The following is a 115,343-nucleotide window of genomic DNA, read 5'->3' on the forward strand; positions in this document are numbered from 1 at the left end:
GCCGTCTGAAACATTGCGTTCAGACGGCCTTTTTTTATCTAAAAATCAGGACATAAGAAAAAATCTATAACAAAAAGTTCATATATTAATGCAATAAGTATATAATGATATCGTTTATCATTACGATCTAATTTTAAATTTTATAGGTTATATACCATTTAAAATCAATAAATTGTAATTTTTATCTAGCAGATAAATAGATTCTATTAATTAAGGAAATAGTTGTGAAACCTGATTTTCAAATGAAAACAATTTGTTTGTTATTAGTGCTGCCTTGCCAAACTGTTTTTGCAGATACGGGACATCAAGAAGTGGAACATGTAGACATGGATACGGTCAAGGTCAGTGGCAAACGGCAGGCACAAAGGAATACCGAGCGCAGTCAGTCTTATACAATCGGAACGATGGCAACGGCGACTGGCTTGCGTATTTCAGGTAAGGATACGCCGCAGTCGGTGAGCGTAATGACGCGTCGGCAGCTAGATGATAAAGCAATATATTCTTTAGAAGAGGCAATGAAAAACACTACGGGAATCAACGTGGTTCGGGATTCGGGTCTACAAACTCGTTTTTTGTCTCGTGGTTTCTATGTTGATCAGATTGGTGAAGACGGTATTACCACGAATGTGTCTGGACGTTCGGGCTATACGGCAAAAATCGATGTCTCACCGAGCACAGACCTTGCTGTTTATGATCACATTGAGGTTGTTAGAGGTGCAACCGGTCTTACTCAATCCAATTCCGAACCGGGTGGAACCATTAATTTAATCCGTAAGCGGCCAACAGCTCTGTTTAAGCATACAGGTGAAATCAGCACTGACCATAGGGGCAGCAAGCGTTTGGCTTTGGATGTATCTGGAAGCTTGAATAATGAACATACGGTACGCGGTAGGCTGGTTGGTGTTCATGAGGACCACCGTTCTTTTAAAGAGGGTGTATGGAACAAGAAAGACATGGTTTATGGCGTGATCGATACGGATTTGAGTGATAACAGTATGCTGACATTGGGCGGCACTTATCAGAAAAATAAAGACATTCCCGATTTTGCCGGCGTGATTTTACCTTGTGAGGATCAAAAAACTGCGGCCTTCAGCTCCAGTCCTGCCTGTAACAATCCTTTGAAATTGCCACGTAAAACTTATTTGGGTGAAACCTCATGGTCACGCCTGAATGCTGATAAATACAATATTTTTTCCGGTTTCAAACATGTCTTTGACAATGGATGGCAACTCAATGCAGAAATTTCTTATACGCATAATGATTCAGATGCCAAAGTCGGACAATTTTTTCTGAAAAACGAACACGCGGCAGGTATTTCAGCATCTGAGGCAACGGGTTTCTTAACCGAGAAGGGGGAGGTTATTCCTTTTGAGCCTAAAGACAAGGCGTTGGCAAAATTAAAAGAATATCGTGATGGTGTCACTAAAACATATGAAGAGAAAAAAGCAGATTATGTTGCCCATCGTTTCGATGCATCTGCTTTTGAACAATATCGCTCCCAAAGAGCGGCAGCACGTCGGGCAGGTTTTGATCAATGTATGCAGGACATTGGTTTGGATTTCCTGTGCAACGACTGGCAGGATCCGGGTGTAGAAGTAGATAAAAAAGAGTTTGTTGATAAGGAGCTTGCAAAGCAAGGCATTATTAACAATGCAGAAGGCCTGTTTCCCAACCGTCTATACGACTCAGCATACAATCTTCGCCACACATACAACCGCCGTTACAACTTCATGCCGTTGCACTATACCAAACATGATGTGCAATGGGGCTTTAAGCTGGATCTGACAGGTAACTACCGCCTGCTTGGGCGTGAACATGATTTCTTTGTCGGCTATGCGTATAACAATGAAAAAATCCGTTCTGCCTATACGGAAATATATCAAAACCGTTATTTTGTCCGTCCTCAAGGTTATGCAGGTGCAGGCAGTTGCGGCATTCATCCCGATGGTCCGGAGCGTAATCCTTTAGAAAAAGGCATTGTCGAACCAGATTGGCATATTTATAACGAAAAAGGTAATAACAAAATCTATGTGCCGGAATGCAGTGGCGCGCATGTTACCAAATATACTCCCCGTTTGGATGCGGAGGGCAAGCCTGTCTGGACAGTCAACGACAATGGTGAGCGCGTAATGGTGCAAGATCCTGTTTATGAATTGGATGCAAATGGAAACAAAATACAGGAGCGGGATGAAGAGGGAAATTTGAAATGGGCAAACCAATATCTGAAAATACCGCTGTGGAAAACTGTTCAGGTTGCAGATGATCATGTTCCGGCGTTATACAATTATTCGAAATACCTTAACACGAATAAAACACATTCTTTGACTGTCAGCACGCGCTTTAATGCGACCAACCGTCTGCATCTCTTGGGTGGTATGCACTATACGCGCTATGAAACCACACAAGCCAAAGAAATGCCTGTACGCTACGGCCAGCCTGCTACGGCATTCCAAACTGAGAGCAGTAACAAAATCGACAAAGAGCATTACACCTCAAAAATGCAAAGCCATAGGTTTACGCCATATGCTGGCATTACCTACGACCTGACACCGCAACAAAGCTTGTATGCCAGCTATACTAAGATTTTTAAACAACAGGATAACGTTGATGTAACCAGCAAATCCGTTCTTCCACCACTCATCGGGACTAACTATGAAATAGGTTGGAAAGGGTCGTTCTTGCAAGGCCGTCTGAATGCTTCGCTTGCCTTGTTTGTTTTACAGCAGAAAAACCGTACCGTTGTCGATTTCGGATTTGTTCCTGATACTAGTAGTAACGGAGGCTCATTCCAAACCATCGCTAAACCTGTGGGTAAGGTTAAGAGCAGCGGTGCAGAACTTGAATTGGCTGGCGAATTGTCGGAAAACTGGCGTATTTTTGTTGGCTACACATATAACAAAAGTAAGTATAAAAATGCGGCAGAAGTCAATGCGGAGCGGTTGGAGAAAAATACGACTGCCGACCCGTATAACTTCAGTAACTTCACGCCGGTACATATGTTCCGCCTCGGTACAAGCTACCGCTTGCCTCAAACTAAGTTAACCTTGGGTGGCGGAATATCTGCACAAAGTCGTACAAGTAGCCTTTACAATATTCGCCAAGGAGGCTACGGACTTATAGATGGCTTTGTTCAATATGACTTTCACAAACACGGCAGAATCAGCCTGATAGGAACTAACCTGGCTGACAGGACGTATTTTGAAAATAACTACAACCGTACGCGAGGTCAAAACAATTTCTATGGCGAACCGCGGACAGTTAAACTGAAATTGGATTGGCATTTCTAGAGAGAATGGATAATGATTGGGTATGTAAACATTATTGGCTAAATTCATAAAAGTATGGGTTGAATATCCTTCTTTTTTGAAAGCTGTTTCCTAACAATGGCTGAAGTTGATTCGATAGCCGGCGTATTTTCAAATATTAATTCGTTTCAAGTATTCAGCTTTGAAGGCCGTCTGAAACATTGCGTTCAGACGGCCTTTTTGTTTTCGGATAAAATACAGCAAACTTTCAATCAGCTGCCTTTTAAGATGACGCCCGAAACCCAAAAACAGCTCAAAATTACCGATGTCTCTGCTAAGAAGCTCGAAAAACTCAACCTCCATACCGCATGGGATTTGGTGTTGCACCTGCCGCTGCGTTACGAGGACGAGACGCACATCATGCCGATTAAGGATGCGCCGATCGGCGTGCCGTGTCAGGTTGAGGGCGAGGTCATCCATCAGGAAGTCACGTTCAAACCGCGCAAGCAGCTGATTGTCCAAATCGCCGACGGTTCCGGCAGCGTCCTTTTTTTGCGTTTCATCCACTTTTACGCCAGCAACCAGAAACAGATGGCGGTCGGCAAACGCATCCGAGCCGTGGGCGAAATCAAACACGGGTTTCACGGCGACGAGATGATTCATCCCAAAATCCGCGATGCCGAGAGCAGCGGTTTGGCGGAAAGCCTCACGCCGATTTATCCGACCGTAAATGGTTTGAACCAGCCCACTTTGCGTCGCATCATTCAGACGGCGTTGGACGTTACGCCGCTACACGACACGCTGCCCGATGCCTTATTGAGTCGTCTGAAACTACCGCACCTTGCCGAAAGCCTGCGCCTTTTGCATTCGCCGCCGCCGAGTTTCACCATCCACCAGCTTTCCGACGGCGCGCTACCCGCATGGCAGCGGCTTAAATTCGACGAACTTTTGGCGCAACAGCTTTCCATGCGCTTGGCGCGGCAGAAGCGTGTCAGCGGCTCAGCCACGGCATTGGGCGGCGACGGCATATTGACTCAAGCCTTGCGCCACGCCTTACCGTTTGCCCTGACCGATGCCCAAGAAAGAGTCGTGTCCGAAATCTGCCGCGATATGGCGCAAACCCACCCCATGCACCGCCTGCTGCAAGGCGATGTCGGCAGTGGCAAAACCATCGTTGCCGCCTTGTCTGCTTTGACCGCCATTGAATCTGGCGCGCAGGTGGCTGTAATGGCACCAACTGAAATCCTTGCAGAACAGCATTTTATCAAGTTCAAACAATGGCTTGAGCCGTTAGGCCTTGAAGTCGTTTGGCTTTCCGGCAGCCAGCGCAAAAAAGCCAAAGATGAAGCCAAAGCCAAACTCGCCGATGGCACCGTCAAAATCGCCGTCGGCACGCACGCCCTGTTTTCAGACGACGTCGAGTTCCAAAATCTGGGCTTGGTGATTGTGGACGAACAACACCGGTTCGGCGTTGCCCAACGTCTCGCCCTCAAAAGCAAAGGGCGCGACGTCCACCAGCTGATGATGTCCGCCACGCCCATCCCGCGCACGCTCGCCATGAGTTTCTTCGCCGACTTGGACGTGTCCGTCATCGACGAATTGCCGCCCGGGCGCACCCCGATTAAAACCCGCCTAGTCAACAACATCCGCCGCGCCGAAGTCGAAGGCTTCGTCCTCAACATCTGCCGCAAAGGACAGCAGGCATACTGGGTCTGCCCGCTGATTGAAGAAAGCGAAACCCTGCAACTGCAAACCGCCACCGAAACCCTAGCCCAGCTTCAGGCAGCCTTGCCCGAACTCAACATCGGCTTGGTACACGGGCGCATGAAGGCCGCCGAAAAAGCCGAAGTCATGGCTCAGTTTGCCGCAGGCCATCTGAACGTCTTGGTCGCCACCACCGTCATCGAAGTCGGCGTAGATGTACCCAACGCCGCCCTGATGGTGATCGAACACGCCGAACGCATGGGCTTGGCGCAGCTGCACCAATTACGCGGGCGGGTAGGGCGCGGCGCGGCAGAAAGCGTGTGCGTCCTCCTGTTTGCCGAACCCTTGAGCGAACTCGCTAAAGCGCGGCTGAAAGTCATCTACGAACACACCGACGGCTTCGAAATCGCCCACCAAGACCTCAACATTCGCGGCCCCGGCGAATTTCTCGGCGCGCGCCAAAGTGGCGTCCCCATGCTGCGTTTTGCCAATCTTGAAGAAGACCTGCACCTCTTGGAACAAGCGCGCGAAATCGCGCCCATGTTAATCGAACAAAACCCTGAAATCGTCGAAGCGCATTTGGCAAGATGGCTTTCCAGCAGGGAAGGTTATTTGGGCGTATAAAATTTGCATGAAAAGAAAAAGGCCGTCTGAAAACAGACGGCCTTTGGTTTGGCTGGATAGAGGTTTAGAAACCTTGTGCCAACATAGCATCGGCTACTTTGACAAAACCGGCAATGTTCGCACCGTTGACATAGTTTACTTTATCGCCGACTTTGCCGTATTTCAGGCAGGATTCGTGGATGTTGTGCATGATGTCGAACAGGCGTTGGTCGACTTCTTCACGGGTCCAAGACAGGCGGATGGCGTTTTGGCTCATTTCCAAACCTGAAGTTGCTACGCCGCCGGCGTTGGAGGCTTTGCCCGGAGCGTAGAGGATGCCGGCTTTGATAAATTGTTCGACTGCGCCTAAAGTTGACGGCATGTTCGCACCTTCGGCAACCACATAGCAACCGTTTGCCAGCAGGATTTTGGCAGCGTCTACATCCAATTCGTTTTGGGTGGCGCAAGGCAGGGCAACTTCGGCCGCAATGTTCCACGGTTTTTGGTTTTCAAAGTATTGCAGGCCTTGTTCTTTGGCGTAAGTGGCCACGCGTTCGCGGCGTACTTCTTTCAGCTCGATCAAAGCGGCCAGTTGCGCTTCGGTCATACCGCTATCAGGGAAGAGGACAAAGCCGTTGGAGTCGGAAACGGTCAATACTTTTGCACCCAGTTGGATGGCTTTTTCGGCAGCGTATTGCGCCACGTTACCGGAGCCGGAAATCAACACGCGTTTGCCTTCAATGCTGTCGTTGCGGGTTTCCAACATGGCTTGGGCAAAATACACGCAGCCGTAGCCGGTGGCTTCAGGGCGAATCAGGCTGCCGCCCCATTCGAGGCCTTTGCCGGTCAGGACGGAAGCAAATTCGTTGCGGATTTTTTTGTATTGGCCGAACAGATAGCCGATTTCGCGGCCGCCTACGCCGATGTCGCCGGCAGGAACGTCGGTATCGGCGCCGATGTGGCGGTAGAGTTCGGTCATAAAGGCTTGGCAGAAGCGCATTACTTCGGCATCGGATTTGCCTTTAGGATCAAAGTCGGAACCGCCTTTGCCGCCGCCCATAGGCAGGGTGGTCAGCGCGTTTTTGAAGACTTGTTCAAAAGCGAGGAATTTCAACACGCCCAAATCGACGGTCGGGTGGAAGCGTAAGCCGCCTTTGTAAGGGCCGATGGCGGAGCTCATTTGAATGCGGTAGCCGCGGTTGACTTGGACTTGGCCTTTGTCGTCCATCCAAGTGACGCGGAACATAATCACGCGCTCCGGTTCAACAATACGCTCAAGTAGGCTTTGTTGGGTGTATTTCGGGTTTTTCGCCAAAAACGGATCCAAACTCATGAACACTTCTTCAACAGCTTGGTGGAAGGGTTCTTGGTTGGGGTTGCGTTGTTTAAGATTGGTAAACAGGGTGTTCAGGTCAGTCATTTTTCTACTCCTATTGAGTGAGATATTTCAATATTTATGTTTTGAAATATAGCTGTAAAAATTTTACTTGCCAAGAAAAATTTTACCTAGATTGTTGACATTATTTTTTTACCAATTTGTAAAAATGGAATTATATTTTAAATTCAATTAAAAATATATAAAAATATTTTATTAAATAGATTTAAATAAAAATAAAATACCGAGTAATTAAACTAGAAAATGTTGAAAATTTTTTTGTAAAAATTTAATTCAGCTCATAAATTTGTGTAAATTAGCGCTGAATTGTCAACATTGTTAATGAGTGTACTACGCGAATATGGGGAAGGTTGCCCCATTGAAGACAGAGAGGCAGGCCGTCTGAAAATTCGGTACAATACACAAGAAATTCCCACAACACATACATTAAGGAAACACATGAAAGCCTATCACGACCTTATGCGCCATGTTCTCGACAATGGTATCGACAAATCCGACCGTACCGGCACCGGCACGCGTTCCGTGTTCGGTTACCAAATGCGTTTTGATTTGAGTGAAGGCTTTCCGCTATTGACCACCAAAAAACTGCATCTGCGCTCGATTATTCATGAGCTGCTTTGGTTTCTTAAAGGCGATACCAACATCAAATACCTGAAAGACAACAATGTGTCTATTTGGGACGAATGGGCGGATGAAAACGGCGATTTAGGCCCGGTTTACGGCTACCAATGGCGCAGTTGGCCTGCACCCGACGGCCGCCATATCGACCAAATTGCCAACGTGGTGGAACAAATCAAGAAAAATCCCGACTCGCGCCGTCTGATTGTATCGGCATGGAATCCGGCTTTGGTCGACGAAATGGCCTTACCACCTTGCCACGCGCTGTTTCAGTTTTACGTTGCCAACGGCAAACTGTCCTGCCAACTTTACCAACGCAGCGCCGATATTTTCCTTGGTGTACCGTTCAACATCGCCAGCTACGCATTGTTGACCATGATGATGGCGCAAGTGTGCGGCCTGGAAGCCGGTGAGTTTATCCATACGTTTGGCGATGCGCATTTGTACAGCAACCATATCGAGCAGGCCCAGCTGCAATTAAGCCGTGATTTCCGAAAACTGCCGACCATGAAAATCAACCCTGAAGTCAAAGACTTGTTTGCCTTCAAATTTGAAGACTTCGAATTGGAAGGCTACGATCCGCATCCGCACATCAAAGCAGCCGTATCGGTGTAATCCAAGTTAAAAAACAAAAGACCGTCTGAAACTTCAGACGGCCTTTTTATTTAGGTAGATTTATTGACGTTTCGCGCCATAGCCACCGATTAAGTGTTCGGTTGCATCTTTGTTTTTCAAGCCGTAAGTGCCGCCAATTTCTGCAGCATTGGGGCCGTAAAATTTGCCGTTCAGGTTGCCACTTAACTTGTCATCGGCCGTGCTGACTTTGCCGGAGAAGAGGTTGCCGTCTTTCCAGCTTGCCGTACCTTTGAAATCGTAGTTTTTATCTGCTTTGGATACGCGCTTACCATTTTCCAAAGTATGGAAGTGTGAGTTTGATGTTTCAAAACGGATACCTTTGAGGCCGAAATCAACGATAGCCATGACATTGGAAGTCAACTGACGATTGTTATTATCGGTAACCACATAGGCAGTAGAAATACCTTTGTAGGTGGCTGTACCTTTAGCAGGCAGGGTCGTGAAGACAGTTTCATCGCCCAGGCTTTGGTAGCCTTGGTATACATGTCCTTTAGGGTCGGTGTAATGCGCGAAGGTTTGATATGTCCAGCCGGCCGCAGAAGGATCATGCAACACAATTTCTGTGCCATCGCCAAAATTGATGACATAGACACCGTCGAATTGTTTGTCGAATACCAAGCCATCTTGGTCTGGACGGAAATAGGCTAGATTATTGCTAACATTCTCATTAATTTCTGCTAGTTTAGTTCGATTTTCAAGATTTTTAGCGTGTGAAGTCTTTAATTCTTCAATCTTTGCTTTGATTTCCGTTACTTTTTTATTGTTAACTGGACCTGCTTCTGGATTTTCTTCTTTTTCAAGCTTTTCTTCTTCAGCCTTTAATTTTTTATAATCTTCAGCAATTTTGTCATCCAAAGTTGATTTGCCGTATGCAAATTCGGTATTTTTCTCCTTGCCCGTTTGTTCGCTGACATCAGTTTGAGTATTGCCTTTTGAATATACTTTGGCAATAACAGAAGCGTAACTTGTCCATGTAGGTTGGGTTGCGTTGCCATTAGAGGTCTTATTAAATAATACAACGCCGTCCATTTTGACTTCATCATTGCTGTTAAAGTCAATAGAACTGATCAGACCATTTTGGTTGCGGTCTTGATTGTCCGTTTGGAACATTTTGCCTGCGGCATCTTTGCGGATTTGTACGTTAGGGTTGGATTGCTGTGCACCTTTGGAAGAGATGAAATGTGTGTGCAAAGGCTGGGTAACGTTGGCCGGATCGATTGGAGCTTCATCGGTCAGTTCGGCAAGGTTGTCGGCACTGTTAGTAAGCGTAGTAGACGGAGCTTTCGGAGTGTTGGCATTGCTGTTGTTGGCAGGATTGCCATTGTTGCCAGCAGAGTTGCCGGTATTATTGGTAGGAGTTGCGCCGGTGCTTAAAGCAGATGAACCGCCGCCTCCGCCACCACCGCATGCGGACAAGATGGCTGCGCTGATGGCTGTAAAAACGATGGTTTTAAGTTTGGTTTGGATGTTTGACATGAGATTCCCTGTATGGTTATTCGCTTGATTAAAAGGTCGGAGAGATCGTTTATCTGATTTTTAAACCTTTAATATCTGATAATAACCATAAATCATAAAAAAATAAACAGTTTGTTTGCATTTCTGTACAAAAATTAATCAAAGGGAAGATGGTTGGGTGGATATTTTCTTAGTTAATTGTTTTATATGAATTTATTTTGAATATTTTAGTGAGTTCTATAGCTAGTCTGTTTCTTTTTAACAAACTTTTCAGACGGCCTTTTGAAGATAAAAAAGCAGTCGGACTTTATGGATGCTTTTCTCTCAACGGATAAGCGTATTTCCGTTAAAATACGCCTTCTTTTCCGATTCGAAACATTGCCATGCGCCTTACCCACATCAAACTCTCCGGCTTCAAATCTTTTACCGACCCGACTACGATTCATGTGCCGGGGCAGCTTGTTGCGGTCATCGGGCCGAACGGCTGCGGCAAGTCGAATGTGATTGACGCGGTGCGCTGGGTGTTGGGCGAGGCTTCGGCGAAGCAGCTTCGCGGCGAGAGTATGCAGGACGTGATTTTTAACGGTGCGGCGACGCGCCGTCCTGCGCCGAGGGCTTCGGTGGAGCTGGTGTTTGACAACAGCGACCACAGTTTGCAGGGGGCGTGGGGGCAGTATGCCGAGGTGAGCATCAAGCGACAGCTAACGCGTCAGGGAGAATCGACTTATTTCATCAACAATCAGACCGTGCGCCGCCGCGACATTACTGATTTGTTTCTGGGTACGGGCGTGGGCGCGCGCGGTTATGCCGTCATCGAGCAGGGGATGATTTCACGCATCATCGAAGCGCGGCCGGAGGAGTTGCGCGCCTATATCGAGGAGGCGGCGGGCGTGTCCAAATATAAGGAACGCCGCAAGGAGACGGAAGGTCGTCTGAAAGACACGCGCGAGCATTTGCAGCGTTTGGGCGATTTGCAGAACGAGTTGGCGCGTCAGGTGGAGAAGCTGGAAAAACAGGCGGAAACTGCCGAACGTTACAAATCCCTGACCGCGCAGTTGAACCAGCAACAGGATTTGCTCGATTACGCCCAATGGCAGCAATCGCTTGCCGCCGCCGACAAAGCGACCGCGCAGCATCAGTCTTTGCAGGCGCAGCAGGACGAAACCGCCGCTCAGGTTCAGGCGTTAAACGACGAAGTACACGCCTTGCAGACCGCCGAACAGTCGCAGCAGCAGGCGGTACACGAATTGAGCAACAAACGCGGCGTGTTGCGCGAGCAGATTGCCCGTTTGGAAGAACAAATCCGCCATCAGCAAAACCTGCACCAACGCATCGAACGCGACAAACAGGCAGCGCAGGCGCAGATGCAGCGTATCCATCAGGAGCAGCAGCAAATCCGCGTGCAGCTTGAAGAAAACGAGTTGCAGGCCGAAGAAAAGCAAACCGAATTGGCGGAATGGGCGATGCAGGTTGCCGAACATGAAGAGCGTCTGCCCGAATTGGAAGAAGCCCAAGCCACGCTCAACGCTGCCTTCCAAACCCAGCAGGACGAGGCAAATCGCATCCGCCGCGAACTGGCGTTGAAGCAGCAGCAGCTTGCCCATGCCGAACAAACCGTTGCCAAGCACGAAGAGCGCAAAGGTCGTCTGAAACAGGAAAACCAAGCTCTGAACCTGCCCGACGAGGCCGAAACCGCCGCCGCGCAGGAAGCCGCCGCCTTGTTGCAAAGCCAGCAAGAGCATTACGAAGAACAAATCATTGCCGCCGAAGACGCCTTACACACCGCCCGCGAGGTGTTTCAGACGACCTCAAACCGCTTCCAAAGCCTGAAGCAGCAACACATTACCTTGCAGGCGCAGCAGCAGGCGTTGTCGCAAATCCTGTCGCAACAGCAGGAAGCCGCCGACTTCTGGCAGGCAACCGACCACACCGCCGCGCCGCAACTGTGGCAACACATTACCGCGCCTGCCGAGTGGCAGCACGCCTTGTCCGTCCTCCTTGCCGAACGCCTGCACGCCCGCGCCGTGCCGTCTGGCTTTTTTCCGCCCGCGCCATTGCCGCAAGGGCAGGCGGCATGGCTTTCAGACGACCTCTCGGGCGGCATCAAAAAATCCTTGCCCGTACAGGCATTACTGAACCAAATCCAAGCGCAGCCGCCGTTTCAGACGGCATTGCACCACTGGCTCGACGGCGTATTGTGCGCGCCCGATTTGAGCTACGCCCTCGCGCATCAAAGCGATTTGGGCGCCCACCAAATCTGGCTCACGCCCGAAGGCCATCAGGTCGATAAAGTCAGCGTCCTGCTCTATGCTAAACCCGCGCAGGAAAGCCTGATTGCCCAAAAAGCGCGCCTCGACGGCATCGCGTCCGAACTGGAAAACCTCGCCCCCGAACTCTCCGCCGCCGAAGCTGCGTTCAAACAGGCGGAAGCAGCCGTGCGCTCGTCCGAAGTGCAACATAAAAACCTGATGCAGCAGCAACAGCAGCACACGCGCCAATACAGTCAAGCGCAGCAACGCGCCGCCGAACTTCTGGCGCGCACCAACCAAGGGCAAATCCGCCGCGAACACATCGAGCGCGAACTGGCGCAGTTGGCGGAAGAGCAGACCGTGTTGCAACATACTTCAGACGGCCTTGCAGACGATATTGTTACCTTGCAAGAGGCTGCCGCCGAACTCGAACACCAACAGCAAACTGCCGCGCACAGCCGCCAAGAGCAGCAAGGCCGTCTGAAACAAGCGCAGCTTGCCCTTTTGGAAGCTAACCGCCAATACGGGCTGGCCGAAGTTGCCGTTCACAAGCTCAACCAGCAAAAACAAAACTACCAGCAGCAAATTGCCCAACTTGAACAGCAAACATTCGATTGGCAGGAGCGCCAGCAAGAGCTTGCCCTCGCCTATGAAACCGAGTTCCAAAACGACGAGCAGCACATCAAGCTCGAAGAATTGAGCGAAGCTGTACAGACTTTGGACGAAGAATATATTGTCGTACAGGAGAGACTCGCGCAGATTCAGGAGCAGGGCAGGGAGCAATACGCTAAAGTGCAAACTCTGCAAACCCAGTTGCCACAGCTTCAGGCCGCTACCCAAACCGCCCTGTTGCAGCAGCAGGAAGCCCTGATTAACGCCAAACGCTACCATCAAAACCTGACCGAACGCGCCGCCGATTTGGACGCGCTCGAAGTATTGGCGAAAGAATCGCCGAAAGTATTGAACAGCAGCATCGGCAGCCTCACCCAGCAAATCGAAGCCATCGGCGCCGTCAACCTCGCCGCCCTGCAAGAACTCGAAGAAGCGCGCGAACGCGACGGCTACTACCGCAGCCAAAGCGAAGACGTGCAGGCCGCCATCACTCTTTTGGAAGAAGCCATCGCCCAAATCGACGACAAAACTAAAGAGCGTTTCAAAGAAACCTTCGATGCCGTCAACGGCAAAGTCCAAACCTTCTTCCCCACCCTGTTCGGCGGCGGCGAAGCCACCCTCAAAATGATAGGCGACGACCTCCTGACCGCCGGCGTGTCCATCATGGCGCGCCCGCCCGGCAAGAAAAACAGCACCATCCACCTTCTCTCCGGCGGCGAAAAAGCCCTCACCGCCATGAGCCTCGTGTTCGCCCTGTTCAGCCTCAACCCTGCCCCCTTCTGCCTTCTGGACGAAGTCGACGCCCCGCTGGACGACGCCAACACCTCGCGTTTCTGCAACCTGGTCAAAGAGATGTCGGTGCAAACCCAGTTCCTCTACATCTCCCACAACCGCCTGACCATGGAAATGGCGGAGCAGCTGGTCGGTGTCACCATGCAGGAAAAAGGCGTATCGCGCGTCGTTGCTGTGGACATCAAACAAGCGTTGGAAATGGCAGAGCCGAATTGAGGTAAGAACAAAGGCCGTCTGAAAGAATGAGGAAGAAATCTATAATTTCATCTTCCCATTTTTTCAGACGGCCTTTTTGTATTGGATAAAGCGTTATTCTTTCGACGCATCATCTTTGGCGCGTTGAGGTTGTCCCGAGCGTTGGTTGCTGCCGTTGACGGCATCGCGCCATGCTTTGCGTTCGGCTTCGATTTTGGCGGCTACTTCGTGAACCATGGTTTCTTGTTTTTTGACGGCCGGCTCTTCCGGTGTGTTGTCGGAAAAGTGGAGGCCGTACCATAAGGCGGCGAAAATGCTGCAGACGAAGATAACAGCGATCAGGCCGATGATGGCTTGTTTGCCGGCAAGGGGTTTTTCGGGGGGAGGGACGAGGACATCGAAGCAGTCGGCGCAATCGAGGGCGAAGCAGACGTTTTCGGCTTCTTTGCGGCCGCGTCGGCCTTCTGTGATGTTGAAGGAGATGTGCTGCCCTTCGGCCGGAAGGCGGGTAAGGGTGGTAAAGGCGGCAAGGGCAAGAAAGATTTCTTGGCCTGTGTCTTCTATGGTTGCGGCGCCGAAGCCGCGCTTGCTGTTCCAGCGAGTAATCGTTCCGTAATAGCGCATAATGTATGTAGGGATATTATTATAGGTAACAGTTTTCCTTGGACTGATTTTAAATCAAAAAGTTTAGTTATTGTCTTAATTTTACACTAGATTTGTCTTATTGGAAGCAGGCAGTCCGTCTGAAGGATTTCAGACGGCCTGTATGGTTTATGCCTACTTATTAAGCACTTTTTGGAAGGTGTCAATCAGGTGTTGCGCAATGGCACGGCTGCCGAATTGTTGCAGGCAATCTTGGCGCAAGCGGACGGGATCGTAGTGTGCATGGTTTTCGTAGAGGGTGAGCAATGCTTTGGTTAGTTCCGGTATGTTTTCGATTGGTACCAGCAGGCCGTTGTCGGATGTGACGATGGATTCGGGGCCGCCACAACGTGTGGCGATGACGGGCAAACCTTGCGACAGTGCTTCGATATAGACTACACCGAAGGTCTCGGTACGGCTGGCGAGGACGAATGCGTTGCTGTGGCGCATGAGGTCTAAGGTTTGGTCGGTGGTTAATGCGCCGGTAAAGGTAACGGCGTGATTGATGCCCAAGTCGCTTGCTAGTTGTTTCAGACGGCCTTCTTCTGCGCCGCCGCCGCCGATTTTGAGTTTGAGCTGCGGATAGGTTTTGAGTGCTTCGGCAAAAGCAGGCAGGAGCAGGTCGTGGCCTTTGAGGTGGCGCAGGTGGGAGACGCTGCAGAAGGTGAAGTCTTGATGGTTTTTTTCGGGGAATTCGAAATCCTGTTCAAAATTACCGCCCAGCATATTGGGCAGATATTGCCAGTCTGTACCAGCGTAGGTTTTTTCGAGAATGCGGCAGAAATCACGGCTGACGGCAAATCGGGCCGCGCTGTGGCGCACTGCTTCGTGCATGGACGGCCATTGGTTTTTGCGGACAAGGCCGCGTGAAATGGCGCTGCTGTGTTCGGTAATCACATAGGGAATGCCGTATTTTTTGAAGATGGCGCAGGCCAAAATGGCGGCGTAGTTGACGCAATGGGCGTGAATTACGTCGGGTTTGCCGTTGTCGGCGATATAGGCTTCAAACGCTTTCATGCCTGCATTAACCCAGCGGATGCGGTCGATATCGACAACCGGGCAGCGCGGGAAGAAGTACATGCTGTCATAGGCGTAAGTGTTGAGTCCGCCTTGCTGATGGCGGCGCAGGCCGTAGAAGCGTGAGAAGATGGTTTTCGGCTGGCTTCTCAAGTAGCGGAACATGGGAACGACCATGCCGATTTTCATGCCTTCGCGTTGCAGGGCTTGGGCTTGGAGGCGGAAAAAGATTCCGTCCACGTCGGTTTCGGAAGAGGGGTACCAAGAGGGGATGACGACAATATGCATGATGTGTTTTTTATGGAAGTAGATAACGGCGAGGCCGTCTGAAAAGAAAAGATATCTTTCAGACGGCCTTTTGTCTATTTAGTTCAATCAGTTGCCGGCAACCGTCATTTTAGAAACCAAGATGGAGCCGATTTGGTTGGACGAACGGCGTAATGCGTCGTCTGCCACGCCGGTGATGTCGCGGTACATATCCTGCAAACGTCCGGCAATGGTGATTTCCTGAACCGGATAGGCAATGACGCCGTTTTCCACCCAAAAACCGGCCGCGCCGCGCGAGTAGTCTCCGGTAATACCGTTGACGCCTTGCCCCATCAATTCGGTAACCAGCAAACCTGTTCCCATTTCTTTCAACAGGTCGGCCTGCGTGGCGTGGGTGTGGTTCAGATACAGATTGTGCGCGCCGCCGGCGTTGCCCGTTGTCTGCATGCCAAGTTTTTTCGCGCTGTAACTGCTGAGGAAATAGCCTTCGACTATGCCGTCTTTCACCACAAAACGCGGCTGCGTGGCCACGCCTTCGGCATCGAAATAAGTGCTGCGGAACGAGCGCAGGATATGCGGTTCTTCGCGAAGGCTGAGAAACTCGGGCAGCACCTGTTTGCCGATGCTGTCAATCAGGAAGCTGCTTTGGCGGTAGAGCGTGCCGCCGCTGAGCGCGCCGATAAGGTGGCCGATTAAACCGACTGCGACGGTGGTGTCGAACAGTACGGGATAGCTGCCGGTCGGAACGCTGCGGCTGTTCAGACGGCGTAAAGTCCGTTCGGCTGCAGTTTGGCCGATGAGTTCGGGCGCGTCCATGTCTTCGTGACGGCAGGAAGAATCATACCAATAGTCGCGCTGCATGCCGTGTTCGTCGCTGGCGACCACGCTGCAAGAAATGCTGTGGTGCGTGCTTTGCTGATGTGCGGCAAAGCCGTGGGCGTTGCCGTAAACATATTGGTAATGGCCGGTATGAACCGATGCGCCTTCGGAATTTTCAATGCGTTTGTCTGTTGACAGCGCAGCCTGTTCGCATTGCTTGGCCAAATCGATGGCGGATTCGGTACTTAAATCCCATTCGTGGTAGCGGTCGAGGTCGCCGATATGGGTTGCCATCAAGGCAGCATCGGCAAGGCCGGCGCAATCGTCTTCGGCGGTATAGCGTGCAATATCAATGGCGGCTTTGACCGTATCTTGCAGGGCGCGTTCGGAGAAGTCGGCCGTGCTGGCACGGCCTTTGCGTTGGCCGACATAGACTGTAATGTCTAAAGATTTGTCTTGTTGGAACTCGATTTGTTCGATTTCGCCCAAGCGCACGCTGACGCTTTGACCGAGCGACTCGCTGAAATCGGCTTCGGCCGAGGTAGCGCCGGATTGTTTGGCCAAATCCAGCGTGTGTCCGCACAAGCGCAACAGCTCGTCCGGTGTGTGGTTAAACAGCATAAAAAGGTTTCCTGACAGGGTTTTGCGGCATTTTAACCGTTTCAGACGGCCTCTGCAAAAATCGCACGGAAAGGCCGTCTGAAAACTGATAAAATAGGCAGATTCAGAAAATCAGGGAAACACAATGTTTGAACAAGAAGACGAATGGGTCAGCAAAACCCAAATGAAAAAGCAGATGAACGATTTGCAGGCTTTGGGTATGGAATTGACCAAACTCTCCAGCGATACGTTGAAAAAAATCGGCTTGGACGAAGAGCTGTTCGAGGCCATCGTTACCTATAAAAAAATCACCTCCAACAGCGCACTCAAACGCCAAGCACAATTTATCGGCCGCCTGATGCGCGATACCGACCCTGCGCCCATCGAAGCCTATTTGGCCAAACTGCGCGGCGACAATACGGTGCACAATGCCTTTTTGCAACGCGTCGAGCAGGCGCGTACCCGACTGTTGGCAGACGATGGCTCGATTACCCAATTTATGGCCGATTTTCCGCAAGCCGACGCCGGCAAATTACGCACCTTGATCCGCAACACTAAAAAAGAGCAGGAACAAAACAAACCGCCGAAAAACTTCCGCGCGCTGTTCCAAGAAATTAAAGCAGTGATGGAGGCCGGTCAATTCGATGCTTCAGAAGAAGGGCAGGATTGGGAGGAATAAACCTCAAGGCCGTCTGAAAACGGATTGCGGTTTTCAGACGGCCTGTATCGTAATGCCGAAGGAGGATGACCATGAAATTTCGCCGCTTTGTACCTGCCTTGTTAATTAGTGCACTAACCCTCAATGGTTGTACTAACGATCTTTGGGAAAGAAATAGCCCGTTCCATAAAACCACAACCGAAAAAACCGTTGCCAAAGACAATATTCAAGCATTTGGCGTGGTTGCCAAAGACAATACGCAGTTGGAAAAAGGCAGCTTGGTCATGATGGGCGGAAAATATTGGTTTGTCGTTAATTCTAAAGATTCGGCCAAGTTGAAGGCGATCTTGGATGCTAAGCTGAGCAAACGGTTTCAAATGGTTCGGCAAAACCCAAAACAGGTGTATGAGGCTTTGCCGGTTGAATTGAAATCCCCTGAAGCGCAAACTTTCCGCTCGAATTTCTGCCTGCGTTACGATACTCAAAAAGTTGCCGAGATTGTCAAGTTGAAACAACTGGCGTTCAAGCCGGTTGAGCTCGATGGTAAAACTGTCTACACACGGTGTATTTCTGCCGAAGGTCATTATTACGCAACGCCGAAAAATGTTGCCGAAGACCGCCATTTTGACACTGCCGTTCCAGTCAGAATTTATTATACGGAAACCAAAACAAGCACCGATGTTTGGAAGTTGACGGGGAATATCCTGAAAACGCCATTGGCGCTGGCTTTGGATGCAGTCGGCGTAGTGATAGCAGGCTCCTATGCCGTGATCGGTGAAATTGTCGATGATTCACGCAAATAATATCCAAGGCCGTCTGAAAACGGATTGCAGGTTTCAGACGGCCTGGCCCTTAAAATAAACGCTTCAAAAATATTAATTTCTCTCTATTTAATCCCACACACCATGTCCGTCAAAATCCAAACACGTTCCATTAATCCGACTGTTTTTAACGACTTGCTCACTGCCGGTACCGATCCTTTGATTGCGCGGCTGTGTGCTGCGCGTGATGTACAAAGTCCGGCCGAGTTGGACGACAAGCTTGCAGCTCTTTTGCCGTATCAAACGCTGACAAACTGCGAAGCCGCCGCCGGCCGTTTGGCGGATGCGGTTGAGCGTCAGGAAAAAATCCTGATTGTCGCCGACTACGATGCCGACGGTGCGACGGCGTGTTCCGTCGGTATGAGCGGTTTGGCGGCGATGGGGGCGAAAGTGGATTTTCTCGTGCCCAACCGCTTTGAACACGGCTACGGCTTAACGCCCGAGCTGGCTGAAATCGCGGCAGAGCAAGGTGTGGATTTATTGGTGACGGTGGATAACGGTATCGCCAGCATTGCAGGCGTGGCGCGCGCGCAGGAATTGGGTTTGGATGTGATTGTAACCGACCACCATCTGCCTGCCGAGACCGTGCCCGACTGCATCATCGTCAATCCAAACCAAAAAGGCTGCGGTTTCCAAAGCAAAAGCTTGGCGGGCGTGGGCGTGATTTTTTATGTATTAATGGCTTTGCGTGCCGAACTGCGCCGCCGCAATTATTTTTCAGACGGCCTGAAAGAGCCGAATCTGGGCGACCTCTTGGATTTGGTTGCACTCGGTACCGTCGCTGACGTCGTCACTCTAGACCACAACAACCGTATCCTCGTATCGCAAGGTCTGAAACGGATGCGTTTGGGTAAAATGCGCCCCGGTATCCGTGCCTTGTTTGAAGTGGCACGGCGCGATTGGCGCAAGGCTCAGCCTTTTGATATGGGCTTTGCGTTGGGGCCGCGCATCAACGCGGCCGGACGGCTGGACGATATGTCGGTCGGCATTGCCTGTCTGTTGGCGCGAGATAATGCCGAGGCGCAGGAACTGGCGGCGCAGTTAAACAACCTCAATATCGAGCGCCGCGAAATCGAGCAGTCTATGCTGCAAGACGCGCTGAATGCTTTTCCTGAAACCCTGCCTTCAGGTCAGACGACTTTGGTGGCGTATCGCGACGACTTCCATCAGGGCGTGGTCGGCATCGTTGCCAGCCGCCTCAAAGACCGTTTTTATCGTCCTACTATCGTGTTTGCGCCTGCCGACAACGGCGAAGTGCGCGGTTCGGGACGCTCCATTCCCAATCTGCACTTGCGCGATGCTTTGGACTTGGTGTCCAAACGCTATCCCGATTTGATTTTGAAATTCGGCGGACACGCGATGGCGGCGGGTTTGAGCATACTCGAACACAATATCCCCGCGTTTCAGACGGCCTTTGAAGAAGCCGTGCGCGAGATGGTGTGCGAAGACGATTTGTCGCAAACCTTCATCACCGACGGCAGCCTGCCTGCACGCGACATTACGCTGGAACAGGCGCAAAACCTTGCTAAACACGTTTGGGGGCAGGGCTTCGCGCCACCGAGTTTTACTGACGAATTTCATGTTGTCCGCCAGCAGCCGTTGGGTGCGGAAGGCAAACACAAAAAAGTCTGGCTGCAAAAAGACGGCTACGAATTTGAAGCCATGTTCTGGCGTTGCAGCGAAGACATTCCAGAATACATCCGCACGGTGTACCGCCCCGTTGCCAACGAATGGCGGAACAATCTCGAATTGCAGCTTTATATCGACTACTGGGAAGCCGCGTAAACAAAGGCCGTCTGAAAAATGAAGAAACAAAAACCTTGGCTCGGCTTTTCATTGGCGTTGCTTGCCACCATGACTTGGGGTTCGCTGCCGGTCATCGCCCAACAGGCATTAAAAGCCGTCGATGCGCCCACGCTGGTGTGGATACGTTTTTTAGTGGCTTCGCTGGTGTTGTTTGTGCTGTTGGGGCTGACCGGCAAGCTGCCGAGGCCGTCGGAATTTTCCAAGCAAACCTTATTTTTATTGATGCTGGGCATTATCGGTATTTCCGCCAACTTTGTGCTTGTTGCCATGGGCTTGCACTATATTTCTCCGACAACCACGCAGGTGTTGTGGCAGCTTTCTCCCTTTACCATGATTTTGGTCGGCGTAGGCGTGTTTAAAGAAGCCTTTACGCATTGGCAAAAAATCGGCTTGATGCTTTTGCTGACGGGTTTGGTCATGTTTTTCAACGACAAATTCGGCGAACTTTTCAGCTTGGGCAGCTATGCGGTCGGCGTAATGATGGCGGCTTCGGGCAGTATGATCTGGGTGTGCTACGGCGTGGCGCAAAAACTTCTGTCCAAACATTTCAATTCGCAACAAATCCTGCTCATGATCTATTTTTGCAGCAGCTTTGTTTTCCTGCCGTTTGCCGAACCGTCGCAAATCGCCCATATCGGCAATCCGTTTTTATGGGGTTGCTTTATCTATTGCTGCCTGAACACGCTGATCGGCTACGGTTCATTCGGCGAAGCGCTCAACCATTGGGACGCTTCAAAAGTCAGTATCGTCACCACGCTGATTCCCGTATTCACCATGATATTTTCCACCATCGGCCATCATCTCGCCCCCGATTATTTTGCCGCTTCAGATATGAATATCGTCAGCTATGTGGGTGCCATGGTAGTTGTGACCGGAGCCTTGCTGGCGGTGGCCGGAGAGAAAGTAATGGGGCTTTTTTTGAGAAAGATATGAAGCATTTATTGCAAAACAGAATAAAACAAGGCCGTCTGAAACAGGTTTCAGACGGCCTTTATATTTTCTAAATCAGATTAATGTGGAACGGCGGATTAATAGAAGCCTTCGCGTTCTTCACGGGTGCTGATGTAGATGTTTTTCACTTGGGTGTAGGCGGCGAGCATCATTTTGTGGGTTTCTCGGCCGATACCTGAAGTTTTGTAGCCGCCAAACGGCGCGCCGGCAGGCAGGCGGTTGTAACAGTTCACCCAAACGCGGCCGGTTTCCAATGCATTGGAAACACGCAGGCAGCGGTTGATGTCGGTACTCCACACTGCGCCGCCCAAGCCGTATTCGCTGTCGTTGGCCATTTTGATGACTTCTTCTTCGGTTTTGAATTTAATCACGGTGGCAACCGGGCCGAAGATTTCTTCTTGGGCAACACGGGCTTCGTTGCTGCTGGCTTCAATCAAAGTAGGCTCGACAAATTCGCCTTTGCCCAATGCGCCTTCGATTTTTTTACCGCCGGTAATGATGCGGCAGCCTTCCTGTTCGCCGATTTTGACGTATTTCAAAATGGTCTCGAGTTGACCGGCGTTGACTTGCGAACCCATTTGGGTGTCGTCTTCCCAAGGCAGGCCGACTTTGATTTTTTTGAATTCTTCAGCCAAAGCATTGACGAATTTGTCGTAAATGCCTTCTTGTACAAAAATGCGCGAACCGGCGCAGCAGACTTGGCCTTGGTTGAACAAAATACCTTTTTGCGCGCCTTCGAGGGCTTTGTCGAAAGGCATATCGTCGAAGAAGATGTTGGCAGATTTGCCGCCCAATTCCAAAGTGGACGGAATCAGCAATTCGGCAGCGGCGATGCCGACGCGGCGGCCGACTTCGGTTGAACCGGTAAAGGCCAGTTTGTTGAAGCCTTTGTGGTGCAGCATGTATTCGCCGGATTTGGAACCGCGGCCGGTAATCACGTTCAACACGCCTTTAGGCAGCAAGTGGTTGATTTTTTGAGCGAGGGACAATAGGCTCAATGAAGTGCTGGAAGAAGGGTGGATGACGATGGTACAACCTGCGGCCAATGCCGGAGCGATTTTCCATGCGGCCATCAAGAATGGGAAGTTCCAAGGAATGATTTGGCCGACAACGCCGATCGGTTCGCGCAGAACGATGGATAAGTCTTCGGCGTCAAGTTGGGTCGCAGTGCCTTCTTCGCCGCGGATCACGCTGGCGAAATAGCGGAAATGGTCGGAAGCCAATGGTACGTCGGCGGCGCGGGTTTCGCGGATCGGTTTGCCGTTGTCCAAGGTTTCTTGCAGGGCGAACAATTCTGCGTTTTCGTCAATCACGTCGGCGATTTTGTTCAAAATGGCCGCGCGTTCGGCAGTCGTGGTTTTGCGCCATGTTTTGAACGCTTCTTGGGCAGCGGCCACGGCAGCATCGACATCGGCGTCGGTTGCGTCTGTGAACTTGGCCAATTCATCGCCATTGGCAGGGTTGTAAGAGGATAAAAGTTTGCCTTCGCTACCTTTCGTCCATTCGCCGTTGATTAAAAGACCATATTCTTTATCAAACACATTTAAATCTTTTGCCATAATACTGTCTCCTTAATGAATGGGAAGGCGTATTTCTGCGCCATAAAAACAGCTTATGCTTTTTTCTTTTTAAGTTCAAGTACTAAAAATGATAATGTTCTCAAAATTTACATTTGTAATGTTATTTCATGTAGCAGGCCGTCTGAAAAATAAAGGATTTGATTGAAATGAAAGTGCATTTGTTAATATATTTAAAGATTCAGATGGTTTGAATAGGATTTGTTATGGTATAACATCATAACTCGTTGTTTTGAAAAAGATTATGGGTTGACGGTTTCGAACATGGGGAGTATTCTCATTTATAGCTAAACAGTTTTTCAACACCCTAGGAGACTCTCTCATGAAAATGCATGCTGTGGTAGTAAATAAAGATGTAGCAGGTGATGTAGAAGTTGTTGAACGCGAACTGCGTCCGCTGGAATACGGCGAGGCGTTGGTAGAAGTCGAGTATTGCGGCGTGTGCCACACCGACTTGCACGTTGCAGCAGGCGATTACGGCGACAAACCGGGTCGCGTGTTGGGACACGAAGGCATCGGTTTGGTTAAAGAAGTTGCTGACGGTGTGAAAAATCTGAAAGTCGGCGATCGTGTCAGCATCGCATGGCTGTTCCAAAGCTGCGGTTCTTGCGAATACTGTAATACCGGCCGCGAAACCTTGTGCCGCTCCGTATTGAACGCAGGTTATACTGCTGACGGCGGTATGGCGACCCACTGTATCGTGAGTGCCGATTATGCGGTCAAAGTTCCTGAAGGCTTGGATCCTGCGCAAGCTTCGAGCATTACTTGTGCCGGTGTGACCACTTATAAAGCGATTAAAGTTTCCGGCGTTCGTCCGGGTCAATGGATTGCGATTTACGGCGCAGGCGGTTTGGGCAACTTGGCGGTTCAATACGCGAAAAAAGTGTTTGGCGCGCACGTTGTTGCCGTTGACGTCAACGATGAAAAACTGGCTTTTGCCAAAGAAACCGGCGCTGATTTGGTGATCAATGCCGCCAAAGAAGATGCGGCTCAAGTCATCCAAGAGAAAACCGGCGGTGCACACGCAGCCGTGGTAACAGCCGTATCCGCTGCTGCCTTTAATTCAGGCGTTAACTGCGTCCGCGCCGGCGGCCGTGTCGTTGCAGTTGGCTTGCCACCTGAGTCTATGGACTTGTCTATCCCACGTTTGGTATTGGACGGCATCGAAGTGGTCGGCTCTCTGGTCGGTACCCGTAAAGATTTGGAAGAAGCATTCCAATTCGGCGCAGAAGGTTTGGTTGTGCCTAAAGTCGAATTGCGTGCTTTGGATGAAGCACCTGCCATCTTCCAAGAAATGCGCGAAGGTAAAATTACCGGCCGTATGGTGATTGATATGAATAAAGAGTGCAGCTGCATTCATCACTAATCAAATGATTTTGTGACAAAAAGGCCGTCTGAAACTTTTCAGACGGCCTTTTTTATTAGGCTGGATAACTACAGCGCAAAATCGCTTTCAAATACGCGGATTTCTCCGCTGACAGGATCGGTGAACTCTATTCTTTTGGCCAAAAGTTTTAAAGGTTTGTCGTAGTCTTCATCACCGGCCGCCAATGGGGTAGGGTAAAGCGCATCGTTCATCAGCGGCATGTTCAAACTCATCATATGCACGCGCAGCTGGTGTTTCTTTCCGGTGTGCGGCGTGAGGCGGTAGAGGCTGAATGCGCCGCGGTTTTCGATAAGCTCGATGGTTGTGTGGGCGTTGGGTTCGCCTTCCGTTTCCCGCGTGAGAAAGAATTTTTCGCCGCGTTCCATTCGGGACGAAATATCCAGCGGATAGTCCAAATCCGTCCTCGTCGGCGCCACCGCTTCATAGGTTTTTCGGACGTTTTTTTCTTGGAACATGGTCTGATAGTCGCGACGCGTGGCAGGGTTGAGCGAAAGCAGCATAACGCCAGCCGTATCTTTATCCAAGCGATGAATCGGCGTAATGTCTTCAACATTCAAATACTGCAATTCAGGCCGCAGACGTAGGCGCGTGAGCAAGGTTTCTCGCAAAAACCTGCCGCTGGGGATGACGGGCAGAAAATGCGGTTTGTCCACCACAATCAAATGCTCGTCAATATGCAAAATCTTTTCTTCAAACGGAATACGCGGCTCGCTCTCACGGCTGGTTTCACGGTAATAAAACATCGTCTTGCCGGGCTCAAACAAAGTATTTTCATCAAACGGTACGCCATCCGCACCCACCACAAAACCGCTGTTCAGCCGCCGTCGCCAGTTTTCTTCGCCGACAAAGGGAAAATGAGCGCATAAAAAATGCAGCAGAGGCAAGCCGTAAAATTGCTTTTTATGTGGCAAAACTAAGTAGCTGGGTTTGACACCGTCTAAAAGGGGTAGGGGACTAGTACGTTTTTTCATGCGGCGGATTGTACTCGTTTTTTAGGATTTTTTCAGACGGCCTTGTTTATATGGAAAATAAACTTCTAATAACGGATATGTAGTGATGCCGGTTTTGTGCTTAAATAGATTCTTCAACCGACCAAAGAAACTGGTTTTGTTTGAACTTGCTTTTGTGGCATAAATTAAAGAAATGATAAAGAAGCAATATTTGAGAAAAGGAGAATATTATGCAGAGAAAAATCGGCATAATCATCATGTTATCCGCGTTTTCCGTATCCGCTATGGCGGGAGGGGAAGTTCGGCTTGGCAAGAGTAAGGCATACGATAATGAGTATGAACTTGTGGCAGAGCATGAAGTCAATGAAGAAGGTTCACAATTAAATCAAGATGAGTATGTCGCACATCCAATACGCAACGATAGCGGCGTCATGCAGTCAGGGAAAGTGGCTTCAGGCAGACAAGCTGTTTCCCAATACGGAAAACCTAATTTGCCGCCTGTCCGCTTAAATCCGCATCCTTCACGACCTTGATTTCAAAATCAAAGGGCTGCTCCATTTGTTTGGGCAGCCCTTTTGTTTTGTCGGCTCACTCACATTTTTGTTTGCGCAAAACAAGTTTGTAATCGGTTTTGATGCCGGTTTGATCGCCAATCATCTTAAAATCATCTATCAAACAACGGTTTTCTGTACATTTCAACGTGAAATCTGCACCGACCCTATGGCCGTCAAATTGTTTAAATGTTGCCCGGACGGTATGGGGAGAAGTGACTTTGACTTGCAAGGTTTTATGGAAGTTATCAGGATGATCTTGACCAAAGCCTAAGTAGTAATGTATCGGCATGTCACATCCCATCTCCATATCGGGTTGCTTACGGATATTTGTGTCGAATTTATTGAATTGTCGGATGATTTTTTGTAGTTCAGGCGTAGTAACACGATTATGTTCAGAGCCTAAATCCACTTTAGACAGATAAACCTTTTTGACTAAATCTATTTTCGTTTGATTGTTTGTGGCGTTATTTGCAGCCGTCGCTTGTGAGGGGAAGATAGTAGTTAACAAGCCGATAACAAAAAGAGAGTGCAGTGTTTTTATGATGTGCATATGGACGGGATGAAAAGAATCCAAGTATAACGGCATTGAATCTATATTGAATATGTCTCTAAGAAATTTAAGTTGAAAAGCAGGGGAAGTGTTGGAATCATTGAATATGATTCTGTAATCTGCTTTACAGGCCGTCTGAATGCGAAAACCAATTTTCAGACGGCCTTTTGATTTGTTTCCAACCTCACAAACCCTTAAAAATCAGCTATAATGCCCAACTATTTGATTTTCGCTTATCCCATATTGAAATGGCACAAAAAATTCAATCTGTAAAAGGTATGAACGACCTTTTACCTGTCGAACAAAAAGATTTCAAACTGACGGCTGCGTTTTGGCAGGCGTTTGAAGATACGGTCGGCCGTTGGACACGCGCTTACGGCTATCAGCAAATCCGTACGCCGATTGTCGAGCAAACCGGTTTGTTTGTCCGCTCCATCGGCGAGGAAACCGATGTGGTCGGCAAGGAAATGTACACCTTCTCCGATTCAAACGATTCTTTGAGTTTGAGCTTGCGTCCTGAAGGTACGGCTTCTTGTTTGCGTGCTGTGGTCGAACACAACCTTCTCTACAACAGCCCGCAAAAGCTGTGGTATATGGGGCCGATGTTCCGCCGCGAGCGTCCACAAAAAGGGCGTTATCGTCAGTTCCATCAGGTCGGTATCGAGGCTTTGGGTTTTGAAGGGCCGGATATTGATGCGGAAATCATCGCGATGTCTGCCGACTTGTGGGAAAAATTGGGTATTCGCGAATACCTGACTTTGGAAATCAACAGCTTGGGCAACCGTGAGGAACGCGCGGCACACCGTGCGGCATTGGTCGAATATCTGACCCGCTATGAAGCGCAACTGGATGAAGACAGCAAACGCCGTCTGAAAACCAATCCTTTGCGCGTTTTGGATACGAAAAACCCTGATTTGCAGGAAATCTGCAACGCGGCGCCGCGTTTGGTGGATTACTTGGGCGAGGCTTCGCAAAACCACTATGCACGCTTAAAGGCGATGTTGGACGGTTTGGGTATTCAATATGTTGAAAATCCGCGCTTGGTACGCGGTTTGGATTACTACAATCAGACGGTTTTTGAGTGGACGACCGACAAACTCGGCGCGCAGGCGACTGTGTGCGGTGGCGGCCGTTACGATGGTTTGATTGAAGAGCTTGGCGGCAAACCTGCGCCGTCTATCGGCTTTGCGATGGGTATTGAGCGCCTGCTGCTTTTGGTGAGCGAATACGGCTCGCTGGAAGTGAACGCTGCGCCTGATGTCTATGCAATGCACCAAGGCGAAGATGCGGACTTGCAGGTGATGAAATACGCGCAAGCCTTGCGCGCCCAAGGTTTCAATGTGATGCAGCATTCCGGCTATCAGAGCCTGAAAGCGCAAATGAAAAAAGCAGACAACAGTGGCGCACGCTTTGCCCTGATTGTGGCTCAGGATGAGCTGGCAAACGGTACGGTTACCCTGAAAGATATGCAGGGCAAACACGAACAACAAACCGTTGCCGCCGCTGATTTGACAGACACTTTACAACAATGGAAGAACGCATAAATGGCAGCCCATTTGGAAGAACAACAAGAGTTAGACAACTTTAAATATTTTTGGAAAAAAACCGGCCGTTGGATCTTTGCCTTGCTGATCGTGGCGGCTTTGGGGTATTTGGGTTACACCATTTACCAAGGCCAAAAAGCTTCAAAAGATCAGGAAGCCGCCGCGGTATTGGCGCAAATGGTGGAAAAGGCGCAGCAAAAAACCGACCCTAAAGCCATCAACGCTGATTTGGCCGAATTGCAAAAAAACTATCCTGATTCTATTTCGACAGCCCAAGCCACTTTGATGGTGGCGGCAACCGAGTTTGATGCCGGCCGTTATGATGTGGCGGAAGGTCATTTGAATTGGGTGCTGAAAAACCAAAACGCACCGCTGGTTCAAGCTTTGGCAGCTCAGCGTTTGGGCGTTGTCCTCTTGCAGCAGAAAAAGTACGATGCCGCCATCAATGCCCTGAATACTCAGGTTGAGGCTGATTTCGAGCCTTTGATGCTGGAAACCAAAGGCGATGTTTACGTTGCCCAAAATAAAACTAAAGAAGCCGTACAAAGTTACGAAGCTGCTTTGAGCAAAATGCCGCAAACCGCAGTAGGCCGCGAATTGCTGCAAATGAAAATCGACAGCTTGAAATAAGTTTGTTTGAAATCAAGGCCGTCTGAAGTTGCAATGACTTTTCAGACGGCCTACACTTATCCTTATCAACCGTGTTTTTAAAACACCTGCTTGTGTTCCGCTCCCGTTTTTAGGCGGCACTTGACACAGAAAGACTCAATCATGAAACCAACCATCGCGCTTGTCGGCCGCCCCAATGTCGGCAAATCTACTTTATTCAACCGTTTGACGCGTACCAAAGATGCGCTCGTGCATGACCTGCCCGGCCTGACGCGTGACCGACATTATGGTCATGGCAAAGTCGGCAGCAAACCTTATTTGGTCATCGATACCGGCGGTTTTGAGCCGGTTGTGGACAGCGGCATTTTGCACGAAATGGCAAAACAAACCTTGCAGGCTGTCGATGAAGCCGATGCAGTGGTGTTTTTGGTGGACGGCCGCACCGGTTTGACGCCGCAAGATAAAATTATTGCCGACCGTTTGCGCCAAAGCCCGCGTCCTGTTTATTTGGCCGTGAATAAAGGCGAGGGCGGCAATAGGGCTGTACTTGCAGCCGAGTTCTACGAACTTGCTTTGGGCGACCCTTATGTTATTTCAGGTGCGCACGGCGATGGCGTGTATTATCTGATTGAAGATATTTTGGAAACCTTCCCTGAGCCTGAAAAGGAAGAGGAAGAAGCGAAACATCCTGTTTTTGCTGTAATCGGCCGTCCAAATGTCGGTAAATCGACCTTGGTAAATGCTATTCTCGGCGAGGAACGCGTGATTGCTTTCGATATGGCAGGTACGACGCGCGACAGTATTCATATCGATTTTGAACGTGAAGGCAAGCCGTTTACCATCATCGATACCGCAGGTGTGCGCCGTCGCGGCAAAGTGGATGAAGCGGTGGAAAAGTTCTCCGTTATCAAAGCCATGCAGGCGGTTGAAGCGGCAAACGTTGCAGTTTTGGTATTGGATGCGCAACAAGATATCGCCGACCAAGATGCGACGATTGCAGGTTTTGCTTTGGAAGCAGGCCGTGCTTTGGTGGTGGCGGTTAATAAATGGGACGGCATTAGCGAAGAGCGTCGCGAGCAAGTGAAACGCGATATCAACCGCAAACTGTATTTCCTTGATTTTGCTAAGTTCCACTTTATTTCCGCGCTGAAAGAACGCGGTATAGACGGTTTGTTTGAAAGCATTCAGGCTGCCTACAATGCGGCGATGATTAAGATGCCGACGCCGAAAATCACGCGCGTATTGCAAAGCGCGATCGAGCGTCAACAGCCGCCACGTGCTGGCTTGGTGCGTCCGAAAATGCGTTATGCCCACCAAGGAGGCATGAATCCTCCGGTGATTGTGGTTCACGGCAATTCGCTGCACGCGATTTCAGACAGCTACACACGCTATCTGACACAAACGTTCCGTAAAGCCTTCAATCTGCAAGGTACGCCGCTCAGAATTCAATACAATGTTTCGGAAAACCCGTATGAAAATGCGGAAGACAAACCGAAGAAAAAACCGCTGCGCCGTGTCAGCCTGAGCAACCGTATTGAGAAACGCGAAGGCCGCAAGGAAGAGAAAAACCGCTTCAAGAAGAAAACCAAAGTCAGTGTGAAAAAACAATTCAGCAAATAAGCATAAAGGCTGTCTGAATAATTTCAGACGGCCTTTTTATAATGAAAAACAGCTCATTAGAGCTTCATGGCATATTTTCGATAGGGTTTGCCGAATTTAGAAAAAACATCTAATTTGGATTTGGGATTGTTGTGAATATGGAAATGAAACAGTCGGTTTGACGGGAAGTTCCCTTATTACTGGATTTCTAAACGGTGTGATAGAAAAAAATAGTTGGTAATTTATCCTATTCGGGGCTACAATCCCATCAAACGCCGATTTTGGCGTCTTTACAATCATAATAATGGAGCTCAAGAATATGACAGCTAAAGGACAAATGTTACAAGATCCTTTTTTGAATGCGTTGCGTAAAGAGCACGTTCCGGTTTCGATCTACTTGGTAAACGGCATCAAGCTGCAAGGTCAAGTGGAATCATTCGACCAGTACGTTGTTCTGCTGCGTAATACTTCCGTCACTCAAATGGTTTACAAACACGCTATCTCAACAATCGTTCCTGCACGCGCAGTCAGCCTGCAACACGAAAACAAACAACCTCAAGCCGCTGCCGCAGCTGCTCCGGTTCAAGTTGAGACTGTGCAACAACCTGCCGAATAAATGATGTAACGCATTCCTGTTTTTCAATACCTTACCGCTTTTGCGGTAGGGTATTTTTATTTTCAGACGACCTTTATCATGCTGCTTGAGAACATTCTTCCCTTTGCCCACTCCCTGTTACAGCAAGCCTTAAAAGCAGGCGGCCGCGCTTTGGATGCGACGGCCGGAAACGGGCATGATACTTTGCTGTTGGCGCAGTCGGTTGGAGAGACTGGTAGGGTGTGGGCGTTTGATGTGCAATCCAAAGCACTGGAGCAGACTCAAGGCCGTCTGAAAGAAAACGGCGTAGATGGTCGGGTAGCCCTGATACATGACGGCCATGAAAACCTTTCGTCTTATATCGACGAGCCTTTAGATGCCGCAGTATTTAATTTCGGTTGGCTGCCGCGTGGCGATAAAAATTGTACAACTGAGGCGGCAAGCAGTATCCGTGCGCTGACGGATACTTTGGGTTTGCTGAAAGAGGGCGGGCTTGCCGTAGCGGTATTGTATCCGGGGCATGAAGCCGGCCGAATAGAGGCTGAAGCGATTGTGCAATGGGCGGAAACTTTGCCGCAGGAAGCCTTTGCCGTGTTACGCTATGGCTTTGTCAACCGCCGTAATGCGCCTCCCTATCTGCTGGCGATTGAAAAGTTGCGTCAGAAATAGATGTTTGCGGTAAAATAGCTGCTTTGTTTTTCAACCCTTAACATAAGAAACTGCCATGCAATATCTGTTTGTAAAATACAGCCATCAGATTTTCGTTGCCATTACCATCCTGTTGTTCAACATCCGTTTTTTCCTGCTCTGGCGTCATCCTGAGAAACCGTTGTCAGGCATTTGGAAAGCCATGCCGCATTTGAACGACACCATGTTGCTGTTTACCGGCTTGTGGCTGATGAAGATTACCCATTTTTCGCCGTTCAATGCACCGTGGCTCGGCATGAAAATCCTGCTGTTGCTGGTTTATATTGTGTTGGGCATGATTATGATGCGTTCGCGTCCGCGTTCGCCGAAGTTCTATATCGTCTACGTTTTGGCCATGTCGTGTGTTGCCACGATTGTTTTCCTTGCCAAAACCAAAACGCTGCCGTTTTAAAAGAGGCCGTCTGAAATGTATCCGCATTTTGCCGTTATCGCTTTGGGCAGCAATCTTGCCAATCCTGCCAAACAGGTTCGCGCCGCTTTGGCCGAATTGGCCGCGCATCCGCATATCCGGCTCGAAAAGGCTTCTTCCTTGTATTTGACTGCGCCGGTCGGCTATGACGATCAGCCCGATTTTGTGAACGCCGTTTGTACCGTGAAAACTTCATTGGACGGCGTGGCGCTGTTGGCAGAGTTAAACCGCATCGAGGCCGAATTTGGGCGCGAACGTACCTTCCGTAATGCGCCGCGCACTTTGGATTTGGACATTATCGATTTTGACGGTATCCGCAGTGATGACCCGCATCTGACCTTGCCGCATCCGCGCGCGCATGAGCGCAGTTTCGTTATGTTGCCGTTGGCTGAAATTCTTTCGAATTTCGAGTTGGGCGAGCATGGCCGTGCGGCTGATTTGGCTCAGGCTTTGGGCGGGCAGGGTATTCGCATGTTGAAAGAATAAGGGCCGTCTGAAAAACGGACTAAAACAAGAAAGGGCGTGTTGGACACGCCTTTTTTGCTATAAAATATTGTTGGGAAACACATTACAAAGAGTTACTATGAATCCTCGTTATATTGTTGTCGAAGGTGCCATCGGTAGCGGTAAGACTGCTTTGAGCCGCCGCTTGGCAGAGCATTTCAGTGCGTTGCTGTTGTCGGAGAATCCGGATCACAATCCGTTTCTCATGAAGTTTTACAGCAATGTTTCCAATAATGGCTTGGCTGCCGAACTTTTCTTCCTGATGCGCCGCGCTGAAAGCGTGAATATTATTGAAGACCAATGCGCGCAAGGCGGAATGGTTGTGGCTGATTTTTTGCCGGAAAAAGACCGTATTTTTACGCCTATCGTTTTGAATGATGACGAGCAGCAGCTTTTTGCCGATATGAAGCAACGTATTTTGCCGCAATACGCGGAACCCGATGTGGTGATTTATCTGCAAACCGCCGTCGAAAACAACCGCAAACGTCTGCAAAAACGTCACGAAGGCATCATCAGCTTGTTCCCCGAAGGCTATTTGGGACGGGTGCATGACGAATACAGCCGTTTCTTCCATTTGTATCAAAGCGCGCCTTTGCTGACCGTCAATGCCGATGAGTTGGATCTGGCCGGCAATGACGACCACTTCCAGCTTTTGTTGCGCGCATTGGAAGATTTTCAAGGTACGCGCAGTTATTTGAATTTAAGCGAAAAATAAACGCAGGCTAGGTTTAGGCCGTCTGAAAGGAATAATATGTCAAAATATCAATTCACACTCCCATCTTCTTCCGGCAGCGATTTTAACTCCGCCGAACATTTGCCGTTGGTTGTCTATTTTTATCCTAAAGACAGCACGCCCGGCTGTACCACCGAAGGCTTGGATTTTAATGCCCGATTGGAGCAATTCAAAGCATTGGGCTATACCGTTGTCGGCATTTCGCGTGACGGCGTCAAATCGCATCAAAATTTCTGCGCCAAACAAGGCTTCCAGTTTGAATTGTTGAGCGACAAAGAAGAAACTGTTTGCAAACTGTTTGATGTGATCAAGCTGAAAAAGCTTTACGGCAAAGAATCCCTTGGCATTGAGCGCAGCACGTTTGTGCTGGACGAAAACGGCGAAATCGCCCATGAATGGCGCAAAGTCAAAGTGGCCGGACACGCGCAGGAAGTTTTGGATACAATTTCTCAAGCCTCTTAAATAGGGCTTTGAAAACCTAAGGCCGTCTGAACGGATGTAAAGTCATGCCGTTCAGACGGCCTTTCAATACAGTTTGATGAATATGGACGATTTAATAGACAAGCTGCTTGAATCCCTTTGGCTGCAAGACAGGCTCAGCCACAATACGCTGCAAAGTTACCGCCGTGATTTGGTCAAAGTCGCCGCGCGGTTGGCCGAGGGCGGGCAGGATTGGTTGAGTGCCGATGAATTTGCCCTGTCTGATGCTGTGTATGCAGAGGGGGAAAAAAGTACGTCCCAAGCACGGGCATTGTCGGCTTGCAAGCGTATGTACGGCTGGTTGGAGGAAACGGGACAAAGAGTAGACAATCCCACCCGTTTTCTCAAGGCACCGAAATCGGAACGCAAACTGCCCACGCTGATTACCGAAGCCCAAATCGACGCGCTGCTGGCTGCGCCGGATGTGGAAACGCCGCACGGACTGCGCGACAAAGCCTTGCTCGAAGTCATGTATGCCACAGGTTTGCGCGTGACCGAAGCCGTCAAATTGACGCTCAGCGATATCGATTTACATCGCGGCAGTATCCGCACTATAGGCAAGGGCGACAAATTGCGTTTGGTTCCGCTGGGGCAGGAAGCGGCGTATTGGGTGGAACGCTATTGCAACGAATCGCGCCCGTTGTTGCTAAAAAACAAAATTTGCGACGAAGTGTTTGTCAGCCAGAAACGCAGCGGCATCAGTCGTCAGCTTGCATGGATGATAGTCAAAGAATATGCCGAAGCGGCCGGTATTGCTTCGCTCAGCCCGCACGGCTTGCGCCATGCTTTTGCCACGCATTTGGTCAATCACGGCGTCGATTTGCGTTCGGTCCAGATGATGTTGGGACATTCCGATATCAATACTACGCAGATTTATACCCATGTGGCTAGTATCCGTTTGAAAAACATGGTCGATGAACACCATTCCCGTTCATAAATAAAGGCGGCATCTCGAAGATGCCGCTTTTTGTTATTGAGGCCGTCTGAACGGTTATAAAGTTTATTATTTATAAAATAACAATCAAAATACAAATTTACATAGAAAAATTTCAAAACAAAAGGACAGTGCCAATATTGCAATGCAAACCGTTTTTATTTATATTTACGTTCAAGAATAAATCCTACTCTCAATTACAGAGGGTGACACAATTATTGGAGCACATCATGTTTGTCTGCATCTGCAACGCCATTACTGACCACGACATCAAAGAGACCATCGCCGCCGGTGCAACCACCATGAGCGATTTGCAGGCTCAATTGGGCGTGGCGACTTGTTGCGGTTGCTGCGGCGAATTGGCTGCATCGTTTTTGACTGCAAGCAGTGCCCAAAATACCGTGACTGCCGGTATCAACGTTCAGTCTTAATTTTAGAATACACACAAAGGCCGTCTGAAGGCGTGACAGAAATCCTTGATTTCGTTTCGCGCCTGTTCAGACGGCCTTTCTCATGCCTGTATGGTTTGGCGGCATTTTGCTATACAATGGCCGCTTTTGTCCCTCCGAGAGTAACCGCGATGAAACTGACCTTGATGTTTCGGGAATATTGCAGCCTGTGCCACAAAATGCGCGAACAATTAAAGCCTTATCAGGAGCAGTTTGGATTTGAGCTGGATATTGTTGATGTCGATGCCGATCCGGTTTTAGAAGAAAAGTACAATGAGCTGGTACCTGTCTTGCTGGATGGCGATACCGAAATTTGCCATTGGTTTTTGGACGAAGAAAAACTGAAAGCGCATTTGAGCGCGTAACAAACCGCTGACCATATTATCTTTCAGACGGCCTTCGGCTGTTTATGCCGTCTGAACATTGATTTTATTATGACTGAAAAACTTTCTCCCGATGCGCTGATTGAAGCGGCGCTGTTGACGCAAGTCGAACCCTTAAACGAAAAAGCCATGCGCGAATTGTGCGTGCCGCCGTTGTCGCAAGATAAGCTGATTGATGTGTTGGCGCAATTGAAAGCCCGTTGGCAGGGCAGGGCTTTGCAACTGGTGCATACCCATGAGGGCTGGCGTTTCCAAATCGCCCAAGCCGCCTTTGAACGACTGGGCAGCCTGCAAGAGCAGCGCGCGCCGCGTTATTCCCGCGCCGTGATGGAAACGCTGGCGATTATTGCCTATCAGCAACCGGTAACGCGTGGCGATATTGAAGGCATACGCGGCGTGGCAGTGTCGCAAAATGTCATGCAAACCTTGCAGGATAGGGGCTGGATTGAAGTCATCGGCCACCGTGATTCTGTCGGCCGTCCGGCTTTGTGGGCGACAACGGCAACTTTTTTAAGCGATTTGCGTTTGGAAAGTTTGGAAGAATTGCCGCCGCTGACTGAATTGGGTGAGCTGGTGTTGCCTGATTTGATGGAAACGCCGCCGACAGGCGATGAGGAGGCTGAAGAAGCAGTTGAATCAGGAAGCAGACTGATTAACTGATTTGAATGTAAAGGCCGTCTGAAACAATCGTGTTTCAGACGGCCTTTATTATTGTATAACATCATGATTTTAAATATAATTTTCATCTATTTTAATAACTTATTGATTTTGTGATATAATTTAAGAATTATTAGAATAAATATCTCTCATTCTGTAATAGTTTGAGAAGGCATACGGAAACGTTTCTTTCTTTATCAATCGGCAGCCCGTTTGTTCTTCAAATATGCGCTGTATCAACTACGGAACCGATATGAAATTCAAACAATTTATTCAAAACAAATCTTCTTTCAATCCAAGCGTGGTCGGTATTACGCTTTTCTTCGTCCTTTTGCTTTTGTCAGCTGCTTTGGTTTGGCCTCAAAATACTGAGGCTTTGTTAAATGCAATGAAGCAGTTTATCTTTCAAAATGTCAGTTGGTTTTACATTCTGACTTTCTCTGTATTCCTTATTTTCTTATTGGCGCTTCCCATCAGCAGCTTCGGCAGTATCAGGCTGGGTACAAACGAGGACGAACCTGAGTTTTCGTTTTTATCATGGTTGGCCATGCTGTTTGCGGCCGGCATGGGCGTGGGCTTGATGTTTTTTGGTGTGGCCGAGCCTTTATCGCATTTTTCTTCCCCGATTGCCAAAGGCAATGCGCAAGAGGCGATTCTGCATACGGTATTCCACTGGGGGATTCATGCCTGGGCAATCTACGGAATCATTGCGCTTGCCTTGGCGTATTTCGGTTTCCGCTATAAATTGCCGCTGGCGTTGCGTTCCTGCTTTTATCCGATTTTAAAAGACAAAATCAACGGCAAAATGGGCGATGCCATCGATGTGATGGCTTTGATTGCGACTTTGTTCGGTATTATCACAACCTTGGGATTTGGCGCGGCACAAATGGGTTCCGGTTTGCTGAAGATGGGCTGGGTGCAGGACAACAGCTATGTCTTGCAGGTCGGCATTATCGTTGTTGTGATGGCGATTGCCATATTTTCCGCAACTTCGGGCGTGGGCAAAGGCGTCAAAATTTTGAGTGAAACCAACTTGGTATTGGCACTGTCATTGCTGTTGTTTGTCTTGTTGAGTATGCCGACGACGTATTTGATTTTCGCATTCAGCGACAATTTGGGCACTTATTTGAGTAACTTCGTTTCGTTCAGCTTTAAGTCATATACCTACGAGCCTGAGCATACAAAATGGTTTACCGGCTGGACGGTGTTGTATTGGGCTTGGTGGTGTTCGTGGTCGCCTTTTGTCGGTTTGTTCATTGCCCGAATTTCGCGAGGCAGAACCATCCGCGAATTTATTTTTGGTGTATTGGCAGTGCCTAGCCTGATGAGTATTTTGTGGTTTACCGTATTTGGCAATTCAGCCTTGTGGCTGGACACGCATGTGGCAAACGGCGCCTTGTCTGCCTTGACCAACGAGCCTGAAAAATTGTTGTTTGCCTTTTTGAATTATTTGCCGTGGCCGGTTGTCAGCAGCTTGGTAGCATTGCTGGTGATTTCGCTGTTTTTTATCACTTCTGCCGACTCGGGCATTTATGTGCTGAACAATATTGCTTCGCGCGATAAAGGGCTGGCTTCGCCTAAGTGGCAATCGGTTATGTGGGGCGTGTTGATTTCTGCTGTGGCCATTGTGTTACTGGGTGCCGGCGGTTTGCCCATCTTGCAAACCATGACCCTGATTGCGTCTCTGCCGTTTGCGGTGTTGATGATTTTTATGATGGTTTCTTTGTGGAAAGCTCTGAACAACGATGCCAACTATTTTGCAACCGCCGTCAATCCGAGCAGTATTTTCTGGTCGGGCGATCATTGGAGGGAACGCCTTGGTCAAATGATGAATCAGACGCAGGAAGTCGATATCATCAAATTTATGAAAAATACGGCGCTTCCGGCAATGCAGGAATTGAAAAACGAATTGACCGAAAAATACAATATGGACGTAGAAATCCGTTGCCTGTTGCAACAGGATGAGCCGTCGGTGGAGCTGGTGGTGCATAAAGGGACGGTAAGGGATTTTGTCTATGGGATTAAATCCGTAAAGCGGGAAATTACCGACCAGTTGATTCGTGAAGACAGCCTGCCTCATTTCAAATATGCAGCAACGTTTATACCGTTGACGTATTTTTCGGATGGGCGCGATGGATACGATGTGCAATATATGACGCAAAAAGAATTGATTGCCGATATGCTCAAACAGTATGAGCGTTATCTGAACCTGCTTGCCGGAGTAGGGCAGGAATTGATGGGGCATGAACAAGTAGAACTGGCAGAGTAAAATAAATTTAGGCCGTCTGAACATGTAGCAATATTCAGACGGCCTTTTTATTGCCCGCTTAAAAAATAATTTGTTTAAAATAAATATCTTAGATAAATCATAAGAAAAATCTGATTTAAACTATAAAAAACCTTAGTTATAATCAACTTATCTAAAGCTATTCCGCATGAGTGCGGGTGATTTACTAAGGAATACTGCAATGCTGTTGGCACTTTCTTTGCGTGATTTTGTCATTGTTGAAAACCTGAATCTTGATTTTCAAAACGGCTTTACCGTATTGACGGGCGAGACCGGCGCAGGCAAATCGATTACTCTGGATGCGATTGGCCTGTTGTTGGGCGATAAAGCCGATTACAGCCAAGTGCGCAGCGGCGCCAAAGAAGCGCAGTTGTCGGCTTTGTTCGACATCAGTGGTTTGCCTGAATTGAAAGCGCAGCTACAGGAGCAAGGTCTTTTGGAAGAAGATGCTGAAGAGCTCAGCATCCGCCGTATTATCGATGCTAAGGGTAAAAGCCGCAGTTATATCAATAATCAGGCAGCAACATTGGCGCAACTGAAAGCCATCGGCGAGCAGTTAATCGATATTCACGGACAAAATGCCCATCATTCGTTGAATCAAGAGTCTGCGCAACGCGAGTTGTTGGACGCATTTGCCGGCAGCAAAGAGCAGGCTGAAACGGTCAAACAGCTTTATCAAAATTGGGTCAATGCGAAAAAGGCACTGCAAGAAGCACAAGAGCAGGCAGAAACCATGGCTATCGAACGCGAGCGTTTGGAATGGCAGTTTAATGAATTGAACCAATTGGAGCTTAAACCCAACGAATGGGAAACCTTAAGCCAAAGCCACGACAGTCTAGCGCATTCGGCCGAGTTGCTGCAAACCGCCGAGCAGGTGGGCGACAGCATAGACGGAGATAACGGCATCCAACGTCAAATCTACCAATGTCAAAAACTGTTGGGCAATCTGCAAAACATTGAGCCGCGCTTTGCCGAGAGCCTGAATATGTTGGCAAGTATTGAAGCAGAATTGGGTGAAATCAGTGCTAATATGCGCGATGTGGCCGGTCGCAGCGATATCGATCCTAATGAATTGGCCGCACAAGAAAGTCGCATGGGCGAATTGATGAGCATGGCGCGCAAATACCGTATTGAGCCGGAAGAGTTGCCGCAAAAGTTGGCAGAAATCGATGAGCGCCTGCAAAACCTGCACGCGGCTGCCGATTTGGAAGCCTTGGAAAATACAGTCGCACGCAATCTTGCCGAATACCACGAAGCCGCACATATCCTCTCCGCCATGCGCCATCAGGCAGCCAGCCGTTTGGGCGAAGAAACAACCGAGCATATGCAACATTTGGCCATGAAAGGCGCACGTTTTGACATCGTCTTGTTGCCGTCTTCACCGACTGCACATGGTCTAGAGCAGGTGCAATTCCAAGTGGCGGCAAATAAAGGCAATCCGTCCCGTCCTTTGAATAAAGTGGCTTCCGGCGGTGAATTGGCGCGTATCAGCTTGGCTTTGCAAGTGGTTGCCAGCCAATACACGCAAGTGCCGACATTGATTTTTGACGAAGTGGATACCGGTATTGGTGGCGGCGTTGCTGAAATGGTCGGTAAAGCTTTGCGTGCCTTAGGTAAAAAACATCAAGTCTTAGCGGTAACCCATCTTCCTCAAGTCGCCTCTTGCGGTGAAAACCATTGGCAGGTCCGCAAGCATAGCGAAGGGGAGCAAACCGTCAGCGAAATCAGTGTTTTGAACCATCATCAGCGCATTGAGGAAATCGCGCGTATGCTGGGTGGCGAAATCATTACCGATACCACACGCAGCCATGCTGCCGAACTCTTGCATTTGGCAGCCGCCTAAAAGCCTCAAGGCCGTCTGAAAATAGGATTCAGACGGCCTTTTCTATATTTTGCCACCCTTTCAGGCGGGCCGAATACAAGGTATGATTATATCGTCTGTTTACAAGGAAATTTTGATGAAAGTCCTGTTTATCGCCGATCCGATGGCAAGTTTTAAAACCTATAAAGACACTACTTACGCCATGATGCGTGAAATGGCAAAGCGCGGTTGGCAGCTTTTTCATACCTTGAGCGGAGAATTGTCCGTCCGTGAAGGCTTGGTAGTGGCTCAGGTGGCGGCATTTGAGTTTGTCGGCGCGAAAAACGATGACGATCACGAATGGTTTAAATCAGAGGCAAAAGTTCAGACGGCCTTGAAAGATTTCGATGCGGTCATTATGCGCACTGATCCGCCGTTTGATATGCAATATCTGTACGCGACCCAGTTTTTGACGTTGGCACAGCAGCAGGGTACAAAAGTATTTAACAGCGGGCAGGCAATGCGCGATTTCAATGAAAAATTGGCTATTTTGAACTTCAGCCAGTTTACCGCGCCGACTTTGGTTACCACACGTTCCGCCGATGTCCGTGCCTTTTTGAAAGAACACGGCGACATCATTATCAAACCTTTGGACGGTATGGGCGGTATGGGCATTTTCCGCCTAACCGAATCCGACCCCAATATCGGCAGTATTTTGGAAACCCTGATGCAGCTTGATTCACGTACCATCATGGCGCAACGTTATATTCCTGAAATCGTACATGGCGACAAGCGCATTCTGATTATTGGTGGAGAGGTTGTTCCGTATGCTTTGGCGCGTATTCCGCAAAACGGAGAAACGCGCGGCAACTTGGCTGCCGGCGGCCGCGGCGTGGCACAGGAATTGAGCGAGCGCGACCGTGAGATCGCAGAAACCCTTGCGCCTGAATTGAAGCGTCGCGGTATTTTGCTTGCCGGTTTGGATGTCATCGGCAACAACCTGACCGAAGTCAATGTAACCAGCCCGACCGGCTTCCAAGAAATCATGAAGCAAAAAGATTTCAACGTTGCCGCTATGTTTGCAGATGCCGTAGCATCTTGGGCAAAACAATAAACCCAAAGGCCGTCTGAAAATTGACCCGACCGTTTCTTTTCAGACGGCCTTTTTATGTTGAGAATATGATGGAACCATCTTCCTACGCATCTGAAAAAAAAGGTAAAAACGGCATTAAGCGCATTATCAATGCGTTTGGCTATTCCAAAGACGGACTGGCTGCCGCGTACCGTTATGAAAGCGCATTTCGCCAAGTTTTTTGGTTGAACCTGATTTTAATTGTCTTGGCCTTATTCCTTGATTTCGGGCCGGCCATCAAAATGGTGCTTGTTGTCGCATCGTTTATTTCATTGATTACCGAATTGTTTAATACCGCCGTCGAAGCAGCCGTTGACCATACCTCTACTGAAAAACACGAGCTGGCCAAGCGTGCCAAAGATGCCGGCTCGGCCGCGCAATTGATGGCTTTGTTCATGTTATTTATTGTTTGGATTATTGCATTAACTGCTTAAAAATGTGGTAATATGGTAATTCGTTAGGATTAGATAGTATTAATTAATCTATATCAAAGTTTTCAGACGGCCTTTGGTTGTAAGATGAAGGCTGTATATCCCAGCCATTTGGCAAACACAAGGAGCAAAACATGAAAAAATTAATGGCAACCCTGATTCTGGCAGGCTTGGCAACTTCCGTATCTGCAGCCGGTATCCATATCGAAGACGGTTGGGCGCGTGCTACTGTCGAAGGTATGAAAATGGGTGGCGCATTCATGAAAATCCAAAACGATGAAGCCAAACAAGACTTCTTGGTAGGCGGCAGCAGCCCTGTTGCAGAACGCGTTGAAGTACATACCCATATTAACGACAACGGCGTTATGCGTATGCGCGAAGTTAAAGGCGGCGTGCCTTTAGCTGCAAAAGGCGTAACCGAGCTGAAACCGGGCAGTTACCACGTTATGTTCATGGGTCTGAAAAAACAATTGAAAGAAGGCGAAAAAGTGCCTGTAACCCTGAAATTCAAAAACGCCAAACCTCAAACTGTCGAGCTGGAAGTGAAAACCGCGCCTAAAGCCGAAATGCAGCACGATCACGGCGCACACGGTGGCGCACATCAGCACTAATTGCTTGAATTTGCATATAAAGGCCGTCTGAAAGTCATTGGGCTTGCAGACGGCCTTTTCTGTCGTCAAATCAAAATGTGCTAAAATCACGCTTTAAAAAATGTATTTAAAACCCACATTCCGCTCATGAATACTCACAACACACCAGCAAACATCATCGTCGGCCTCTCCGGCGGCGTCGATTCATCCGTTACCGCGGCCCTGCTCAAACAGCAAGGCCATCAAATCAGCGGCGTGTTCATGCAGAACTGGGAAGATGACGACAACGACGAATATTGCAGCATCAAACAAGATTCCTTTGATGCCATTGCCGTTGCCGATATCATCGGCATCGACATCGACATCGTCAATTTTGCCGCGCAATATAAAGACAACGTATTTGCCTATTTTCTCAAAGAATACAGCGCAGGCCGCACGCCAAACCCGGATATCTTGTGCAATGCCGAAATTAAATTCAAATGCTTTTTGGACTATGCCATAGAGCAGGGCGCCGATACCATTGCCACCGGACACTATGCCCGCAAAGAAGTTCGAAACGGCGTGCATTACCTGCTCAAAGGCTTGGATCAAAATAAAGACCAAAGCTATTTCCTATATCGTCTCAAGCCTTTCCAACTCGAGCGCTCGATTTTCCCATTGGGTGAGTTGGAGAAGCCTGAAGTCCGCCGTCTTGCCGAAGAATTCAAATTACCGACTGCAACCAAAAAAGACAGTACCGGCATCTGCTTTATCGGCGAACGCCCGTTCCGCGAGTTTTTGCAAAAATACCTGCCGACCAATAATGGCAAAATGGTGACCCCTGAAGGCAAAGTAGTCGGCGAACACGTCGGCTTGATGTTTTACACGCTGGGCCAACGCAAAGGCTTGGGCATCGGCGGCGCAGGCGAGCCGTGGTTTGTTGCGGCCAAGGATTTGACCAAAAACGAACTGATTGTCGTCCAAGGCCATGACCATCCTTTGCTTTATACGCAAAGCCTGGTTATGAACGATTTGAGCTTCACATTGCCAGAACGCCCGAAAGAAGGCCGCTATACCTGCAAAACGCGCTACCGTATGGCCGACGCGCCTTGTACGTTGCGTTATTTAGATGATGAAACCATCGAGCTTGTTTTTGACGAGCCGCAGTGGGCAGTAACCCCAGGCCAATCTGCGGTACTGTATGACGGCGATGTGTGCTTGGGCGGCGGTATCATCATGTCCACCGACAAGCCTGTCATTATTACAGCTTAATAAAAGGGCCGTCTGAAAACGAAGCGGCAGATTGAATAAAGCCTTTCAGACGGCCTCGATTTCAAAAAACGACTAAATAAAAGACTGATCAATATGGAAAAACTCTGGCTCAAAAGCTACGAACAAGGCGTAAACCCTGAAATCGATATCTCTCAATACAGCTCCATCAGCGATGTATTCCGTCAAAGTGTCGAGAAATTCGCAGATAAACCTGCTTTTCAAAATATGGGCAAAACACTGACTTATGCCGAAGTGGGCAAGTTGGCGACCGATTTTGCGTCTTACCTGCAAAACGTATTGAAACTACCGCGCGGTGAGCGTGTGGCAATTATGATGCCGAACGTTTTGCAATATCCGATTGCGCTTTTCGGTATTTTGCAGGCAGGTTTGGTGGCAGTGAATACCAATCCGCTTTATACGCCGCGCGAGTTGGAGCATCAGTTGAAAGACAGCGGTGCGACCACGATTGTCGTGTTGGAGAACTTTGCCAATACGCTGGAGCTGGTGTTGCCGCGTACGCAAATCAAACATGTGATTGTCGCGTCGGTCGGCGAGATGTTCGGCATGATTAAGGGCGCGTTGCTGAACTTTGTCATCCGCAAAGTGAAAAAAATGGTGCCGGAATACCGCATTCCAAATACCATCACTTTTCAGACGGCCTTGAAGCAAGGTGCAGCAAATACGTTCAAACCAGTCGAGTTGACACGTGACGATACTGCCTTGCTGCAATATACAGGCGGCACGACCGGTTTGGCAAAAGGTGCCGTCCTCAGTCATGGCAATATCTGCGCCAATATGTTGCAGGCAAAAGAATGGATTAAAAACAGCCTGCACGAAGGCAAAGAAACGGTTATTGCCGCGTTGCCGCTTTATCATATCTTTGCCTTGACGGTAAACCTGATGATCTTTGCGAATACCGGTTCTAAAATCATCCTGATTACCAACCCTCGCGATATGAAGGGGTTTATCGGCGAATTGAAAAAAGAGCCGATTAGCGTGTTCATCGGTGTGAATACCTTGTTTAATGCGATGGTCAACCGTCCGGATTTCGCCGAAGTCGATTTTTCCCGTTTGAAGCTGACTTTGGGCGGCGGTATGGCAACGCAAAAAGCCGTTGCGGAAAAATGGAAAAAAATCACCGGTACGCCGATTGTGGAAGCTTACGGTTTGACCGAAGCCAGCCCGGGTGTGTGTTGCAATCCTTTGAATATCGAGGCTTACAGCGGCGGTATCGGTTTGCCGGTTCCTTCGACCGAAGTCGAATTACGCGATGCGGACGGCAAAGAAGTGCCTATCGGACAGCCGGGCGAATTGTGGGTACGCGGTCCGCAAGTGATGAAAGGCTATTGGAACCGTCCTGAAGAAACCGCCAAAGCAATCGATGCACGCGGCTTTTTAGAGACCGGCGACATTGCCGTGATGGATGAAAAAGGCTGGCTGAAGCTGGTGGACCGCAAAAAAGATTTGATTGTGGTATCCGGTTTCAATGTATATCCGAACGAAATCGAAGAAGTGGTGGCCAGCAACGACAAAGTCTTGGAAGTCGCCTGTATCGGCGTGGCAAGCGAGAAAACCGGTGAAGCGATTAAGGTCTTCGTCGTACGCAAAGACCCGTCTTTGACCAAGGAAGAACTGATCGATTTCTGCCGCAAAGAACTGACGGCGTATAAAGTGCCGAAAGACATCGAATTCCGCGACGAGTTGCCAAAATCCAACGTTGGCAAAATCCTGCGCCGCGAGCTGCGCTGATATATAGAATCAGTATGATAAGGCCGTCTGAAAACGCTGTTTTCAGACGGCCTGAAGCTTTTGCCGTTTGCCAGAATATGCTGCTTCAAGTTAAAATCACACATTCCAACATGGGTATCACATCATGACTAAATTCATTTTCGTAACCGGCGGCGTTGTATCTTCTTTGGGTAAAGGTATCGCCGCCGCTTCTATTGCTACTATTCTCGAGTCGCGTGGCTTGAACGTGACCATGCTTAAGCTTGACCCGTATATCAACGTTGACCCGGGTACCATGAGCCCGTTTCAACACGGCGAAGTATTTGTGACCGATGACGGCGCGGAAACTGACCTCGACCTTGGTCACTATGAGCGTTTCATCAACGCCACCATGACCCGCCGCAACAGCTTCAGTACCGGCCAAGTCTATGAAAACGTGATTGCCAAAGAGCGTCGCGGCGACTATTTGGGCGGTACCGTACAAGTGATTCCGCACATTACTGATGAAATTAAACGCCGTATCCATGAAGGCGCGGCTGGTTATGATGTGGCGATTGTTGAAATCGGCGGTACAGTCGGCGATATCGAATCGTTGCCTTTCTTGGAAGCCATCCGTCAAATGCGCAGCCAGCTCGGCCGTAATAATACATTGTTTGCCCACCTGAGCTATGTTCCCTACATTGCCGCCGCCGGCGAAATCAAAACCAAACCGACCCAGCATACCGTTAAAGAAATGTTGAGCATCGGTTTACAACCGGACATCCTGATCTGCCGTATGGACAGAGAAATGCCTGCGGACGAGCGCCGTAAGATTGCTTTGTTCTGTAACGTTGAAGAACGCGCCATCGTGGGCAGCTACGATGTGGACAGCATTTACGAATGCCCTGAAATGCTGCACAACCAAGGCATCGATAGCATCATTACCGAGCAGCTTCAACTGAATGTCAAACAAGCCGATTTGACCGAATGGAAGAAAATCGTTCACGCGATTCAAAATCCGAAACATACCGTCAAAATCGCGATGGTCGGCAAATACGTTGATTTGACCGAGTCCTACAAATCATTGATCGAAGCACTGAAACACGCCGGTATTCACACTGAAACCGACGTACAAATTACCTTTGTCGACAGCGAAAGCATTGAGAAGGGCAATGGCGACGTTTCCATGCTCAAAGACATGGACGCGATTTTGGTGCCGGGCGGCTTCGGTTCACGCGGCGTGGAAGGCAAAATTGCCGCCGTACGCTATGCGCGTGAAAACAACGTACCATACTTGGGCATCTGCTTGGGCATGCAAATTGCCCTGATCGAATACGCCCGCGATGTTGCAGGCTTGAAAGGTGCGAACTCTACCGAGTTTGACTTGAAATGCGCTGCGCCTGTCGTTGCCCTGATTGACGAATGGCAAACTGCAGACGGTAGCGTAGAAACCCGTGACGAATCTGCCGATTTGGGCGGTACCATGCGTTTGGGTGCGCAAGAAGTTGACCTCAAACCGGGCAGCCTTGCCGCAAAAATCTACGGTAGCGAACATATCCGCGAACGTCATCGCCACCGCTACGAGGTCAACAACAACTATGTGCCTCAGTTGGAAAAAGCTGGTTTGGTCATCGGCGGCGTATCCGCAGGCCGTGAGCGTTTGGTTGAAACCATCGAATTGCCAAATCATCCTTGGTTCTTCGCGTGTCAGTTCCATCCGGAATTTACTTCCAATCCGCGCAAAGGCCATCCTTTATTCAGCGCGTTTGTGAAAGCCGCGTTGGGTAACAAAAAAGCCTGATTGATGTGATTGAAAAAGCACCCGTTATCCGGGTGCTTTTTTCTTTTCAGACGGCCTTAGAAGTTATTTGTCTTCATTGACTTCGCGGTCGTTCAAAGGTTGTACGGGACGGTTGTTTTCGCCACCGATAATGTCGCGCATGGCTTTAAACTGCGCCGCATCTGCCTGAACCGGAGTTTTTAAGACAACCCAAGTCACGTTTTCGCTGCAAGGCGGCGTTGTCAGCGAGCCTTTCAGCTGAAATGACTTGCTATCTTTAGGCAGCAGGGCTTGGATATTCAAGTTTTTCAAATCTACGGATTCGCCTGCTTTCAGTTTTTTGGCAATGAGTGCGGACAAGGCAGGGTTGTTTTTGCCCGGTTTAAATACAGAGCCGATGACCGCCAAAGTACCGTCTTCGGCTTGATGGACGAAATGCGCTTCCATCGGGAAATGTTTGCCTTTGAAAGTATGTTCGCTCGGCGTATGGAAGTGGAATTGTTTTAAGGTATAGGTTTTACCGTTAATCACGATGGTTTGTGCCTTGCCTTGCGGCGTGGCTTGAAGGGTATGGCCGTTATTTTCTACTTTGTAGTCGGCGACGTTGTAACGGTATGCCAGTTGTTTGCCTTTTACTGCTTTTGTTGCGGAGAAGTCCACAGGAGATTGCTGTTTGCCTGTTTTGCAGACAGCAAAGTCTTCACTTAAATCGCCCCAGTGTGCAGCATCGTTTTCACCTGTGTAAGACCAATGTGCATGATGGGTTTCGGCGGATACCGTTGCAGTAGAGACAGCCATTAGCAAAGATAAAAAGAGATGTTTGTTCAACATAAGGGCTCCTGTTTATTTATATTAGGTAAAAGAAAAAATTTATACCAAATAAATTATTGATATAAAAAAACTTCTTCATAAGAAGAAAGTTAATGATAGTGGCAATTTGGGAATGTTGGGTTGATATATGGCAAACATTTATCAAGCAATCATTTTTGATTAAATGATTGCAATAAGAGGGATGATTGTCCTTGCAGTGACTTTGAATGGGAGAGGCCGTCTGAAATTTCTTTCAGACGGCCTGTTTTATTTGAAAATGTTGTAAAAAGTCTAAACTCTAATAAATAAAAGTGCTTATCAAGATGAAAGTAGTTGTTTGTAGCGTTGGAAAACATTAATATTGCTAAACGTGTTTTCACGAGATTTTAACTTTGTTTTGGAGAGAATAATGAAAAAATCGATTATCGCTTTGGTTATTGCCGGTTTGCCGCTGGCTGCATCTGCAGAAGTGATTCTGTATGGTCAAATCAAAAGTAGCGTGACCGTCGGTCAAGTAAAAATCAAAGGTGATGCAGGTTCTGAAACCAGCTCTACCGCAACCAGCATCAATGACAATACCTCCCGCATCGGTTTCAAAGGCAGCGAGAACTTGGGCGGCGATTTGAAAGCCATTTGGCAGGTAGAACAAAAAACGGCCATTACCGGCGGTTCCCAAGGTTTTGCCACTCGGGACTCCTTCATCGGCCTGCAAGGTAACTTCGGTAAGATTCGCGCCGGTAAACTCAGCAATATGCTGAATGAAATGGACACCATCGATCCATGGATGTACAAAACCAATGCCGCAGGCTTGGGCATCTTTACCCGTACCGGCAACCGCAACGCCGCTGTACGCTACGACAGCCCGGATTTCGGCGGATTCAAATTCAACGTGTCTTACGCACCGCGCGACAACCGCAATCCTTCAGATAAATACACGCATACCCAAGCGGCCAAAGACCAATACACCGGCGGCGTGAGTTTCTCTAAAAACGGCTTTACCGCCAATGCGGCTTACGGCCACTACAACGGCGCGTACACCGACAAATCAAGCAAAGCCAAAGCGGCGCAAATCGCCAAAGTCGAAACTTATTACGATAAAGACAATCTCTTTGTCGGCGGCGGCGTACAATATGCCAAAGGCCATGAGACAGCCAACAAATATTTAGGCTATTTCACCGATGATTTTAATCAGTACAAGGGTAGTGACATCACTACCGACACAGGCAAAGAGGAAGCCGTGAAAGTAGTTGATGCAGCGGTAACTGTCGGCTACAAATTCGGCAACGTGACCCCACGCATTACTTACGCACACGGCTGGCCTGCCAAGGGCGTGAACAGTGGCGAGAAATTGGTGGATAAATTCGACCAAGTCGTTATCGGCGGCCAATACACCTTCAGCAAACGCACCGGCATCAATGCTCAACTGGCGTATCTGAAAGTCGGCAACAAAACCCGTCTGACTGCGGCCAACAAAGGCGGCGTTGAACAAAAAGCCGCTTCTGTGGGCCTGTATCACAAATTCTAAACCGTCTTGAAAGACAAGGCCGTCTGAAAAATTTCAGACGGCCTTTTTGTTGATTAAAGCGGTTTATTTGTCGTGCTTGGTCAGTGTTGTGCCGTGACGGCCGCCGCGTTCTTTCAAACGTTGTACCAAGCCTTCGACCGTTGTCGGCATACCGTCGATACAGAATGCCTGATACAGGGCGGTGTGCAGGGCATCATTGCGGCTGAACGCATTGCCGATCAGCTTCCAATCGCCTTTACGCGGCTCGATCCAGCGGTGGTTTACTGTGTCGCCGTATGCGAATACTTTGTAAGAAGAACGCTTGTCGTTACTGTAAGTAAAGGACGTACGGGCGCAATAGAGGCCTTCGACGGAGAGGTTGTCGTAGCCTTTGTCGGAGCGTACGTTCAAGACATAGCGGATGCTGTTGTCCGGCGCAGGCATGATTTGCAGGCTGCTGAGCAGGATTTTGGGCTGCTTGCCGTAGGTTTCGTTGACATAGAGGTCGAACCAATCGCCCGATTGGGTATCGGGCAAGGGCGGCAACTCGGCTTTATGTTCTTTAAATTCGCGTGCGGCAACTTCTTCAGGGCTTTCCTGATAACGCGTGTTGGTCAGCGTATCCTTTTGGCTGAAACCCAAAGCAAATGCTTGAGTCGCGGCAAGGCTGAGAGCGAGAAGGGCAAAACGGCGCATAGACAGCTCCAAAGTGAAAAACGGCTTTATTTTATGGGCTTGCAGGGTGGGGTGCAAGTAAGTGCGGTATAATTGACGTTAATTCTGATTAATATGACGAGTTTTCATCATGAATACACAAACTCTGGATGTCATCGGTTTGAAATGCCCGCTGCCGATTTTGCGTGCTAAAAAAGCTTTGGCGCAAATGCAGGAGGGCGAAGTGCTGACCGTATTGGCTACCGATGGCGGCGCGCCCGGCGATTTTGAAGCGTTTTGCCGTCAGACCGGACATGTCTTGTTGGAATCGAGCGAAGCCGACGGCGTGTTCAAGCTGGTGTTGAAACACAAATAAGGCCGTCTGAAATGTCTAAAGCCGTCGCGTTGTGTGCCGCCGTATTGGCCGTCTGCCTGAGTGCATGCGGCAAGGAAGGCGTTTCGCCGCAGAACGCTGCCGATTATGCCCAAAATGTAACCGACTTGTTCCGCCAAAGCTGCGTGGCCTCAGACGGCGATGCCGCCCTTGTCGGCGAGTTTGCCAATGCCAACAAACTGGTTTTATTGTCGAAAAAAGATATTGCCGATTTGCCTGCCGGAATGATGGATTTGGAGGCATTAAGCATTTGGAAGAAAACGGAAAACGGCGTAGATTATTATTTGAGCCTGACTGAAGACAGTTGCAGCGTGCGCACGGCTAAAGCCGACGACCATCTGATTTTCAAACAATTTTTAGCTTTGGCAGAAAATCCGCCGCAAGGTTTGAACGCTGAGTTGCGTGCCGATAATTTGGCGGAAGCCCCGTTGCCTATGCGTCAGATTTCCTACGCATGGCGCGCGTCCGGCAGTCCGAAAGAAACCTTGCTGACCGTCAAAACAACGTCGTCCGAGCATTTTCCGGTACAGGCTGTTTTTTATTTGACCCATCATTCTTACGACAATAAGGCCGCCGTTTTGCCTTAGGCCGGTTGACGATTGAAACATCAAATCGATAGAAACCGTTACCGCCGAATAAAGGCCGTCTGAAACATTATCAAACCAAACCACTCGAAAGTAAGCTATGCAAACCCTGACCATCATCCGCCCCGACGATATGCACTTACACCTGCGCGACGGTGACGCGCTCAAAGCCGTTGCCCCCTACACCGCCCGACAAATGGGTCGCGCGGTTATCATGCCCAACCTGAAGCCGCCCGTTGTCAGCATTGCCGATGCCCAAGCATACAAAGAGCGCATTATGGCCGCCCTGCCAGAAGGCAGTGCCTTTCAGCCGTTGATGACGCTTTATTTGACCGACAACGCTACTCCCGAACTCGTGCGTGAAGCCAAGGCTGCCGGTATCGTGGCTTTCAAACTCTATCCAGCAGGCGCGACCACCAATTCCGATTCCGGCGTGACCGACTTGTTTAAGCTAATTCCCGTGTTGGAAGAAATGGCGAAACAGGGTATTTTGTTCTTGGTTCACGGCGAAGTAACCGACCCCGAAATCGATATTTTCGACCGCGAGGCCGCCTTTATCGAGCGCGTGATGAAGCCGGTTCTGGCGCAAGTGCCCAACCTCAAGGTCGTGTTTGAACACATCACCACTGCCGAAGCAGCCCGACTGGTATTGGAAGCTGGCGATAATGTGGCCGCGTCCGTGACGCCGCAACACTTGCTGCTCAACCGCAACGACCTTTTGGTCGGCGGCGTGCGCCCTCATCATTTCTGCCTGCCGGTTCTCAAACGCGAAACCCACCGTCAGGCTTTGGTTGCCGCCGTTACCGGTGATAAGGCGCACAAATTCTTCCTCGGCACGGATTCTGCACCACATGCCAAAACTGCCAAAGAAAATGCTTGCGGTTGTGCCGGTATGTTCAGCGCGATGACTGCCATTGAGCTTTATGCTGAAGTGTTTGAGAAAGCAGGCGCGTTGGACAAACTGGAAGCCTTTGCTTCTAGAAACGGTTCGCACTTCTACGGTCTGCCTGAAAATACCGATACCATCACATTGGTCAAACAAACACAAACCGTACCTATCAGCGTACCTTACGGCGATGGCGAGCTTGTACCGATGAGGGCCGGCGGTGAGATTGAATGGACGGTGCAATATTAAATTTGCTGTCAATAAGGCATAAAAAGAAACAACCTGCTTGAAAGGGCAGGTTGTTTTTTTATTGTCGTTCAGACGGCCTGTCGTGGGGAGGGGAGACAGACAAGGCCGTCTGAAAACCAAATTATATTGCGTGTTTATTCGGTCAACATGGGTTTCAGTGCTTCCCAAGCCTGCGGCAGTTGGGTAAAGCCGTCCGAAGCCATCAAATGGCCGCCTTCGGGAATATGGGTAACAGGACTTTTGAGTTTGGCCGCCATGTCCAAAGTCAGTTCGGGCGGAACATGGGTGTCGTTGTCGGAAACCAGACAGTGTTTGGGCATGTCGATTTTGCGCAGGATGTCGAAATCGGGCGACGCTGCTTTAATGTAGGCATCAAGCGCAGGCAGGGGTGGCAGCGTATCGGCAAAACCGGCGGCAAGCAACAGACCGCCGATTTTTTGGGGCTGTTGGCGGCTGAGAAAGTGAAGGAGGGTAATGCAGCCGAGACTGTGGCCGACTAGGAAGGTATGGGCATCGGGCTTGCCGATGTGCTGGTCAAGGGTAAACTGCCACGCGGTCGTGCTTGGTTTGTCGGGATTGGGCATGGCGAGGGAGATTGCTTGTGCGCCGGTGCTTTTGATTTGGGCGCAAAGCCAGTCAAACCAGTTGCCGTGCGGATTGCCTTCAAAGCCATGTACGATATAAACGCGTCGATTCATGTTTTTCCTCCTTCAGACGGCCTGAGACTTTTGTCTAAATCTCTGCCTGTAAGCGTTTATTATACCATGTTTGTTTATGTTTTATTGTTTGTCGCTTGGTAAGGATTTTTAATTAAGCTTTTGTTGTTAAATGATATTTGCAAGAATAATAAAGCAAACAACACGGCAGGGGCAGATGGTTTTGCCGTGTTGTTCGGGTTTGAAATATATATGGGCCGTCTGAAAAACCGGTTTAGAAATAGCCTTGTTTTTTGCGTTCTTCCATTGCCGCTTCCGATACGCGGTCGTCCATGCGCGTGGCGCTGCGTTCGGAAATGGTTGCGGCGGCGGTTTCAGCAATGATGTCTTCGGGCGTGGCGGAGGTACTGGCAACAGGGCAGGTGCAGGAAATATCGCCGACGGTGCGGAAACGGACATCACGGATTTGGGCAATTTCGCCTTCGCGTTTTGGGGTCAACGGGGTAACGGGAACGAGCAGGCCGTTGCGTTCGACAACTTCGCGCTTGTGGGTGTAATAAATCGGCGGCAGGGCGAGTTTTTCGCGTGCGATGTATTGCCAGATGTCCAATTCCGTCCAGTTGGAAATCGGGAATACGCGCATGTTTTCGCCTTGGAACAGGCGTGTGTTGTAGAGCGACCATAATTCAGGACGTTGGTTTTTAGGATCCCATTGGCCGAACTCGTCGCGGAAAGAGAAGATGCGTTCTTTGGCGCGCGCTTTTTCTTCATCGCGGCGAGCGCCGCCCATTAGCGCATCAAAGCCTTGTTCTTCAATGGTTTCAACCAGCGTAACGGCTTGGGCGGCGTTGCGAGAATCGGTTTCGCGGCGCAAGACGACACTGCCTTTGCGGATGGATTCTTCTACGCTACCGATCACAAGTTGTACGCCGGTACGCGCGACTGTGTCGTCGCGGAATTGGATGACTTCGGGGTAATTGTGGCCGGTATCGACGTGCAGGAGTTTGAACGGCAGCTTCAGCGGACGGCCTTCGATTTGGAAGGCTTTGACGGCAAGCGCCAGCAATACGACTGAGTCTTTGCCGCCGGAAAACAGCAAGGCCGGATTTTGGGCGTTGGCAATGACTTCGCGGATGATGTAGATAGACTCGGCTTCGAGCCAGTCGAGGTGGTGGTTTTGGATGGACATTTTTTCTCTCTTTGCAACCTTGGCGATAGTCGATACTTTAGTGAGGCCGTCTGAAAAAGGGAAAGAATGGTTTGTTTGTTGCAAAGATGTTTTTGTTATATTGCAAGGCCGTGTTTTTCAGACGGCCTTTGCGCTTTAACTTATTTTTAAACCGATTTCTCTGACGAAGCCTCTGTCTTCGCGTACACTTTGGTCTTTTAGAAATGAGAATGGTTTATGTATCACGGCGAGAGATTTAATGCGTACAGCCATTTGGCCGGTTTCTTATTGGCAGTGGCGGCGTTGGTGCTGATGCTGGTGAAAGCGGTGGAATCGGCGGACGGCTATCGGATTGCCGGTGCACTGACTTACGGAATCTGCCTGCTGCTTCTGTATTTGGGTTCAACCTTATATCACAGTATTCCGCAGCCTAAGGCCAAGGCGATTTTGCAAAAGGTTGATCATTGTATGATTTATCTTTTGATTGCAGGCAGTTATACGCCGTTTACGCTGATTACCCTTCACGGCGGCTGGGGCTGGTCGCTTTTCGGCGTGTCTTGGGGATTGGCTTTGCTAGGCATTGTTCAGGAACTGACAATTGGGCGCAAAAGCGAGAAGCGGCTGCTGTCGATGGTGATTTATGTGTTGATGGGCTGGCTGATTGTGGTGGCGGTATGGCCGCTGATACAGTCGCTTTCGGCTGGTGGATTATTTTGGCTGGTGTTGGGCGGCGTATTGTATAGCGCGGGGATTTATTGGTTTATCAACGATACGAAAATCCGCCACGGCCACGGTATCTGGCACTTGTTTGTCTTAGCAGGCAGTTTGACGCAATTTATCAGTATTTATTTTTATGTGTTGTAGTTTCAGACGGCCTGAAATAAAAAACCTCTCAGTTTGACTGAGAGGTTTTTGTTTGTCGTTAATCTGGGTTTTTGTCGTGGAATTCGTGGAATTCGTAGTTGTAGGTCAACTCTTTGCCGGCTTTGGTTTGCGCCAGATAATCGTCATAAACCGCACGGATTTCCTTACGCAGCAGGAAGAGGGCGATTAAGTTCGGCAAAACCATAAAGCCGTTGAACATATCGGACATACTCCAAACCAAATCCACTTTGCCCAATGTACCCAATACGATGGCCACCAAAACCAGTGCGCGGTAGATGCCCAAGTGTTTGCCGCGGAACAGGAAGCGGATATTGGATTCGCCGAAGTAGTACCAGCCGATGATGGTGGTGAAGGCGAAGAAGGTCAGGCAGACGGCGAGCAATTGTGAACCAAAACCCGGGAAGGCTTTGTTAAACGCCAGTTGGGTAACTGCTGCGCCGGTTTCGCCGGACAGGTTGGCATCGGTCAGCAGGATAATCAGCGCGGTTGCCGTGCAGACCATCAGCGTATCGATAAAAATACCGATAAACGCGGCCATACCTTGTTGCACAGGGTGTTTGACGTTGGCGGTCGCGTGAGCGTGCGGGGTCGAACCCATACCGGCCTCATTGGAAAACAGGCCGCGTGCCACGCCGAAGCGGACTGCCTCGCGCATACCGATACCGGCCGCACCGCCCAATACCGCTTCGGGATTGAAGGCGGCAACAAAGATACTGTGGAACATCGGGATAATGTGGTCGGAGAATTTGAACAAAATAATCACGGCACACAAGATGTAAATTACCGCCATAAACGGCACGACAAATTGCGCGATACCGGCAATGCGGTTGATACCGCCGATGATGATCAGGCCGGCGAATACCGCCAAAGCAATGCCGACAGCCATCGGAGGAATATCGAAAGCCAAATTCATGGCCGAGGCGATGGAATTGGATTGGGTTGCGTTGCCGATGAAACCCAGCGCGATAATCAAGGCGATGGAGAAAAAGCCGGACAGGAAACGCGCCGCGCCACGGCCGATTTTCGGGGTCAGGCCGTGCGTGATGTAAAACGCAGGGCCGCCGATGTATTTGCCGTGGCTGACCACGCGGTATTTTTGCGCCAAAACGGCTTCTGCAAAAATGGTAGACATGCCCAGAATGGCAGACAACCACATCCAAAAAATGGCCCCCGGGCCGCCGGCAGTAATCGCAGTGGCGACACCGGCAACGTTACCGGTACCGATTTGCGCAGAAATCGCTACGGCAAGCGCTTGAAATTGAGACAGGGATTTGCTTTCGTGGTCTTTGTCTTTTTTGCTGAACAAGCCGCCGAAAACGGCTTTAAAACCCGCCCCCAATTTGGTAATTTGCGGCGCGCCCAAGTACAGGGTAAAAAACAGGCCAATACCGATTAAGGCATAAATCAGCAGGTAGTCCCAAAGAACCAGATTGACTGCACCCACCAGAGCAGACAATATTTCTTCCATAATAAAACCTTTAATAAAAACAATAAAAATAAAATGATACGGGTAACTACTCCCACTCATTTTTCGCGTTTGGCAATATCGGCGAGCAGGCCGTTTTGCCATTCGATACCGGTTAAGTTGTTAACAATTTTGACCGATTTTGTCATCATACCGTAAACCTTCGTGAATTAAAACGAAAAACTGACAAAGGTTTGCCGCAAATGTGCTTCTTTATTTAAAAAAGTTTCTTTGTTTTCAGACGGCCTGTTTTTGCAAATATTCGGGCCGTCTGAATATTTTGGCTAAAGGCAACTTATGATAAAATGCACGCCTTACAAATGAAGCAAATTCCGCCTCAGCGCGTGAAAAAACGAAAGGAATCAACATGGCAGGCCATAGTAAGTGGGCAAATATCCAACACAAAAAAGCCCGACAAGATGCCAAACGCGGCAAAATCTTCACCCGTCTGATTAAAGAAATTACCGTTGCTGCCCGCATGGGCGGCGGCGATCCCGGCGCGAACCCGCGCCTGCGCCTGGCTTTGGAAAAAGCCGCTGAAAACAATATGCCTAAAGACAACGTGCAACGTGCCATCGACAAAGGTACGGGCAATCTGGAAGGCGTGGAATACATCGAGTTGCGTTACGAAGGCTACGGCATCGGCGGCGCGGCTTTGATGGTGGACTGTCTGACCGACAACAAAACCCGTACCGTTGCCGATGTGCGCCATGCGTTCACTAAAAACGGCGGTAACTTGGGTACCGACGGCTGCGTAGCGTTCAACTTCGTTCATCAAGGCTATTTGGTGTTTGAACCGGGCGTTGACGAAGATGCGCTGATGGAAGCAGCTTTGGAAGCCGGTGCGGAAGACGTCATCACCAACGACGACGGTTCCATCGAAGTGATTACCGCGCCGAACGACTGGGCCGGTGTGAAATCGGCTTTGGAAGCCGCAGGCTACAAATCTGTTGACGGCGACGTTACCATGCGCGCCCAAAACGAAACTGAATTGAGCGGCGAAGATGCGGTTAAGATGCAAAAACTGATTGACGCATTGGAAGATTTGGACGACGTACAAGACGTTTACACTTCTGCCGTGTTGAATCTGGACTAAACAGTTTAAAGAACAAAAGGCCGTCTGAAATTTCAGACGGCCTTTTTATATCGAAACCAATCAGATTTTTCTGGTTTTCAACCAAGCCCAAAGCAGCAGCAATACCACGAAGCTGAAATACAAAATACTCCACACCGGTAGGGCGACGCCGAATAGATAGTCCGGCTCGGCGCAGTTGCCAAAGCCGCGGACGATAGGTTCAAACCAATCGAACAAAGGCCAGTCGCGCAGGCGGAAGGTCCAAGGTGCGCCGCAAGAAGGGGCGGTGCCGGGCGGCAGGCTTTGCAGCCAAATTTGATAGGCGGCGACACCGGCGCCGTAAACGGCCGGGGCGGCAATCAACAATGCCGAGAGTGAGCGGGCAAATTTGGAAGATTGCGAGCTGAATGCCGTAACAATGGCCAACAGCCCGACTGCCAATACGCACAAGCGTTGCAGGATACACAATACGCACGGGTTCATGCCCAAAACGTATTGGGAAATAAATGAGCCGCAGGCGGCAAATATGGAGAGGACGACTAGAAATAAAACAGTCTTGCGGAAAAAGTTCATGACATAAAACCTTTCAGACGGCCTGGACGCAAAACAGCCGCTAAATAATGTTTACTTTAACACAAAACGCATATGCTTTTTTTGATTTGACGGTTTTTTGCGTATGTTTGTTGATGTTGCGTAACCATAAATATGGAAATAAGAATGTGTTCCATATCGAAAAGGCCGTCTGAAATGTTCAGACGGCCCTTAGGGGAGAGACGTTTTATTTTTTCCCGTGAGATTTTTTGACATCTGCTTCAGTAATTGTACCGCCGCCATTATTGAAGGCGTTCATGATGTAAGTGGCAACGGCGGCAACATCGGCATCATTGATGGCAGTAGAAGGCATAAAGCCGTTGTAGGATTTGCCGTTTACTTTAATCGGGCCGTTGATGCCTTTGGTCATGCTTTGCAACAGCACTTGCGGTTTTTTATTGATATAGTCGGACTGGAATAAAGGCGGGAACATGGCACCCCGGCCTTCACCTTTTTTGCCGTGGCAGGCGGCGCAGTTGGTTTCGTAAATCTTTTGTCCTTTGCTCATCAGTGTGGCATCGGCGGCAAAAGCGGTTGGGATGCTGAGTGCGGTCAGAAGGAGCAGGATAGTGCGGAGTGCAGTCATGATGTGTTCCTTTTTGAGTAGTATTTTTGATGGCTACACGCTTGGTTTGCGTTTTAATAGCTTGATGATAACGCTAAAGGCCGTCTGAAAGTGGATTTTTCAGACGGCCTTTGGTTTAGGTCAAATCCAGCCTTGCAGATTAGCCCGGCTTAATTGTGCAAGTGCGGCAATCCAGTCGGCGGAATCGTTGAGGCAGGGGATGTAACGGTATTCTTTGCCGCCTGCGGCGTGGAATTGTTCGCGTCCCATAATGGCGATTTCTTCCATGGTTTCGAGGCAGTCGGCCAGGAAGCCGGGGCAGAATACGTCGAGTTTGGTCGTGCCTTGTTTCGGCAGCTGATCAAACAGGGCTTGCGTGCTGGGCTTGATCCATTGGGATTTGCCAAACTGGCTTTGGAAAGAAACGATATATTCTTGTTCGGACAAGCCCAATGCTTGCGCCAACAGTTTGGCAGTATGGTGGCACTCGTCAGGATAGGGGTCGCCGTCGTCGTGATGCTTTTGCGGAATGCCGTGGAAACTCAACATCAGTTTTTCGCCGCGTCCGTTTTGGGCCCAATAGGCTTCAATATGCTGCTTCATGGCTTGAATATAGGCGGCATCGTCGTAATAACGGGAGACAGTGCGGACGCTCATTTGGTTGCGTTGCAGCAATAACTCTTGAAACACTTTATCCAAAGCCGCGCCAGTAGAAGAGCCGGCATATTGCGGATAGAGCGGGATGACCAGCAATTTGCCCACGCCTTGGGCTTTGAGTTCCGCCAAAACATCGGCAACGCTTGGATTGCCGTAAGTCATGGCATGACGGACGATGACATCGGGCAAATGTTTGGCTAGGGCTTCTGCTTGGCGGTGTGTGTAAACCTCAAGCGGCGAACCTTCTTTAAACCAAACTTTTTCATAGGCATGCGCGCTTTTTTTCGGGCGAAAAGTCAATACCAAGCCGCGCAATATCGGTTGCCATAAAAGTTTAGGCAGTTCGACAACGCGTTGATCGGACAGAAATTCTTTCAAGTAAGGCTTGACTGCGGCAGCCGTCGGCGCGTCAGGCGTGCCGAGGTTGAGCAGCAGGACGGCGGTGCGGTTTTGTGCGGTGTAGGCTAAGGGAGGTTCGGTATGGAAACGGGACATGATTGTGCTTTATTAATTAAGAATATTGAGGCCGTCTGAAAAGCAGTTTGAATTAAAACCTGATTTCAGACGACCTTTTAAAGGATTAATCCACACCGCGGGCGCGGTTTTCATGGAATTGCGCCTGCCAATCGGCAAATTTGCCTTGTTCGATGGCTTCGCGCATTTCTGCCATGATGACTTGGTAGAAGTGCAGATTGTGGATGGTGTTGAGCTGTGCGCCCAAGATTTCGCCGACACGGTGCAGATGGTGCAGGTAGGAGCGGCTGAAATTCTGACAGGCGTAGCAGGTGCAGCTTTCATCAATCGGACGCTTGTCGAGTTTGTGTTTGGCGTTTTTGATTTTCAAATCGCCAAAACGGGTAAACAGCCAGCCGTTACGCGCATTGCGGGTAGGCATGACGCAGTCGAACATATCCACGCCGTGTGCCACGCCGTACACCAAGTCTTCAGGCGTGCCGACGCCCATCAAATAATGTGGCTTGTGTTCCGGCAGGATAGGGCCGACGGCGCGCAACATGCGGTACATTTCGGGCTTAGGTTCGCCAACGGACAAGCCGCCGATGGCCAAGCCGGGGAAGTCGAGCTCTTCCAAACCTTTCAGCGATTCTTCACGCAAATCTTCATACATCGCGCCTTGTACAATGCCAAACAGCGCATTTGGGTTTTTCAGGTCTTCAAAAGCCTTTTTGCTTCGTTCCGCCCAGCGCAGGCTCATTTGCAGCGATTTTTGCGCTTGGCTGTGCGTTGCTTCTCCAGGGGTACATTCGTCTAACTGCATCACAATGTCGGAATTCAACACAGTTTGGATTTTCATCGACACTTCGGGCGAGAGGAACAGTTTGTCGCCGTTGATCGGGCTTTGGAAGGTACAGCCTTCTTCGGTCAGCTTGCGCATGTCGGACAACGAGAATACTTGGAAGCCGCCTGAGTCGGTCAAAATCGGCTTATCCCAACCGATAAATTCGTGCAGGCCGCCGAATTGTTCGATGACTTCCAAACCGGGGCGCAGCCACAGATGGTAAGTGTTGCCTAAGATGATTTGTGCTTTGATGTCATGCAGGTTTTGCGGGTTCATCGCTTTGACCGAACCATATGTGCCGACCGGCATAAATACAGGCGTTTCGATTTTGCCGTGGTTCAGTTCCAAAGTACCGCGTCGGGCATGACCGTCTTTTTTGTGTAAGGTAAATTTGAGCATAATAATAAGAGATTGGATGTTCGCGTGTGTGCGAAATGAAAGGGCAGATTATAAAGGATTTTTCGCTGGTTGACGGCTGGATTTTATCTTCTCTAAAACAATGCTTCAGACGGTCTGAATAATAGAAGAAATAAAACAATGAGGCATAAATCAAACAAAATTATCTAGGCCGTCTGAAAAGTATTTACAGATGCTTGCAAAAGGGAACACGCTTCGTTACAATAAGCGCCTTAGATGAAGGCACATAGCTCAGTTGGTTAGAGCACCACCTTGACATGGTGGGGGTCGTTGGTTCGAGTCCAATTGTGCCTACCAAATTTCCATAACGGCTTTATGCCGTTATTTTTTAATGTTTTGGAGCTTTCTGATGTTGAACATTACCTTGCCGGACGGTTCGGTCCGCCAATATGAATCACCCGTTACCGTGGCGCAAATTGCAGCGTCTATCGGTGCAGGTCTGGCAAAGGCAACGGTAGCGGGCAAGGTTAACGGTAAATTGGTGGATGCTTGCGATCCGATTACCGAAGATGCCCACGTTCAAATCATTACGCCTAAAGACAAAGAAGGTGTGGAAATTATCCGCCACTCCTGCGCGCACTTGGTCGGTCATGCGGTCAAGCAGCTCTACCCTGATGCCAAAATGGTTATCGGCCCGGTCATTGAAGACGGATTCTATTACGATATCGCAACTGAAAAACCATTTACGCCTGATGATGTGGCCGCCATCGAAGCGCGCATGAAAGAGTTGATTGCACAAGACTATGACGTCATTAAAGTGATGACGCCCCGTGCAGAAACCATCAAAATTTTCCAAGATCGCGGCGAAGAGTACAAATTGCGTCTGATTGAAGACATGCCTGAAGTGGAAGCAATGGGTATGTATCATCATCAGGAATACGTCGATATGTGCCGCGGTCCTCACGTTCCCAATACCCGTTTCTTGAAAAACTTCAAGCTGACCAAACTGGCAGGCGCATACTGGCGCGGCGACAGCAATAATGAAATGTTGCAACGTATTTACGGTACGGCTTGGGCAAGTAAAGACGAATTGAAAGCCTATATCCAACGCATCGAGGAAGCAGAAAAACGCGACCACCGTAAGCTGGGTAAACAATTGGATTTGTTCCACCTGCAAGATGAAGCGCCGGGTATGGTGTTCTGGCATCCTAAAGGCTGGGCTTTGTGGCAGGTGATTGAGCAGCATATGCGCAAAGAGTTGAATGCTGCCGGTTATAAAGAGGTGAAAACGCCTCAGATTATGGATAAAACCTTCTGGGGAAAATCTGGCCACTGGGAAAACTATAAAGACAATATGTTTGTGACCAGTTCGGAAAAACGCGAATACGCGGTTAAGCCGATGAACTGTCCGGGTCATGTACAAATTTTTAATAACGGCCTGCGCTCATATCGCGATTTACCAATGCGTTTGGCTGAGTTTGGTTCTTGCCATCGTAATGAACCAAGCGGTGCGTTACATGGTCTGATGCGTGTTCGCGGTTTTGTGCAAGATGATGCGCATATCTTCTGTACCGAAGATCAAATCGTTGATGAAGCACGCGCATTCAATGAATTGCTGGTTCGCATTTACAAACAATTCGGCTTCCATGATGTTGCCGTGAAGCTGTCACTCCGCCCTGAACAACGTGCAGGTTCTGACGAAGTTTGGGATAAAGCCGAACAAGGTCTGCGTGATGCATTGACCGCTTGCGGCGTAGAGTGGGAAGAGCTGCCTGGCGAAGGCGCATTCTACGGTCCTAAGATTGAGTATCATGTTAAAGATGCTTTGGGTCGTTCTTGGCAGTGTGGTACCCTGCAGTTGGACTTCGTATTGCCGGAGCGTTTGAATGCCGAATATGTAACTGAAAACAACGACCGTGCGCGTCCTGTAATGTTGCACCGTGCTATTTTGGGTTCATTGGAGCGCTTCATCGGTATTCTGATTGAAAACCATGCAGGCTCATTCCCATTGTGGCTTGCGCCGGTTCAAATGGTGATTATGAATATCACCGAGAACCAAACAGATTATTGTCGCGAAGTGGCTGCCAAATTGCAGGCTGCAGGCTTCCGTGTCGAATTGGATTTGCGTAACGAAAAAATCGGTTACAAAATCCGTGACAACAGCCAATACCGTTTCCCTTATCAAATCGTTGTCGGCGATAAAGAGAAACAAGAAAACAAAGTTGCGGTACGCCGCAAAGCAGAAGACTTGGGTTCTTTGAATGTCGATGATTTTATTGCGCAATTGCAGCAAGAAATCACTGACGCCCTCGTCAATCATTAATTTTTATAGGAGTATTCATCATCGCTCAAGAACGCGAAGCACGAATCAATGGTGAAATTACCGCCAAAGAAGTGCGATTAATCAGTGAGTCAGGCGATCAGCTTGGTGTCGTTTCAGTTCGTGAAGCTCTGGCTATGGCCGAAGAGCAAGATGTCGATTTGGTAGAAATTTCCCCGACTGCCAAACCGCCCGTATGCAAACTGATGGATTACGGTAAATACAAATACCAACAAGCCAAGAAGCGCGACGAAGCCAAGAAAAACCAAAAGCAGGTACAAATCAAGGAAATTAAATTCCGTCCGGGTACTGATGAAGGCGACTATCAAATCAAGATGCGCAACATCAACCGCTTCCTTGCCGATGGTGACAAAGTCAAAGTGACATTGCGTTTCCGCGGTCGTGAGATGGCCCACCAACAATTGGGCGCCCAACTGCTTGAACGCGTAAAAGAAGAGTTGGCTGAAGTGGCACAAATCGAGTCCTTCCCTAAAATGGAAGGCCGCCAAATGGTGATGATGATTGCGCCTAAGAAGAAATAAAGCTATAATGCAAGGCTTATTTCGATTGCCGCTCGGAATAAGGTTTAATTAGCGGCAAAAACCGTGGTATTTTGGGTTCCAAGTGTTTGAAATTTTATTTCAAAACCCCTTATACCTTATCTAATAACGAATGGAGTTTTCCAATGCCTAAAATGAAAACCAAGTCTAGCGCGAAAAAACGCTTTAAAGTACTGGGTAACGGTGGTGTAAAACGCGGTCATGCGTTCAAAAGTCACATCCTGACCAAAAAAACCACTAAAACTAAACGTCAATTGCGCGGCACCGCTATGGTGGATTCACGCGATTTGGCTTCTGTTGCTAAAATGTTGCCCTACGCTTAAGGAGTTTAGAATATGCCACGCGTAAAACGCGGTGTTACCGCTCGTGCTCGTCACCAAAAAGTCTTCGCGTTAGCCAAAGGCTACCGCGGTCGTCGTAAAAACGTTTACCGTGTTGCCAAACAAGCGGTAATGAAAGCCGGTCAATACGCATACCGTGACCGTCGCCAACGCAAACGTCAATTCCGTCAACTGTGGATCGTTCGTATCAACGCAGGTGCCCGTGAAAATGGTCTGTCTTACAGCAAATTCATGAACGGCCTGAAACGCGCTGCTATCGAAATCGACCGCAAAGTATTGGCTGATTTGGCTGTATTCGACAAAGCTGCATTTGCACAATTGGTTGAAAAAGCTAAAGCTGCTTTGGCTGCTTAATTCGATAAGATTATTTAAAAAGGAAGCGTATGCTTCCTTTTTTCTTTTCTTAAAGAAATCCTATGTAGTTGATTTTCTTTCTTTAAACTCTATTTTTTTATACTAATTTGCGATAAAATAGGCCTCTCTTATCAAACGGATTGGCCGCAGTAAGACAAAAGGCCGTCTGAACGGGTTTGCAATCAAATCCAACAGACGGCTTTGTTGTTTCAGACGGCCTGCCATCAACAAACAGACGATAAACCACCATGGAAAATGTAAACCGTATCGTTGCAGAAGGTATTGCCGCTATTGAAGCCGCGCAAGACTTCAATGCCTTAGAACAAATTAAAGCACGCTATCTTGGTAAAACCGGCGAATTGACCGGACTTTTGAAAACTTTGGGTCAAATGTCTCCTGAAGAGCGTAAAACCATAGGCGCGCACATCAACGAATGTAAAAATCAGTTTCAGACGGCATTTAATAGCAAACGCGATGCCCTGAATGAAGCCAAGCTGCAAGCTCAATTGGCTGCAGAGGCCTTGGATATTACTTTGCCGGGCCGTGCACAAGAACATGGCGGTTTGCATCCAGTTACTTTGACTTTGCAACGTGTGGTTGAGCTGTTTCACGGTATGGGTTTTGAAGTGGCGGACGGCCCTGAAATCGAAGACGATTTCCATAATTTCCAAGCCTTGAATATTCCTGCAAATCACCCAGCGCGTGCGATGCAAGATACTTTCTATGTTGAAAATGGCGACGTTTTGCGCACACACACTTCGCCTATTCAAATCCGCTATATGCTCGACAAAAAAGAGCCACCTATCCGCATTATTGCTCCCGGCCGCGTTTACCGCGTGGACAGTGATGCCACTCACTCGCCTATGTTCCATCAGGCCGAAGGTTTGTGGGTAGAAGAGGGTGTGACTTTTGCCGACTTGAAAGCAGTGTTCACTGACTTTATCCGTCGCTTCTTTGAACGCGATGACCTGCAAGTACGTTTCCGTCCGTCTTTCTTCCCGTTCACCGAGCCTTCTGCCGAAATCGACATCATGGGCGAAAACGGCAAATGGTTGGAAGTCGGCGGTTGCGGTATGGTACATCCTAACGTGTTGAAAAACGTCGATATCGACCCTGAAAAATATACCGGTTTCGCTTTCGGTATCGGTCTCGACCGCTTTGCCATGTTGCGCTACAACGTCAATGACTTGCGTTTATTCTTCGATAACGATTTGAACTTTTTGAAGCAGTTTAAATAAATTTCAGATGGTCTTTTGATAGTCCGTCTGAAAAGTGAATAGATATTACTGATTTCGTCTGATAAAAATTTGTTTCAGACGGCCTAATAGTAGAGAAAATAATATGCAATTTCCTTATTCATGGCTGAGAACCCAAGCCAATCCTGATCTTTCTGCCGATAAACTGGAACATCTTTTGACCATGGCCGGTTTGGAAGTGGAAGAAATCGATACTGCTGCCCCTGCTTTCAGTGGCGTGGTTGTTGCCGAAGTAAAATCCGTTGAAAAACACCCTGATGCAGACCGTTTGAACGTTACCCAAGTTGATGCCGGTACGGGCGAGTTGGTTCAGATTGTTTGTGGTGCGCCGAATGTCAAGCCGGGCATTAAAGTGCCGTGTTCGTTGCCAGGTGCCGTTTTGCCGGGCAATTTCAAAATTAAGCCGACTAAAATGCGTGGTGTGCCATCAAACGGTATGCTGTGTTCGACCAATGAACTGGGTTTGCCTGATGACGGTGTAGACGGCCTGCACATTCTGCCTGAAGATGCGCCTGTCGGTACCAATATCCGTGAATACTTGGATTTGGACGATACGCTGTTTACATTGAAAATTACGCCTAACCGCGCTGATTGCTTGAGTGTTAAGGGTATTGCGCGTGAGGTTTCTGCGTTGACTCAATGTGCGTTTACGCCTGTTGAAATTCAGACGGCCTCTATCGACAGTGAGAAAAAACAGGCTGTCCGTATTGATACACCGGCCGATTGCGGTCGTTTTATCAGCCGCATTATTGAAAATGTCAATGCGAAAGCGGCTACACCCGATTGGATGAAACAACGTTTGGAACGCAGCGGTATCCGCAGCATTTCCGCATTGGTGGACATTGGCAACTATGTGATGCTGGAAATCGGTCAGCCTATGCATGTTTTCGATGCTGACAAGCTGTCAGGCAGCTTGATTGTCCGCCGTGCTCAAAATGGTGAGACTTTGGCGTGTCTGAATGAGAAGACGGTTACTTTGGCGGACAATACACTGGTGGTCGCTGATGAAAAAGGTGCGTTGAGCTTGGCCGGCTTGATGGGCGGCGAGGCAAGCGCGGTTTCTGATGAGACGCAAAATATTGTGTTGGAAGCTGCTTGGTTTGCCCCGGAGATTATTGCAGGTAAATCCCGTCAATACGGTTTTGGTTCGGATTCTTCTTTCCGTTTTGAGCGTGGTGTGGATTGCCGCTTGCAAGCTGATGCCATTGAGCGTGCTACCGAATTGGTGTTGCAGATTTGTGGTGGCGCAGCCGGTGAAATGGTTGAAGCACAAGGCAAATTGCCCGAGGCAAAACAGGTCGAATTGCGTTTAGGCCGTCTGAAAACGGTATTGGGCGTTGAAGTCCCTGCCGATCAAGTCGAAATTATCTTGCAACACTTGGGTTTGAAGCCTGAGAAAACTGCAGAAGGCTTCCGTGTCACTTCTCCTAGCTTCCGTTTCGACATCGAAATCGAAGCCGATTTGATTGAAGAAATCGGCCGCGTTTACGGTTATGAAAATATTCCCGACGACTATACTTCAGGCCGTCTGAAAATGTTGGCTTTGCCTGAAACCAAACGTCCGCGTTTTGCGGTTTATAATGAAATGGCGGCTCGCGGTTACCGCGAAGTGGTCAGCTATGCGTTTGTGGATGAGCAATGGGAGCAAGACTTTGCTGCCAATACCAATCCTATCCGCCTGCAAAATCCGTTGGCGGCGCAGTATGCCGTCATGCGTTCTACGCTTATCGGCGGTTTGGTGGAAGTTTTGCAAAACAATTTGAACCGCAAGCAAAACCGAGTACGCGTGTTTGAGATTGCCCGCGTGTTCAGCAAAGATTCGGCTGATCAATTTGTTCAAAACGAACGTATCGGCGGTTTGTGGTATGGCTCCGTGCTGCCTGAGCAATGGGGCGAGAAAACACGCAACGTGGATTTCTACGATATGAAAGCTGATGTTGAGAGCCTTTTGAAAAGCAAGGAAGTATCCTTTGTTAAGACCGAACATCCGGCATTGCATCCTGGACGTGCTGCTAATATTGTTTCAGACGGCCGAGTAGTTGGTTTTGTTGGCGAGTTGCATCCGAAATGGCTGCAAAAATATGATTTGCCACAAGCGCCGCTGGTATTTGAAATCGATATGGATGCGGTATTGGGTCGTGAGAAAACCCGTTATCAATCCGTATCCAAGTTCCAACCTGCACGCCGAGATTTGGCATTTGTAATGCCTGAAGCTGTGACGCATGATGATTTGTTAAATGTCCTGAAAGCGGCGGCGAACAAGCTGGTTCAAGAAATCAGTGTGTTTGACGTTTACCGCGGTACGGGCGTGCCTGAAGGCATGAAGAGCGTTGCCGTCAAAATCATTTTGCAAGATATGGAAAACACGTTGACAGATGAGGTCATCGAGCCTTTGGTTGCGAAAATGATTAAAGCGGCAGCCGAAAAAGACGCACAGCTTCGCGCTTAAAATAAGATAAAAGTTGTCGCTAAAAATCACTAATAATATTTGATTTTTTGGTGAGGACTTGATTTTTAAAAGAATTTTGGTAATAATTGCACCAGTTTGAATGAAGGTAAACACATGACACTAACTAAAGCAGAATTGGCTGATATTTTGGTCGACAAAGTCAGCAACGTCACCAAGAATGATGCCAAAGAAATCGTCGAGCTCTTTTTTGAAGAAATCCGCAGCACTTTGGCGCGTGGTGAAGAAATTAAAATTTCCGGTTTCGGCAATTTCCAATTGCGCGACAAACCTCAACGCCCTGGCCGTAACCCTAAAACAGGCGAAGAAGTGCCGATTACCGCACGCCGTGTGGTAACTTTCCATGCCAGCCAAAAACTCAAAGGCATGGTGGAGCATTACTATGACAAACAACAATAATCCGGTTATTCCTGCCAAGCGTTATTTTACGTTGGATGAAATGTGCCAATTGGTGCAAATCAGTCCGGCTCAGTTTGCCCAATGGCAACATGAAAATAATGTTGTGATTGGATACGGTGGCGATCGATATACGCGCTCAGATGTTGTTAAGTTGTTGAAACTGAAAGATACGTTTGAACCGTATATCGATACGTTCAGCCGTGGCGCTTTGGATGCAAACGGCAATCCTGCCGCCAATGCGGAAGAAGTCCGTCATGGTCTGACGCAAATTTTGTCTGATTTGGAGCGTCATCTAGGTTCTGAACAACAAAACCATCATGTTGAGCTGTAATCGATAGGGAAACTCTGATCAAAAGTGCGAAAGCATACAAAGATTTGCATAATTGATTCTAATAAAGGCTGTTTGAATGATTTTCAGACGGCCTTTATTGTTTTATATTGCTTTCAAAATATCAGAATCTTGATTGCAAATGATTCTATGAAATAGCCGTAAATGTTATACTTAGCCTCTTGTTTGCCGATTGGGAAGAAACAGTCATTAGATAATGCGGATAAATGCCGCTTTTTCATGGCAGACTGAGGTTTTTAAAACAAATGTAACGGCAGAATAAACAGGCTGCCGGACAACATTCAAATCGATGAAATGGATAGCAGAAAATGAGCAGAATCCAACAAACTTTCTCAGTGCTCAATGGCGCAAAAGCACTGATTCCTTATATTACAGTGGGTGATCCCAACCTTGAGACAACCTTGGCATTGATGCATAGCCTGGTGGCTAATGGTGCTGATATTTTGGAACTGGGTGTGCCGTTTTCTGACCCGATGGCGGATGGCCCGACTATTCAACGTGCGGCTGAAAGGGCGTTGGCAAATCATGTTTCTTTGCACGACGTATTGGAAACAGTACGCTTGTTCCGTCAAACCAATGATAAAACGCCGGTTGTCTTGATGGGCTATTTGAACCCTGTACATAAAATGGGCTATCAGGCGTTTGCGCAAGCGGCTGCCGACGCGGGCGTGGATGGCGTATTGACTGTGGATTCTCCGGTAGAAACCATTACCCCGCTGCATGACTCATTGAAAGCGCAAGGTATTGATTGTATTTTCCTTATTGCGCCAACAACGACTGAGGAGCGTATTCAAACGATTGCCAAAGTAGCCGGCGGTTTTGTGTATTATGTATCGCTCAAAGGCGTGACCGGTGCGGCAAGTTTGGATACTGAAGAAGTTTCGCGTAAAATAGAGCTTTTGCGCAAATACATCGATATTCCGATTGGTGTCGGCTTCGGCATCAATAATGCGGAGAGTGCGCGTAAGATTGGTGCGGTAGCGGATGCCGTTATTGTCGGCAGCCGTATCGTCAAAGAGATTGAAAGCCACGCAGGTAGCGAGGCCGAAGCAGTAGGCGCGTTGGTTAAAGAGTTGAAAGACGCGATTCGCTAAATTTTTCCATTCCATTGTTTCAGACGGCCTTACGTTCAACTGGCCGTCTGAATTCTGAATTCCAAGGAGTCATTCATGAGCTGGCTAGATAAAATTCTTCCTCCGAAAATTAAAAACCGAAGCAGTTCGTCCAGCGTCCCTGAAGGCCTGTGGCACAAATGTCCGTCTTGTTCGGCAACGGTTTATTCAACCGAGTTGAAGCAAAACAGCGAAGTCTGCCCGAAATGTAATCACCACAATCCGCTTTCTGCGCGCGAACGTTTGAATCTACTTTTGGATGAAGAAGGCCGTGAAGAGATTGCAGCCAATATTAAACCGACCGACCCGCTGAAATTCAAAGACAGCAAAAAATATCCCGACCGCCTCGCGGCTGCGCGTAAAGCAACCGGTGAAGACGATGCATTGGTTGTTATGAAAGGCACCATGAACGGCCTGCCTGTCGTAGTGGCTGCGTTTGAATTCCGTTTTATCGGCGGCTCTATGGGTTCGGTCGTGGGTGAGCGTTTCGTTCAGGGTGTACGTCGTGCCGTTGCAGATAATTGTTCGTTTATTTGCGTGGCGGCTTCCGGTGGTGCGCGTATGCAGGAAGGGATTAACTCTTTGATGCAGATGACGAAGACCAGCGCGGCTTTGCATTTGCTGACTGAAAAACGTCTGCCGTTTATTTCCGTATTGACTGACCCGACCATGGGCGGCGTGTCTGCCAGCTTTGCCTTCTTGGGTGATGTGGTTTTAGCAGAACCGAATGCGCTGATTGGTTTTGCCGGTCCGCGCGTTATCGAGCAGACTGTACGCGAAACCTTGCCGGAAGGTTTCCAACGTGCAGAATTCTTGTTGGAGAAGGGGGCAATCGACCAAATCGTCGATCGCCGTTCCATGAAAAAACGTATCAGCGATTTGATTACTTTGTTGCGTCATGAAGGTAAAGTAACTGCTGCTTGATTGGCACAATAAGAAAGGCCGTCTGAAAATAATATTTCAGACGGCCTTTTTGATTATTGAGGATTAAGCAGTCAATGCGGCTTTTAAAATCTTGTTGACTTCACCCATGTCGGCTTTGCCGGCCAGGCGGGTTTTCAATACGCCCATGACTTTGCCCATATCTGCCATGCCTGATGCACCGGTTTCTGCAATGACTGCTTCAACAACAGTCTTGATTTCTTCTGCAGACATCATTTGCGGCAGGTAGCAGTTGAGGATTTCGATTTCCGCGTTTTCTTTGTCAGCCAAATCTTGACGACCGGCTTCGGTGTAGATTTTGGCGCTGTCTTTGCGCTGTTTTACCATTTTGGTCAGGATAGAGATGACTTTTGCGTCATCGGCTTCAGTGCGCTCATCTACTTCAAATTGTTTGATGGCGGCATTAATCAGGCGGATGGTGCTTAAAGACACTTGGTCTTTGGCACGCATGGCGGTTTTCATGTCTTCGGTTAATTGTGTTTTTAGGCTCATAATGTTCTCACTTTATATCAATAAAAAAGTGCCGTCTGAAAAATAAAACACACCGCAAAGCTGCCCTTGCGGTGTGTCGTTTATCACAGGGCAGGCCTGTAATTAGTACATTTTAGGAGGCAGTTGTTGGCTGCGCAGACGTTTTTGCAGACGTTTGGCTGCAGCAGCTTTTTTGCGTTTGCGTTCGGTAGTTGGTTTTTCGTACGCTTCACGGGCGCGCAACTCGGTCAACAGACCGGTTTTTTCTACGGCACGTTTGAAACGACGCATGGCAACTTCAAATGGTTCATTCTCTTTAACACGAATAGCAGGCATTTTATTTCCTTTAAATTTTGTTCAATCAAACCGTTTTAAGAAATAGAGGACGGTTTGTCATAATGGGGTAGTTGTTGTATCGCTGGTTTGCCTAGGGCAGGGCGGGATACGCGCCGTGATGTAAACATCACCTCCTAACAAGTCGGCTTTTGCCGTGCAAGTGACCTTTTCGGTCAGAAACAATCGGGCGATTATCTTATAAACCCGATAGTCTGTCAAGGTTGTAGGCCGTCTGAATGTTGGATTCTGTCTCACTTTTCAGACGGCCTATCGGGTATTAATAGCGGCCGGGAACCGTACCCATACGTTGTTTCAACGAAGTCTGCGGTTCGTTGAACAATGACGCGTAATAAGTCGCGTTGGTCATGACTTTTTTCACGTAGTCACGGGTTTCGGTGAATGGGATGGTCTCGGCGTAGATGGCGCCTTCCAAAGGAGAAGAAGCCTGCCAGTTGCGGGCGCGGCCGGGGCCGGCGTTGTAGCCTGCGGTGGCCATCACTTCGTTATTTTGCAGGCGGCGTTTGGCATCTGCCATGTACCAAGTACCCATGCGGATATTGCCGTCCATGGTGTAGAGTTCGCTGCTGCTCATACCGATTTTGCCGGCGATTTCGCGGGCGGTTGCAGGCATGACCTGCATCAGGCCTTGTGCGCCGACGCTGGATTGTGCGCCCATGACAAAGCGGCTTTCTTGGCGAATCAAACCGTAAACCCATGCCGGGTCAACGCCTGCCTGTGCGGCATAGCGGACGGTCAGGTCTTTAAACGGAGAGAGATAGCGCAGTTTGTAGTTGAGTTTGTGGTCGGTACGGTCTGCGCTGTTGATTGCCATGTCGTAGAACTGGTTGTCAAAAGCGACTTGTGCGGCAGTCAGCAGATTGTCTTCGTTGAAGTCGCGGGTGGCAAAACGCCATTCCGCCTGCGCCTGACGGCGCATTTTGGAATCGCCGTTGCTTTGGCTGTTTTTAAACAGAACCAATGCGCGTTTGATGGCCCCGTCTTCACTCATGCGGCGGACGTCTCTGGAATCGGCATCGGAAACATTGTTGCGCGTATTGATGCGGTGGCCCAGTTCTTCACCTGCCATTACGGCGTAGAAATTGCGGCCGGAAGCGGCGGCTTTTTCGTACATTTCTTTGGCTTGGCTGCTTTTGCCTTGTGCGGCAAAGCTGCGGCCCAGCCAATATTGCCATGTCGGGTCTTTTTGCAGTTTTTCAGGCATATGCTGAATCACGCTTGCCAATTCGTCCCAACGTTGCAGGCGCAAGGCGGCGCGTGCGTACCATTCCAATTGTTCGTCGGTCAATTGCTTGCGGTCGGAAACGCGGCCGTAGTAGCTTAAAGCAGTCGGCATGTTTTGGCTTTGAGCATGGTAGTGGCCCAATACGCCCCATGCGAAGCTGCGTTGTTCGCGGCTGAGGCCGGATTCCATGTCGGACAGGGTGGCAGCGGCAGAAGCAGACTTGCGTGCATCTTTGCCGATTACGCTCAACAGGCTGTATTCGGTCGCACCTTGCGCGCTACCTTCAAAGGGGCTGCCCAATGCGGCGGCGAGGTTGCGTGCATCTGTGGTTTGACTGTTGCTCAACAAGCCACGCACGCGACGCCATGCGTCGTTGGTGTTCAGACGGCCTGAAGCTGCCGCGCTTTCAACCAAGCGGGTACAACCGGCAGGCAGTTTGCCGGTAACGCGAACCAGCTCGGCGGCTTTACTGTAATTGCCGCTGCTCAAATCGGCATAACATTGCACTTCTTGGGCGACGCCAGCGGCGTTCAATTTACTGAATTCTTGACGGAACAAATCCCATTGGCCGCGCGCGCCCAAGGTTTTCAGCCATTCGTTGCGGACGTTTTCAGCCATTGCGCTGTCGCTGGCTTGGGATAAAAATTGTTGTACCCAAGCATCGTCACCGCGTTTGGCGGCATCGATGGCGCTTTGGTATTGGCTGTAATCGGACAGGACTTTGGATTCGCTGTCGGTGCGGCGTGAAGGAATAGAAGTGGATTTAGGCTGAACGACGGTTTCGGTTTTCGAAGCAGTCGGTGTGTTTTGGGTGGCGCACGCCGATAAAACAGCGGCGGTAATCAAGCTGAGGGAGAGAGGGAAAAGACGTTGAACGTTCATTAGATACCGTGTCGTTTTTAGAATCAAAATAGTTGCTTATTTTAAATGATTTATGCGGAATAACCGAATTACAAACCGATATTTACATTTTCAAAGCCAGGAAATGACTAAAGCCGTCTGAAATATGAAACACTTTTGAGGTATTCCTAATTCAGACGGCCTGTTATGAAGGAAGTCGTCAATCGGGTTTGTGTTCGATATATTCTTGCGGTTTGTCGGCTTTGCTGGTGCGTGTAACCGTATATTCGCCTTCGATAATGTCTTCATCATCTTTGGCAGAGCTGTAAGTCTGGCGGCTTTGGAAAGACTGCGTAGAAGAAACGGCCGCGTTGCCTTTAAACGGAATCAGCAAGAGTAGGGCAACGGCGGTTGAAATAAAACCGGGGCTGAGCAGGAAAACCGCGGCAGCAGTATAGCGAATCGGCCACAGCATCTGATAGAGGGAAATGTTTTGGCCGCTGCGGACGGCTGCGCCAGCGAGTAAAAGGCCAGAGATGCCGGTATGGCGCAGCATAAAGATACCGCTGATAAAGCTGAGAGCCATCACAAACAGCGTCCAACCACCGCCAAGCCAGTCGGCAACCCAGACGATGGACATGATTTCCAAAAAGATTAAAACCAAAAAACCGATTCCAAAATACTGCATAAGTGTTTGTTCCTTCATTCAACGGATAGTGTCGATTGTGTTCTATCTAGATAAAGATAAACCTTATTTTTTCAAGCAAATGCTGTGTGAAAAAGGGTAAACGGGCGATGAGGCCGTCTGAACGGAGATAAAAAGAAGGTAGATGTTCCAGACGGCCTTTAGATATTTTATCGCATCACATTGTTCCAATCACTTTCAAAATAACTGACGAGAATTTGGTTGTTCAAATAATTTGCTTCCACCTTGCGCCTTGCCATATCGGGCGGAAAACGGAACATTTCAGCGACGGTCTGGGCATTGAGATAGCGGGTGGGTACGTCGAATTTTTGCGGAATGGGGAAGTTTTGGTCAAACCCTGCCAACACAAATCCCCATTCGCCAAAGGAAGGGACGTAAACATGATAGGGCGCGGTATTCAATTTGGCCGCTTCGAGGGTGGCAACGACCGACCAGTAGGCGTTAGGGGCGAAATAAGGCGAAGTCGATTGCACAACAATCTTGCCTTGCGGCTCAAGATGGCGGGCAACGAGGCGGTACATGGGGACGGAGTAGAGTTTGCCCAGCGAGAAATTGGATGGGTCGGGTAGGTCGATGATGATAACGTCGAATTTTTCAGACGACCCTTCCAGCCATTTGGCGGCATCGTCGTTGACGACGTGCATTTTGGGATGGGACAGCGAGCCTTGGTTGAGTGCGCTCAAGGTGGCGGAGGTTCTAAAAGTGGCGGTCATGTCGGGGTCGAGATCGACCAAAGTAACATTTTTGACCTGCGGATATTTCAAGACTTCGCGTGCCGCCAATCCGTCACCGCCGCCGAGAATCAGGACGCGTTCGGCATTGGGAACCATCTGCATGGCAGGCAGGACGAGTGCTTCATGGTAACGGGCTTCGTCGCGTGAGGAGAATTGCAGGTTGCCGTTGATATAGAGGCGGGTGTCGTCTTTCCAGCGGGTCACGACCAGCCGTTGGTAGGGCGAATGGCTTTGATAGACAACGGGATCGCCGAAATAGCTTTGTTCGGCTTTGAATGAGATGCGGTCGGCGTAGGCGAAGGCGGCGGCGAGGACGGACAAGACAATCAGCGCGCGCAGGCGGATGGCGCGGTAGCGGGGTAGCTCGGCTTTGAATACGCGCGCGGTCAGGTAGGCAACGGCGGCGTTGAGGATGCCGAACAAAAGGGCGGAACGCGCCATGCCGAGTTTGGGTGCGAGGAGGAGCGGGAAGAGCAGGGAAACGGCGAGTGCGCCCAAGTAGTCGAAGGTCAATACTTTGGAAACGAGTTCTTTAAATTCCGCACCTTTTTGGTTTAACACGCGCATGACCAAAGGAATTTCCATGCCGACAACCATGCCGACAATCAGTACAAAAGCGTAGAGCAGGGTGCGGAACGGGGCGGCGGATAAACCGAAGGCCACAAATAATGCCAGTGCGGAAATACCGCCGATGATGCCGACCAGAAGTTCGATTTCGATAAAGCGGTGCAACACGTCTTTATCTTTGATGTATTGGGTCAGGTGGGCACCGATACCCATTGAAAACAGATAAAGCCCGATGACGGAGGAAAACTGCAAAATACTGTCGCCCAAAAGATAGCTTGCGAGCGCGGCGATGATGAGCTCATAAGCGAGGCCGCAGCTGGCGACGATAAAAACGGAGATGATGAGGGTGCGGTGGGCGTTCATGATGACGTTTTTGTTGCTTGAGTGTGGGCAATGTAATGATTTTTAAGGTGGGCTGCAAGTTTAATTATAGGATGTAGAAAAGGCCGTCTGAACAAATTGTTTCAGACGGCCTTTAATCTGTCAGGCATTAATAGCGGTGTTTGAATACCATGCCCACGGCGTAAGAAGATTTTTTCGGCAAATCTTCTTCGTATTTCGGATTGACGTTTTCTTTCAACCAGCCGGCGCCGAGTGTGGCAGTTGTCCGTTTGGAGAAGCTGTAATCGGTGCTGACGGCGACGTGTTTGTAGTCTTCGCCGATAGAGCTTTTACCGTAGGCAAAGCCGATTTGAGGTTTGAAATTGCCGATTTTATATGAACCCGACACCATAAATTCTTTGGTGTTGTTGATTTCTTTGTCTTCGTGTTTTATTTTTATACCATTCTTCTCCTCCTCCCATGGCCCCCAGCAGCTAAAGCCGTCGCAAGTATTTTTGGCGTATTGGAACGCGGCATCGACGGAGATTTTGTCTTTGCTGTATCCGGCCATGAATGCGTGGGCTTGGAAGTCTTTGGTTTCGGTCGGAGAGTCGTTGGGTGCGTATTCGGCAGCGTAGTGCGCGTTAAAGCCGTTGTTGGGGTGGTAGTAGTCCACACCCCAGCCGAAGACCCAGTCACCGTCACGTTTTTTGTCCGGATTCCAGTTGTTGTTATTGCGCGCGGCATTGGAACCGGGGGAAACGTTGAATTTGAATTGGAAGCCGTTTTTCCAAGGCGACTCATAAGCCATGGAAACACGGCGTTGGCCGAAGCGGGAAATTTTGCCGAACTCCAAAATCGGGCTGTTGGTGTCGAACGGGTTCAGATAAATGCTGTTCATGGGCGTACTGATGTAGCCCATTTTGACGGTGCCGAGGTTTTTGTAGCTGTTGAGCGCGACGTATGAGTCGGCAGTACCCCAGCCGCCCCAGCGGTCGGAATCGAAGTAAATAAAGGAGCCAAGTTGCCATTTCAGCCATAAGTCGTTGTTGAGTCGTACTTCATCGGAGAGATAAAGACTGGAACTTTTATCGGAAATGGTTGTAGAGGTTACACTGGTTTTATTGTTGTGTTCGACCTCGGTCATGATGTAGATGGTGCCGCTCATTTTAGGTTCGGCGTGGGCGGCGCTTATGGAAGAGCCTATGAGGGCAGTGGCAATAAAGTAAGATAACTTCTTCATTTGATTCTCCTTTTTATGTCTTTTTCTTGCTTATGGCGAAAGAGTTCGGATAATCTTATTTGACAAATCATAAAAAATCAATACATTTGTAACTTATCGTAGGATAAATTGAAAAATAGTTTTCAGTTACGTATTTTTGTGTTAATTTGCCGACAATCTTAGACGGCTATTATTATTTCGATGGAATATGTGGTTTAAAACACTATTTTCATGGTTTGAAATAGATGATTTAACTATGCTGGAGAACTTCTAAATAAATGTAGTTGAGTGTAGTTTGAATAATTAGGCCGTCTGAAAAAGAAGAATACCCAAAAGAAGGAATGAAATATGGCCGGAAAAACCTATCCGCTGTTGGCTGCATCATTGGCTGCCGTATTCGCATTGTCGGCGTGCAGCCGCGATGTTAAGCCTGCTCCTGAGTTTAAACGTACCGATTATGAGCGCGTGGTGGTCAGCAACGGTGTTGAGCCGGGTACGCTGGATCCTCAAATGAGTGGCGATATGGCGGCCGGTGCGATTATCCGTCAGTTGATGGATGGTTTGGTCGGTACGGATGCCGAAGGTAAAACCATTCCTGCTTTGGCGGAAAAATGGGAGAGCGAGGGCGAGCGTATTTGGACCTTCCATCTGCGTGATGCCAAATGGAGCAATGGCGATCCGATTACCGCCGAAGATTTCGTGTACAGCTTTCGCCGTCTTGCCGATCCAGCCACCGGCGCACCTTTCGGCAGCTATTTGGTCGATGCCCAAGTGGAAAATGCGGAAGATATATTAAACGGCAAAGCCAAGCCTGAGACATTGGGTGTCAAGGCGTTGGACGCAAAAACCCTGCAATTTACGCTGATTGCGCCGGTACCTTATTTCCCCGATATGCTGATTCAGCAATTCACTTTCCCAGTTCATCGCGCCACTGTCGAAAAATACGGCAATAAGTGGACGCAGCCCGGTCATTATGTTTCCAGTGGCGCTTATCTGTTAACGGATTGGAAAGTCAACAGCCACATCAATATGGAACGTAATCCCAATTATTACGATAAAGACAAAGTGGCCATTCCAAAGGCGGTTTTTCTGTCAGGCAGCGGCGAGTACAACCGTTATCGCGCCAATGAAATTGATGTGACTTACGGCATTCCCAGCGATCAGGTCAAAGTGGCGGATATTGAGTTTCCAGGCCAAGTAAGACGCACGACTTCTTTGTGCAGCTGGTATTTGGAGCCGAACCACGAAGCGGCGCCGTTTAATGATCCGCGCGTCCGCAAGGCGCTCAATATGCTGACGCGCCGCGACATTGTCGTTAAAGTGGGCGGCCGCGGCGATACGCCTGCGTTCCAATTGACGCCGCCGCAAATGCAGGGCGTGATTCCCGTTTATCCTGAGTGGAAAGAGTGGACGCCTGAAAAACGCATCGAAACCGCGCGCAAACTGTTGAACGAAGCAGGCTACAACGATGACCATCCGCTTGAGTTCGATATTTTGTACAGCACCAGCGAAGCGTCCAAAAAACAAATTACTGCCGTGCAGTCGGTGTGGAAAGCCGCCATTCCGTTTATCCGTCCGACTTTGTCCAACGAGGAATGGAAAACTTATTTGGATACGCGCGCGCAAGGCAATTTCAAGGTTTCGTTCAGCGGCTGGTGTTCCGATTTCAACGATCCGGCGGGCATGCTCAATATCTTGAAATCCAACAACTCAAACAATGCATTCCGCTACAAAAGCGCGGCGTTTGATACATTTATGAACAATACGCTGAAAGATGGTGTCAGCAAGGAAGCGCGCAGCCAGCTCTATGCCGATGCGGAGAAGCAGCTTCAAGAAGACGCTGCACTGATTCCGCTGTATCATCAGGTTGAAGTGCGTATGGTCAAACCCGATATTATCGGCTATTCCGACAAAGACCCTTTGCGGAACTACACGGTCAAGAGCTGGTCGTTCGCACCGAAAAAATAGATTGATTATAGACAGTACAAGTTTTCAGACGGCCTTAATGACAGAGGCCGTCTGAAACAACAGGAGACATAACACATGAAATCTGTACAACAACGTTTGTCCGCTTTACACGAAGCCATGAAAAAACATGGCGTGGACGCGTTTGTCATTCCTTCCGCCGATCCACACCTTTCCGAATACCTGCCCGAGCATTGGCAGGCACGCCGCGATTTTTCCGGCTTTACCGGTTCGGCCGGCACTTTGGTGGTAACCGCCGATAAAGCAGGCGTGTGGACCGACAGCCGCTATTGGGAACAGGCTGGCCAACAGCTTGCGCCAAACGGCATCGAGCTGCAAAAAATGGGCGTTGATGCGCCTTATACCGAATGGTTGGCACAAAATCTGCCCGAGGGCGCCGTCGTCGGCGCGCCTGCCGATATGTTCGCACTCAGCGGCGAGCGCGGTTTGAAACAGGCACTTGCCGCCAAAAACATCCGCCTCGAATATCCTGAAACTTTGTTGGACGAAGTATGGGACGACCGTCCTGCATTGCCGACTCCGGAAATCTACGTTCACCATCCCGACTACGTTTCCGAAACTGCGGCCGAAAAACTGGCCCGTATCCGTACGGCCATGAAAGAGCAGGGCGCAGATGCACATTTGGTTTCTTCTTTGGATGACATTGCTTGGATTACCAATCTGCGCGGTGATGATGTGCCGTTCAACCCTGTGTTCTTGTCCCATCTGTTTATCAGTCAAGACAAAGCCGTATTGTTTACCGATGCAGGCCGTCTGAAAGCCGAATCTGCCGAAGCTTTGAAAGCGGCAGGTTTTGAAGTATTGCCTTATGCGCAAGCGGCGGACTATTTGGCAGGCGTTAAGGGCGCATTGCTGATTGATCCGAACAAAACCGCTGTCGGTACTTTGCGCCGCCTGCCTGAAGACGTCCGTTTGATTGAAGCCATCCACCCAAGTACATTCTTCAAATCAGTCAAATCCGATGCCGACATTACCCATATCCGCAATACCATGGCGGAAGACGGCGCGGCATTGTGCGGCTTCTTTGCCGAGTTTGAACAAATCTTGGCAGACGGCGGCGAATTGAGCGAGCTGGACATCGACGGCATGCTCTATAAACACCGCAGCCAACGTCCCGGCTTTATTTCGCCAAGTTTCGACACCATCGCCGGCTACAATGCCAATGCCGCCTTGCCTCATTACAGCGCGACACCGGAAAACAACAGCAAAATCAAAGGCGACGGTATGCTGCTGATTGACTCCGGCGGCCAATACTGGGGCGGTACGACCGACATCACGCGTGTGGTGCCTGTCGGCAATCCGAGTGCGGCCATGAAGCGCGATTACACTTTGGTGTTGAAAGCGCATATTTCTCTGGCGGAAACCATTTTCCCTGAAAACATCAAAGGCCCGATGATTGATGCCATCTGTCGTAAATCACTCTGGCAGGCGCAATGTGATTACGGTCACGGTACAGGTCATGGCGTGGGCTATTTCCTCAATGTGCATGAAGGTCCGCAAAGCATTGCCGTTGCCGCCGTGCCGCAACCGCATCACGCGATGAAGTCAGGCATGCTGACTTCCAACGAGCCGGGTCTTTACCGTCCGGGCAAATGGGGTATCCGTATCGAAAGCCTGGTAATCAACCGTCCGGTTGAAAACCCAGAGGAAACCGAGTTCGGCAAATTCCTGTATTTTGAGACCGTTACCCTCTGTCCAATCGATACGCGCCTGATCGATACCAAACTGATGACCGGCAGCGAAATCGAATGGCTGAACCAATATCACGCCGAAGTGCGCCGCCGTCTCGAGCCTTTGACAGAAGGCGCGGCCAAAGCATGGCTGATTGAACGCACCAAACCTTTGGCGCGTTAACGTGAAAGGCCGTCTGAAACGGCGGATACAAAGTTTCAGACGGCCTTATCACAACAATTATCTAAAAACTAAAAAACCTTACCCGACTCCGAATAAAAACAATAACCCGGTCGGAATAGAGAGAGAAACCGGCGCGGCGACGTTACAGACGCCTGCTGCCATTCATCCGATTTCCGCTTCAGGTCAGCTTTGTTTTCACGAGTCCGGTATGTTCAGACAGGACAGCCTGATTATGTTGAAATTCATCATCAAACGGATATGTGCTTCCATCCCGACCATGCTGGTGTTGATTACCGTATCGTTTTTTCTGATGCGGCTTGCACCGGGCAGCCCGTTCACAGGCGAACGCAATTTGCCGCCTGCGGTCATGGCCAACATCGAAGCCAAATACCACCTCAATGACCCGATGTACCTCCAATATTTCCACTACCTCAAGCAGTTGGCGCAGGGGGATTTGGGGCCGTCGTTCAAATATAAAGATTTCAGCGTTAATGAGTTGCTTGCCCAATCCCTGCCAGTATCGGCAGAACTTGGTTTCTACGCCTTTTTGATTGCCGCCATCTTCGGCATGTTTATCGGCATCATCGCCGCCTTAAAACAAAACAGCTGGCTGGATTATTCGCTAATGAGCGGCGCGATGACCGGTATCGTTGTTCCCAGTTTTGTGATGGCGCCGGTATTGGTGCTGGTGTTTGCTGTCAGACTGCAATGGCTGCCTGCAGGCGGCTGGAACGATGGCGCACTGATGAATTTGATTCTGCCTGTCGTTACTTTGTCCATCGGTTATGTGTCCAGTATCGCGCGGATTACGCGGGGTGCGATGATTGAAGTATTGAACAGCCCCTTTATCCGTACGGCACGCGCCAAAGGCCTGCCCATGAGCCGCATCATCCTGCGCCATGCGCTGCGTCCCGCCATGCTGCCGATTGTTTCTTTCTTAGGCCCGGCATTCGTTGGCATCATTACCGGCTCCATTGTGATTGAAAACGTGTTCGGTATTCCCGGCGTCGGACAATTATTTGTCAACGGCGCGCTCAACCGCGACTACGGCATGATTTTGGGTTTGACGATTTTGGTGGGCATTATGACCATTTTGTTCAACGCCATCCTCGATATTCTGTATGCCATTATTGACCCGAAAATCCGTTATTAATCCCATTTGCGCAAAGGCCGTCTGAAACGTTCAGACGGCCTGAAGAAAGAATAAAAAGCGAGAGAGAACATTATGTTATTCAAAAAGAAGCAGACTCAGGCCCTCGCAGAGGCAGCAGAATACGCCCAAGTGCACGGCAAAAGCCTGTGGAGCGACGCATGGCGGCGTTTTAAACAAAACAAAGCGGCGGTGTACAGCATTATTATCCTGTTGCTGATCAGTATTTTTGTGATTGTGGCACCATGGATTGTCCGCTACACCTACGACTTCACCGACTGGGACAATATGCAGATTCCGCCGTCCCTTTCTACTCATCACTATCTGGGTACGGACTTGCTCGGCCGTGATTTGCTGTCGCGTGCGGCAACCGGCGGACGTATTTCCTTGCTGGTCGGTGTGGCCGGCGCATTGGTGGCTGTTGTCATCGGTACGCTTTATGGCGCGATTGCCGGCTTTATCGGCGGTAAGCTCGATTCGCTGATGATGCGCTTTTTGGAAATTTTGAACGCGTTTCCGTTTATGTTTTTCGTCATTCTGCTGACCACATTCTTCGGCCGCAACTTGCTTTTGATTTTTGCCGCCGTGGGTTTGGTGTCTTGGCTGGACGTGGCGCGTATCGTGCGCGGCCAAACCTTGAGCTTGAAGCATAAAGAGTTTGTCGAAGCGGCACGTGTGAGCGGCGTGGCAAAACGTAAAATCGTAACGCGCCACATTATTCCGAATGTTTTGGGTGTGGTGATGGTGTATGCCTCTTTGCTGGTACCGGGCATGATTATGTTTGAATCCTTCTTGAGCTTCTTGGGCTTGGGTGTGCAAGAGCCGATGACCAGTTGGGGTTCGATGCTGCAAGAAGGCGCAATTTCGATGGAAGCCGCACCATGGCAGCTGCTCGTGCCGAGTTTCTTCTTGGTAACCACTTTGTTCTGTTTCAACTTTATCGGCGACGGCCTGCGCGATGCGCTCGACCCGAAAGACCGCTAAACCACAACCAAAAGGATAATCAAAATGACAAAACAGTTACTGGTTGTAGAAAATCTGGACATCAATTTTGAATTGCATGAAAAAAACGTGCACGCCGTGCGTAATGTCAGCTTTAAAGTGGCAGAGGGCGAAACATTGGCTTTGGTCGGCGAGTCCGGCTCGGGCAAGTCTGTAACATCTATGTCCGTTATGCGCCTGTTGCCTGAAAAGTTTGCCCGTTATGGCAAAGATTCGCGCATTACTTTTGACGGCATTTCCATTTTGGATGCCGATGAGAAAACCCTGCGTGATTTGCGCGGCAACCGCATCAGCGTGATTTTCCAAGAGCCGATGACCTCGCTCAATCCGTTTATGCGTATCGGTGCGCAACTGATTGAAGCGGCGCGTGTGCACAATAAAAAGCTCGGCCGCAAAGAAGCAGGGCTGAAGGCATTGGCATTGTTGGAGCGTGTGGGCATCAAAGAAGCCGAACGCCGCATGAAACAATATCCACACGAGTTTTCCGGCGGCCAGCTGCAACGCATCATGATTGCCATGGCACTCATTAATGAACCTGACCTGCTGATTGCCGACGAACCGACCACGGCTTTGGATGTAACCATTCAAGCCGAGATTCTCGATTTGCTCCACGATTTGCAACAGCAAATGGGCATGGCGATTATCTTCATTACCCACGATTTGGGTTTGGCGGAACACTATTCCAAAACCGTCTGCGTCATGCGTAACGGCGAAATTGTCGAGCGCGGCAAAATCAAAGAAGTTTTTGCCCATCCGAAGCACGAATATACCGCCGAACTCATCAATGCCATTCCCAAAGGCATGAAAGAGCCGGAAGAAAACAACGCCGGTGTGTTAATCGATGCCGATAATGTCAATGTTTCTTTCGTATTGAAGCAAAGCTTTTTTGGCAAGCCGCTCAAAACTTTCGACGCCGTCAAAGGCATCAGCCTCAAAATAAAAGAAGGGGAAACATTGGGCGTTGTCGGCGAGTCCGGTTCCGGAAAATCCACGCTGGGCAAAGCCGTCATGCAGATGCTGCCTTATACCGGCCATATCTTCTTTGAAGGCAAAGACCTGAAAAACTATACAGCCGAGGAAGCATGCCGTCTGAAATCGCAACGGCAAATTGTGTTCCAAGATCCGTTCGGTTCGCTTTCCCCACGCCTTACAGTTGGTGAAATTATTGGTGAAGGTTTGACGGTTCATCATCCTGAGATGACTAAAAAAGAACGTATCCAGCGCGTTTTGGAAGTCATGAAGGAAGTGTCCCTGCCGCTTGACGCGCTCAACCGTTATCCGCATGAATTCTCCGGCGGCCAGCGTCAGCGTATAGCTATTGCACGCGCCGTTATCCTGCGCCCGAAATTCATTCTTTTGGACGAGCCGACTTCTGCACTTGACCGTTCCGTACAATCCAAAGTAGTCGAGCTTTTGCGCGATTTGCAAAAGAAATACGGCCTGACTTATATGTTCATCAGTCATGATTTGTCTGTCGTGCGCGCCGTTAGCGATAATGTGATCGTGATGAAGCAGGGCGAAATGGTTGAGTACGGCAGCGCGGATCAGATTTTCCACCATCCGCAAAACGATTACACCAAACGTTTGATTAACGCCGCATTTGATTTGTAGAAAAGGAAAAGGCCGTCTGAAAAGAAATTTTCAGACGGCCTTTTTAAGCGGAGGCTTTTTTCATCTAATGAGCGATTGCTTATGCCTGTACGGCATCCAATGCCTGCGCCAAGTCGGCAAGCAAATCGTCGATATGCTCGATACCCACGCTCAGGCGTACCATGTCGGGGCTGACGCCTGCTGCGGCGAGTTCTGCATCGTCAAGCTGACGGTGGGTCGTTGTGGCAGGATGGGTAGCCAGCGATTTGGCATCGCCGATATTCACCAAACGCAGGAAGAGTTGCAGTGCGTCAATGAATTTCGCGCCGGCTTCACGACCGCCTTTAATACCAAAACTCAGCAAACCTGAGGCTTTTCCGCCGTAGTCGCGGTCAATCAAAGCTTTATACGGACTGTCAGGCAGTGCAGGATAGTTCACCCATTCGACCCGCGGATGTTTCTTTAAGAATTCGGCTACTTTTAGGGCGTTTTCGCAATGACGTTCCATACGCAGGGCGAGGGTTTCCAAACCTTGAAGCAGTAAAAATGCGCTGTGCGGAGACAGGGCGGCACCGGTATTACGCAATGGGACGACACGGGCACGGGCGATATAGGCTGCCGCACCAAAATGTTCGCAGTAGTTTACGCCGTGGTAAGACGGATCAGGCTGATTGAAGGTTTTTTCAAAACGCGGATTGCCTGCCCATTGGAATTTGCCGCCGTCGATAATGGCACCGCCAATCGTTGTGCCGTGGCCGCCGATGTATTTTGTCAGAGATTGGATAACAATGTCGGCTCCGTGTTCTATCGGGCGGAACAATGTAGGCGTAGCAACGGTGTTGTCCACCATTAGTGGTAGCCCTTGAGCGTGCGCGGCTTGGGCGAATGCTGGAATATCAACGACATTGATGGCAGGATTGCCGATAGATTCGCAATACACCAGTTTGGTGCGGCTGTCGGTATTGGCGGCGATTTCTTCGGGTTTGGCCGGATCGATAAAGCGTACTTCTATGCCTTGGCGCGGCAGGCTGTGAGCAAAGAAATTGTATGTGCCGCCGTAGAGGGTTTTGGTTGCAATGATGTTGTCGCCTGCTTCAGCCAAGGTTTGAACGGCATAGGTAATTGCCGCCATACCGCTGGCGACAGCCAATGCGGCGATACCGCCTTCCAAACGGGCAACGCGTTCTTCCAAAACGGCAGTGGTCGGATTCATCATACGGGTGTAGATATTGCCCGCTACATCAAGGTTGAACAAGTCTGCGCCGTGTTGCGTGTTGTCGAAAGTGTAGGAAGTGGTTTGGTAAATGGGGACAGCAGCGGATTTGGTAGTTGGTTCGGATTGATAGCCTGCATGCAGGGCAATGGTTTCCCGTTTCATTTAAATATCCTTGTAGCGATTAAATAATGATAAATAGAGGCCAGCAGATTCGGATTTGAAGGGCAAACTTTCCATAACGGAAAAGTTCGGTATGTAGCAGCATACAGCCTTTCCTATAAGAAAGATTACCCTGAGCGACACTCAACTGACCCAAGAAGAACGATATCACATTCAAGACCTGTCCTACCACCACACCATCATCGAATGACACCCCATCATAATGCCGTTTACCGCGACCTTCTCCAAGATAAAAGCAACGGCAGTACTCTTTGGCAACAGCTCAGAATATGCAGCAAACCCTACCGCAAATGATACGGCAGCACACGGCTCTGAGGCAAAATGCACGATCGCGTCGGCATAGGAAAAGCCCCACATGGTTGAGCAAAAATTCCGCATTGGTGATGGGTAGGCAGATACCATTGACGGCAAAGATTAGAAAAGCGGAGACCTTGGCAAAAATCCCTCAAATTCCTAAATGTCTGGGTAGGACTTTAGGGATTTGGGGGAGTTTTAAAGGTTTTAGGCCGTCTGAAACTGCGTTATAGAAAGTTTCAGACGGCCCTTGGGTATTCTTTGGATTTGAAAATAAAAAAAGACTTGAATCATCAAGTCTCGCATTTCATTTTTACTGGATAAAAAATATCAAGAATGGCGGAAGCGGTGAGATTCGAACTCACGGAGGGCTATCAACCCTCGACGGTTTTCAAGACCGTTGCATTAAACCGCTCTGCCACGCTTCCGTTCTTGAAGCCGTAATACTAATGGAACTTACGGCCTTTGCCAAGAGGTATTTTAGAAAAAATATCTAGGATTCTGTTTTTATTTAGATTGTTCTTTACGCATGAATACCCATTCGGCTTCGTTTGAAGCTGCTTCATTGAATGAATAGCCTTCGTAGTCGAAGTTTTTGAGCATTTCAGGCTCGGTAATGCCGTGTTCTGCCGCGTAGCGCACCATCAAACCGCGCGCACGCTTGGCGTAGAAGCTGATGATTTTGTATTTGCCGTTTTTCTCGTCTTTAAAAATCGGCGTAATCAGGCGTGCGTTGAGTTTTTTGGTGTTGACGGATTTGAAATATTCTTGTGAGGCGAGGTTGATTAAAACGTTGCTACCGGCCTGCTTCAGTGTTTGGTTGAGCAGGTCGGTAATTTTATCGCCCCAAAATTCGTAGAGGTTTTTACCGCGCGAGTTGGCAAAGACCGTGCCCATTTCCAAGCGGTAGGGCTGCATCAAGTCGAGCGGGCGCAGTACGCCGTATAGGCCGGAGAGCAGGCGGACGTGTTGTTGCAGGTATTCGATTTGCTCCGGCTTGAGTGTATCGGCGGCGATACCTTCATAGACGTCGCCGTTGAACATAAATACGGCCTGCTTGGCGTTTTCAGGTGTAAACGGCGTGTGCCATACGGCATTGCGTTCGGCGTTGAGCAGGGCTATTTTGTCGGAAACGTGCATCAGCTCGGCGATTTGTTGAGGGGCAAGCTGACGCAACTCCTGCATCAGGATTTCTGCTTCGGGCAGAAGGTCGGGCTGGGTAAAGCTGCTGACGGGGGAGGGGTCTTTTTCGTTGAGGTTTTTGGCTGGGGATAAGACAAAAAACATAATAATTTCGGCTTTGAAATGAATAATGTGTGGGATTGTAGGTTTAAAATCGAGGAAGAACAAGACGGGCTAAACGCATTAATTGAATGCTTTTATTGAAACGTATTTCTGTTGAAAGTAAAATTCGAAGCTTCCACCTGTTTCTGACATTTCTACTTGAGGAGAATATCATGTCTAAAACCATTATCCATACTGACAAAGCCCCTGCCGCAATTGGTGCATACAGCCAAGCAGTCCGCGCAGGCGATACGGTTTATATGAGCGGTCAGATTCCTTTGGATCCGGCCACAATGACTGTGGTCGGTAATGGTGACTTCCGTGCCGAAGCCGTGCAAGTATTTAAAAACCTGCAAGCCGTAGCCGAAGCGGCCGGCGGTTCTTTGAACGATATCGTCAAACTCAATGCTTATTTGACTGATTTGGCCAACTTTGCAGTGTTTAATGAAGTGATGGCTGAATTTATCGAGCAACCTTTCCCTGCGCGTGCGGCAGTTGGTGTGGCCAGCCTGCCTAAAGGCGTTCAGGTTGAAGCGGAAGCAGTATTGGTTTTAAACGCATAATTGATGTTTTAGACGGCCTGAGCTGGGCTTGAGGCCGTCTGAAAAGAATAACAACGGAAAACAATAATAATGGCACATTACGCAATCGGAGACATTCAAGGCTGCTTTGACGAACTGACTTTGCTGCTTGCCAAAATCGGCTTTAATCATGGTACGGACACCCTTTGGCTGGTCGGAGATATTGTCAATCGCGGCCCGAAATCATTGGAAACCTTGAAATTTGCCAAAGAACACGACAGCAGTGTGCAAATGGTTTTGGGTAATCATGATTTGCATCTTTTGGCAGTCGGTTGCGGTGAAGGCACGCTCAAGCGCAGCGATACGGTTGAGCCGATTTTGACCCATCCCGAGAGTCAATCCCTATTGGACTGGCTGCGTCATCAACCGCTTTTGGTGCGCGGCAACAGGCATGTGATGGTGCATGCCGGTATTTTGCCGCAATGGTCGGTTGATAAGGCCGAAAGCCTTGCCCGTGAAGCCGAGGCTGAATTGCAAGGTAAAAAATACAGAAAATTTTTTGGCAAAATGTACGGCAACAAGCCGACTGCGTGGACGGATGATTTGACCGGCTACGAGCGCCTGCGGATGATTGTCAATGTCTTTACCCGTATGCGTGCGCTGACGTACAAAGGCGAATTGGATTACGAATATAAATCCACTTTGAAGAAAATGCCGCTTTACCTGCGCCCTTGGTTTAAAGCGCCTGATAGGCAGAATTTGGATTATATTACCGTGTTCGGGCATTGGTCGTCGTTGGGCTACGTTAACACAGACCAAGTAATTGCTTTGGATACCGGTGCGTTGTGGGGCGGAGAGCTGACAGCGGTCAATTTGGATACCAACGAAGTGATACAGGTACCGTCATTGGGCGGATTGGACTGGAAAACGGCATTAAAATAGTTTGGATAAGATAAAAGGCCGTCTGAAATGTTTCAGACGGCCTTTTTGTATTGGTTAATCCAAAGAAGGAAGGAGTTTTCCCGGATTCATAATGCCGTAAGGGTCAAGCTGATTTTTGATGGCATGCATCAGAGCAAGTTCGGCCTGTGTACGCACTCGGGGCAGCCAATGTTTTTTGATGATGCCTACGCCGTGTTCGGCGGCAATCGTGCCGTGGCAGGCAAGGATGTTTTCATAAACAATGGTATTGACGGCATCTTCGTATTGGTAGGCTTCGTTGCTCAATACGTTGGGCAGGAATGTATTGTAATGCAGGCTACCGTCGCCTAAATGTCCGAAGCAGACAATTTGTATGCCGGGGAAACGGGTTTCCAAGGCAGGCGCGCATTGGCGGACAAAAGCGGCTACTTGGGCGATAGGGACGGCGATATCGTGTTTGATGCTGGTGCCGAGTTTGCGTTGGGAGGCGGAAATATTTTCACGCAGGGTCCACAAATCGGAGCGTTCTTGCTCGGATTGCGCCAAGATACTGTTTTCCCATCCGTTTTGATAGAGAAATTCGGCAAGCTTTTCATCCAAACCTGCGTCGGGAACAGAGTCGGCAAGTTCAATCAAAATATGCCATTCCGCATCGGCAGGCTTTTTGAGTTGGCTGAATTCCGAAGATAAATCGAGGGCAAAGCGGCTGATCAGCTCGAAACTGGTCAAGCGTTCGGCAAAATGGCCTTGCACAGCGGTCAAAAGCGAGACGGCAGATTCAATATCATCTAGGCCTACCCATGCGGTCGCTTTGGTTTTGGGCTGGGCAAAGAGTTTGAGTGTGGCGGCGGTAATGATGCCTAATGTTCCTTCGCTGCCGATAAAAAGATGGCGCAAGTCGTAGCCGGTCGTGTTTTTGTGTAGGGGCTGAAGGTGGGAAACCAGTTCGCCGTTGGGTAAAACGACTTCCAAACCCAATACCAAATCACGCATGCTACCGTAACGCAAGACATTCAAACCGCCTGCATTGCAGGCGATATTGCCGCCGATTTGGCAAGAGCCCTCGCTGGCAAGGCTGAGCGGAAACAGTCGTCCTGCTTTGTCTGCTGCCTTTTGGGCATTTTGCAAAATTACGCCGGCCTCAACCGTCATGCTGTTGTCGGCAAGGTTGATATCGCGGATGCGGTTGAGTTTGGAGAGGTTGAGCAGTACGCCTTCGGTGGTTACCGTTGCGCCGCATAATCCGGTATTGCCGCCTTGCGGGGTGACGCGGATGCGGTTTTCAAAACAGAAACGCATGATTTTCTGCACGCTTTCGACAGAGTTCGGCTGTAAGACAATATCCGGCGAAGAAACAAAACGGCGGCGTTGGTCGTTTAACAAGGCCGGAGTGGCTTCGATGATTTCAGAGGCGGAAAGAAACTCAGCAAAACGGTCGTGAAGGTGCATGGCAGTCAGGCGGAAAAGTCGGGAAGGGGAGTGAGAGGAATGTAAAAAAGCAGGATACGCAATGGTATCCTGCTTTTTTTATATTCAAAAGAATATTATTTAGCAGCTTCAGAAGCGGCAGAAGCAGCGGCATCAGTAGCAGACGCAGCAGCTTCAGTAGCAGAAGCAGCAGCTTCGGTAGCGGCAGAAGCAGCGGCATCAGCAGTAGAAGCAGCAGCTTCAGTAGCAGAAGCAGCGGCTTCAGAAGCAGCAGAAGCGGCAGTTTCAGCAGCTTTATCAGCACCGCCACAAGCGGCCAAAGCTAAAGACAACAAAGCAGCAGCGAACAGAGATTTTTTCATTTTTAAGAACCTTTTTTAAATCGATTTAAACTAAAAATAGCCGTCAGACGGCCTATACAGTAGAAATTCATTGCTGAATTTTTCGATATTATGCCCCACGGGATAGGTCAATGCAACGTTGCGTAACCGTTTGCCGGCTAAAATCAATACGAAAATAGTGAAAATAATGTAAATCATATTGGCGCGCGAAAAATCATCTGAAAATATTCATTATTGATGAAGATTTTAAAAACATATTATATTCAATTGGTTGTGTGGTTTTATTTGTTATTGGTTTTAAGGGTTTGGAATGTTTTTGCTTTGGGGAAGTTTTTTGTAATTTAATCACTTTGTGTTGTGAAAAAGCAACTTCTGCTTATTGAAATCATTTGATTTTGCTTTTTTATATAGGCTTTTATCTTTTTGTCGCATTTGAATGGGGTATTTATTAAAGCAAGCCGATTGTTTGGTTGCGGCTGTGATAGAATAACCGTAGCGTAACTTTTAAATATTGATTAAGGACGGCATGATGTCTATTGTTAAAAATTCCGTAGTTTCCCTGCATTATGAAATGTACGATGCCAACAACCAGCTGTTGGACAAAACCGAAGAGCCGATTGCTTACCTGCATGGCGGTTATGACGGTATTTTCCCTTTGGTGGAAGAAGCGTTGCACGGCAAAAATGTAGGCGATACCGTCGAAGTGGCTTTGTCGCCCGATGATGCTTTCGGCGAACAAGATCCTGATCTGGTGCGTATTGAAGATGTCAGCGTGTTTCCTGTTGAAGTCGAAGTCGGCATGATGTTTGAAGCCGATGATCCGGAAACCGGTGATGTATTGATTTATCGTGTAACCGATGTTGCCGACGGCAAAGCCGTGGTGGACGGCAACCATCCTTTGGCCGGTATGAAAGTATTGTTCAAAGCGACTGTTGAGGGCGTGCGCGATGCGACCGAGGAAGAAATTGCCCACGGTCACGTACATGGTCCGCACGGTCATCACCATCACTAATCAGGCTTAAAGCATGATAAAGGCCGTCTGAAAAGGAATGAAATCCTCCTTTTCAGACGGCCTTTAAGTTTTTACAAGACAGATAAATAGGAAATTTTGGCTCAGGTCAAATCAAGCGGGGAAATATGGGGTTTGTTTGAGACTACAATGAATTACATATCACGGTGCGGCAGAATCTGTATTAAGATTCAGATATTGGTAAAACAGGCAGAATGCAATGAGTGAAACATTGGAGCAGCAGGCGGTGCAGGCCGGTATTGATTTAGGTTACCACGACATCAACGGCACTTATCATGTGACCAAAACGGAAGTTTTGGAATCGATTGTCGCTGTTTTGGATAAAAGCAAACCGGATTCAGACGGCCTTTATTTGAATACGATGGTTGCGCATGAAAATGGCGAAGAATCTTTACAGATGCCGTCTGAATTTCATGGTGCTGAAGCAGTCGTATTGATTGATGAAGCAGATAAATGTCAGACCTTGACTTTGTATCCGGGCGACAACGATACGCTTTGGATTAAGCTGCCCCAACTGGCTTGCGGTTATTACACTTTGTCGGCCGAGACCGGCGGCAAAAGTTGCTTTGTGCGCCTGATTGTTGCGCCTGAATCGGTTTATCAGCCTAAACTGCTTGCCAATGGCGGACGGATGAATGGTTTGACCATGCATTTGTACAGCCTGCGTTCTGAGCGCAACTGGGGTATAGGCGACTTTACCGATTTGTTGAACCTGATGAAATATGCGGCGGAGAAAAAGCTGGATTTTGTCGGTATTAACCCTTTGCACGCTTTGTTTACCAGCAAGCCCGCCTTTGCCAGCCCGTATAGCCCTTCTTCGCGCGAATGGCTCAATCCGATTTATTTGGATGTTGAGAAGGTCGGTGCGTTCACTTATAACGAGCAACTGAAAAACTGGCTGGCGCAACCGAAAATCCGTCAGCGCATCGCTGCTTTGCGTATCACGGAAACGGTGACTTATACCGCGGTTTGGGCGTGCAAGCGTGATGCGCTGCACATGGCGTTTAACGCGTTTGAACAAGATACTTGCGAAGCTGCGGAAAATGAACGCGCTGCATTTGAAGCTTTTGTATTAGAAAAAGGCAAAGCCTTACGGGGCTTCGGTTTGTTTGAGGCTTTGGACCAGTATTACAGCCGCCCAGGGCAAGTGGGTTGGCAGTCATGGCCGTCTGAATTTCATCAGCCTGATGGCGAAGCGGTAGAAAAATTCGCACGCAGCCATGAACGTGAAATCCGTTTTTATATGTGGTTGCAATGGCTTTGTGCGGAGCAGTTGCGCGAAGTCAACCAAGCCGCTGCCGAATACGGTGTCAAACTCGGCATTTACGGCGATTTGGCAGTCGGCGTGGCGCGCGGCAGCGCGGATACTTGGTTAAACCGCCAAGATTATTGTATGGACTTGTCAGTCGGCGCACCGCCCGATCCTTTGGGGCCGACAGGGCAGAATTGGGATTTGCCGCCGCTTAATCCGTCGATGTTGAAGCATACGGGCTATGAAAAATTTGCCCATCTGCTGCGCGAAAACATGCGCCTGTATGGCGTATTGCGGATCGACCATGTGATGGCATTGTGCCGTTTGTGGTGGGTGTTAAACGGTAAAACGGCGGATTTCGGCGCGTATGTGCATTACGATGCCGAAGTGATGTTTGCTATTTTGGCGTTGGAAAGCCGGCGCAACCGTTGCGTCATCATCGGCGAGGATTTGGGGACGGTACCTGACGAAGCCCGCCATCTGCTCAACCGCTATCAGGTGTTCTCATACAAAGTAATGTATTTCAGCAAGGGCTGGAACGGTTTCCAATTGCCGGAAGAATACCCCGAGCAGGCGATTACGGTCATCAGCACCCACGATGTTGCGCCTTTGGCTGGCTATTGGACAGGCAAAGATTTGGATACGATGTTCAAACTTGGTACTCTGCCTGATGCAGCCGCTTTTCAGACGGCCTTGGATGAGCGCGAACACGATAAAGCCGATTTGCTGGATAAATTGAAAGAAACCGGTTGTCTGGGTGCAGACGTACAAATGCCGGCAAAAGCCGATGAAACCTTGCTGGCGGCTTTGCATAAATACGGCGCATTGAGCCGCAGCAAGCTTTACGCCGTACAACTGGAAAACCTGCTGGGCGTCATTGACAATCTGAATGTCCCGGGTGTGACCGAAGGCTATCCGAACTGGGCGCAAAAAATGCCGGTTTCTTTGGAAGATTTCCTACAACACCGCCTCATGGGCGGCCAACTTGCCATTATTGACGAGGTACGCATGAAAACAAACAGCCAAATCAAGACTTATCATGAACTTGACCAAATCGAGCGCGATACGGTCGAAAGCCTGTTTCTTGCCACCCATAGCGATGTGTTCGCTTATCTGGGACGACACCGCCTTGCAGAGGGCGATGAAGTGGTACGCGTTTTGATTCCCGGCGCAGTAAGCGTGGATATCGTGAACCGCCGCAGCGGCGAACTCATCGTGCCGTCTGAAAAAATTGATGAACGCGGTTTCTTTGTGGCCGTCTTGCCCGATGATGCGCCCGATTACGCTTTGCGTATCCGTTACACCGAAGATACCGAGCCAGTGATTGAAGAAGACCCTTATCATTTCGGCTCTGCGTTGCAAGACATGGATTCCTGGCTGTTGGCCGAAGGCAAACACCTGCGTCCTTATGAGACTTTAGGCGCGCATTTTGCCGAGTTGGACGGCGTGAAGGGTGTACGTTTTGCCGTCTGGGCGCCCAATGCGCAACGCGTTTCCGTTATCGGCGAGTTCAACAACTGGGACGGCCGCCGCCACGTCATGCGTTTCCACCGCGACAACGGCATTTGGGACATCTTCATTCCTGCCGTCAAACTCAATGCCCTCTACAAATTTGAAATCCGCGATGCCAACGGCAATGTGCGCGAAAAAGCCGACCCGTATGCTTTTGGTGCGGAACTACGCCCGACCACGGCATCTATCGTGCGCGGCTTGCCTGACGAAGTGGAAGAACCGGCCTTCCGCGCCCGCGCCAACGCCATTGATGCGCCGATCAGCATTTATGAAGTACATTTGGGTTCGTGGAAGCGCAATCCGGAAAACAATTTCTGGCTGACTTACGAACAGCTCGCCAAAGAATTGGTCGCATACGTCAAAGACATGGGCTTCACCCATATCGAGTTCCTGCCTGTTTCCGAATATCCGTTTGACGGCTCATGGGGCTATCAGGCAACCGGTTTGTATGCGCCGACCAGCCGTTTCGGTTCGCCGGAAGAATTGCGCGCATTGATTAAAGCCGCGCACGACGAAGGCATCAGCGTTATCCTCGACTGGGTGGTCGGACACTTCCCGACCGACGACCACGGCCTGGCCAAGTTTGACGGCACCGCGCTGTACGAACACGCCGATCCGCGCGAAGGCTACCATCAAGACTGGAACACCCTGATTTACAACTTCGGCAGAAACGAAGTGAAAAACTTCCTGCAAGGCAACGCCCTGTATTGGATAGAACGTTTCGGCTTCGACGGTATCCGCGTTGACGCGGTTGCTTCGATGATTTACCGCAACTACTCACGCAAAGACGGCGAGTGGATTCCGAACCAATACGGCGGCCATGAAAACCTTGAAGCCATCGCTTTCCTGCGCGATACCAACACCATGTTGAAAGAGGAAGTTCCGGCTGCGACCGAAATTGCCGAAGAATCTACTTCATTCGCCAATGTGACCCGCCAAGAAGGTTTGAACTTCAGCTTCAAATGGAATATGGGCTGGATGAATGATACTTTGCGTTACATGATGGAAGATCCCATCAACCGCAAATATCACCACAACAAAATGACCTTCGGCATGATGTACCAGTACAGCGAAAACTTCGTCCTGCCACTTTCACACGATGAAGTCGTACACGGCAAACGCTCGCTGCTCGGACGGATGCCCGGCGACTGTTGGCAACAATTTGCCAACCTGCGCGCCTACTACGGCTTTATGTACGGCTTCCCCGGCAAAAAACTTTTGTTTATGGGCAGCGAGTTTGCACAAGGCCGAGAATGGAACTACAACGAAGGACTGGATTGGTTCCTGCTGGAGCAAGAGGGCGGCTGGCACAAAGGCGTACAAGACTTCGTACGCGAATTGAACCATGTCTATAAAGACACCGCGCCGCTTTACCAGCTTGACCAATGGCCGGAAGGCTTTGAATGGCTGGTCGCTGACGACGGCAATAATTCCGTTTTTGTCTTCGAACGCCGCGACCGCGAAGGCAACCGCGTTATCGTCATCAGCAACTTCACGCCTGTAGTGCGTGAAGGTTACCGCTTCGGTGTGAATTCTGCCGGCGAATACCGCGAAATCCTCAATTCAGACGACCTGCATTACAAAGGCAGCGGCGTTTCTGCCGGCGCAACGGTGGAGACAGAAGAAGTTTGGTCGCATGGCAAACCAAATTCCCTGTCTGTGACCGTACCGCCGTTGGCAACTGTTTACCTGTATCAGGCGGCAGTCAAAGAAGAAGCGTAAATCAACTTTGAGGGTGGGCATCCTGCCTGCCCAATCAGCTGAAAATTAAAAGATAGTGGTATCAATATGACTCAAGGCCGTCTGAAAGATTTTCAGACGGCCTTATATTGGACACGAAACCAAATACATACCAAGGAATCATTCTATGTCTGCCAAATCATGGCATATCGAGGAAGGCAAGCCTTATCCCATGGGCGCGACCCTGACAAGCAAGGGCTCGAATTTTACCTTGTTTTCCATCAATGCCGAAAAGGTCGAATTGTGTCTGTTTGATAAGGATAAAGAAACCCGTTTGGAGATGCCTTCGCGGCGCGGTTCGGTATTTTACGGATTTGTGCCGGATGTTAAGGCAGGGCAGCGATACGGTTTCCGCGTGTATGGACGTGAAAACGCAGAATATGGCTCATGTTTCAATCCCAATAAATTGCTGATTGACCCGTATTCCAAAAAAATTGACGGCAAACCAAGCTACCGTAACGCCGAAGAAATGGCATGGTTCAGGCCGGAAGATGAACGCGACAATGCCGCCGTTGCGCCGAAAAGCGTCGTGGTCGGACGCAGCCGATTTAATTGGGCCAAAGATTGCCGTCCGGAAATACCGTGGGGCAAAACCGTTATTTATGAAGCCCATGTCAAAGGGGTGACCAAGCAATTCCCTGATTTGAAGTATGCAGGCACTTATAAAGCCTTGTGCGATAAACGGGTTTTGGCCTATTTGCAAGAATTGGGGGTAACGACGGTCGAGCTGCTGCCGATTCATTTTCATCTGGATGAATACCATCTTCAGCAGATGGGCTTGAGCAATTATTGGGGCTACAACACTTATTCCCATTTTGCCGTTGAGCCGTCTTATGCCGACAATCCCGAACGTGCGGCGGCAGAATTTAAACAAGCGGTCAAAGCCCTGCATCAGGCAGGTTTGGAAGTGATTTTAGATGTTGTGTACAACCACACGGCCGAGCAGGACGACAAAGGCCCGATGCTGTGTCAGCGCGGTATCGACAACACCTTATGGTATTGGCACACCCCTTACGGCAATTATGAAAACTGGTCGGGTTGCGGCAATACGCTCAATATTGTCCGGCGCGACGTTACCCGTTGGGCGGCAGACAGCCTGCGCTATTGGGCGGAAGAGTTTCATATCGACGGCTTTCGTTTCGATTTGGGAACCGTATTGGGACGCGAACCCGATTTCCAATCGTACGGCCGTTTTTTCCAAGTCCTGTATCAAGATCCTGTGTTGGCCGGTTTGAAGCTGATTGTCGAAGCATGGGACATCGGCGAGGGCGGCTATCACTTGGGTAATTTCCCGCAACCTTTTGCCGAATGGAACGGCCGTTTCCGCGATGACATGCGCGCGTTTTGGTCATGGGAAAGCGGCAATTTGGGCGCATTTGCCGAACGCTTGGCCGGGTCGTCCGATATTTTCAACCACAGCGGCCGCCACCCGTCCGCCAGCATCAACTTCATTACTGCACACGACGGCTTCACTCTGCGTGATTTGGTCAGCTATAACGAAAAACACAACGAAGCTAACGGCGAAAACAACCGCGACGGGCATAATGAAAACATCAGCTACAACCACGGCGTAGAAGGCGAAACCGATGATGAAGAGGTTTTGCAAAATCGTGAATACACCTCCAAAGCGCTGCTTGCCTCCTTATTTTTATCCAACGGTACGCCCATGCTTTTGGCAGGCGATGAGTTCGGCAACAGTCAGCAAGGCAACAACAACAGCTACTGCCAAGATAATCCGATTACATGGTTGGATTGGCAAAATGAGCCTCATGAGTTGCAAAATTACACTCAAGCGCTGATACGCGTACGCAGCCAAATCAAGCTTCTGACAGATGATTGCTGGTGGGAAAAAGAGCGTGTGCAATGGCTCAATGCGGATGGCAGCCCGATGACCGAATATTGTTGGCACAACAGGGGCAGCAAGGCAATTCAGGTTGTTTTGGACGATGAATGGCTGCTGTTGGTCAATGCCAAACGTAGTCGTCAGTTATTTAACCTGCCTCAAGGCAATTGGGAAATTTCTTGCGTACCATCTGAGAAATTTAATTACGAAGAGGCTGGGAAATGTGTTGTTGAGCATATGGGGATTTGGATTTTACATAAAACAAATTAAATGAGAATTAAACTATTGGTTGATTAACTCTTTGATATTTTGTCAGTATTTTCTGATTTGTAGCTTAGTGGTATAAATTGAAAATGCCAATAAGATGATGAATGGTTTAATTGTTAATTAAATGTTTTATAAAGAAAAATATATCCTTTTTTTGAATCTTTCCGCTATAATCTCCTTGGTTTGTAACAAATCTACGCACCATTCCTTTCAGACGGCCTGTTGCCGTTGTCAGGCCGTCTGAAAACCGAGTTTCGTTGTTTTTAATAAAACCATCAGGCGCGTTGTCCAGTGCCTCACGCTAGAGAAAGGCTTCCATGGCTAAGAAAAAACTCCCCATCTCCGGTTACGATTATGTAATGCCTAAACCGGACGCCGAAACCATCCGTAAATCCATCGTTTACAAGCTGATTTTCATCTTGGGCGTAGATCCGAAGGAGGCAACTTCACACCAATGGCTCAACGCCGCCATGCTTGCCGCGCGTGACCTGATTGCGGAAGATTTCCTCAAAACACGCCGCGCCCACATTGATAACAGTAAACGCATGGTTTATTACCTGTCTATGGAATTCCTGCTCGGCCGTTCGTTTGTCAACGCGCTGATTAACGAAGGCGTTTACGCCGAATTTGAAGAAGCCTTTAAGCAACTGGGCAAAGAATTTGCCGATGTCTGCGAACAAGAAGAAGATCCGGGTTTGGGTAACGGCGGTTTGGGCCGTCTGGCCGCCTGCTTCCTCGACTCTTTGGCAACCCTGCGCATTCCGGCCATGGGCTACGGCATCCGTTACCAATACGGTATGTTCAAACAAGAAATCGTGGATGGCCAACAAGTTGAAAAACCTGATTTGTGGCTCGACCAAGATTTGGCATGGCAGTTTGCCCGTCCGAACAAACAATATTCCGTCCGTTTCGGTGGTCAAGTGTTGAACTTGGGCGACAAAAAAGAATGGCAGCCAAGCGAAGAAATTTCTGCTTGGGCATACGATGAAATCATTCCGGGCTATGGCGGCGAATGTGCCAACCCATTGCGTTTGTGGACTGCACACGCAGGCAACCTGTTCGACCTTGCCGACTTCAACCGAGGCGACTATGCCTCTGCCGTTCGCGCACAAAACAGCGACGAAAACATCTCACGCGTTCTGTATCCGAACGACTCTACCGATTCCGGCCGCGAATTGCGCTTGAAACAAGAATACTTCTTGGTTTCCGCTTCCGTTCAAGACATCGTTGCCCGCCACAAATGCCGTTTCCCAAGTATCCGCACTTTGGCGGACGAAGTCGCCATCCACTTGAACGACACCCATCCGGTACTCGCTATTCCAGAATTGATGCGTATCCTGATTGACGAAGAGGGCATTGCATGGACTGAAGCATGGAATATGTGCTGTAAGATTTTCTCTTACACCAACCACACATTGATGAGCGAAGCCTTGGAAACTTGGCAGGTTGACCTGATGGGCCGTCTGCTGCCGCGCCACTTGGATATCATCTTTGAAATCAACGCCTACTTCCTCAATGCCTTGCGTGCCATCGGTAACTTCGACGACGACTTTGTCCGCCGCGTATCCATCATTGACGAAACCCACGGCCGTCGCGTTCGCATGGCATGGCTTGCCGTGATCGGTTCGCACAAAGTCAACGGCGTGGCAAAAATCCACTCCGATTTGATGACCACATCCATCTTTGCCGACTTTGCCAAAGTGTTCCCAGAACGCTTTACCAACGTAACCAACGGCGTCACCCCGCGCCGCTGGATCAACATCGCCAACCCGGGCCTGACCAAATTCTTGGACAAACATCTGGGCGACGAAGACTGGCGTCTGCATTTGGACAACCTGACCAAGCTCAACGACAAAGTGGACGATGCCTCCGTACAGGCAGAATTCGGCGAAGTGAAAAAAGCCGCCAAAGAGCGTCTTGCCAAATACATCGAAACCGAGCTGGGTATCAAAGTTAATACCGATGCACTTTTCGACATCCAAATCAAACGTATCCACGAGTACAAACGTCAAGCATTGAACGTGATGCACATCGTCGACCGTTACAACAAAATCCTGGAAAACCCGGATTTCGATTGGCAGCCGCGTGTGTTCATCTTTGCCGGTAAAGCCGCTTCCGCCTATTACATGGCGAAGAAAATCATCCGACTGATTAACGACGTTGCCAAAGTCATCAACAACGACACCCGTATCCGTGACCTGATTAAAGTCGTTTACATCCCGAATTACAGCGTCAGCCTCGCCCAAATCATCATTCCTGCCGCCGATTTGCACGAACAAATCTCACTGGCAGGTACAGAAGCATCCGGTACCAGCAACATGAAATTTGCCCTCAACGGCGCAATCTGTATGGGTACACTGGACGGCGCGAACGTTGAGATTTTGGAAAAAGTCGGTGCGGACAACTGCTATATCTTCGGTAACACCGTAGAACAAGTCGAAGAAATCCGCCGCAACGGTTACGACCCGTTGAGCTATATCGAGCGAGACAGCGACCTGCGCCGCGTCGTCAACCAAATCAGCCAAGGCACTTTCTCTCCGGAAGAGCCAAACCGCTACAACGACGTGTTGCAACCATACGGCGACTTCTATCAACTGATGGCCGATTTCCGCAGCTACATCGACACGCAATACAAAGCGGACGAACACTACCGCAACGTATCCGCATGGCGCAAATCAGCCTTGATCAATATCGCCAACATGGGCTTCTTCTCATCCGACCGCTCCATCGCCGACTACTGCCGCGATATTTGGTACATCAAACCATTGAGCGAAAAAGAATTGCCCGGCAGAAATTAAGCGTTAAGCAGATAACGAAAGCCGATACATCGGAAAGGTGTGTCGGCTTTTTTTATATTCGCTGTTTTTGAATTGGATAATAAACTTAAAAGGCCGTCTGAAAACTTTCAGACGGCCTTTTGTTTCATTTGCTTTGAGCATCAATCAAGCAAGATTATTTTTCAGCTTCTTCAAAGCCGACGACTTCGAGGCCGAAGCCGGTGAGGCCGGTGAAGGATGACGGCTGGCCGAGGACGCGCAGTTTTTTGACGTTGAGGCCGGCGAGGATTTGTGCGCCTATGCCGTAGCTTTTGCTGTCCCATTTGTAGGCTTGGTTGGCGCCTTTGGGCAGGGTGCGGTCGAGCAGGGTGGCGCCGTCTTCGGTACGGTGCAGGAGGATGACTACGCCGCTTTCGGCTTGTTGGATGCGCTCAAGGGCTTTGGGCAGCGACCATGAATGGCGCGGGTTGGCTTGGATGAAGTCCATGACGCTGAAGGGTTCATGGACGCGGACGAGGGTTTCTTCTTCGGCGGAGGGTGTGCCTTTGACAAGGGCGAGGTGGGTTTCGCCGGAGAGTTTGTCGACGTAAACGTGTTGTTGGAACTCGCCCCACGGGGTTTGTACGGGTGCGTTGCCCATGTCTTCGAGCAGGCTTTCGGTACGGCTGCGGTATTCGATGAGGTCGGTAATGGTGCCGATTTTGAGGTTGTGCTCTTCGGCAAACTTCATCAGTTCGGGCATACGTGCCATGGTGCCGTCGTCGTTGATGATTTCGCAGATGACGGCGGCGGGAATCAGACCGTTCATTTGTGCCAGATCGACGCCGGCTTCTGTGTGTCCGGCGCGGACGAGTACGCCGCCTTTTTGGGCGCGGAGAGGGAAGATGTGGCCGGGTTGGACGATGTCTTCAGGTTTGGCGGATGGGGAAACGGCAGTTTGAATGGTCAGGGCGCGGTCGGCGGCGGAAATGCCGGTGGTAATGCCGTGGGCGGCTTCGATGGAGACGGTAAAGTTGGTGCCGTATTGTGCGCCATTTTTTTGGGTCATCATGGGCAGGCCGAGTTTTTCGACCATTTCGCCGTCCATCGGCAGGCAGACCAGGCCACGTGCGTTTTTGATCATGAAGTTGATGGCTTCGGGGGTAACGAATTGGGCGGCCATCAGCAAGTCGCCTTCGTTTTCTCGGTCTTCGGCATCAGTGATGATGACCATTTTGCCGGCTTTGATGTCTGCTAGGATTTCAGGGATGGTGGAGATGTGGGACATGGTATTTCTTTCTTGGCTGATGGTAGGGGCGTGGCGGTCTTGGTGGTCTTGATCCAACCACATGTCAGGCATATTTGCTGCCTGCTCGATTTTTCGGGCTTTTTTCTCGCCGAAAGATTTGTTTTTCAGTAGGGCGGACAGCTCGCCTTGGTTGATAGAAATGGCTTGGGCAAACTTGGTCTGCTGGCCGTTGTGGTGTTGTGTTATCCATTGCCGCAGGTTGTGGCGGCGCAGGGCGGGGGTATTCATGATGAGATGAAATTGAATTGTGTGTAATGGATTGTAGTCTTGTATTTACCAAAAGGCAAACTTTGTTTGTTGAGATTTTTATTACTTTTTGGTAATGAAATTTATTGTTTCAGACGGCCTGGGTATGGCTTGAAATTGACGGTTTTGGGAGAATATGGGGAATGTTTTGATGATTATTTTAATGGGGGATGTTTGAAATGAAAATGCTTGGACGCGGATTGGTCGTGCTGGTGTTGTGTGCGCTGACGGCTGCGGGCGGCTGGTTTTATGCCCTGCATGGTCAGAACGAAGAACATCAGGTTTTGTCCCGTGAGGGGGTTTTGATGCAGATTAAGCAGATGAACCGCTTGGAAAGTACGGCATTTTATATCGATACGATTATCCGTACGGAGAAAAAAGGGGATTGGCGCAGGCTGTGGCAGGATTCACAAAGCGGTATTTTTATTGTGCGCGGTAAGGTGTTGGCTGGTTTGGATTTGGACAAGTTAGGCGCGGACAATGTCAATATTGTGGACGACAAGGTCTTAATCAGCCTGCCGGCGGTGGAAATTTTGAGCGTGGATTTGGAAAATATCGAAGTGTACGATATTCAGACCGGCTCGTTTAATTTGCTGCCTATGGATAAGTCGGTATTTAAGACGGTGCAGGAAGAGGCGAAACGGCAGGTATTGCAAAGCGCATGTAGGGCTGAGATTTTGGAACATGCCAACCGTCAGGCGCAAATGCAGTTGGAAAACCTGTTTGCATTGACGCAGACGAAGGTATCCGTCTATCCGGCTGCGGTAGGGAAGTGCGGTTAAATAGATTGCTTGAAAAGATAAGGCCGTCTGAAAAATTTTCAGACGGCCTTTGTTTCATCAAGCCATTAACCGCGTCGTAAAACGGCGGTATTGATGTATTTTTGAATACCGGTGGCAATGGCTTGGGCGCATTGTTGGCGGAAGGATTCGCTGCCGAGCAGCCGCTCTTCGGTAGGGTTGGAGAGGAAGGCGGTTTCCACCAAAATGGACGGAACGTCCGGCGCGCGGAGGACGGCAAAGTTGGCCTCGTCAACGCGGCCTTTGTGCAGTTGGTTGAGTTTGCCCAATTCGGTCAAGACGGAATGGCCGAGCTTGCGGCTGTCGCGCAGGGTTGCGGTTTGGGTCATGTCCAAAATCGTGTTGTCGACGTTGCGGTTGCCGCTGGATTGTACACCGCCGATGGCGTCGGCGTTGTTTTGGGTTTGGGCAAGGAATTTTGCCGCCGAGCTGGTCGCGCCTTTGGTATTGAGCATATATACGCCGGTACCGCGAGCGGACGGGCTGGTAAAGGCATCGGCGTGGATGGATACGAATACGTCGGCATTGCGCGCACGGCCTTTGGCAACGCGTACGCCCAATGGGATAAAGATGTCTTCGTTGCGCGTCATGAATACGTTGTAACCCAAGGCCTCGAGGCGTTTTTTGGTTTCGCGTGCAATGGAGAGTACGACGTTTTTCTCTTTGAGGCCGCTCGGGCCGATTGCGCCAGGATCTTCGCCACCGTGACCGGGGTCGATCATAATCACGGGACGGCGGTTGCCGCCGCTGCCGCGATTGTTTTTAGGGGCAGGGGTGTCGTATGCGATATTGGTATTTTGACGTTGTTTGGGAACATTGCCGTTGAGCAAGGCCATCATCGGGTCGTTGGCATCTGCGCCGTGCGGATAGAGGTCGATAACCAAGCGGTTTCTGAAGTTGCCGACGGGGGCGAGCGCAAAGACTTGCGGATGGGTGCTTTGTTTGAGGTCGATGACGATACGCACGGTATTGGGCGTATTTTGACCGGCACGAATGCTGCGGATAAAAGGGTCGTTAGACAGCACTTTGCTGGAAATGCCTTGCAGGACGCTGTTGATTTCCGCACCTTGAATATCCACGACCAACCTGCTGGGGTTGTCCAACATAAAATGTTGGTATTTCATCGAGTGGTTGCTCTCAAGGGTAACGCGTGTGTAGGCGTTCGCCGGCCAAATGCGGACGGCAAGGAATTGCGCAGGAGAGGCCGGTTTGGCCAATGCGGCACCAACGGGCGTGAGGGTGAGAAATAGTCCTGTGCCTTGACGGAGAATGTGTCTTCTAGTTAATTTGACCATGATTCTAAACTTTTTCGGCCTTGGTTTGTGTGGGCGGAAAAGGTGCAGGTTCTGCCCTTATCGGTGTACGTCAATGTAATGGTAATGTCTGCCAGAGGCGTGAATTCTCCACCTTGCTGCGGCCATTCGATGAGGCAGATGCTGTCGGGCGCAAACAATTCGTCCAAACCGGCATCTTCCCATTCCTCGGGCATGGTAAAGCGGTAGAGGTCGAAATGGTGGAGGGTGAATGTATCCAGCGGATAAGATTCGACAATGGTGTAAGTCGGGCTTTTGACTGCGCCCGTATGTCCCAGTCCGCGCAAAATTCCGCGTGTCAGCGTGGTTTTGCCTGCACCCAGCCCGCCTTCAAGATAGATGGTCAGCGGAGCGGAGAGTTGCTTGCTCCATTCTTCACCCAGTTGCAGGGTTGCTTCTTCATCGGGCAGAAAACGGGTGTAAAGTCCGTTTGAGTGCATGGAATAGGCCTTGTCGTTCAAAAGGCTTAATTATGATGGAATTGGCGGCGTTTGCAAACCTGATAGACGATAAAGTTAGATAAAGATAGTGTTGAGGCCGTCTGAAAACAGAATTCAGACGGTCTTTAATGTTAAAATGAAAATATCCCTCACAAAATTGCGAGACAGCTTATGCCTTTATCCATAGACGAACAATTATTGCCGCACCGCAATGCCATCGACAGCATCGATGCGGAAATCCTCCGTTTGCTCAACGAGCGCGCCGGTCATGCGCATGCTATCGGTGAATTGAAAGGGACAGGCGCGGTGTACCGTCCTGAACGGGAAGTGGCCGTTTTGCGCCGGATTCAGGATTTGAACCGCGGCCCTTTGCCGGATGAATCGGTTACCCGGCTGTTTCGCGAGATTATGAGCGAATGTTTGGCAGTAGAGCGTCCGCTGACGATTGCCTATTTAGGCCCGAAGGGGACATTTACCCAGCAAGCCGCCATCAAACATTTCGGCCACGCCGCACACACCATGGCGTGTACCACCATCGACAATTGCTTCAAACAAGTTGAAACGCGCCAAGCCGATTATTTGGTGGCGCCGGTAGAAAACTCGACCGAAGGCTCGGTGGGGCGCACTTTGGATTTGTTAGCAGTAACCGCGTTAAAAGCCTGTGGCGAAGTGGTTGTCCGCATTCATCACAACCTGCTGCGTAAAGACAGCCACGAAATCGGCGGCATTACCAAAGTTTTCGCCCATGCCCAAGCCTTGGCGCAATGCAACGACTGGCTTGGCCGCAACCTGCCCAATGCAGAGCGTATCGCCGTGGCCAGCAATGCAGAAGCAGCACGTCTGGTTGCTGAATCTGACAGCCCGAATGTGGCCGCCATTGCCGGACGTATTGCCGCGGAAATTTATCAGTTGAGTTTTGCCGCCGAGTGTATCGAAGACGAACCGAACAACACCACGCGCTTCTTGGTGATGGGTCATCAAGAAACCGGCCGCAGCGGCAATGACAAAACCTCTTTGGTCGTCTCCGCGCCGAACCGTGCCGGTGCCGTTACTTCGTTATTGCAACCTTTCACCAAGTTGGGCATTTCCATGACCAAATTTGAAAGCCGCCCAAGCAAATCGGTTTTGTGGGAATATCTGTTCTTCATCGATATCGAAGGCCATCAAAGCGATGAAAATGTCCAAAAAGCCTTGCAGCTTTTGGGCGAACGCGCTTCCTTCGTGAAAGTTGTCGGATCTTATCCGACCGTTGTTTTGTAAGGATTATTGGGTATAAAAGGCCGTCTGAAAAGTTTTCAGACGGCCTAAATCATGTTCTCAATAGTTGCCATTTATGTAACATCATTGGCAGATTGATGTCAGTAAGTTTGCATGATTGGAAATGAACCCTCTATAATCCGAACGTTTTTAATATTTTCATGCAAAGAAAGGAGCAAGCCATGACATGCAATACTTCAATCTGCTCAATCACATTCTTTGCAGCCCAAGCGTCGGTCTGATTTTCGGATAACGCTTTTCGCATTCCATGTCGCCCGCTTCGGGCTGCTTTCCCTACGATTATCGGCTAGAAACCAGGCCGTCTGAACATTTCGCAGACGGTGGATACCTATTGTCATCTGTTGACGGTTTCTATCCGTTTTAAAGAAAGTATAAACACATGGGCAATTATCCCCATCATATTCAAATTATTGCCGATTCAAATACATGGATTGAAGGCAACGCTGTCGCTCAGCTCGAAACCACCGCTCAATTACCGCATATGCTGCGTGTTGCCGGAATGCCGGATTTACACGCGGGACGCGGTTATCCGGTTGGCGCGGCATTTTTCAGCGACCGTCATTTTTATCCTGCCCTGATTGGGAACGACATCGGTTGCGGTATGGCGTTTTGGCAGACTGATTTACGCGCAGCCAAACTCAAACCGGCCAAACTCGCCAAACAGCTGGGCAATATCGATACGCCGCTAGATAAAGACGAACAGGTTGATTTGTTAGGCGACGCTGTCGATATGCGCCAATTTTCAGACGGCCTTGCCGTAGGTACGATTGGCGGCGGCAACCATTTTGCCGAGTTGCAAACCGTTGATACTGTTTATCGCGCCGATCTGCTTCCGACAGATTTTGATGAAAACCATTTGCAACTGTTGGTGCATAGCGGTTCGCGCGGATTGGGCCAACAGATTTTGCAACGCCATATTGCCGCCTTTGGGCATCAAGGTTTGGCGGAAGAGGGCGAAGCGGCGGCAGCCTACCTTGCCGAACACCAAGCAGCCCTGGAATTTGCTAGCCTTAACCGCCGTTTGATTGCGGCCAGAATGCTCGACCGTTGGCGCGCAGAAGGAATATGCCTGCTCGATGTCCATCATAATTTTTTGGAACAAACCGAGATTGACGGCACAACCGGTTGGCTGCACCGAAAAGGCGCAACGCCCACCGATAAAGGCTTGGTCATGATACCCGGCTCGCGCGGCGATTACAGCTATCTGGTCCGACCTGCCGAAGATTGCCAAATTTCGTTGAATACCTTGGCTCACGGCGCAGGTCGGAAATGGCAGCGCGGCGAATGCAAAGGCAGGCTGTCGCACAAATATACTGCCGACAGCCTGCGCCAGACCGAATTTGGCAGCGTAGTCGTTTGTCAGGATAAGGCCCTGATTTTTGAAGAAGCGCCGCAGGCTTATAAAAGCATCGACAGCGTTATTGCCGCCATGAAAAACGCAGGTTTGATTGAATTGGTCGCGCGGTTCAAGCCTGTTTTGACTTATAAAACCGGCGGCGAGTGTGGAGCGTAAAGATGAAACAGAATACACCAGCGGTTTATCTGCAAATTTCCACCGCGCAAGGGCCGGCAGAGTGCCGAATATTTGCCCGTTTCGTCTTGAGCAAGCTGCTTGCCGAAGCTCAAGCAAAAGGTATTGACGCCGAACTTGTTACCGAAACCGCCGATAAGCACGGTATTTTGTCGGCAACGCTCAAATTGGAAGGGCAGAAAGCCGAAAGCTTGGCACAAACTTGGCAGGGGACGCTCCAATGGATATGTCCTAGCCCTGTCCGTCCGAAACATCCGCGTAAAAATTGGTATATAGGCGTTTTTCGCTTGCCCGATATGCCGCAGATGTATGAAATGCCGTCTGAAAACGGAATCGAGTTTCAAACCTGCCGCTCAGGTGGCAAGGGTGGGCAACATGTCAATAAAACCGAAAGTGCCGTCCGCGCCACCCATAAAGAAAGCGGCATTTCCGTGCGGGTCGAGAGCGAACGCAGCCAGCACGCCAATAAAAAATTGGCGGTAATGTTATTGGCGCAAAAGCTGGCGGAGCATCATGCCGGACAGGCTGGAAATTTTGCGCAGGAGCAACACGCGCAACGCTATCAAGTTGAGCGCGGCAATCCGAAAAGAACGTTTGTCGGTACTGCTTTTAAGGAGAAGTAATTTGCCTGCCGGATAAACGGGCATAGTGAAAACAGAAACCAAAGGCCGTCTGAAAACTTTCAGACGGCCTTTTATCGGTTTATCGATTAGCGTTCGCTTAACGCTTGTTTCATGCGCGTAATCGGTTTGATCAGGTATTGGAAGATGGTTTTTTCGCCGGTTTTGATGTCCACCGTCGCGACCATGCCCGGAATAATCGGCATAGGTTTGCCGTTTTTGTCTTTCAGGGAGTTGTTTTCGGTTTGGACGAGAACACGGTAATAGACTTGGTTCGGGTCAAGTTTTAAGTCGTTGGCACGGTTTTGCATGGAGTTGCTGACGGTATCGGCACCAACAAGGGTAACTTTGCCTTCCAAACCGCCGTAGATGGAGTAGTCGTATGCGCTGACTTTAACTAATGCAGGTTGGCCTGCGCGGATAAAGGCGATGTCTTGCGGACGGATATAGGCTTCGACCAGCAGTTTGTCGTCAACCGGGACGATTTGCATGATGTCTTCGCCTGCGTTCACAACGCCGCCGATGGTCGTGACTTTTATGCCTTTGACGATGCCGCGCATAGGTGCGCGGATTTGCGAGCGTTCAACCGGGTCGGCACGCATGGCAACGTTTTCTTTGGATTGCGCCAGCTCGGATTCGGCTTGCAAGAGTTCGTTGTTGGCATCGGCTTTGTAACGGTTGCGGCGTTCGGAGATTTGAGTAGCCAAGTCTGCGGAATCTCGGCGCATTCTTAAAAGTTCGACTTCGGAAACCACGCCTTCGGTAACCATAGGTGCGGTAATGGCGATTTCGCGGTCAAGTGCGGCCTTGCTTTGGGAAAGGCCGCTGACGGCGTCAGTCATGGCTTGACGGCGTGCTTTGTAGGCGGCAATTTCGCGACGGCGAAGCTCGGGACCCACGCTGTCAGGGAAGGAGAGCTTGGTGCCGTAGGCCTCGGCTTTAAGGCGGGCAACGGTGGCTTCGAGGTTTTCGACTTTGGCTTCGCTTTCACGCAAAACGGCGGAGCTGCGCGTGTCGTCGAGTTTCATCAGAATCTGATCTTTCTCGACCATATCGCCTTCTTTAACCATAATTTCGGTTACGATGCCGGGGTCGAGGCTTTGAATCACTTGCTCACGGCTACTGGGAATGATATTGCCGTTGCCGCGGGTCACTTCTTCGACCGGGCTGTTGTAAGCCCAAATAACGAAGACAACCAGGAAAATGAAGAAAAGGATGATGACCCAAAATTGACCGCTGTGTTTTTCTTTTTGAAGGGCGGCGTTGAGGTCGTTGATGAGGTGTAGGTCTTTGGATTTGACGTTGTTTTCGCGGCTCATAATCGTGTGTCTTTATTGTGTTTGGTGGATTTTAACCATTAGGGCAGGCCGTCTGAAAGGGTAAGCAGGTTTCAGACGGCCTTTTGCTTTATTGTGCTGCCGATTGAGGGGCGGCGGCTTGTTGTTGCTGTTTGGCGTTGACAGCTTGTTGCTGTTGTTTGACGTTAGCTGCTTTGGCCTGTTCGTTTTGCATGAGTTTTTGCAATACCAGGTCACGCGGGCCGTCCATTACGACTTTACCATTGTCCATGACAATGATGCGGTTGACGATTTGCAGCACTTGCGGACGGTGGGTTACCAAAAGCATGGTGCGGTTGCGACCCCATTGGGCGATGGCATTGAGCGCCATGCGTTCGGTAGCTTGGTCCAGGCTGGTGGTCGGCTCGTCCAGCAGGACAACTTTCGGATTGCGCAAGGTCATGCGCGCCAGGGCGATGATTTGTTTTTGACCGCCGGACAAGCCCAAGCCGTCTTCACCCAAAGGCATATCCAAACCGCGCGGATGGTTACGGATGATTTTGTCAAGGCCGAAGCGGTTGAGCGCAATCAGCAGGTCTTGGTCGGTAGAATAACTGCCGGTACGCGCTAAGTCCATGTTTTCGCGCAATGTGCCGAGGAACAGGCGTGGCGATTGGCTCAACAGTAGGACTTGGTCGCGCAGGAAGTTGGGGTCAAGCTGGCGCATATCGACGCCGTCAAGGGTAACGTTGCCTTTTTCGGTATCGTACAGACCGCTGGCCAGTTTGAGCATGGTGCTTTTACCGCTGCCGATACGGCCCAAAATACCGACTTTTTCCCCCGGTTTGATGGTCAGGCGCAAATCTTCGACGGCGCTGTTGTTGTCGGCTTGATATTTGAACGATACGTTTTCAAAGGTAATATTGCCTTGAACGTTGTCCAAAGTAATGTATTTGCGTTCCGGATTGCGTTCGATAGGGCGGGTAACGATGTCGTTTACGCCTTTGAGGGCAAGTTTGGCTTGTTGGAAGCGGGTAGCCAAACCGGCGATTTGTGCCAACGGCGCCAAAGCGCGGCCGGACAGAATCACAGAGGCAATCAATGCACCCATGGTGATGCGTTCCGCATGGTTGTCGGCGTGAATCAGATAGGTACCGACGACGACCAAAAAGACGGTATTGAGCTGCTGCATGGCAACGGCGAAGTTGACCATGAAGTTGCTGGTGTCTTTGACTTTGATAGAGGAAGCGGAAGTTTTGGCGGTGTATTCGTCCCAGCGTTGTTGCGCCCAAGATGTGGCGTTGTTGGTTTTCAGGGTTTCGATGCCTTCGATGGCTTCAACGGCAAGGCCTGAGCGTTGCGAACCTTCTTTCATCGATTCGTTGATGTGGCGCGAGAGCGGGCGTTGTACGACAAAACCGACAATCACGACAATCGGAATGATGGTCAGGGGAACAAGCGCGAGTTTGCCGCCGACCATGGAAATTACGAAGATAAACAGCAGCAGGAAAGGCAAGTCGACGATGGTCAACAAGCTGGCACTGGTCATGAACTCGCGCACGGCTTCAAATTCGCGCAGGTTGCTGGCGTATGAACCGGAAGAAGCAGGACGGTCTGCCAGACGCAATGCCATCACGCGGCGGAATAAAGCGGAGCTGATGATCAAGTCGGCTTTTTTACCGGCAATATCGGTCAAGTGGCCGCGGATCATCTTGGCAGCAAACTCAAACAAAATCGCCAAGACTACGCCGATACTCAATACCCACAAGGTTTCATAGGCTTGGTTGGGAATCACGCGGTCGTACACGTTCATCACATACAGGGAGCTGACGAGCGCAAGGAAGTTGATGATGATGGTAGCCAAGATGACTTGGTAGTAGTAGCTGCGGAAACGCCAAATGACTTTCCAAAACCATGCTTTGGGCAAATGGTATTCAGGCAGCTCCGAGCGCATATCGGTAGCCATTTTGGGTTTGATAAACCAGCAGTAGCCCAAATACAGGCCGGAGAGCTGCTCGTGGCTGAGTTCCTGTTCCAAACCATCGACTTGGCGGATATGGTATTTGCGCTCTTGTCCTGAGCCTTCGATTTTAGTGATGACCGCGGCCTCTTCGTTGTGCAGGATAATCATGACCGGCACGGCGAGCGAGGGAATGTCTTCCAGATTGCGTTTGGACAAGGTGTTTTCAAAGCCGTGGCTGCGCAGGACTTCGACCAGTGAGTGATAGTTGACCTTGAGCTTTTTGTCGCGCACGACTTCGGCGGACAAAGCGGCTTCGGATACGGGCGCACCCAAAAGGCGGGTCACTAAAACGATGTGTTCAATGATGGCTTTCATATTTTTTCGCGTAATGTTTTTGGTTTAACCGGCGGATATGGCTTTATTTTTGTGCCAAACCGACCCAAGCGGAGATTTTGGCTTGGGTATTTAAATAGTCAAGCGCCGCATCGCGGAAATCGTTGCGGGCGGCAACATAATCCTGCTCGATGGAGGATAACTCGCTGTATGCGCTCAAAACGTCGGTCAGCGTACGTCGGGCGATTTTAAATTGCAATTCATACACTTTGATGACTTCTTTTTGGGCGGCGATGTGTTGCGCCGTCAGCACGGTACGCTGTTCGCTTTCCTGCATATCGATGGCCGACGTTTGAACGCGTTCGTTCATGTCGCGCAGGATTTGTTCGGACTTGGCTTCTGCGGCAATCAATGATTTGGCATTGCGTTCCACATTGTGTCGTGCGGCAATATCCAACACATTCCATGCAACGTTTAAATAAAGCTGTCTGGTGTTGCGCGTTGCACTGCCTTCCAAATTGAGGGCAGGCAGGCGTTCGGCTTTGGAGGCGTCCAAATCGGCACGGACGCTGTCGCGCTCGGCCAATTGCGCCTGATAGGACGGATTGTTGTTGCGGTTGGGATTGTTGAAGCGTTCAGTGATGGATTTCGCCGTGTCGTTTTTAAACGGATCTTCCAAGTCGTTGGCAGTCAGCTGGCGCGAGGTATAGCGGGACAGGCGGCTCAGGGCCAAATCCATGGTGCGGCGTTGTTGGGCAATGATGTTTGCCACTTGTAGTTGGCGCGCGCGCGCTTCAATCAGCTCGGAACGACGGCCGGCATCATATTTGACGATGGTGTCCAAGTCTTTTAAGAGGTTGTTGTGGCGCGCTAAAGTCTGCTCGTTGAGGATCAGGGTTTCTTTTGCACGCAATGCGCTCAGGTAGAGGCGGCCGATATCGCTGCCGAGCTGCTCTTGGCTTTCGGTGTATTTGTGTTGATAGTATTCTTCGCGGCTGCGGTCGCGGCGGACGGCGGCTTCAATCGCACCCCATGAGTAGATGTTCACGCTGCCGCGCACGCCGATACCGTCATCCATGTCGTTGCTGTTATATTTATTGTGTTGCGCCAGCACTTTCGTGCCGGTCAGGGTAACGACAGGATAATGGCGCGCACGCGTAGCTTTGGTCGTGCTTTGCGCTGCTTCTTGAGTGGCTTTTGCTTCACGCACAATCGGGTCGCTGATTAAAGCATCCCTGAGGATGTCTTGCAGGCTGTATGCAGAGGCCGTCTGAAACGGCATCAGACAGCAGGCGACGGCAACGGCCGATGACAATAAACGGAGCTTTGTGGGGGAAGAATAAATATGCGGCATGATTTCTAACCAAATGATTTATATATTATCGTTGTCCGTATCGGGTATCGCCTGAGGCATGACCGGGCGAATTTTGAACGAGAACACATACATTTACAAAGCATAAAGCATTTTTTCCAGCTTTTCACAATATTCTGATGAAAGGTCAAGATACATGCCTTAAAGTATATTATTGCAGAGCGCGACTATCGTTTCTAATGATTTTAATGTAAAAAATCTATTAAAAAGGCCGTCTGAAAGGATTTCAGACGGCCTTTTTCAACCTTAATCCTTACGTTGCAATACAGCGGCAAAGAAACCGTCGGTTTGGTGTTCTCCAGAGTTGAGGCGCAGGTATTTTCCGGTATCCAAATCAACCTTCAGGCTTTGCAGCAGTTCGGCGCAGTTGACGAGTTCAAACTCGGGATGTTCGGACAGGAAACGTTCGACTTGCAACTCGTTTTCTTCCGGCAACACGCTGCAGGTGGCGTAAACCAAACGGCCTTGCGGTTTCACCAGTTTGGAGGCGGCATCGAGGATACTGTGTTGCTGTTCCAAAAGGTTGGCCACGGTCTCGGCGGATTGGCGGTATTTGAGGTCGGGATTGCGGCGTAAAGTACCCAAACCGGAGCAGGGCGCGTCCACCAACACGCGGTCGGCTTTGCCTGCCAGTCGGGCGATACGGGTATCGTGTTCGCTGCTGATGCGTTCGGGGTGGATATTGGTCAGTCCGGCACGGGTCATGCGCGGTTTGAGGTTGGCAAGGCGTTTTTCGGCGATGTCGAATGCGTAGATTCTGCCTTTGTTGGCCATTTGCGCGCCGACAGCCAAAGTTTTACCGCCGGCACCGGCACAGAAATCGACAATGATTTCGCCGCGTTTTGCGCCCACCAATAAGGCAAGCAGCTGGCTGCCTTCGTCTTGGACTTCCAGTGTACCGTCTAAAAATAGCTCGTGTTTGTTAAGCGCGATTTTGTTTTTCAGGCGGATGCCCCAAGGCGAATAAGGCGTGGCTTCTGCATCGGCACTTTCGGCTTGCAACAATGGCAGCACTTTATCGCGTTTGCCTTTCAAGGTATTGACGCGGATGTCGAGCGGGGCAGGTTGGTTGATGCTGCGGCCGAAGGCGAGGATTTCTTCTTCGCTCCAATGCCGTTGCAGTTGTTCTACCAGCCATTGCGGCAATTCTGCGGCGGTATTCAGGCCGTCTGAAAACTCGGTTTTGCGGGCTTTCAAATTGCCGAGGAACTCTGTTTCTTCTTCATCAAGCAGGTCTTTGATTTGGCTGATGTTGGTGCTTCTGCCGAGAACCAGTGCGGCGAGTGCTGCTTTGCGCGGCTGCGCGTGCGGACGGCGCAGGGCGGTACTGATTTTTTGATAGTGGCGCAATGCGGCAAAGGCTGTTTCGGCGATTTCGTGGCGGTCTTGGCGGCCGAGCTTTTTGTGTTCGCGGAAATAGGCGGAGAGGACGGCATCGGAAGGCTGTTTGAAAGTCAGCATTTCAGCCAAAACTTTGGCGGTATGGTCGAGTTGTGCGGCGTTCATAATGTAATGGGTTCTCTTAAAGTTGGTAAAGGGTTTCAGACGGCCTTCATGATGCGTTCGATTTCGTGCCAAAAGCCGTCCGGCCGTAATTCCAAAACGGCAATCAAGCCTTGGTCGATACGGCGGATTTCGGTTTCGTTCAATGTTTCGGTTTCGGCGACACG

At 49.6% G+C, this 115,343-nt stretch carries 97 protein-coding genes, 2 tRNA genes and 1 pseudogene (1 of these 100 running past the window's edge); 64 read left to right on the forward strand and 36 right to left on the reverse strand.

Annotated features, from left to right (window positions below; genetic code table 11):
* Nucleotides 1-224 precede the first annotated feature (224 nt).
* A complete protein-coding gene (locus HMPREF2952_RS05325) occupies nucleotides 225-3,287 on the forward strand; it encodes a TonB-dependent siderophore receptor (RefSeq protein ID WP_100066636.1) in 3,063 nt (1,020 codons plus the stop codon).
* A gap of 246 nt (nucleotides 3,288-3,533) precedes the next feature.
* Nucleotides 3,534-5,573 carry an ATP-dependent DNA helicase RecG gene (gene recG / locus HMPREF2952_RS05330; protein WP_039862031.1) on the forward strand — a complete coding sequence of 680 codons (2,040 nt, stop codon included), beginning with the start codon at nucleotides 3,534-3,536 and terminating at the stop codon, nucleotides 5,571-5,573.
* 64 nt (nucleotides 5,574-5,637) lie between these two features.
* Here recG and gdhA read toward each other — a convergent pair whose 3' ends face one another.
* Nucleotides 5,638-6,972, reverse strand: a complete 1,335-nt coding sequence (gene gdhA / locus HMPREF2952_RS05335) for an NADP-specific glutamate dehydrogenase (RefSeq protein WP_039861980.1) — start codon at nucleotides 6,970-6,972, stop codon at nucleotides 5,638-5,640.
* Nucleotides 6,973-7,386: 414 nt separating this feature from the next.
* Between gdhA and HMPREF2952_RS05340 the strand changes: the two genes are divergently transcribed.
* A complete protein-coding gene (locus HMPREF2952_RS05340) occupies nucleotides 7,387-8,181 on the forward strand; it encodes a thymidylate synthase (protein WP_039861983.1) in 795 nt (264 codons plus the stop codon).
* Between the two features lie 60 nt (nucleotides 8,182-8,241).
* Here HMPREF2952_RS05340 and HMPREF2952_RS05345 read toward each other — a convergent pair whose 3' ends face one another.
* Nucleotides 8,242-9,678 carry a transferrin-binding protein-like solute binding protein gene (locus HMPREF2952_RS05345; protein ID WP_004519414.1) on the reverse strand — a complete coding sequence of 479 codons (1,437 nt, stop codon included), beginning with the start codon at nucleotides 9,676-9,678 and terminating at the stop codon, nucleotides 8,242-8,244.
* 362 nt (nucleotides 9,679-10,040) lie between these two features.
* On the opposite strand from HMPREF2952_RS05345, the gene smc reads away from it, so the two are divergent.
* Nucleotides 10,041-13,526, forward strand: coding sequence for a chromosome segregation protein SMC (smc, locus tag HMPREF2952_RS05350; protein ID WP_070695344.1), 3,486 nt, complete (start codon nucleotides 10,041-10,043; stop codon nucleotides 13,524-13,526).
* 93 nt (nucleotides 13,527-13,619) lie between these two features.
* Here the strand turns inward: smc and HMPREF2952_RS05355 are convergent, their stop codons facing one another.
* The 3 genes from HMPREF2952_RS05355 to pmbA form a co-directional block, all read right to left on the reverse strand.
* Entirely contained in the window at nucleotides 13,620-14,129 is a 510-nt protein-coding gene (locus tag HMPREF2952_RS05355; RefSeq protein WP_070695345.1) for a cold-shock protein, read from the reverse strand.
* Nucleotides 14,130-14,282: 153 nt separating this feature from the next.
* The gene (locus HMPREF2952_RS05360; RefSeq protein ID WP_070695346.1) at nucleotides 14,283-15,452 is read right to left on the reverse strand and encodes a glycosyltransferase; all 1,170 of its coding nucleotides are present in this window, start codon (nucleotides 15,450-15,452) and stop codon (nucleotides 14,283-14,285) included.
* An 87-nt stretch (nucleotides 15,453-15,539) separates the two neighbouring features.
* A complete protein-coding gene (gene pmbA / locus HMPREF2952_RS05365) occupies nucleotides 15,540-16,871 on the reverse strand; it encodes a metalloprotease PmbA (protein ID WP_070695347.1) in 1,332 nt (443 codons plus the stop codon).
* A 124-nt stretch (nucleotides 16,872-16,995) separates the two neighbouring features.
* Between pmbA and yjgA the strand changes: the two genes are divergently transcribed.
* The 4 genes from yjgA to HMPREF2952_RS05385 all read left to right on the forward strand — a co-directional run bounded on the left by yjgA (nucleotide 16,996) and on the right by HMPREF2952_RS05385 (nucleotide 21,068).
* Nucleotides 16,996-17,529 carry a ribosome biogenesis factor YjgA gene (gene yjgA, locus HMPREF2952_RS05370; RefSeq protein WP_049344065.1) on the forward strand — a complete coding sequence of 178 codons (534 nt, stop codon included), beginning with the start codon at nucleotides 16,996-16,998 and terminating at the stop codon, nucleotides 17,527-17,529.
* A gap of 71 nt (nucleotides 17,530-17,600) precedes the next feature.
* Nucleotides 17,601-18,311 (forward strand): hypothetical protein, encoded by a 711-nt coding sequence (locus HMPREF2952_RS05375; protein WP_049344067.1) that lies wholly within the window; start codon nucleotides 17,601-17,603, stop codon nucleotides 18,309-18,311.
* A 102-nt stretch (nucleotides 18,312-18,413) separates the two neighbouring features.
* Nucleotides 18,414-20,114 (forward strand): single-stranded-DNA-specific exonuclease RecJ, encoded by a 1,701-nt coding sequence (recJ, locus tag HMPREF2952_RS05380; RefSeq protein WP_049344068.1) that lies wholly within the window; start codon nucleotides 18,414-18,416, stop codon nucleotides 20,112-20,114.
* Nucleotides 20,115-20,132: 18 nt separating this feature from the next.
* Entirely contained in the window at nucleotides 20,133-21,068 is a 936-nt protein-coding gene (locus HMPREF2952_RS05385; RefSeq protein WP_070504412.1) for a DMT family transporter, read from the forward strand.
* Between the two features lie 95 nt (nucleotides 21,069-21,163).
* Here the strand turns inward: HMPREF2952_RS05385 and HMPREF2952_RS05390 are convergent, their stop codons facing one another.
* On the reverse strand, nucleotides 21,164-22,645 hold the full coding sequence (locus HMPREF2952_RS05390; protein ID WP_049335482.1) for an aldehyde dehydrogenase family protein: 1,482 nt from the start codon (nucleotides 22,643-22,645) through the stop codon (nucleotides 21,164-21,166).
* 340 nt (nucleotides 22,646-22,985) lie between these two features.
* Between HMPREF2952_RS05390 and adhP the strand changes: the two genes are divergently transcribed.
* Complete coding sequence (adhP, locus tag HMPREF2952_RS05395; protein ID WP_079453675.1) at nucleotides 22,986-24,029, forward strand: alcohol dehydrogenase AdhP; 1,044 nt, start codon at nucleotides 22,986-22,988, stop codon at nucleotides 24,027-24,029.
* A gap of 68 nt (nucleotides 24,030-24,097) precedes the next feature.
* Here adhP and HMPREF2952_RS05400 read toward each other — a convergent pair whose 3' ends face one another.
* Nucleotides 24,098-25,021 carry an RluA family pseudouridine synthase gene (locus HMPREF2952_RS05400; protein ID WP_049335484.1) on the reverse strand — a complete coding sequence of 308 codons (924 nt, stop codon included), beginning with the start codon at nucleotides 25,019-25,021 and terminating at the stop codon, nucleotides 24,098-24,100.
* Between the two features lie 209 nt (nucleotides 25,022-25,230).
* On the opposite strand from HMPREF2952_RS05400, the gene HMPREF2952_RS05405 reads away from it, so the two are divergent.
* Complete coding sequence (locus HMPREF2952_RS05405; RefSeq protein ID WP_070695348.1) at nucleotides 25,231-25,533, forward strand: hypothetical protein; 303 nt, start codon at nucleotides 25,231-25,233, stop codon at nucleotides 25,531-25,533.
* A 55-nt stretch (nucleotides 25,534-25,588) separates the two neighbouring features.
* Here HMPREF2952_RS05405 and HMPREF2952_RS05410 read toward each other — a convergent pair whose 3' ends face one another.
* On the reverse strand, nucleotides 25,589-26,104 hold the full coding sequence (locus tag HMPREF2952_RS05410) for a hypothetical protein (protein ID WP_004519431.1): 516 nt from the start codon (nucleotides 26,102-26,104) through the stop codon (nucleotides 25,589-25,591).
* 248 nt (nucleotides 26,105-26,352) lie between these two features.
* Here HMPREF2952_RS05410 and hisS point away from each other — a divergent pair, with 248 nt between their 5' ends.
* From hisS to HMPREF2952_RS05515, 21 genes are all read left to right on the forward strand, one after another.
* On the forward strand, nucleotides 26,353-27,648 hold the full coding sequence (hisS, locus tag HMPREF2952_RS05415; RefSeq protein ID WP_070695349.1) for a histidine--tRNA ligase: 1,296 nt from the start codon (nucleotides 26,353-26,355) through the stop codon (nucleotides 27,646-27,648).
* The gene (locus tag HMPREF2952_RS05420) at nucleotides 27,649-28,278 is read left to right on the forward strand and encodes a YfgM family protein (RefSeq protein WP_070695350.1); all 630 of its coding nucleotides are present in this window, start codon (nucleotides 27,649-27,651) and stop codon (nucleotides 28,276-28,278) included.
* A gap of 141 nt (nucleotides 28,279-28,419) precedes the next feature.
* Nucleotides 28,420-29,877: a ribosome biogenesis GTPase Der gene (der, locus tag HMPREF2952_RS05425; RefSeq protein WP_049331367.1), complete on the forward strand. Its 1,458-nt coding sequence runs from the start codon at nucleotides 28,420-28,422 to the stop codon at nucleotides 29,875-29,877.
* A gap of 298 nt (nucleotides 29,878-30,175) precedes the next feature.
* Nucleotides 30,176-30,472, forward strand: coding sequence for an RNA chaperone Hfq (gene hfq / locus HMPREF2952_RS05430; RefSeq protein WP_036493792.1), 297 nt, complete (start codon nucleotides 30,176-30,178; stop codon nucleotides 30,470-30,472).
* Between the two features lie 78 nt (nucleotides 30,473-30,550).
* Complete coding sequence (locus tag HMPREF2952_RS05435; RefSeq protein ID WP_070695351.1) at nucleotides 30,551-31,120, forward strand: tRNA 5-(aminomethyl)-2-thiouridylate-methyltransferase MnmM; 570 nt, start codon at nucleotides 30,551-30,553, stop codon at nucleotides 31,118-31,120.
* Nucleotides 31,121-31,175: 55 nt separating this feature from the next.
* Nucleotides 31,176-31,550 (forward strand): SirB2 family protein, encoded by a 375-nt coding sequence (locus tag HMPREF2952_RS05440; RefSeq protein WP_070695352.1) that lies wholly within the window; start codon nucleotides 31,176-31,178, stop codon nucleotides 31,548-31,550.
* A 15-nt stretch (nucleotides 31,551-31,565) separates the two neighbouring features.
* Nucleotides 31,566-32,054 (forward strand): 2-amino-4-hydroxy-6-hydroxymethyldihydropteridine diphosphokinase, encoded by a 489-nt coding sequence (folK, locus tag HMPREF2952_RS05445; protein WP_070695353.1) that lies wholly within the window; start codon nucleotides 31,566-31,568, stop codon nucleotides 32,052-32,054.
* A gap of 97 nt (nucleotides 32,055-32,151) precedes the next feature.
* The gene (locus HMPREF2952_RS05450; RefSeq protein WP_070695354.1) at nucleotides 32,152-32,787 is read left to right on the forward strand and encodes a deoxynucleoside kinase; all 636 of its coding nucleotides are present in this window, start codon (nucleotides 32,152-32,154) and stop codon (nucleotides 32,785-32,787) included.
* A 36-nt stretch (nucleotides 32,788-32,823) separates the two neighbouring features.
* On the forward strand, nucleotides 32,824-33,267 hold the full coding sequence (locus tag HMPREF2952_RS05455) for a peroxiredoxin (RefSeq protein WP_003683206.1): 444 nt from the start codon (nucleotides 32,824-32,826) through the stop codon (nucleotides 33,265-33,267).
* An 82-nt stretch (nucleotides 33,268-33,349) separates the two neighbouring features.
* Nucleotides 33,350-34,222: a site-specific tyrosine recombinase XerD gene (xerD, locus tag HMPREF2952_RS05460; protein ID WP_210398394.1), complete on the forward strand. Its 873-nt coding sequence runs from the start codon at nucleotides 33,350-33,352 to the stop codon at nucleotides 34,220-34,222.
* A 227-nt stretch (nucleotides 34,223-34,449) separates the two neighbouring features.
* Nucleotides 34,450-34,650, forward strand: coding sequence for a (2Fe-2S)-binding protein (locus HMPREF2952_RS05465; RefSeq protein ID WP_003681978.1), 201 nt, complete (start codon nucleotides 34,450-34,452; stop codon nucleotides 34,648-34,650).
* 149 nt (nucleotides 34,651-34,799) lie between these two features.
* Nucleotides 34,800-35,033 carry a glutaredoxin family protein gene (locus HMPREF2952_RS05470; RefSeq protein ID WP_070461515.1) on the forward strand — a complete coding sequence of 78 codons (234 nt, stop codon included), beginning with the start codon at nucleotides 34,800-34,802 and terminating at the stop codon, nucleotides 35,031-35,033.
* Nucleotides 35,034-35,102: 69 nt separating this feature from the next.
* Nucleotides 35,103-35,711: an SMC-Scp complex subunit ScpB gene (locus HMPREF2952_RS05475; protein WP_004519443.1), complete on the forward strand. Its 609-nt coding sequence runs from the start codon at nucleotides 35,103-35,105 to the stop codon at nucleotides 35,709-35,711.
* A 250-nt stretch (nucleotides 35,712-35,961) separates the two neighbouring features.
* Complete coding sequence (locus HMPREF2952_RS05480; protein ID WP_039861995.1) at nucleotides 35,962-37,977, forward strand: BCCT family transporter; 2,016 nt, start codon at nucleotides 35,962-35,964, stop codon at nucleotides 37,975-37,977.
* Nucleotides 37,978-38,176: 199 nt separating this feature from the next.
* Complete coding sequence (recN, locus tag HMPREF2952_RS05485) at nucleotides 38,177-39,838, forward strand: DNA repair protein RecN (protein ID WP_070695356.1); 1,662 nt, start codon at nucleotides 38,177-38,179, stop codon at nucleotides 39,836-39,838.
* Nucleotides 39,839-39,953: 115 nt separating this feature from the next.
* Nucleotides 39,954-40,910, forward strand: coding sequence for a glutathione synthase (gene gshB / locus HMPREF2952_RS05490; RefSeq protein WP_039862001.1), 957 nt, complete (start codon nucleotides 39,954-39,956; stop codon nucleotides 40,908-40,910).
* 68 nt (nucleotides 40,911-40,978) lie between these two features.
* Nucleotides 40,979-41,362, forward strand: coding sequence for a diacylglycerol kinase (locus HMPREF2952_RS05495; RefSeq protein WP_070695357.1), 384 nt, complete (start codon nucleotides 40,979-40,981; stop codon nucleotides 41,360-41,362).
* A 131-nt stretch (nucleotides 41,363-41,493) separates the two neighbouring features.
* Nucleotides 41,494-41,970, forward strand: coding sequence for a copper chaperone PCu(A)C (locus HMPREF2952_RS05500; RefSeq protein ID WP_004519448.1), 477 nt, complete (start codon nucleotides 41,494-41,496; stop codon nucleotides 41,968-41,970).
* Between the two features lie 126 nt (nucleotides 41,971-42,096).
* Nucleotides 42,097-43,200: a tRNA 2-thiouridine(34) synthase MnmA gene (gene mnmA, locus HMPREF2952_RS05505; RefSeq protein ID WP_004519449.1), complete on the forward strand. Its 1,104-nt coding sequence runs from the start codon at nucleotides 42,097-42,099 to the stop codon at nucleotides 43,198-43,200.
* A gap of 93 nt (nucleotides 43,201-43,293) precedes the next feature.
* A complete protein-coding gene (locus HMPREF2952_RS05510) occupies nucleotides 43,294-44,949 on the forward strand; it encodes an AMP-binding protein (RefSeq protein ID WP_004519450.1) in 1,656 nt (551 codons plus the stop codon).
* Between the two features lie 124 nt (nucleotides 44,950-45,073).
* Complete coding sequence (locus HMPREF2952_RS05515; RefSeq protein WP_004519451.1) at nucleotides 45,074-46,708, forward strand: CTP synthase; 1,635 nt, start codon at nucleotides 45,074-45,076, stop codon at nucleotides 46,706-46,708.
* A gap of 63 nt (nucleotides 46,709-46,771) precedes the next feature.
* On the opposite strand, the gene HMPREF2952_RS05520 is transcribed toward HMPREF2952_RS05515, so the two are convergent.
* Entirely contained in the window at nucleotides 46,772-47,518 is a 747-nt protein-coding gene (locus HMPREF2952_RS05520; protein ID WP_004519452.1) for a carbonic anhydrase, read from the reverse strand.
* A 388-nt stretch (nucleotides 47,519-47,906) separates the two neighbouring features.
* Here HMPREF2952_RS05520 and HMPREF2952_RS05525 point away from each other — a divergent pair, with 388 nt between their 5' ends.
* Nucleotides 47,907-49,022, forward strand: a complete 1,116-nt coding sequence (locus HMPREF2952_RS05525; protein ID WP_004519454.1) for a porin — start codon at nucleotides 47,907-47,909, stop codon at nucleotides 49,020-49,022.
* Nucleotides 49,023-49,085: 63 nt separating this feature from the next.
* On the opposite strand, the gene HMPREF2952_RS05530 is transcribed toward HMPREF2952_RS05525, so the two are convergent.
* Nucleotides 49,086-49,697, reverse strand: coding sequence for a CNP1-like family protein (locus HMPREF2952_RS05530; RefSeq protein ID WP_039862007.1), 612 nt, complete (start codon nucleotides 49,695-49,697; stop codon nucleotides 49,086-49,088).
* Nucleotides 49,698-49,806: 109 nt separating this feature from the next.
* Between HMPREF2952_RS05530 and HMPREF2952_RS05535 the strand changes: the two genes are divergently transcribed.
* The 3 genes from HMPREF2952_RS05535 (at nucleotide 49,807) to pyrC (ending at nucleotide 51,768) form a co-directional block, all read left to right on the forward strand.
* Nucleotides 49,807-50,031 carry a sulfurtransferase TusA family protein gene (locus HMPREF2952_RS05535; protein WP_003681929.1) on the forward strand — a complete coding sequence of 75 codons (225 nt, stop codon included), beginning with the start codon at nucleotides 49,807-49,809 and terminating at the stop codon, nucleotides 50,029-50,031.
* A gap of 11 nt (nucleotides 50,032-50,042) precedes the next feature.
* Nucleotides 50,043-50,636 (forward strand): NMCC_0638 family (lipo)protein, encoded by a 594-nt coding sequence (locus HMPREF2952_RS05540; protein WP_070588346.1) that lies wholly within the window; start codon nucleotides 50,043-50,045, stop codon nucleotides 50,634-50,636.
* A gap of 97 nt (nucleotides 50,637-50,733) precedes the next feature.
* Nucleotides 50,734-51,768 (forward strand): dihydroorotase, encoded by a 1,035-nt coding sequence (gene pyrC, locus HMPREF2952_RS05545; protein ID WP_070504408.1) that lies wholly within the window; start codon nucleotides 50,734-50,736, stop codon nucleotides 51,766-51,768.
* Nucleotides 51,769-51,902: 134 nt separating this feature from the next.
* On the opposite strand, the gene HMPREF2952_RS05550 is transcribed toward pyrC, so the two are convergent.
* Both HMPREF2952_RS05550 and cysD read right to left on the reverse strand, forming a co-directional pair.
* Complete coding sequence (locus HMPREF2952_RS05550) at nucleotides 51,903-52,466, reverse strand: RBBP9/YdeN family alpha/beta hydrolase (RefSeq protein ID WP_049322739.1); 564 nt, start codon at nucleotides 52,464-52,466, stop codon at nucleotides 51,903-51,905.
* Nucleotides 52,467-52,698: 232 nt separating this feature from the next.
* Nucleotides 52,699-53,640, reverse strand: coding sequence for a sulfate adenylyltransferase subunit CysD (gene cysD / locus HMPREF2952_RS05555; RefSeq protein WP_079453679.1), 942 nt, complete (start codon nucleotides 53,638-53,640; stop codon nucleotides 52,699-52,701).
* 189 nt (nucleotides 53,641-53,829) lie between these two features.
* Here cysD and HMPREF2952_RS05560 point away from each other — a divergent pair, with 189 nt between their 5' ends.
* The gene (locus tag HMPREF2952_RS05560; RefSeq protein ID WP_049335514.1) at nucleotides 53,830-54,456 is read left to right on the forward strand and encodes a PAQR family membrane homeostasis protein TrhA; all 627 of its coding nucleotides are present in this window, start codon (nucleotides 53,830-53,832) and stop codon (nucleotides 54,454-54,456) included.
* A gap of 58 nt (nucleotides 54,457-54,514) precedes the next feature.
* On the opposite strand, the gene HMPREF2952_RS05565 is transcribed toward HMPREF2952_RS05560, so the two are convergent.
* A complete protein-coding gene (locus tag HMPREF2952_RS05565; protein WP_049335517.1) occupies nucleotides 54,515-55,945 on the reverse strand; it encodes an alanine/glycine:cation symporter family protein in 1,431 nt (476 codons plus the stop codon).
* A gap of 364 nt (nucleotides 55,946-56,309) precedes the next feature.
* On the opposite strand from HMPREF2952_RS05565, the gene HMPREF2952_RS05570 reads away from it, so the two are divergent.
* Complete coding sequence (locus HMPREF2952_RS05570) at nucleotides 56,310-57,038, forward strand: YebC/PmpR family DNA-binding transcriptional regulator (RefSeq protein ID WP_049329917.1); 729 nt, start codon at nucleotides 56,310-56,312, stop codon at nucleotides 57,036-57,038.
* A gap of 60 nt (nucleotides 57,039-57,098) precedes the next feature.
* Here HMPREF2952_RS05570 and HMPREF2952_RS05575 read toward each other — a convergent pair whose 3' ends face one another.
* The 4 genes from HMPREF2952_RS05575 to tgt form a co-directional block, all read right to left on the reverse strand.
* On the reverse strand, nucleotides 57,099-57,590 hold the full coding sequence (locus tag HMPREF2952_RS05575; RefSeq protein ID WP_039864291.1) for a disulfide bond formation protein B: 492 nt from the start codon (nucleotides 57,588-57,590) through the stop codon (nucleotides 57,099-57,101).
* A gap of 205 nt (nucleotides 57,591-57,795) precedes the next feature.
* Nucleotides 57,796-58,194: a c-type cytochrome gene (locus tag HMPREF2952_RS05580; protein ID WP_070695358.1), complete on the reverse strand. Its 399-nt coding sequence runs from the start codon at nucleotides 58,192-58,194 to the stop codon at nucleotides 57,796-57,798.
* Between the two features lie 120 nt (nucleotides 58,195-58,314).
* Nucleotides 58,315-59,325, reverse strand: a complete 1,011-nt coding sequence (hemH, locus tag HMPREF2952_RS05585; RefSeq protein WP_063076397.1) for a ferrochelatase — start codon at nucleotides 59,323-59,325, stop codon at nucleotides 58,315-58,317.
* An 85-nt stretch (nucleotides 59,326-59,410) separates the two neighbouring features.
* Nucleotides 59,411-60,526 (reverse strand): tRNA guanosine(34) transglycosylase Tgt, encoded by a 1,116-nt coding sequence (tgt, locus tag HMPREF2952_RS05590; RefSeq protein ID WP_003745960.1) that lies wholly within the window; start codon nucleotides 60,524-60,526, stop codon nucleotides 59,411-59,413.
* 238 nt (nucleotides 60,527-60,764) lie between these two features.
* On the opposite strand from tgt, the gene HMPREF2952_RS05595 reads away from it, so the two are divergent.
* From HMPREF2952_RS05595 to accD, 11 genes are all read left to right on the forward strand, one after another.
* Nucleotides 60,765-60,841: transfer RNA gene (locus HMPREF2952_RS05595), tRNA-Val, on the forward strand.
* A gap of 52 nt (nucleotides 60,842-60,893) precedes the next feature.
* The gene (gene thrS / locus HMPREF2952_RS05600) at nucleotides 60,894-62,807 is read left to right on the forward strand and encodes a threonine--tRNA ligase (RefSeq protein WP_049335607.1); all 1,914 of its coding nucleotides are present in this window, start codon (nucleotides 60,894-60,896) and stop codon (nucleotides 62,805-62,807) included.
* A gap of 17 nt (nucleotides 62,808-62,824) precedes the next feature.
* Nucleotides 62,825-63,346, forward strand: a complete 522-nt coding sequence (gene infC, locus HMPREF2952_RS05605; protein WP_079453677.1) for a translation initiation factor IF-3 — start codon at nucleotides 62,825-62,827, stop codon at nucleotides 63,344-63,346.
* A gap of 143 nt (nucleotides 63,347-63,489) precedes the next feature.
* Nucleotides 63,490-63,687 carry a 50S ribosomal protein L35 gene (gene rpmI / locus HMPREF2952_RS05610; RefSeq protein ID WP_003675505.1) on the forward strand — a complete coding sequence of 66 codons (198 nt, stop codon included), beginning with the start codon at nucleotides 63,490-63,492 and terminating at the stop codon, nucleotides 63,685-63,687.
* 12 nt (nucleotides 63,688-63,699) lie between these two features.
* Nucleotides 63,700-64,059: a 50S ribosomal protein L20 gene (rplT, locus tag HMPREF2952_RS05615; protein ID WP_003675502.1), complete on the forward strand. Its 360-nt coding sequence runs from the start codon at nucleotides 63,700-63,702 to the stop codon at nucleotides 64,057-64,059.
* Nucleotides 64,060-64,307: 248 nt separating this feature from the next.
* Nucleotides 64,308-65,297 (forward strand): phenylalanine--tRNA ligase subunit alpha, encoded by a 990-nt coding sequence (gene pheS, locus HMPREF2952_RS05620; protein WP_049335524.1) that lies wholly within the window; start codon nucleotides 64,308-64,310, stop codon nucleotides 65,295-65,297.
* Nucleotides 65,298-65,400: 103 nt separating this feature from the next.
* A complete protein-coding gene (gene pheT / locus HMPREF2952_RS05625) occupies nucleotides 65,401-67,764 on the forward strand; it encodes a phenylalanine--tRNA ligase subunit beta (RefSeq protein ID WP_049335526.1) in 2,364 nt (787 codons plus the stop codon).
* 114 nt (nucleotides 67,765-67,878) lie between these two features.
* Nucleotides 67,879-68,181 (forward strand): integration host factor subunit alpha, encoded by a 303-nt coding sequence (locus tag HMPREF2952_RS05630; protein WP_003680933.1) that lies wholly within the window; start codon nucleotides 67,879-67,881, stop codon nucleotides 68,179-68,181.
* Nucleotides 68,165-68,512 (forward strand): hypothetical protein, encoded by a 348-nt coding sequence (locus HMPREF2952_RS05635; RefSeq protein ID WP_004519475.1) that lies wholly within the window; start codon nucleotides 68,165-68,167, stop codon nucleotides 68,510-68,512. Before HMPREF2952_RS05630 ends, HMPREF2952_RS05635 begins: the two co-directional genes overlap by 17 nt.
* Before the next feature lie 326 nt (nucleotides 68,513-68,838).
* Nucleotides 68,839-69,624 (forward strand): tryptophan synthase subunit alpha, encoded by a 786-nt coding sequence (gene trpA, locus HMPREF2952_RS05640; protein ID WP_049335528.1) that lies wholly within the window; start codon nucleotides 68,839-68,841, stop codon nucleotides 69,622-69,624.
* 75 nt (nucleotides 69,625-69,699) lie between these two features.
* Nucleotides 69,700-70,566 carry an acetyl-CoA carboxylase, carboxyltransferase subunit beta gene (gene accD / locus HMPREF2952_RS05645; RefSeq protein ID WP_049331298.1) on the forward strand — a complete coding sequence of 289 codons (867 nt, stop codon included), beginning with the start codon at nucleotides 69,700-69,702 and terminating at the stop codon, nucleotides 70,564-70,566.
* A 63-nt stretch (nucleotides 70,567-70,629) separates the two neighbouring features.
* Here the strand turns inward: accD and HMPREF2952_RS05650 are convergent, their stop codons facing one another.
* The 6 genes from HMPREF2952_RS05650 to HMPREF2952_RS05675 all read right to left on the reverse strand — a co-directional run bounded on the left by HMPREF2952_RS05650 (nucleotide 70,630) and on the right by HMPREF2952_RS05675 (nucleotide 77,045).
* Nucleotides 70,630-71,076, reverse strand: a complete 447-nt coding sequence (locus HMPREF2952_RS05650) for a GatB/YqeY domain-containing protein (protein ID WP_049344106.1) — start codon at nucleotides 71,074-71,076, stop codon at nucleotides 70,630-70,632.
* Between the two features lie 102 nt (nucleotides 71,077-71,178).
* Entirely contained in the window at nucleotides 71,179-71,391 is a 213-nt protein-coding gene (gene rpsU, locus HMPREF2952_RS05655) for a 30S ribosomal protein S21 (RefSeq protein WP_003680926.1), read from the reverse strand.
* Between the two features lie 277 nt (nucleotides 71,392-71,668).
* Entirely contained in the window at nucleotides 71,669-73,516 is a 1,848-nt protein-coding gene (locus HMPREF2952_RS05660; RefSeq protein WP_049335531.1) for a lytic transglycosylase domain-containing protein, read from the reverse strand.
* Nucleotides 73,517-73,694: 178 nt separating this feature from the next.
* Complete coding sequence (locus tag HMPREF2952_RS05665; RefSeq protein ID WP_049335533.1) at nucleotides 73,695-74,162, reverse strand: FxsA family protein; 468 nt, start codon at nucleotides 74,160-74,162, stop codon at nucleotides 73,695-73,697.
* Nucleotides 74,163-74,329: 167 nt separating this feature from the next.
* Nucleotides 74,330-75,847 (reverse strand): polyamine aminopropyltransferase, encoded by a 1,518-nt coding sequence (locus HMPREF2952_RS05670; protein ID WP_293203795.1) that lies wholly within the window; start codon nucleotides 75,845-75,847, stop codon nucleotides 74,330-74,332.
* Nucleotides 75,848-75,971: 124 nt separating this feature from the next.
* Entirely contained in the window at nucleotides 75,972-77,045 is a 1,074-nt protein-coding gene (locus tag HMPREF2952_RS05675; protein WP_004519484.1) for a porin, read from the reverse strand.
* 327 nt (nucleotides 77,046-77,372) lie between these two features.
* On the opposite strand from HMPREF2952_RS05675, the gene HMPREF2952_RS05680 reads away from it, so the two are divergent.
* The 5 genes from HMPREF2952_RS05680 to HMPREF2952_RS05700 all read left to right on the forward strand — a co-directional run bounded on the left by HMPREF2952_RS05680 (nucleotide 77,373) and on the right by HMPREF2952_RS05700 (nucleotide 84,627).
* Nucleotides 77,373-78,992 carry an ABC transporter substrate-binding protein gene (locus tag HMPREF2952_RS05680; protein WP_004519485.1) on the forward strand — a complete coding sequence of 540 codons (1,620 nt, stop codon included), beginning with the start codon at nucleotides 77,373-77,375 and terminating at the stop codon, nucleotides 78,990-78,992.
* Nucleotides 78,993-79,067: 75 nt separating this feature from the next.
* Nucleotides 79,068-80,864, forward strand: coding sequence for an aminopeptidase P family protein (locus HMPREF2952_RS05685; protein ID WP_049335537.1), 1,797 nt, complete (start codon nucleotides 79,068-79,070; stop codon nucleotides 80,862-80,864).
* Between the two features lie 232 nt (nucleotides 80,865-81,096).
* Nucleotides 81,097-82,017 carry an oligopeptide ABC transporter permease OppB gene (oppB, locus tag HMPREF2952_RS05690; RefSeq protein WP_036472303.1) on the forward strand — a complete coding sequence of 307 codons (921 nt, stop codon included), beginning with the start codon at nucleotides 81,097-81,099 and terminating at the stop codon, nucleotides 82,015-82,017.
* A 72-nt stretch (nucleotides 82,018-82,089) separates the two neighbouring features.
* On the forward strand, nucleotides 82,090-82,998 hold the full coding sequence (gene oppC, locus HMPREF2952_RS05695) for an oligopeptide ABC transporter permease OppC (RefSeq protein ID WP_049335539.1): 909 nt from the start codon (nucleotides 82,090-82,092) through the stop codon (nucleotides 82,996-82,998).
* 24 nt (nucleotides 82,999-83,022) lie between these two features.
* Complete coding sequence (locus tag HMPREF2952_RS05700) at nucleotides 83,023-84,627, forward strand: ABC transporter ATP-binding protein (protein WP_049335541.1); 1,605 nt, start codon at nucleotides 83,023-83,025, stop codon at nucleotides 84,625-84,627.
* Nucleotides 84,628-84,706: 79 nt separating this feature from the next.
* Here HMPREF2952_RS05700 and HMPREF2952_RS05705 read toward each other — a convergent pair whose 3' ends face one another.
* On the reverse strand, nucleotides 84,707-85,984 hold the full coding sequence (locus tag HMPREF2952_RS05705) for an O-acetylhomoserine aminocarboxypropyltransferase/cysteine synthase family protein (RefSeq protein WP_049335542.1): 1,278 nt from the start codon (nucleotides 85,982-85,984) through the stop codon (nucleotides 84,707-84,709).
* Between the two features lie 195 nt (nucleotides 85,985-86,179).
* On the opposite strand from HMPREF2952_RS05705, the pseudogene HMPREF2952_RS11510 reads away from it, so the two are divergent.
* Nucleotides 86,180-86,390 (forward strand): annotated as a pseudogene (locus HMPREF2952_RS11510) (IS30 family transposase); the annotation flags it as partial.
* A 243-nt stretch (nucleotides 86,391-86,633) separates the two neighbouring features.
* Here the strand turns inward: HMPREF2952_RS11510 and HMPREF2952_RS05715 are convergent.
* Nucleotides 86,634-86,724, reverse strand: a tRNA-Ser gene (locus HMPREF2952_RS05715).
* A 79-nt stretch (nucleotides 86,725-86,803) separates the two neighbouring features.
* Nucleotides 86,804-87,583 (reverse strand): peroxide stress protein YaaA, encoded by a 780-nt coding sequence (yaaA, locus tag HMPREF2952_RS05720; protein WP_070695402.1) that lies wholly within the window; start codon nucleotides 87,581-87,583, stop codon nucleotides 86,804-86,806.
* A 170-nt stretch (nucleotides 87,584-87,753) separates the two neighbouring features.
* On the opposite strand from yaaA, the gene HMPREF2952_RS05725 reads away from it, so the two are divergent.
* Together HMPREF2952_RS05725 and HMPREF2952_RS05730 are read left to right on the forward strand one after the other, a co-directional pair.
* Nucleotides 87,754-88,143: a RidA family protein gene (locus tag HMPREF2952_RS05725; RefSeq protein ID WP_003746001.1), complete on the forward strand. Its 390-nt coding sequence runs from the start codon at nucleotides 87,754-87,756 to the stop codon at nucleotides 88,141-88,143.
* Between the two features lie 69 nt (nucleotides 88,144-88,212).
* Nucleotides 88,213-89,043, forward strand: coding sequence for a symmetrical bis(5'-nucleosyl)-tetraphosphatase (locus HMPREF2952_RS05730; protein ID WP_003746004.1), 831 nt, complete (start codon nucleotides 88,213-88,215; stop codon nucleotides 89,041-89,043).
* Between the two features lie 54 nt (nucleotides 89,044-89,097).
* Here the strand turns inward: HMPREF2952_RS05730 and HMPREF2952_RS05735 are convergent, their stop codons facing one another.
* Together HMPREF2952_RS05735 and HMPREF2952_RS05740 are read right to left on the reverse strand one after the other, a co-directional pair.
* Nucleotides 89,098-90,471 (reverse strand): FAD-binding oxidoreductase, encoded by a 1,374-nt coding sequence (locus tag HMPREF2952_RS05735; protein WP_070695359.1) that lies wholly within the window; start codon nucleotides 90,469-90,471, stop codon nucleotides 89,098-89,100.
* A 95-nt stretch (nucleotides 90,472-90,566) separates the two neighbouring features.
* Nucleotides 90,567-90,812 carry a hypothetical protein gene (locus tag HMPREF2952_RS05740; RefSeq protein ID WP_070695360.1) on the reverse strand — a complete coding sequence of 82 codons (246 nt, stop codon included), beginning with the start codon at nucleotides 90,810-90,812 and terminating at the stop codon, nucleotides 90,567-90,569.
* Nucleotides 90,813-91,320: 508 nt separating this feature from the next.
* Between HMPREF2952_RS05740 and HMPREF2952_RS05745 the strand changes: the two genes are divergently transcribed.
* The 4 genes from HMPREF2952_RS05745 to HMPREF2952_RS05760 all read left to right on the forward strand — a co-directional run bounded on the left by HMPREF2952_RS05745 (nucleotide 91,321) and on the right by HMPREF2952_RS05760 (nucleotide 101,233).
* Nucleotides 91,321-91,803, forward strand: coding sequence for an FKBP-type peptidyl-prolyl cis-trans isomerase (locus tag HMPREF2952_RS05745; RefSeq protein WP_070695361.1), 483 nt, complete (start codon nucleotides 91,321-91,323; stop codon nucleotides 91,801-91,803).
* Between the two features lie 217 nt (nucleotides 91,804-92,020).
* Nucleotides 92,021-96,307: a 1,4-alpha-glucan branching protein GlgB gene (glgB, locus tag HMPREF2952_RS05750; protein WP_070695362.1), complete on the forward strand. Its 4,287-nt coding sequence runs from the start codon at nucleotides 92,021-92,023 to the stop codon at nucleotides 96,305-96,307.
* Nucleotides 96,308-96,452: 145 nt separating this feature from the next.
* The gene (glgX, locus tag HMPREF2952_RS05755; RefSeq protein ID WP_070695363.1) at nucleotides 96,453-98,438 is read left to right on the forward strand and encodes a glycogen debranching protein GlgX; all 1,986 of its coding nucleotides are present in this window, start codon (nucleotides 96,453-96,455) and stop codon (nucleotides 98,436-98,438) included.
* A gap of 314 nt (nucleotides 98,439-98,752) precedes the next feature.
* On the forward strand, nucleotides 98,753-101,233 hold the full coding sequence (locus HMPREF2952_RS05760; protein WP_049335548.1) for a glycogen/starch/alpha-glucan phosphorylase: 2,481 nt from the start codon (nucleotides 98,753-98,755) through the stop codon (nucleotides 101,231-101,233).
* A 154-nt stretch (nucleotides 101,234-101,387) separates the two neighbouring features.
* Here HMPREF2952_RS05760 and ribBA read toward each other — a convergent pair whose 3' ends face one another.
* Nucleotides 101,388-102,731, reverse strand: a complete 1,344-nt coding sequence (gene ribBA / locus HMPREF2952_RS05765; protein ID WP_210398395.1) for a bifunctional 3,4-dihydroxy-2-butanone-4-phosphate synthase/GTP cyclohydrolase II — start codon at nucleotides 102,729-102,731, stop codon at nucleotides 101,388-101,390.
* Nucleotides 102,732-102,925: 194 nt separating this feature from the next.
* Between ribBA and HMPREF2952_RS05770 the strand changes: the two genes are divergently transcribed.
* Entirely contained in the window at nucleotides 102,926-103,528 is a 603-nt protein-coding gene (locus tag HMPREF2952_RS05770; RefSeq protein ID WP_049335612.1) for a DUF4230 domain-containing protein, read from the forward strand.
* A gap of 65 nt (nucleotides 103,529-103,593) precedes the next feature.
* On the opposite strand, the gene HMPREF2952_RS05775 is transcribed toward HMPREF2952_RS05770, so the two are convergent.
* Both HMPREF2952_RS05775 and tsaE read right to left on the reverse strand, forming a co-directional pair.
* Entirely contained in the window at nucleotides 103,594-104,841 is a 1,248-nt protein-coding gene (locus HMPREF2952_RS05775; protein ID WP_049335552.1) for an N-acetylmuramoyl-L-alanine amidase, read from the reverse strand.
* The gene (tsaE, locus tag HMPREF2952_RS05780; RefSeq protein WP_004519510.1) at nucleotides 104,829-105,299 is read right to left on the reverse strand and encodes a tRNA (adenosine(37)-N6)-threonylcarbamoyltransferase complex ATPase subunit type 1 TsaE; all 471 of its coding nucleotides are present in this window, start codon (nucleotides 105,297-105,299) and stop codon (nucleotides 104,829-104,831) included. Before tsaE ends, HMPREF2952_RS05775 begins: the two co-directional genes overlap by 13 nt.
* 171 nt (nucleotides 105,300-105,470) lie before the next feature.
* Between tsaE and pheA the strand changes: the two genes are divergently transcribed.
* The 3 genes from pheA (at nucleotide 105,471) to prfH (ending at nucleotide 108,731) form a co-directional block, all read left to right on the forward strand.
* The gene (gene pheA, locus HMPREF2952_RS05785) at nucleotides 105,471-106,559 is read left to right on the forward strand and encodes a prephenate dehydratase (protein ID WP_070695365.1); all 1,089 of its coding nucleotides are present in this window, start codon (nucleotides 105,471-105,473) and stop codon (nucleotides 106,557-106,559) included.
* Nucleotides 106,560-106,956: 397 nt separating this feature from the next.
* A complete protein-coding gene (locus HMPREF2952_RS05790; RefSeq protein ID WP_070695366.1) occupies nucleotides 106,957-108,090 on the forward strand; it encodes an RNA ligase RtcB family protein in 1,134 nt (377 codons plus the stop codon).
* A 2-nt stretch (nucleotides 108,091-108,092) separates the two neighbouring features.
* A complete protein-coding gene (gene prfH / locus HMPREF2952_RS05795) occupies nucleotides 108,093-108,731 on the forward strand; it encodes a peptide chain release factor H (protein WP_070695367.1) in 639 nt (212 codons plus the stop codon).
* Between the two features lie 86 nt (nucleotides 108,732-108,817).
* On the opposite strand, the gene HMPREF2952_RS05800 is transcribed toward prfH, so the two are convergent.
* The 5 genes from HMPREF2952_RS05800 to HMPREF2952_RS05820 form a co-directional block, all read right to left on the reverse strand.
* The gene (locus HMPREF2952_RS05800) at nucleotides 108,818-110,047 is read right to left on the reverse strand and encodes an HlyD family type I secretion periplasmic adaptor subunit (protein WP_070695368.1); all 1,230 of its coding nucleotides are present in this window, start codon (nucleotides 110,045-110,047) and stop codon (nucleotides 108,818-108,820) included.
* A gap of 88 nt (nucleotides 110,048-110,135) precedes the next feature.
* Nucleotides 110,136-112,343: a type I secretion system permease/ATPase gene (locus tag HMPREF2952_RS05805; RefSeq protein WP_070695369.1), complete on the reverse strand. Its 2,208-nt coding sequence runs from the start codon at nucleotides 112,341-112,343 to the stop codon at nucleotides 110,136-110,138.
* A gap of 43 nt (nucleotides 112,344-112,386) precedes the next feature.
* Nucleotides 112,387-113,583 carry a TolC family protein gene (locus HMPREF2952_RS05810; protein ID WP_224783373.1) on the reverse strand — a complete coding sequence of 399 codons (1,197 nt, stop codon included), beginning with the start codon at nucleotides 113,581-113,583 and terminating at the stop codon, nucleotides 112,387-112,389.
* Between the two features lie 336 nt (nucleotides 113,584-113,919).
* The gene (locus tag HMPREF2952_RS05815; protein WP_049335559.1) at nucleotides 113,920-115,179 is read right to left on the reverse strand and encodes an RsmB/NOP family class I SAM-dependent RNA methyltransferase; all 1,260 of its coding nucleotides are present in this window, start codon (nucleotides 115,177-115,179) and stop codon (nucleotides 113,920-113,922) included.
* A gap of 35 nt (nucleotides 115,180-115,214) precedes the next feature.
* A protein-coding gene (locus HMPREF2952_RS05820) for a DUF1853 family protein (protein WP_049335560.1) crosses the window boundary here: on the reverse strand, nucleotides 115,215-115,343 show its 3' end. The gene runs 741 nt beyond the window's last position; only the last 129 of its 870 coding nucleotides appear in the window; the start codon falls outside the window, past its right edge; it ends in the stop codon at nucleotides 115,215-115,217.

This window comes from Neisseria sp. HMSC068C12 (assembly GCF_001814095.1).
GTDB classification, from domain to species: Bacteria; Pseudomonadota; Gammaproteobacteria; order Burkholderiales; family Neisseriaceae; genus Neisseria; species Neisseria perflava.

Excerpts from the sequence above, each read along its gene's own strand:
- rplT (WP_003675502.1), top strand. The coding sequence starts at position 63,700 with ATGCCACGCGTAAAACGCGGTGTTACCGCTCGTGCTCGTCACCAAAAA.
- rpsU (WP_003680926.1), bottom strand. The coding sequence starts at position 71,391 with ATGCCTGCTATTCGTGTTAAAGAGAATGAACCATTTGAAGTTGCCATG.
- HMPREF2952_RS05510 (WP_004519450.1), top strand. The coding sequence starts at position 43,294 with ATGGAAAAACTCTGGCTCAAAAGCTACGAACAAGGCGTAAACCCTGAA.
- HMPREF2952_RS05355 (WP_070695345.1), bottom strand. The coding sequence starts at position 14,129 with ATGCGCTATTACGGAACGATTACTCGCTGGAACAGCAAGCGCGGCTTC.
- smc (WP_070695344.1), top strand. The coding sequence starts at position 10,041 with ATGCGCCTTACCCACATCAAACTCTCCGGCTTCAAATCTTTTACCGAC.
- HMPREF2952_RS05435 (WP_070695351.1), top strand. The coding sequence starts at position 30,551 with ATGCTGCTTGAGAACATTCTTCCCTTTGCCCACTCCCTGTTACAGCAA.
- hemH (WP_063076397.1), bottom strand. The coding sequence starts at position 59,325 with ATGTCCCGTTTCCATACCGAACCTCCCTTAGCCTACACCGCACAAAAC.
- HMPREF2952_RS05565 (WP_049335517.1), bottom strand. The coding sequence starts at position 55,945 with ATGGAAGAAATATTGTCTGCTCTGGTGGGTGCAGTCAATCTGGTTCTT.
- HMPREF2952_RS05810 (WP_224783373.1), bottom strand. The coding sequence starts at position 113,583 with ATGCCGTTTCAGACGGCCTCTGCATACAGCCTGCAAGACATCCTCAGG.
- HMPREF2952_RS05800 (WP_070695368.1), bottom strand. The coding sequence starts at position 110,047 with ATGAGCCGCGAAAACAACGTCAAATCCAAAGACCTACACCTCATCAAC.
- HMPREF2952_RS05705 (WP_049335542.1), bottom strand. The coding sequence starts at position 85,984 with ATGAAACGGGAAACCATTGCCCTGCATGCAGGCTATCAATCCGAACCA.
- HMPREF2952_RS05815 (WP_049335559.1), bottom strand. The coding sequence starts at position 115,179 with ATGAACGCCGCACAACTCGACCATACCGCCAAAGTTTTGGCTGAAATG.
- hisS (WP_070695349.1), top strand. The coding sequence starts at position 26,353 with ATGGCACAAAAAATTCAATCTGTAAAAGGTATGAACGACCTTTTACCT.
- HMPREF2952_RS05570 (WP_049329917.1), top strand. The coding sequence starts at position 56,310 with ATGGCAGGCCATAGTAAGTGGGCAAATATCCAACACAAAAAAGCCCGA.
- adhP (WP_079453675.1), top strand. The coding sequence starts at position 22,986 with ATGAAAATGCATGCTGTGGTAGTAAATAAAGATGTAGCAGGTGATGTA.
- HMPREF2952_RS05650 (WP_049344106.1), bottom strand. The coding sequence starts at position 71,076 with ATGAGCCTAAAAACACAATTAACCGAAGACATGAAAACCGCCATGCGT.
- HMPREF2952_RS05680 (WP_004519485.1), top strand. The coding sequence starts at position 77,373 with ATGGCCGGAAAAACCTATCCGCTGTTGGCTGCATCATTGGCTGCCGTA.
- HMPREF2952_RS05760 (WP_049335548.1), top strand. The coding sequence starts at position 98,753 with ATGGCTAAGAAAAAACTCCCCATCTCCGGTTACGATTATGTAATGCCT.
- HMPREF2952_RS05345 (WP_004519414.1), bottom strand. The coding sequence starts at position 9,678 with ATGTCAAACATCCAAACCAAACTTAAAACCATCGTTTTTACAGCCATC.
- HMPREF2952_RS05665 (WP_049335533.1), bottom strand. The coding sequence starts at position 74,162 with ATGCAGTATTTTGGAATCGGTTTTTTGGTTTTAATCTTTTTGGAAATC.
- recJ (WP_049344068.1), top strand. The coding sequence starts at position 18,414 with ATGTCCGTCAAAATCCAAACACGTTCCATTAATCCGACTGTTTTTAAC.
- recN (WP_070695356.1), top strand. The coding sequence starts at position 38,177 with ATGCTGTTGGCACTTTCTTTGCGTGATTTTGTCATTGTTGAAAACCTG.
- HMPREF2952_RS05805 (WP_070695369.1), bottom strand. The coding sequence starts at position 112,343 with ATGAAAGCCATCATTGAACACATCGTTTTAGTGACCCGCCTTTTGGGT.
- HMPREF2952_RS05580 (WP_070695358.1), bottom strand. The coding sequence starts at position 58,194 with ATGACTGCACTCCGCACTATCCTGCTCCTTCTGACCGCACTCAGCATC.
- oppC (WP_049335539.1), top strand. The coding sequence starts at position 82,090 with ATGTTATTCAAAAAGAAGCAGACTCAGGCCCTCGCAGAGGCAGCAGAA.
- HMPREF2952_RS05635 (WP_004519475.1), top strand. The coding sequence starts at position 68,165 with ATGACAAACAACAATAATCCGGTTATTCCTGCCAAGCGTTATTTTACG.
- HMPREF2952_RS05390 (WP_049335482.1), bottom strand. The coding sequence starts at position 22,645 with ATGGCAAAAGATTTAAATGTGTTTGATAAAGAATATGGTCTTTTAATC.
- HMPREF2952_RS05685 (WP_049335537.1), top strand. The coding sequence starts at position 79,068 with ATGAAATCTGTACAACAACGTTTGTCCGCTTTACACGAAGCCATGAAA.
- HMPREF2952_RS05725 (WP_003746001.1), top strand. The coding sequence starts at position 87,754 with ATGTCTAAAACCATTATCCATACTGACAAAGCCCCTGCCGCAATTGGT.
- pmbA (WP_070695347.1), bottom strand. The coding sequence starts at position 16,871 with ATGCTGTTTAACCACACACCGGACGAGCTGTTGCGCTTGTGCGGACAC.
- der (WP_049331367.1), top strand. The coding sequence starts at position 28,420 with ATGAAACCAACCATCGCGCTTGTCGGCCGCCCCAATGTCGGCAAATCT.
- HMPREF2952_RS05775 (WP_049335552.1), bottom strand. The coding sequence starts at position 104,841 with ATGGTCAAATTAACTAGAAGACACATTCTCCGTCAAGGCACAGGACTA.
- HMPREF2952_RS05540 (WP_070588346.1), top strand. The coding sequence starts at position 50,043 with ATGTCTAAAGCCGTCGCGTTGTGTGCCGCCGTATTGGCCGTCTGCCTG.
- HMPREF2952_RS05480 (WP_039861995.1), top strand. The coding sequence starts at position 35,962 with ATGAAATTCAAACAATTTATTCAAAACAAATCTTCTTTCAATCCAAGC.
- HMPREF2952_RS05735 (WP_070695359.1), bottom strand. The coding sequence starts at position 90,471 with ATGCACCTTCACGACCGTTTTGCTGAGTTTCTTTCCGCCTCTGAAATC.
- HMPREF2952_RS05500 (WP_004519448.1), top strand. The coding sequence starts at position 41,494 with ATGAAAAAATTAATGGCAACCCTGATTCTGGCAGGCTTGGCAACTTCC.
- HMPREF2952_RS05440 (WP_070695352.1), top strand. The coding sequence starts at position 31,176 with ATGCAATATCTGTTTGTAAAATACAGCCATCAGATTTTCGTTGCCATT.
- gshB (WP_039862001.1), top strand. The coding sequence starts at position 39,954 with ATGAAAGTCCTGTTTATCGCCGATCCGATGGCAAGTTTTAAAACCTAT.
- HMPREF2952_RS05520 (WP_004519452.1), bottom strand. The coding sequence starts at position 47,518 with ATGTTGAACAAACATCTCTTTTTATCTTTGCTAATGGCTGTCTCTACT.
- yaaA (WP_070695402.1), bottom strand. The coding sequence starts at position 87,583 with ATGTTTTTTGTCTTATCCCCAGCCAAAAACCTCAACGAAAAAGACCCC.
- HMPREF2952_RS05455 (WP_003683206.1), top strand. The coding sequence starts at position 32,824 with ATGTCAAAATATCAATTCACACTCCCATCTTCTTCCGGCAGCGATTTT.
- HMPREF2952_RS05550 (WP_049322739.1), bottom strand. The coding sequence starts at position 52,466 with ATGAATCGACGCGTTTATATCGTACATGGCTTTGAAGGCAATCCGCAC.
- trpA (WP_049335528.1), top strand. The coding sequence starts at position 68,839 with ATGAGCAGAATCCAACAAACTTTCTCAGTGCTCAATGGCGCAAAAGCA.
- oppB (WP_036472303.1), top strand. The coding sequence starts at position 81,097 with ATGTTGAAATTCATCATCAAACGGATATGTGCTTCCATCCCGACCATG.
- HMPREF2952_RS05630 (WP_003680933.1), top strand. The coding sequence starts at position 67,879 with ATGACACTAACTAAAGCAGAATTGGCTGATATTTTGGTCGACAAAGTC.
- HMPREF2952_RS05530 (WP_039862007.1), bottom strand. The coding sequence starts at position 49,697 with ATGCGCCGTTTTGCCCTTCTCGCTCTCAGCCTTGCCGCGACTCAAGCA.
- pyrC (WP_070504408.1), top strand. The coding sequence starts at position 50,734 with ATGCAAACCCTGACCATCATCCGCCCCGACGATATGCACTTACACCTG.
- HMPREF2952_RS05525 (WP_004519454.1), top strand. The coding sequence starts at position 47,907 with ATGAAAAAATCGATTATCGCTTTGGTTATTGCCGGTTTGCCGCTGGCT.
- folK (WP_070695353.1), top strand. The coding sequence starts at position 31,566 with ATGTATCCGCATTTTGCCGTTATCGCTTTGGGCAGCAATCTTGCCAAT.
- HMPREF2952_RS05375 (WP_049344067.1), top strand. The coding sequence starts at position 17,601 with ATGAAATTTCGCCGCTTTGTACCTGCCTTGTTAATTAGTGCACTAACC.
- tsaE (WP_004519510.1), bottom strand. The coding sequence starts at position 105,299 with ATGCACTCAAACGGACTTTACACCCGTTTTCTGCCCGATGAAGAAGCA.
- HMPREF2952_RS05535 (WP_003681929.1), top strand. The coding sequence starts at position 49,807 with ATGAATACACAAACTCTGGATGTCATCGGTTTGAAATGCCCGCTGCCG.
- HMPREF2952_RS05475 (WP_004519443.1), top strand. The coding sequence starts at position 35,103 with ATGACTGAAAAACTTTCTCCCGATGCGCTGATTGAAGCGGCGCTGTTG.
- HMPREF2952_RS05675 (WP_004519484.1), bottom strand. The coding sequence starts at position 77,045 with ATGAAGAAGTTATCTTACTTTATTGCCACTGCCCTCATAGGCTCTTCC.
- HMPREF2952_RS05470 (WP_070461515.1), top strand. The coding sequence starts at position 34,800 with ATGAAACTGACCTTGATGTTTCGGGAATATTGCAGCCTGTGCCACAAA.
- HMPREF2952_RS05515 (WP_004519451.1), top strand. The coding sequence starts at position 45,074 with ATGACTAAATTCATTTTCGTAACCGGCGGCGTTGTATCTTCTTTGGGT.
- pheT (WP_049335526.1), top strand. The coding sequence starts at position 65,401 with ATGCAATTTCCTTATTCATGGCTGAGAACCCAAGCCAATCCTGATCTT.
- mnmA (WP_004519449.1), top strand. The coding sequence starts at position 42,097 with ATGAATACTCACAACACACCAGCAAACATCATCGTCGGCCTCTCCGGC.
- recG (WP_039862031.1), top strand. The coding sequence starts at position 3,534 with ATGACGCCCGAAACCCAAAAACAGCTCAAAATTACCGATGTCTCTGCT.
- HMPREF2952_RS05660 (WP_049335531.1), bottom strand. The coding sequence starts at position 73,516 with ATGAACGTTCAACGTCTTTTCCCTCTCTCCCTCAGCTTGATTACCGCC.
- HMPREF2952_RS05560 (WP_049335514.1), top strand. The coding sequence starts at position 53,830 with ATGTATCACGGCGAGAGATTTAATGCGTACAGCCATTTGGCCGGTTTC.
- HMPREF2952_RS05340 (WP_039861983.1), top strand. The coding sequence starts at position 7,387 with ATGAAAGCCTATCACGACCTTATGCGCCATGTTCTCGACAATGGTATC.
- prfH (WP_070695367.1), top strand. The coding sequence starts at position 108,093 with ATGAAACAGAATACACCAGCGGTTTATCTGCAAATTTCCACCGCGCAA.
- HMPREF2952_RS05770 (WP_049335612.1), top strand. The coding sequence starts at position 102,926 with ATGAAAATGCTTGGACGCGGATTGGTCGTGCTGGTGTTGTGTGCGCTG.
- xerD (WP_210398394.1), top strand. The coding sequence starts at position 33,350 with ATGGACGATTTAATAGACAAGCTGCTTGAATCCCTTTGGCTGCAAGAC.
- HMPREF2952_RS05575 (WP_039864291.1), bottom strand. The coding sequence starts at position 57,590 with ATGAACTTTTTCCGCAAGACTGTTTTATTTCTAGTCGTCCTCTCCATA.
- pheS (WP_049335524.1), top strand. The coding sequence starts at position 64,308 with ATGGAAAATGTAAACCGTATCGTTGCAGAAGGTATTGCCGCTATTGAA.
- HMPREF2952_RS05740 (WP_070695360.1), bottom strand. The coding sequence starts at position 90,812 with ATGAAAAAATCTCTGTTCGCTGCTGCTTTGTTGTCTTTAGCTTTGGCC.
- HMPREF2952_RS05420 (WP_070695350.1), top strand. The coding sequence starts at position 27,649 with ATGGCAGCCCATTTGGAAGAACAACAAGAGTTAGACAACTTTAAATAT.
- tgt (WP_003745960.1), bottom strand. The coding sequence starts at position 60,526 with ATGCTCAAATTTACCTTACACAAAAAAGACGGTCATGCCCGACGCGGT.
- HMPREF2952_RS05495 (WP_070695357.1), top strand. The coding sequence starts at position 40,979 with ATGGAACCATCTTCCTACGCATCTGAAAAAAAAGGTAAAAACGGCATT.
- rpmI (WP_003675505.1), top strand. The coding sequence starts at position 63,490 with ATGCCTAAAATGAAAACCAAGTCTAGCGCGAAAAAACGCTTTAAAGTA.
- HMPREF2952_RS05405 (WP_070695348.1), top strand. The coding sequence starts at position 25,231 with ATGCAGAGAAAAATCGGCATAATCATCATGTTATCCGCGTTTTCCGTA.
- pheA (WP_070695365.1), top strand. The coding sequence starts at position 105,471 with ATGCCTTTATCCATAGACGAACAATTATTGCCGCACCGCAATGCCATC.
- HMPREF2952_RS05360 (WP_070695346.1), bottom strand. The coding sequence starts at position 15,452 with ATGCATATTGTCGTCATCCCCTCTTGGTACCCCTCTTCCGAAACCGAC.
- HMPREF2952_RS05385 (WP_070504412.1), top strand. The coding sequence starts at position 20,133 with ATGAAGAAACAAAAACCTTGGCTCGGCTTTTCATTGGCGTTGCTTGCC.
- yjgA (WP_049344065.1), top strand. The coding sequence starts at position 16,996 with ATGTTTGAACAAGAAGACGAATGGGTCAGCAAAACCCAAATGAAAAAG.
- thrS (WP_049335607.1), top strand. The coding sequence starts at position 60,894 with ATGTTGAACATTACCTTGCCGGACGGTTCGGTCCGCCAATATGAATCA.
- hfq (WP_036493792.1), top strand. The coding sequence starts at position 30,176 with ATGACAGCTAAAGGACAAATGTTACAAGATCCTTTTTTGAATGCGTTG.
- HMPREF2952_RS05400 (WP_049335484.1), bottom strand. The coding sequence starts at position 25,021 with ATGAAAAAACGTACTAGTCCCCTACCCCTTTTAGACGGTGTCAAACCC.
- HMPREF2952_RS05700 (WP_049335541.1), top strand. The coding sequence starts at position 83,023 with ATGACAAAACAGTTACTGGTTGTAGAAAATCTGGACATCAATTTTGAA.
- HMPREF2952_RS05410 (WP_004519431.1), bottom strand. The coding sequence starts at position 26,104 with ATGCACATCATAAAAACACTGCACTCTCTTTTTGTTATCGGCTTGTTA.
- HMPREF2952_RS05790 (WP_070695366.1), top strand. The coding sequence starts at position 106,957 with ATGGGCAATTATCCCCATCATATTCAAATTATTGCCGATTCAAATACA.
- gdhA (WP_039861980.1), bottom strand. The coding sequence starts at position 6,972 with ATGACTGACCTGAACACCCTGTTTACCAATCTTAAACAACGCAACCCC.
- HMPREF2952_RS05745 (WP_070695361.1), top strand. The coding sequence starts at position 91,321 with ATGTCTATTGTTAAAAATTCCGTAGTTTCCCTGCATTATGAAATGTAC.
- glgB (WP_070695362.1), top strand. The coding sequence starts at position 92,021 with ATGAGTGAAACATTGGAGCAGCAGGCGGTGCAGGCCGGTATTGATTTA.
- accD (WP_049331298.1), top strand. The coding sequence starts at position 69,700 with ATGAGCTGGCTAGATAAAATTCTTCCTCCGAAAATTAAAAACCGAAGC.
- HMPREF2952_RS05465 (WP_003681978.1), top strand. The coding sequence starts at position 34,450 with ATGTTTGTCTGCATCTGCAACGCCATTACTGACCACGACATCAAAGAG.
- HMPREF2952_RS05450 (WP_070695354.1), top strand. The coding sequence starts at position 32,152 with ATGAATCCTCGTTATATTGTTGTCGAAGGTGCCATCGGTAGCGGTAAG.
- glgX (WP_070695363.1), top strand. The coding sequence starts at position 96,453 with ATGTCTGCCAAATCATGGCATATCGAGGAAGGCAAGCCTTATCCCATG.
- HMPREF2952_RS05730 (WP_003746004.1), top strand. The coding sequence starts at position 88,213 with ATGGCACATTACGCAATCGGAGACATTCAAGGCTGCTTTGACGAACTG.